Origin of the sequence: Paenibacillus sp. MDMC362 (assembly GCF_003269305.1) — a bacterium.
In the GTDB taxonomy this organism is placed as follows: Bacteria; Bacillota; Bacilli; order Paenibacillales; family Paenibacillaceae; genus Paenibacillus_AQ.
Genome location: NZ_QLYT01000015.1, coordinates 1 through 115,343, shown reverse-complemented (window position 1 = coordinate 115,343; position 115,343 = coordinate 1). Strand labels below are relative to the sequence as shown.

Sequence of the window (115,343 nt, the reverse complement as noted above, 5' to 3'; positions counted from 1 at the left end):
CATCATACCGGTTTACAAATCCTTTATCTTCTCCTTCAAGCCCTTGGTTGGCAACATCGACATGAAACCCGCTTTTTTCAAGCCCCGCTTTCATGACATAGGATAATTCACGATCATCTTCGATTATTAGCAGACGCATCTCTTCTACCACCTCCCCATCATTATACGGTTGCCAATGTTAAATCTACGTTAAGAGGACCTTAAGAGAAACTTATTGCTGTCATAAAAAAGACCCTGGAGCATCGGCGCTCCAGAGTCTATGAGATGGCTATGAGATGGCAATGAGGGGCAACCCGAGTAAAAAACACAAGATGTATTTCATAATTATGCTGCCTGCTAGATAGTTCATGTAGATTATAATGCCGATAGGAATCCAGATCACTGCAAGCAAGTGTCCGTAAGATGAGGGGACCAACACCTTTTGAAGTAATTTGCTCATCGTGTTTTTATCTCCGTGATCGATGTATTGTAGTTCTGCTACATTTCTTCGTCCTCGCTGTACTTTAATCGTTCAATTTGCAGGGATGGGTGTAACACTTATAAGCAAAGTTCTTATGAGATTAAATTGCAATTTCCTCTCCCCGATACTGATTTAACCACGCCTCTCTGGCCGCTTCATCCGTTTCAATGGAGGAACTGATCGGAAGCGGCGTTTGTTCGACCAATTTACCGTCCTCATATGTACATCGATGATCATAGCAATTCGAATCATGTAGGATGAGTTTGAGCGAACCCGGTATATTAGCTGCAATCCCAGCATTTGCATCGTCGGTTATCCAGCTCACGGGTTTCCAATCCAATATTCCTTCAGCTGTCGCGATCGGTGTAGGGTAACTGTAATCCTCAGGCACCTCTGCTAGATATAAATACATACCACCCGTAATCGAGTCGTTGACGGACCAAGTCACTACGCCTTTAAAGGTTAGACTGTAGTCTTGTATATGTGTCTCTTCCTCCAGTTCACGTAACATCGAGTCTCGCGGGGTTTCATTCGCCTCCAGCTTGCCTCCCACGCCATTCCAGCAACCCATCCAAGGCGGGGAGTTACGATTCAACAATAGAACCTCATCACCGCGCCGAACAAAACAAATATTGTACTTGATCATCTGATAATGGTCCCTCCTCTGGATCGTTGCCCTTATCTTAAGCATCTGATAAAAATATAACGACCTCTCTTATGTAGATATATATCTACTGCTCCCTCGAATACAAAAGCGCTCCGCCAGACCCCAGAATAACGAAATGTCGACCAGACGGCGAAAACCCGCACTTTATTTTTCCATCCAGCCGGTTCAAATCGATCATCACGGCTTGTTTGAGATATTCATAGTTAGGGACAAACACCTGATCCAACACAACGGAAGCCCTTGGCCACCAAGGGTGAATAACTTCAAGCATCCAACCATCGTGCGTGATGTGAATCCCATCGCCAGACTCAAATCCAAAAATAGGAATGTCCTCTCCACTCTGAGGAATATGAAAACTCAAGTAGTTATCGCTAATATGATCTTCGGTTACATCAGAATCCCGGTCTCTGTAAATCAAGGTTCCCGACTTGGCTTGCGTAATACTGTATCCATTGCTGCTGATCAGAACAAGGTTCTCTTCGGCATCCCAACCACAAGCGATACATCCGGCAGCTGGAATGCTAACCTCGGCCGTCCAAGGGTGTGGAGGCTTCGTAGGTTCTTTTGCTTGTGCCTTTTGCAGCAAATCAATCTCAAACTTCGTTCTCATTTCTTTTTTGGCTTTCTTAAAATTCATAATGTAACCAGTCCCTTATTCAACCTGTCTAAATAGTCTGTTTTCATAGATAAAGTATACTCTTCTCTGAACGGTACTGCTTCTGAAATACCATTGGTTATAATATAATTTCATATTAACTACCTGTTCATTCAAGTTTTAGATTTATTATTAATCTCCATTAAATTATAGTTTAGCTCATCCAGGGAACGCTGCATGCGCTCCATTCTTCTCAACGCAGAATATTGATTGCTGATAATCCCGGCCAAGCCGACCAACAAAATGAAAACAATGAAAACAATCATGTGGCTGCATCCTTCCATTCTTAGAGTGATCTAAAACACTTGTTATCAGCTAACATCGACACCTGAACCCATTCATCAAAACTACGAAACATCAAAGTCTTGGGCCATTCCGCCGACTTTCATATTTCCAGGTTAAATGCACCTGCGCATACATCCCGGGCTTATCTATTAAGGAAAACAAAAAATCATCCCGATCGCATCTTCTTGCTACCGGCTTCACTGGAATTCCGTACAGCATATGTATTGCCCCACCTCCGTTCGTATATCCTTCATGTAATGCATATCCTCATGCCAACCTAACAATAGTTGCACTATCATCTCTACCTTTTATAACCGCAAGCACTCGTATAATGTTTTATTAAATATGGTCTGGTCTTCACCGTAATTATCTGTATATTTGTTCAACATCCGAACACCTACCGCGTTGAACTTAGGAATAACTACGCAATGACAGCCGGCGGCTCCGGAAGCATAAAACCATTTTCTTGATAATACCATCCAATAACCCGGTGTTGATCTTGAGTTTCAGCCCTTAATTGGTTAATTAAACGAAATACTTCACTTTGATAATCACATACTAAAAGAGCCTGCGGCACGACACCCACTTCGAATGCATCAGCTCCAGTGGTTGAATTATCCAAACGTAGGTCGAGTCATATGTTGTCTGTTATTCTGTTATATTATTTCGTTGCATAAATCGATAACCATTGAGGGAGCGCTGCAAGCGGGTTCAATTGCCAGTTACGAAAATCTTCCAGATCTTGATCAGACAAACGGCTAGCCTCGCCTTTGGATTCATCCACCCAGAACCTACCGTCTACTGCGAACATTTCTTCCATATGTTTAACGGTAAAACCGGATGACATCATGGCGTTCAACATATCTTGAATACGCCACTTATACGTTGGTATTTCTCCAAAAGGCCCTGTGGAGTCATATGGATGCACCACATGGATCTTATCTGTAGAGCTGGTTCCAAATGGGCGCATAAATGGATGAATATCATACATGATGTAAGCCCCATCAGGTTTAAGAACTCGCTGGATCTGGGTATACATCGAATTCAAATCATGAATCCATACATGGACCCCATTCGATGTGTAGACAAAATCATATTCATTGCTCTTGATGCTGCTCAGCTTCATGGTATCGTCACAGATGAACTCAATATCCCATCCATATCTCTGTGCTATAACTGAGCTGTTCTTGAGCTGCCGTTCCGAAATGTCACATGAAGTGACGTGAGCCCCCATGAGATGAAAAGCAAACACGGCATGATTATCTCCGCTTGAAGGAACACATATCCGTTTGCCCCGCAGGTCTGGGAATGCCTTCATGATCATCGAGAATGTTGTGGGATGAAACGCGGAATCAGGTTGTTTTATGATGTTGGCAATAACCTCTTCGGTTCGATATCCTACGTACCACGAGTCTAACCATTCGTCCCAGGATCTTTTAACGATATCCGTTTGTCCCTTCATCTTGCAACCTCCCTGCCTGCCAAACGCAAGCGTATTCATCATTAAGTTTATATCGGCTATTATGCTACACCTACGCCTGACAGGATATGGAGAATTTATATGTAATTGAACTCTACCATAGGTATAAATAAAGCTTAGACCTATGCTGCTCCTTACCTCAATAATCCCTTAAACCAAGGGCGTTATCTGGAACCTTTTAACCACAACCTCTTCTTTGAAATGAATATCACGTAAACTCCTCGCCTGAAACTCCTCTAATAGGCTTAAAAAGATTCGCCCAATCAAAATACTGTCACCTAGCGCATCATGCCGCTTTAGGTCCTTATCGTTCACCTTATAGTACTCTATCAAATAATCAGTTGATATGATGCAGTCGATCTCTGGATGCAAGTAAGAGAATAGGGCTTTGGTATCCAGGCAGCATATGTTCATCATGGGAAGGCCTAATCTGTTGCATTCGGCCCGCAATAAAGGCAAATCAAATTCATAGCCTGCGTGTGTCACCAACACGCAATCCTTCATAAATTCGATAAAACGGCTATAAACCTCGTTCAATCGCGGAGCACGCTCTACATTTGTATTATATATGCCGGTAAACCGCTCAACGGCTTCAGGAATGGGCTTTAGAGGCTGAACATACGAATTGAAGGTTTGGGATTCCTGAACGATACCGTTCTCAATGATAACGGCACCCACCTGCGTAATATGTTCCGTTTCATAGTGGATGCCCGTCGATTCCAAATCAAATACACAGTACCTTTGTTTCATAATTTCGTTGACTGCCAAGCCGGAAACGGCATATTCCACAGCGGATAAATAGCGAATCTCCACCCATTATCCCCCTTTATTGTGAAGTAATCTGATATGCCGCATAAAGCCATACAGACTCCGTTACCCTATCCCTCTATTTCTCTATAAAGACTCAGCGCTTTCTTCATCTTCTCTGTGTACTCCATGGATTGCCTCGAATTGAATAGCTTAACATCCCGATTCCCGCTGGAGCTGAGCAGATCATGGTCACTTAAAATCTGAATGAGTCTGTTCACGGTTCCTTTACTGCCATCTATCATGCGAATGTGATCCGGCAGCAGATCCGATAAGATTCTTTTGTAGAAAGGATAGTGGGTACAGCCCAAGACAATAGTGCCGTACTCATTCATATCGAAGGATTCGAATTGCTTGGTAAAGTAATCCTTCATGACCTTTTGATCGAAATTCAAAGCCTCACAGTGCTCCACCAGCTCTGGAAGAGGCAGGGAGTCCACGATATGCATGCTGTCGACTCGTCGAACCAGATCCCTGTACTTCGATTCCTTTATGGTCAGCGGTGTGGCAAGCACCAGGATTCGCTTCCCACTGGAACGACTAATTTCGACGGCCGGCTTTACGGCCGGTTCCATCCCGATAACCGGGATCGGATAAGCCTTTCTCAGATCGGAAATCGCCATGCTTGTAGCCGTGTTGCATGCAACGACGATGGCCTTGACTTCTTCCTTCATGATCGTTTCCATCGCATGATGGATGTAAGATTTCACGTCTTCCTTGGCTTTGGTGCCATAAGGCACATGGAGAGTGTCAGCATAAAACAAAAAATCTTCCTGCGGCAGCTCCTTCATTGCCTCCGATAACACGGTTAAACCGCCTAAACCTGAATCAAAAAAAGCTATTCTCATGTTTTTCACCTATCGTTGTATGTTTTTCTGTCAGCATCATTACGTAAATGTCCTTATACATTATACTCCACTCCAACAATCCTCGCAGGGCCATCTGTATGAATGGAATCGTAAATGGGATCTAGTTCAAAATACAGAACGACCCAGCCTTATTGTAATCTCAGAGGCCGGGTCGCGTGCGTCGTTCTATGCAATTCCGAGAAAAATACGCGATTTCCTTCGCGAAGATTAAGTAATGCGTGTATTACTCAAAACATTTCAACAGTGCCAAAGCCTCTTCATGATCGGGTTCCAGAACGAGCGCCTCACGCGTGTATTCCAGAGCCTCTTCATCGAGACCAAGCTCATAGCAGCAGATCGCCAAGCAATATATAACCGTTGGCACCGGCTCGTCTTCGTCCGTTTCCACGGATTCCTTCAGGAAGAACCTTGCATCCTCGTACATATCCATCTCGAACAGCACCAGCCCCGCGTCCAATGCCAGATCATAACGCTGCTCCATCACATAGTACGACGACCACATTTTATAGATGCCTGTTCGAATATCCAGCATTTCTTCGTCATTGGCATCCGGCAGCAGATTCGAGATGCGCTTCGCGCTCTGAATGAAGAACTCGGCATCATACCCGCCCAATCGCCAAAAAGACAAAATTTGCTGCATGCCCATGCTTTCAATATTCCGGTCGATCCATTCCTTCATACTGAAAAATTCATCAGGCCCGAAGCGTTCGATAAATTGGCGGTAAGCGATCCGGGTGTTCGCGTAACTCATCGGTGCTTCCAGCATGAGGATACAGCCGACGTTAATATTTTTATAATGCTGCGTGGGGAAAATCGCATGTGCGCCCCTTTGCTCAAACACATGCTGCAGCGCATGATAATTAGCCGTTAATGAGAAGCTGCCATGGTAAATTAATTGCGGCGGTTCGGCGAACTTCCAATTATCGATATGATGATCTCCTTTATCCGCCGTGAGAAGCATGAAACCCGACGTTGATAACTGATTCAGACGCTCCATGCAGGTCAGTCCTACCTCCGGAAACAGGATATGCGAATCCTCCAGCTCTTGCTGGTAGTAGGCAATGACATCACGGTACGGATAGTTGTCCTCCTCGTATCTGGGCGCACGGCGGTGCTCGTAGGCCAGTTTCATTCGTTCCAGTGCTTCAGCCGGCTTGAGCTTGTCGTACTGCTCCGGAAACTCGATAACAACATCGCTCTCGTAAATCTTGCCTTCCCCCACATAGATCAGTTCTTGCGGAATACCGTCAAAGAAATAGTTCGCGACAACCAGCAGCGGCTGCTTCAAATCTCCAGGACGTATCGTTGTCTTCGATACCACCAGGTTCAGTTCCGTGTCATGCACGGCATCGAACCTCGCGAAGTCAAGCAGCCCCTGTTCAATATAGGATTGCATGGCAGGGTGTTGACGCCATGCATTAACATTTTTAATCGGCAAATCCGTCATGACATAGCGGAAAGGGGGCAGCGCGATACCCGCAAAATCTCTCAGCTCGCACAGCTTGTGCAGCACATGATAACCGAGGCGCCCGGCTCCTGCTCCCAGTTCCAGAATCGTAACCGTTTCGGTTAGCTCGCCTTGATCGGCGCGGTCCCGAAGGAATCCGAATATAATTTCGGCGTAAGCCGTAGCAATCATGGGATTGCTTGTAATATACTGCGGAACCTGATCATTATTCCAGGCTTTCATCCCCAGTTCTTCGTAATAATTCCGCTGTAGTTCCCAGATGGGTGCCTCACTGTAACGGAAGCGTTGTTGAATATTGTCCGTCATTCTATATAACCCTGCTCTCTATGTATCATTAAAGTACAATCTGATGATGTGCATGCTTATGCACCGATCGACCAAGAACGTCTATTGAATCGTACCATATTTCTTAGTTCTACCCAAACCTTCTCAAGATAAAATCCCGTGTATGCGCCTGGGCTTGATGGCGGATTCGCCATTCTTAGGCGTATAGGCACCTTTCCTTCCGCACCCTAATATAGTGTAGGAGAACAGAAGGGCGGGATGTGCATGGGTACGAGCATGGAACGAGAACAATGGGCCATTTTCTTGGCAGCGATCTGCGGACAGACCTATACACAATTCAGCAATACGGACGGCTCATTTGTCCTTCCGCTAAATTATTCGCTCTATGACACCATTGAGGCGAACTCCTTAATCAGCGTGTCCGAGCGCTTTGGGTTTATTCTGGAATCACCGAATGAAATCATTATCGCCTTTCGGGGCACCAGTTCAACAACAAACTGGATCTCAGATGCCATCGCCTCCCAAAAAAACTTCAAATATATTAAGGACTCCTCTCTCACACACCGCGGTTTCACGAACATCTACGCCTCTGCTCGCGGCCAGGTTATGTCGGCACTTAACCGACTTTCTACGCATAAGACACTGTTCATTACCGGCCACAGCCTTGGAGGAGCGCTCGCAACCTTATGTGCAGTCGATGCAGCGGCCAATACGGACCACCAATCCCCTTATGTATTTACCTACGGGTCCCCTCGTGTGGGAGATCCGGATTTTACCAAGGCCTTCGCCAAGTATGTTCGAAACAGCTGCCGCATCGCCAACCTGTTTGACGTCGTAACGCATGCCCCGCCTCACATCTACAAGATGCCTAAACGGGAGAAGAAGTACTATTACAGCCATGTGCATACCCAATGGCCGTTGACATTCCAGAATGGATCGGTGAGCGGCAATCATGTAATCGGAAGTTATTATGCGGAGCTTGCCAAGCTCCAGCCGGAATTTGCCGATCGCTTAAGCTTGACGAATCCCGAATTCTGTCCCGTTGGTGAATTACCCTTAGAGAAGGTGTAAGTTTTATTCGGATCATAAAAGAAAGCGGATTTCCCTGAGAAGAAATCCGCTATTTTATTTCTAATCTACCAAAATAGATTACACATGAGTACTCGTTAACATCGGGAACAAAATCTTCATTTCAGCTTCATTCGGTCTTCTGCCATAATCCGCGAATTCGAAAGGCTCTGCATATTGTACGCTGGCTGCAAGGTCTTGGCCATATTGCTTCGCAAGCGAAGGCATCATTTCGTCCGAAACGCTCAGAAACCGATCCCAATGCTTTAGAATAAAGTCCCGCTTCTCTTTCCATGTATCCGGTACGGCATCCAAGAAACCGCCCTGCCAAGGTGCAAACTCATAAAATTGGGAAGCATGGGCATCGCAGGCCAGTAATTTCTTCTCGACCACGCCCCCAGCATCGATAACAATATCCGGCTGGTACGTCGCCCGTGCCGCATAATCCGGCATCAGCAGGAATATCGGGGATTTCTTCAATGACGGCACTTCAGGGACGGCATTCGGTACGTTCGCAACAAAATCTGCCGCATCCCTCACGACCTTCCCGACATTGCGGTTATCTACATGACCGGGACCGTCCGGATGGAACGTAATGACGATATCCGCCTCCCAGCCGCGAATATGACGGATCACTTCCTTGCGTACTTCGAGCGTTGGCATCAATTCGCCATCGGGAATGGGCAGGACGATGTATTCCAGCACCCCAAGACGCTTTGCAGCCTCAAGAGCTTCCTGAATCCGACGTTCGACCAGCTGCTGCCCGCTCATTTCATGATGACCGCAGCATCCATCGGTCAGCGTTACGAACTTCACCCGATGACCCATCTCTGCGTAAGCTGCCGAGATCGCGCCTGCATAGATTTCGGGTTCATCCGGGTGCGCTGCAATGACAATCACATTGAGGATTTTGGACATCTGTTGCTTCCTCCTTGTAGGTTCTTGGATATACGATCAATATATCGATTTTACTTCGTCCGTTTCATCAATGGATGATCTTCCTTCAACTCCAGCAAATCCCACAGATTGCCGTACAAATCCTTAAATACCGCCACCATGCCGTACTCCGCTTCTTTGGGATCCCTTACAAACTCAATCTCCCGCGATACCATTTCACGATAGTCTCTCCAGAAGTCATCTGTATTCAAGAACAGGAACACTCTGCCGCCGGACTGATTGCCTATAAATGGCTCTTGCTCCGGCTTGGACGCCTTGGCAAGCAATATCGTCGTGCCGACCGAGCCGGGAGGTGCTACGACCACCCAACGTTTATCTTGTTCAGGTTGGTATGTATCTTCAAGCAAGGTGAAATTCAGCTTCTCGGTATAAAATGCGATGGCCTCATCATAGTCCTTCACGACTAATGCAATATGGACAATGGATTGTATCATGTCTTCTCCCCCACCCATTTGATTTTTCAATTCAGTTTCTTATAAATCTTCTTGTAGATTGGTACGCCCAGGAACCTTGTATACCATTCTACTGCCTTTTCCATATCGTTGACATAAAAAAAACATAAAACGAAAAAGACACACACCCAGTGTGATTAACTGGTTCTATTAGGTTGCAGCTGCTCAACGGAGTTGGCGGACTGAATGATTTCTTATTCACATGTACAAATGCGACATGTTCTACTCTACCTTCCATGCTTGCGCAATCCTAATGAGTTCTTCCTTCGCTTCTATTTCACTGTCGCCTATAACTTCTCCTTCAATATAATAAGTCCTTATTAATTCCTCCGATGTAGACTTTTCTTTAACGGGTTTCTGAATGTATATCAAATAAAATACTTTATCCGGAACTGGATATACTGCCGAACCACCATGTAGAAACCGAATGAATGTAGCCTGATGACCAATAGGTAAGTCTATACTTTCTTTGTTCGTTATTTCCGAATGATTTCGAATACTCACATGTTCTGTTGGACCATCTTGCTGCCCAACCGTGATCTTAATAAGATCATTCCAAATAACAGAGCCTGTATGTTCATCTAAAGTCAGGGTAACGGAGTTATTAGGGGCTTTCGTCTCAGAGGTTTTTTGTAACCGAATTGAAATGATCAGAATTGAGATGAATAGAAATATGAATAATAAGGAGATCGAAGCTTTCTTTGTCATTTGGTTGCCTCTCTTTACCTGGATTCTATATGCTGCGATCTATTGATCAACTGTATATTCTATTATTTCTTGCATACACGCTTCACGGCCGATTCCGCTTTTATTTCGCGCTAGATGATCTCTTCTAATTCCGTCAGCTTCTTTATGATGTAATCGGGATGTATATGATCCGGCTTTAATTTGTTCATACGATTAATCCAAACGGCTCGGATTCCCAATGCTTGAGCCCCCTCAACATCACTTGTTAATGAATCCCCGACATGCAGGACCTCCACATTCCTTAACTCATACCTTCTAAGTGCTTCTGCAAATATATCCGACCTAGGTTTATATGACCTAACATCTTCGCTAGTGATCACGCCAGTGACCTTTAAATCGTGAAACCTTATGGCTGCCATCACATCCGATGTATCAATATTAGAAATGATATATATGGGCAATTTACACGACTTTAGAAAAGAGAGCGCATCATCATAAATACCTGGCTTTTGCCAATGCTCAAATTGCTCCTGAATGATCTCCTCTGCAATGCATCCCGATTTGAAGTATTCTATCGTCGTGCGTAAAGAAGTTCTCCCCAGATTTCTTTGATTATCGAAACTTTCCCCATAGCTATCATGAAACATGTTTGAGAAGGACTTCCACCAGTATTGTCCTATTTCCTGAATGGTACAGTCCGCAGAGGAAGTCTCCTTGATTTTTTGGCATATTAACGGAATGATCTCATCATCTTCATGAACCACAGTCCCATAAAAGTCGAGGAAAATCGCTTTGGTTATCATTGTTATTCCTCCCTCACGTTCTAATTCCATCACTTCATATGAATGTACTAAGTCATTTCGGTACGACGGTGACAAGTATGCGTAGGATCAGGATAATGTGCCCTTTAATTCTCTCAGTCTTAACAGCTTTCGCGCTTGTATCCATTAACTTCATGGTAAAAAACGGCCCCAGGATCTTGGAAATATTCAAGGTATTGGATTAATCGATCCACATCCTCGGAATTTAAGTCTGCGTCATACGGCATGCAATCACCTCACTGATTCTAATTACTCGGAGCTTTCATAGCCTCGAATGTAATCATCTGATCCGCTTTAACAGGTTTATTCAGCCAAGTATAGTCAGCCGACTTCGTGATTTCTTCATATCCCTGCTTCTCTAGCATGAGTTCAAATTCGTGGTATCCATACCAGCTAAGAGGAAACCGCTGCAGCTCGGTCTGAACCAGAACGCCTTCCTTCCACTTTTCATACTTCAGAATCGAGACGATGCGCTGGTCAAGCAGATTGCATTCCGTACGTCTATCCTCCAGAACGATGACTTCGTTATCGGAGGTTTCCCAGCTCCTAGTCGAGGTGTGATTCGCATCTAAATTAGTAGGAATGGACAAATCCACAATTAATCTGCCGCCAGGTTTCAAATGAGAATAAAAATGACGCAGCGCCGTGACAGCCTGCTCCCGATCTTCTATTAATTGAAAGGATCCGGCAGGGATGATAATGGCCTCATACGAATCCGTCAACGAAAAGTTATGCATTGCATCCTCATACAGTTTAGTTGTTAGGCCTAATTCCTCGACTCGTCTTCTGCAAGAATCCAGCATAGCCGTTGAATTATCCACGCCTTCCATAACGATCCCCGCTTGAAGCAGCGGAATTAACACCCTGCCTGATCCACAGCCGACTTCCAGCACCTTTCCTTGTACGTCCTTCAGACGTTCTAAAGCAAATCACACCGGTATGGTTGTACCTTCAACGATTTTGGATCGTAATGTTTGAACCCTTAATCCCCATGTTAGGTGAAGCGAGTGAATCGTAAAGGCATATATTCTATTTTACATCCTAATTTCTATTTGGTAAAAAAAGCAAAAGGGCTCCCCGGCTCATGAGACCATGACAGCAGGAAGTCCCCTATATGTGGTGCTTTTAAGCTACGCTCTTAAAAAAGCAATATAATCCGTTATTAACCCTTTGTGTCCCAAATGCCGAAGCATGGTCGTGATATTACCTCTATGATAGGTTCCATGATTTACGACCTGCTGGAGAATCTCCGAAATCGAATTCTGAAATCCCTCGCCCGCCGTGTTGTGATAAGTCACAACCTTCCCCATATCGCCTACCGACGCTAAATATTCATGGTGCTTGGTTTGAAGCTCGCTCAGGTATTGACGAGCTGCTTCCAAATTCGCGAATGGTCTCGCGGCAAGCGACGGGGGACTTTCCTCCTTGATCCGGGCAAACCAAACTTCCTCCGCAGCTGCAAGGTGACCGAAAACTTCGGCGATGGATTTGAAGCCCAGATTCACTTCCTGGAGAAACACGCCTTCCGGCAAAGTTTGCAGATGGTTCCATAGTCTTTCGTTCGCCCAAATGTGATAATCGTACAATTGAAGATACGCTTCGTTCATTCTGCTCTCTCCTCTCTTGATCGCTTGATCGGTAAGCCTGAGTTTACGATGCTGGCCCTAGCACCTTTCCCCTAGCACCTCAGTAGAAAATTATACCATATATTGCGAAAAAGCAGGCATGGAGACCAATACAACATAACGCAGATTCGAGATTACTCTTTTACGCTGCCAAGCACGATACCTTTGACGAAAAAACGCTGGAGAAATGGATACAGCAGCAGAATCGGCAGTGAGCCGATAAATATTTGCGCGGCTTTAAAGGTTCGATTGGATACTTCGGAAAGGGCCGCGGCATCGTCTGCATTGATCGACGTCAGGTTGGTCTGTACGATAACGGTCTGAAGATAACTCGACAACGGGTATTTTTCAGGAGAATTCATCAGTAACAGTCCGTCAAACCATTCGTTCCATTGGCCGACGATCGTAAACAGCGTAACGGTAGCCATGGCCGGAAGCGACAGCGGCGCGTATATTTTCCACAGGCTGGTGATGTAGCTCCCGCCGTCAATGAAGCAGGATTCCTCCAGCTCCTTGGGCAGGCCGCGAAAAAAATTGAGCAGCAAAATCACGTTGAACACGGCTACCGCGCCCGGGATGACCAGTGCCCATATCGTGTCGATCAGACCCGTATCCCTGATTGTCATATACCTCGGTATTAACCCTCCGGAGAACAGGGTCGTGAACACGAAGAACCAGGCATATTGCGTACGGAATTTAAAATCCCGCGGTTCCTTCGACAGGGGATAAGCGATGAGCAGGGTCAGCAGCATGCTGATCCCGGTTCCGAGAACGACACGCTGCACGGTGACCCACATCGCTACCATAAATTGCGGCTTGTTCAGCACGTACTGATAGGAGCTAAGCGTAAAATCGACGGGCCACAGCTTCACGATCCCCGCCGTCGCCGCGCCTTTGGAGCTGAGGGAAACCGCCAGAATATGAACGATGGGAAGAAAGCAGAGCAGCCCCAGACCGATCAGAAAAGCGTAGTTGAAGCCAAGAAAAAATTTGCGGCTGAGTGACGGTTTATGCATACGGGACACCTTCCTTCCTAAAATATTCTGTAATTGGCGAACCTGGATGCCAGAGCGTAGGACGTCACGATAAAGACGAACGAGATCAAGGATTTGAACAAGCCGATCGCCGTGGCTACCCCATACTGGGCACCCTGCATGCCGATCCGGTAAATAAACGTATCCAGAATGTCCCCGCTCTCATAGACCTGCGGGCTGTACAAGTTGAACACCTGGTCAAAACCGGCATTCAGCACATTCCCCAGCGAGAGGGTCGCCAGCAAAATGATGATCGGCATCATACCTGGAAGCGTGATATGCCAGGTCTGTTTCCAGCGGTTTGCGCCATCGACCGTAGCCGCCTCATACAGGGAAGGATTGATGGAGGTTAACGCAGCCAAATAGACGATAGTGCTAAAGCCGAATTCCTTCCAGATGTCCGTTATGACGAGGGTATAAGGAAACCATTGGTTGCTGCCCAGGAAAAAAATCGGCTCGATGCGAAACCAGCCCAAAATTTGATTTACGATCCCGTTTGTCGGCGACAAAATGTCGATAAAGATTCCACCAAGGATGACCCAAGATAAAAAATGCGGCAAATATACAAGCGTCTGCACGCCGCGTTTAATCAGCTCGTTCCTCAGCTCATTCAGCAGCAGGGCTACCAGGATCGGCACGACCAATCCTCCGATGATTTTCATGAAGGCGATAAACACCGTATTCCAAATGATTTGGCCGGTTTCCGGCAGATCGAACACATAGCGGAAATTGTCCAGCCCGATCCAATCCGAGCCGAAAAGGCCTTTGAACGGAACGAATTTCTGAAAGGCCATGGCGATGCCGATCATCGGCCAATAGCTGTAAATCAGCACGATGACGATGCCGGGCAAAATCATCAAATGAAGCGGCCACTGCCGCCGAAATTTTTTGCTTAACATGGCGATCCTCCTGTCTGTCAATGTGTATCCCATTCGCCTTCAGCAGGTGGTGAATGAGAACAGGGGCGGGTGTCAGAAACCTCCCTCCCCTGTTCCCGTTAGCCGGCCCCCTTTTATCTGGCGGCCTTCCATGCATTAACTTCTTCCGTAATCTTGTCGCCGCCGAGCTTCTTCCAATTGGCCACGAACTCATCAAAGGCGTCGATGCTCGCCTCGCCCAAAATGATTTTGATGAACGTTTCCTGCTCCAGCCGGTCGAGCGTCGCTTTTTTGTCCGCCATGGTCTCGGTCGGAGCGCCGACATAACCGTTCGAAATGACTTTGCCCGCATCGTTCAAATCGCGAAGCTGTTTCATGGAGCCTTCCGGACCGTTGGCAGCATAACCGGACCAGCCCATCGGGTTGTTGCCCGCGAGATATTCCTGAAATTCCTTGAACATGATCTTCGTTTCGGCGCTGGTGATGTCCGCATCGCTTTCGGATTCCAGGGCTTTGGCCAGCTCCTCCTGCCGGATCAGGTCTTTGTTCGGATTGACGACCTCAACCAGCGAATATTTGTTGACCCCGATGGATACGCCGTCCTCGATGATTTGACCGTACTTGTCAAATTCCGCATGGTCGCTGTACAGCTTCTCATAGTACTGGTTAGCCAGCTTGACGATGACCTCGGGATGCTCGTACCCCTTTTTGACCACGTAATATTGGGATACGGCAAACGGCATCTGCACCGTAGCAGGACCGCCCTCCAATGACGGGATCGGGTAGGACTTCCAGTTCACCGATTCATCTTCTTTCACCATGTCCCAGAAAGGCCATGCCGGATACCAGCTTGGTCCGATCAGCATGCCGATTTTATGGGTGGTCACGGATTCAAAGACTTTGACGGTATCCTTTACGCCGAACTCCGGGTCGATCAGCTTGTTCTTGAACATGCCCTGCAGCTTGGCCAGCGCTTCCTTCATCTCCGGCTGTATGCTGCCGAACTGCAATTGACCCTCTGCGTCTTCGATCCAAATTTGCGGGAAACCGCCGAAGCCGTTAAAGAATCCTACCGAAGAGCTGTTTAATCCGATATCCTTGGTCAGCGCAAGTCCGTAGGTATCGGGCTTGCCGTTCCCATCCGGATCCTGCTTGGCAAACGCCTCCGCAATGGTCACAAGGTCATCCATCGTGTTCGGTTCAGGCAGATTCAGCTTCTTCATCCAGTCCTCCCGGACCCACAGGAGCGGAGCCGAGCCGCCAATGACCGGCTGAGTGGACGGGATTGCCAACAGCTTTCCGTCAAACGTCGCGGAAGGGAGGGCGTTTTTCTCGATCTCCATGACCTGCTTCAGGTCATCGCTGGCGAAATTCTCGAAAGCGGGCGTCAAGTCCGCCAATTGCCCGGCGTCCGCAAGCTGGCGCAGCTGCTCCGGCGTCACCTGCATGATATCCGGGAGGTCATTCGAAGCAATCGCGATATTCATTTTGGATTCATACTGCTCCTGGCCCGTCACCACCCATTTATAGTTGAGGTTGATGCCCATGTCCTTGTATAGGTCGGTCCACACGTTGTTTTTAATATCCTGTCCGGACGGGAACTTCACTTCTTCTCCCACGAACCGGACGGCATCCAGCCGAACGGGGGGATCATACTTGCCGAACGGGTCGCCCGGCTCCAAGGCCGAGGATTCGTTATCAGTGGATGAACCGGGGGCGCTGTCCCCGCCTTCTTCCCCTTTACCGCAAGCGCTTAAAATAAGCACGAAAGCCAGCATACTGATCCACAATACGGACAAGAGCTTATTTCTCTTCATGTTTACGACCTCCTTGATTTCAATGTTTGTATAGAGTATAAGGGAACAAAAAAAGAGCTATCTACTTCAAGCTCTTTACTTTGATATCTTCTCTTTACATGTTGTGAAGTTCTCTGTATTCCTGCGGCGTCAAATGGGTCGTTTTTTTGAAGAAGCGGTAAAAATACGGCGGAGAACTGAAACCCACCGCAGCGGCGATGACATGGATTTTGTCCGTCGTCTCCTTCAGCAGCTGCTTCGCTTTGGCCAGCCGTGCCGCATTGATCGACTCCGACAGGCCCTCACCGGTCACTTGTTTGTACAATCTGGACAAATACGAAGGGTTGTGTCCCACGGCCTCCCCGATTTGCGTCAAGGACAGGTCGCCGCTTAAGTGATCCTCGATATACCGTTGAACTTTGGCAATCACCTCATGCTGCTGATCCTGCTTCCCCTGCTCTTTCCGGTTGAAGATGATGTCCGCCAGCCTTTCGAAATATTCAGCCGCCTCCGTCCAGGAATCATGCTCCTCCAGATGAGTCAATGTGATATAGTCCACCACCCCTTCCACGTTCTGGCAAAGAGCTTCCATATCCACCAGGGACGGCATTATCACGGACACCAGGCCGTAATACACCTCCATCTTCAGCAAATATTCAACCTCCGGCGGGAAGGAAGAGGGATCGGTCACCTCATGCAACAGCTGAATGAATTCCTCCCGGTCCCCATTGTCTAGACAGCCGCGCAGCAGCTCCATCCGCTTCAGATGCGAGCGAGAGCGCCCCGGAAACTTCCCCATACGATCCGGGCGGTCACGCTCCCCGGCTTCTGCCAGCAGAGATTCGTGGCCGATCCCAAGGCCGCTGTCCAGCAGCTGCTTCAGTGCTTCGAATTTATCCGGCAGCCGTTCCCAATTGACCCACTCGCCAGCCATGGCAAACGAAGTCTTCAATCTCAGAAGCGTTTTGCAAACATCCTGAATTTGTTCCAGCATTCCGTGGACATAACGCTGGACCCGTTCCGCCGCCGGACCGCGAAACTCCTCCGTTTGCTTCTCCTCCTCCTCTTTATGCTGCAAAATCCAGATCATCTTGGCCCTGCCGAACTCCACGGCCATGCCGTCGGTCATCGGTCCGAGCAGCTCGCCGATGATGTTCTGGACCGCGTACAGCATGAGCGATTGGGCCGATGGACTTTCTTGCCTTTGCCATCCGTCCAGCCTGCACAACAGCAGCAGACAAGGCTTGCCGTGATCCAGCTTCATCTCCAGCTCCGCAAAGCGCTGTTCCAGCTCCTCCCGCCGAATAGAACCAGGTGTTTTTTGCATCAGCTCCAGCACGTACTGCTGCTGTAAAAACGGCAGCGCCATGCGCATATTCTCCCTCGCTTTGGCAATCAGACTGCCCTCTTCCATTTCCTGGTCAAGCAGCTCGACAGTCTTCTCGATCGCGCTCAGCACGGCATCGTTGCCCTCGGCCTTAAGAACGTAATCGACGCTTCCTTGCCGGGTGGCCTCCTGGATATAAGAAAAGTCGTCGTATCCGGTCAAAAAAATCACTTTGCAACGGGGCCACTGCCTGGATATTTCCTTTTGCAGGGCAAGGCCGTTTAACCCCGGCATTTTGATATCCGACAATACGATGTCCATTTTCGCCCGTTTGAGCCAGCTCAAGGCCTCCGATGAAGAATAAGCCTTATACACCTCAAGCTCTAGAAATTCCGCGCCAAGGCACAATTCCGCAAGCCCGTTCACGATAAAAGGTTCGTCATCCACAATTAATATTCTGTACCTGCTCTTCATCCTTCTTGCTCCTTTCTTGCTTTGGCAGTGTCATATCGATTCTCAAGCCGCCTAATCGGCTTCTCGAAAAGGCCAATCCACCCGCAGGCCCGAATTTTAATCGAAGGCGTCGATGCACGTTGGTTAAACCGGTGATCTCTCCTTTCACGTCCGAATTCGCGATCATGGATTGCAGGTTCCGCAGCTTTTCGTCCGTCAACGTCTCCCCGTTATCCTCCACGATGATATGCAGGACATGCGGCTCAGCGGCCATGGTCACCCGGATTTGCCCGTCCGCTTCCTTCTCCTCAAGTCCGTGCTCGTATGCATTTTCGATTAAGGGCTGCAGGATGAGCAGCGGAACGTCCAGTTGCTCCCAATCACCGGGGATGTCATTCCAATAAGCCGATATCCGGTTATGAAAACGGATGGACTGAATGTCCACGTATGCCTTGGCATGCCCCACTTCCGCCTTCAACGAAACTTCGTCGGCAGCGTTGCGGGTGATGAACCTGAAATATTCCCCCAAATGCCTCGTAAAACGAACGATATTCTCGTAATCCTCCATCTCTCCCATCTGATGAAGCGTAAAGAAGCTGTTATATAAAAAATGAGGGTTGATCTGGGATTGGAGCTGCTTCAGCTCGGAACGCTGGGAGCGGATTTTCTGTTCAAACACCTCGTGGATCAGTATCTGCAGGCGCTTCACCATATGGTTAAACTGCTCGTACAGATAGTGGAACTCGTCATAATGCTTATGGCGCAGCTCCACCCGGGGACTGTCGAAATCGATGTTGCGGAATGCCCTCACCATCCGCTGAAGCGGCTGATGAATCCGCCTGTAGATCCAACCCGAGAACAGAATAACCACCAGAAGGGAGAAGCCCGACAGCCCGAAAAAGATCATGCGGTATTTCCCGAGCGTGCCCAAAAATTCGGCTTCGGGCACATACACCACCAGGTCGGCATTCAAAAAGGCGGAACGCTCCACGCTAACCCAATAGTTGGCCCCATCCGCCTTTACCTTCGTGTTGTAGGGAAGCTTCGAAAATTCGGTGGTTGTTAGCGCTTCCAAGTCAATGCGTTCGGCCAACCGGGGACCGATGCCGCCTCCGTCCTCCTGCGTCAGGACCCAGCTATTGTCCACGCCGATGAGAACGGCCCCCCCATCCCCCGTGGCCAGCTGCAGGAGCGCCGTTTGCATTTTGGGAACGGAGAGCTCCGCCGCAATCGCAAAATTCGGCGGAAGGCCGTTTCGCAGGCGTTCCGGGTATACCATGCCCAGCAGAAGCTTGTTCTTCCATTCGAAAATGACCCGATCGGGATGCTCCTCAAGCGCCTTCATCTGTTCCGGCGGCATGGCCCCTTCGTAGGACACCTGTTCAATCGTTTTCTCAATCAGCGGAATGTACGTTTTGGCCTCCTGAACGTATTGATTGGAGCTTTGCAGCAGCCGCATTTTGCCCTGGAGGCGGTTGATCGCCTGAAAATATTCGGAACGGCTCATGGCGGGCGCGATGGTACTCAGCTTTTGCAGGTCGGAGTCCTGCGACAAATCGTTCATCAGCAGCACCGTCGATCGCAGCTCCTGTTCCAACGTGCGCATGAAAAAATTAGTCCTCGCATTCAAGGACTGTGTAATTTCCTGCTCCACGCTCGCGAGCCCGGACTCGTTCATGTACAGGGCAGCGGCGTAAACCGGCATAATGGCCAACAAAAAGCCGGCCACGATTTTGGGATAAATCGACTTGAACCACAGCAGCTTCATCGTTTGCCTCCACTTCGTTACCATTGATCCCTTCGCCTAACCGATGAACAGGATGAAAACGGACCATAACGGTTATGCCCTTTTTTACGACCGGTTGCCCGGCTTAAGCAGGACGGCCAACAACTTCCGCATATCCACTCTCGCCGGGTTGAACCTGCATCGTTAAGATTCTTTATGTTTTGGAGGGGGACGAACCGGTTAGCCTTCCACCATCAAGCTTGCGATCTCTCCTCTCGTCGAGTCGGGACCGACCTGGATGCGGAACTCGCCGGGCTCCACCACCGGCTTCAGGTCTAGGTCGATCATTTCCAGCTGCTCGCTGCCGATGGTGAACGTCACTTCCTGCGTTTCCCCCGCCTTCAGGAACACCTTGCAGAACCCTTTCAAGGCCTTCTCGGGACGTGTAACGGAGGCGGCAAGATCCGATACGTACAGCTGAACGACTTCCGCGCCGTCCCGTGCTCCCGCGTTGGTCACGCCGATCCGGACCGTGGCTTCGCCGCCTATGGGAACAACGGCCGGCTCGACCGTCAGACGGCCGTAACGGAATTCCGTATAGCTTAAGCCGAAGCCGAACGGATACCGCGGCGCAAGATCCGTCTCCAGGTAACGCTTGCCCCGGGTCCGTCTGGCATTGTAAGAGACCGGCAGCTGGCCAACCTCCTTCGGAATGGACAGCGGCAGACGGCCGGACGGGTTGATATCCCCAAACAGCATGTCCGCAATGGCATCGCCTCCCTCCTGACCGGGATACCAAGCTTCCACGATGGAAGGGATGTGCTCATCGATCCACGGCTCCGTAATCGGCCGTCCGTTGATATAGACAACAATCAGCGGCTTTCCGAGCTTGTGGAGCTCCTGCAGCAGCTCCAGCTGCACGCCCATCAGCGTCAGGGTCGAGCGGTCAATCCCTTCCCCGCATTCCATATCGCTCTCGGCATGCCCGGTCACGACCGAGGCACCGGTTCTCAGATCGATGGTGCCCTCCCCGGAATCCCGTGCGCTGGAGCCTCCAAGCACCATCACGGTGACGTCGGCTTGCTCGGCGCATGCCAGCGCCCGAGGAAACCCTTCCCTTGAATCGCCTTGTATGCGGCAGCCCGGCGCATACAGCACGCGGCTGTCTCCCAGCCGTCGGCGGATGCCGTCCAGCACCGTTACGATCTGCCCCGGCGGCTGTGGGGAGGTATAATCGCCAAGCTGATGGTACGGCGCATGGGCGTTGGGGCCAATGACGGCAATGGTTCCGCTGCCCGAATCCAGAGGCAGCAGGTCCCCCTCGTTCTTCAGGAGCACGATGCCTTCAGCCGCAGCCTGGTAAGCCAGAGCGAGATGCTCCTTGCAGCCTATGACCTGCTCTGCCCAGGCTGGATCCACGTAAGGCCGATCAAAGAGCCCCAGACGAAACTTCAATTCCAACACGCGTCCGGCTGCCATATTCAGATCGTCTTCAGAGACCAGCCCTTGCTCCAAAGCTTGGTGAAGATGTGCCCGAAACATCGTCCCCGACATCTCCATGTCGACACCAGCCTTCAGCGATTGGGCTGCCGCCTCCACGCCTGATCCGGCCGTATTGTGACCGCATGCCAACATATGGATCGCGCCGCAATCGGTAATGACGAAGCCGCCAAAGCCCCACGCCTCGCGAAGAACGTCTTGCAGGAGGTACCGGCTGGACGTGCAGGGGACTCCGTCGATTTCATTATAGGCCGTCATGATCGACAAGGCACCCGCTTCAACGGCCTTGCGGAACGGCAGCAGATCGACTTCGTGAAGCTCCCGAAGACCCATATGAACGGGGGCCCCGTTGCGTCCACCTTCGGAGGCGCCGTAGCCTGCGAAATGCTTCAGCGTTGCCAGCAGGCTGGTATGCGAATCGAGGCGCTCGCCTTGCAGTCCCCGCACGGCGGCAACCGCGAATTCGGCCACCAAATGGGGGTCCTCGCCGAAGGTTTCTTCGGTACGCCCCCACCGAGGATCCCGTACCACGTCCAGCACCGGCGAATAGGTGGCCGCTCCCCCCTGAGCTCTTGTCTCGGCGGCAACGGCGCGGCTTATGCTGCGGAACAGTTCCGTGTTCCAGGTGCTTCCGATCGTGAGCGGTACGGGGAACACCGTCGCCCCGATTGCCATATGTCCGTGGGAGCATTCTTCCCCGAACAGAATCGGAATCCCCAGTCGCGAGTGCTCCATCGCATAACGCTGAATCGCATTAACCGCTTCCGCACCTTCCCGCGGGGACAGTCCGTTCGTCAGCGTCACTCCGGTCCATGGATCGGCCCGCAGTGTACCATACAAGGAACCGATTCCTCCCTCCGCAAACTGCGACTTGAACTCCTCGGTTAGTTTGATCGTACCGTCGTCGTTCCTTATGTAAGCTTTCCAGCCGAACGGCTGGATCAGCTGACCGATTTTCTCCTCGGCCGTCATCCGCTCCAGCAAGTCCTCGACCCGCCGCGAAATTGGCCATGCAGCCTCCCTGTAGTCCATGGCGCACACCCTTTCTTTTTCCTGTTAAATCGTTCAAAAAGTATCGTACAAAAAGAATGCGAACGCTCGTTGAATGTTCCGCATCCTATTGGGGTTCGGGCTTATGCTCGTCTCTATCGGATTCAACGCCACGCCGCCTTAGCAGCAACCCCTCCGATATTCCCGATGGAAGAAAAAGGCTCTCCGGCACGATCCGATCGGACGGAGAACCTCCCACTATGCGTACCATGCAGAAAGCCGCGCCGGGTCGATCCAGGTCAACAGCAAGAACCTTCTTCAACCGTTTCATGGGTGAGCACGCCTCAAGATGGTTGGCTTTGCCGGATGCGAACCTCCTCCGGCCGGTAAACCGTCCGCACTTGTCCCCCGGCATCGGTCGTAAACATCACGGTCCGCTCCCGTTCCAATTCGAAGGCGTAGACCGTTCCGGTTGCCGGGTCCTTTACCTCGACCTCTGCGCTTGCCCCATGCTCGGAGACGAAGACGTACAAGCTTCCTTGGCCGAACGCCAGCTTGCGGCCGTAGATGCCCGGAAGCTCGCCTCCCTTCAGCCATTCCAGCTCAGGCGGAACGGCTGCGGATCGGATAGCTTCTGCGTAAAGCGCCTGGATCGGCTCCCAGCGCTCGTTCATCTCGACCGGGAGCGGGCACCAGATGAACCGTCCCAAGCCCAAGGTCACTATGACGGGTGCCAGCGCCCCATCCAGCCGGCCTGCCGGACGATCCACCGCCAGCGCGTTAATCTTCCGTTCGCCAAACGAAACGGCGAAATGCTCTCCCGCCAGCTCCAGCGTTTCTTCCCGAAGAACGTTGGCATGGACGGTTTCGCCGATCTCCTGCCGCAGACGATGCGGTGCCGGTCCCCAATACGCATCGGTGCGAAGCGGCCCGGTCCACAAGACCGTGCTCCCTTCCCTTGCCAAATCAAGAAGCTGGGCAAACGCGCCATCGTCGAAATTATGCGCGCTCGGCACGATGATCAGCTTGGCCGGATAGCGCTTCAGGTCCCCCAGCTGATATTCGCCGATGCCCCGCGGGTGGACGTTCATGCCAAACGTCAACGCGCGCATGGCTCTCGTCGTTGCCTCGTAGGCCAGCTTGCGGCTGGAAAAATCGTTCGAATACGGGTAAACGACGGCAATATCCTCCAGCTGACGTTCATCGTCGAACAGGCCGGCTGCTTCCTTCATGAAGCGGCCGAAGTCATAGGACACATCGGCCTCGGGCTTCTGCGTTCCGTCCGCCCGAAGCGCCCCGATGTTGGATTCGTTGGCATTGTCCATGAAGTAGTTAATATTCCAAATCCACTGCACGGCACCCGCCCCCCCGGTCGAGAACGAATACGCATACTTCCGCTCCAGGATGCTGCGAAGCTCTTCCTCCGTCCGCTTGGCGATGCCGTCCGGTCGCTGTACGTGCATGATGCCGGTCTCCTGAATCAGATTCGGCTTGTCCGGCGTTTTCGTAAATATGCCGTCCCAAGCCAGGTGATCATTCTGCCACCAGGAATGGACCGTCGTGTAATCGACGGCGGGACCGTAGAACGAAGGCGACGGGCGCTGGGAGCAGATGCCCTCATCCTGCCCGACCGTTACCAGCTGGCGGGGATCAAAGCGGCGAATGGTGCCGATGAGCTCGGACGCCCACCGATTATGCATGTCCATGGTGAACAGCGTGAAGTCGATCCACGGTCCCCACTTCTTCGGCTGCAGCACGCTGTTGAACAGCTTGTCGTCCGGACTCGGCGCAGGCGCCGACTCGAATGAAGGCAGCTCGCCCGGCGTCATGTTCCAGCGCTCCTGAAGCAGCGCCAGATCATCCCCGTGGCGCTGCCGCAGCCACTCGGACCAGGCTTGCCGCTCGAACCGGTCCCCGATCGATACCGGCCCCTCGAAGATTCGCTTCGGATCGAACAGCGAAGGCTCGTTGATCAGGTCCCAATGCACATTGGTCGTGCCCCTGTGACGTCCGACGATGGAGGCGACGAAGCGCTTTTGCGCCTCCACCGATCGCGGATCCAGGTAGGGGTTCACGCCTTCCCAGGCTTCGGGCGCAAACGAGAAGAACGTGAACGTCACTTCCAGCTCATGCCGCTTGGCTGTCAGGATAAAGGCATCGATCGCCCGCATAACGTCCTCGGCCGCATGGCCGTCGGCAAACATAATCATCCGGTACCCCGTCCATATGCCCGTCCGGATCAGGTTGATTCCTGCCCGCTTCATCTCCGCCATATCCGCATCCCAACGCTGCACGTTCGGCAGATGGAGGAATTTGCGCGCGACGTCGGAGGTCATGTACGTCATGCCAACGATCGGAACCGTCCGTCCGCCGCGGCGGAAGTAATCGCGCCCGCATTCCAGCCGCTCTCCCGCCTGCAGCAGCGGACGATCGACGCCCCATACCGCCTGGGTCAGGGTGCGGCGCTCCCCGGAATCGGACTCGGCTTCGCAAACGATCCGGTACAAGCCCGCTTCGAGCCGTACGGGTACGGACAAGCGAAGCTGCTGCAGATCCCGCTGCTGCATGCCGGCTTCCGACTTCTCGTGTCCGGTCCAGACGGTCTCGCCGCCGTCTTCCTTGATAAGACTCACCGCAAAATGCCAGGTCTGCGCCGGGGCGGACGTCCGGGACAACGACTGCAGCTGGATCGTCAACCGCATCTGCTCGCCCGGCTCGTAGGAGGCATAGTTCGGCTTCAGCCACAGCTCCGTCACGCCTGTTCCCGCGTATTCGGCCAGATCCTGCAGGACGTCCATCCCTTTCGTCTCCCAGAACGATGCCCTCAGCTGCTGGTTGATCAGAATCCAGCGGCCCCCGGCGTAATCGCCCTTATGCTGCTCCAGCATAACAACCGGCGCGGACCGCTCGCGCCGATCACGGTCTACGCCGATCAGGAGCGCCGAGATGACGGCGTCCATCGGACCGCATGCTCCCATCTCGGCCGGGATGTCGCTCGCTTTGGTCGGGTGCAGCGTCAATCCCCAGGTCGGCTCCATGCCGAACTGCTCCTCGCGTCCCTGCAGGATCGGATATTCGGCGGAGGCCTTCAGCTCCCGGACCCGCGATACGTCAACCGCCAGTGCATCATGGATATCCATTCGCTGATGATAAGCCAGCTGCTCGCGTTCGGCATGCCAGCTTCCGTTCTGCTCTCGAACCGGCCTGCGGAAAGGCACGCCCCCCGCATGGACCAGACCGCCGCCGGCCTTCAGGTGGCCTTCGATGGCCGCCCAAGCCGCTTTCGGAAAGTACGACCCGTGCAGATGAATCAGCGTGTCCCAGCCGCCAACCGTCAGCTGCTCAGCCACATCCGCGGCACCGGCGACCACCGCCCATTCCCGCAATCGATCCAGTGCCTCTGCAGACGGACGTTCGCCTTCGTAAGGAAAATGCTCGTCGTAAAATACCAGCGTTCTCATCGCTTACTCCTTTCTCGTCCGCGGCTGGCCGTCAACGTACACGGATGTTCCGCGCGTCCGGGCCCAGTCGGCGATCCGGGAAGGATCGCCGGTCCAGAGGCGGTACACTCCCCATTCATTGGTCTGCGGCCGCTCCTCGCATTCGATGCGGATGACCGGGAACAGCTCGGTCGGACGCTCCCGCGGCAGCCCTTCGATCCACAGCACGTCGCCCTCCTGCCGGAACGACAGCTCCTGCCCCGTTGTCAGCAGCGTCACCCGTGATACCGGGGTCACCAGATCTGCAAGCCTCAGCCCCGGCCTCCCATCCCAGAAGCGAATGATGAGATACAGCTTGTTGTCTTTCATTGTCTGCCGTCCATAGGTGATGAACTCCGTGAGGTTCCCCCCGTCGGAGCCGTAGATGGCCTCGCCATGAACGTCCAGCCACTCTCCGATCTTCAGCGCACGCTCCACGAAGGCCGGCGGAAGCTGTCCGTCGGGCTGCGGTCCGACGTTAAGCAGCAGATTGCCGCCCACGGTCCCCCCTTTTTCCGCGCACTCGCACAGCATGTCGAGCAGAACGTCGGCCGGACGCCATCGTTCGCCGTTCGTGTACCCCCACAGTCTCCACGTGGTGACCTGGCTGGATTCCCACAGCCGCTTCTGATCCGGGACGATGACATGCTCCGGCGAGCCGAAGTCGCCAAGCACCTCGGAATCGCCCGAGCCGCCGCCGCCGTCCGCATGCAGCTTCTCCTCCTCGGACAGTCCAAGACGGTTGTTGACCAGGATATCCGGCTGAATCGACTTCATCCGTTCCACGAGCTTGATGCTGTCCAAGTCCTCCGCGGTTCGCGGCCACACCCCGTCAAAAAAGAAATGATCGATGCGCCCGTATTTCGCGACCAGCTCTTCCACTTGGGCATGCAAATACTGCTTCATCGTCTCCCAGCCCTCGGGATCCTTCTCCGGTCCGTCGAAATAAGCCGGGATCCGCCAATCGATCCAGGAATAATATAAGCCGACCCGAAGCCCCTGGGCCCGGAACGCATCGGTAAATTCGCGCACCAGATCCCTGCCGGGCGCCTGCTTCGCGCTGGAATAATCCGTTGTGGCCGTATCCCACAAGCAATATCCGTCATGATGCCGCGTCGTTAAGCAGGCATATCTCATCCCCGCCTTGCGCGCGGTGTACGCCCAAAGCTCGGCGTCAAAAAAAACCGGATTCCACTCGCAAGCTTTCCGCGCGTATTCGGCCTGGTCCAAATGTTCCCGGAACAGTACCTGCTCACCGCGCCCGTATTGGGCATAAGGCCCGAAATGAATAAACATGCCGTACCGGCTCTCCGTAAACCATTGCCAGCCTTCCCGGATGGCTTGAGCTTGCTTGATCATGAACAACGTCCCCCTTATTCTGCACGGCTCTTGCCGTGAGGTCAGCCTTGATGGATATTACGCTTCTGGCTCTTTGAGCAGTCACAAGGCTTCTTATGACCTATACTCTAGCCCGAGAATCCCTGTCTTGAACACTTTACTTTTGAGAGAAAACTTTGAATTTGGCCAATATCGGAGAATTGAAGTCTTAAACGATAACGTTGTGCACTTTCGAATCCACTTGGAGTCTTCTCAGGAAACCCTATGGCATCCCTTCGCTCCCCCTCATAGAACGCCCCATGGCAGCGCACGAAAAAAAGCAATCCCTCCCCGGTTACAAAACCGGGAAAGGATTGCCCTGTTCCTTTATTTCTTAGTGTTCGTGGTGCCTATACTTACGACTGACCGGCTCTCCATTCATCGAATTGCCGTTTGTATTCATCAACGACCTCATCGATTCCAGCGGACTTCATGGCGGCCAGCATTTTATCGTAGGCGTCCTCGTATTTCACGACCCCGTGCATGACCGGATAAACGCTGGTCTTCAGCTCGGCGATGCAGTTGGCGTATTGCGAAGCAACGTTGGTCGGATCGAAGGTGAAGCCGATCGTGATGCTGTTCACGGCGTCGTCCGATACCGTTGTGCGGCGCTCCAGACGCGCTGGGTCCGTATTCGTTGGATAACGATTCATCTCAACGTGGCCAAGCAGCCAGTACGGAAGCTCATAAGCCGGGGAACCGTTCTCGTTCTTGGCCAGATAGTCCTTGGTATTCTTGCCGGTATCCTTCCAATGCACATCCTTCACGCCGCTTTGAACGAGATCCATGTTCTCCTGACTGCTGTATACCCAGTTCAAAAATTGAATGCCGGCCTCCGGGTGCGGAGACGTGGCCGAGATCCCGTTGGAATTGCGGATCGCGTAGGATCTGAATTTCGGCTGGTCGGCCAAATAATAAATATCCAGCTTCGCATCCGGGAACGTTTGAAGAATGGCATCGCTCAAGCCGACGTCGCCCGGACGGTAGAGATAACGTCCTGCCAGCTCCTCCTGGTTGATAACCTCCGTCGGCGTCGTAAGCAGATCGCTCATGATCAGCCCGCGCTTGTAAGCCTCGTTCATGAACAACACGTCTTTTTTGAACTCCTCGGTTTCGAACCAGGACTTCACGTTCCCCTGCTGGTCGATGTAAATCATGTTGTCGGCCACGGTAAACGGATAGGTGTCATAGGTTGTATGCAGGAAGTAGGCAGGCTCCTCCAGCATCTTGATATATACGTTCTTGTTGTCCTGCGGCCAGTTCTTCTGGAGCGTCTCGGCTGCATCGAGCAGCTCTTCCGGCGATGTCGGTGGCTTCAGGCCGTTTTTCTCTAGCAGATCGGTGCGGATCGTGAACATGCCATCGTTATAAGCGGTATCCGCCCAAAAGTTCGGCACGTACGTGGTCTTGCCGTTGATTTTCGACGACTCCCAGATCCAGTCCGGCATCGAGGCTTTCAGCTCGGTGCCATACTGATCCAGCAGATCGTCGATCGGAATGATACCGCCGCTGCCGGCAAGCACCGTCGGTCCTTTGGTATCGTGCATGATGGCAATCAGCTCGAATTCCTCGCCCGTCGACATCATGAGGTTGGTCTTCTGATCCCATACGTCCCACGCGATATACGTCGGTTCGTACGTAAGGTTCAGACCGTCGGCCTCCAGCTTCTCGTTGATCGCTTGGACCGCCGCATCCAAATCCTGAGGAGCGGAGCCCGGAAGCAGATACCGGACCGGCAGCTTGTCCCTGCCGTCATTCTCGCCGCTCGCCGATCCGTTCTCGCCGCCGGCATCCCCCCCGCCGGAGCAGCCTGCGATTACAGATACCATGAATATCGCGGCCAACCATAGTGCTAGCGCTTTCCTTTTTTTCATGCATGTGTCCCCCTGTCTTCATTTGGTTTGTCATGCGGTACGATTCCTATCTTAAGAAGACATTAGGGATGACGTATACTTCAAAATGATGGTTTTCGCCATTTTAAAACACATTAAAAGGTTGTTCAGAAAGTCATCTTTTGATCACGAGGCAGGTAAGGAAGCAGTCTCGACGTCGAATCTTGAATTCAGCCGGGCCTTCCGTTGCTCACGTAGGATTGCCTACGCTCCGCTACTCAGTCCCTAGCTTCATCCAACCTTCTCGGTGCTGAAAAGTCGACCTTTTGAACCCGCAATTAATCTGCCCGTCACTGCGCCTTTTTCGTCTCGATCGCATGCTGGCTTCGGAACTGGGCCGGCGAGATCTGGTAGTGCTTTTTAAACAGCGTGTAGAAATAGGTCGTATTCAGAATGCCCACCTGCTCGCTGATCGATTGAACCGACTCCTCGGTGCTTGCGAGAAGCTCCCGCGCCTTCTCCAGACGAACGGCATTCAGGTAATCGTTGAACGACAGCTCGCAATGCGCCTTGAACAGCTTGCCGACATAGCTGCGGGACAGCTTCACCTCGCCCGCAACCTGCTCGAGCGACATATCCGGCCTTGCATAATGCTTTCGTACGTACATCTGGATAAAATCAACCACCTCCGCATGCCGAACCGCTCCCGATTCCTCGGACAAGCTGCAGAGCCTAAGGGCGAGATCCTTCAGGGCTTTCGCTGTTTCCTGCAGCGTCTGAAAGCGGGTAATCCGGCGCGTAAAGTCGAGGAAGAGATCCGCGCTTTCCCGATTTTTTACCGTATGGACGTTAAGCTGCTTGTACAGGCCGCCGATGAACTGGTTGATGAAAAACATGACTTCATGGTAGTTGTAATCGCGAATTTCCTTGATCCACTGATCGATTTCCTTCTCCAATTTATCCCGCTGCTGCAGCTTGATGGCCTCGATGATGCGCTTCTCCCGCTTGTCCGGATACTGCGCCTCGGAATGCTCCGACTCCGCGGCGATGACAGGATCGCCATGGAATATCCGGCCTTTGCCTTCGAAGAAGCGCTGCTGGAAGCAGGACTGTGCGCAATCGAACGATTCGCGCAGCTCTTCGTAGGTCTGCGCTGACGTTCCGATGCCCACGGTAACAGACACGCGGAGCGTGCGGAGCATCTCGCCCTGCAGTTCCTCCAGCATGCCCACGACATGGAGTGGAGGCCGGCTCTGCTTCATAGGGAGAATGATTGCAATGGTCCCGTCCCCTACCGTTGCCACGCTCGCTCCCTCCGGTTCCAGCATCTGCTGGGCCGCCCGGGCGACGGCTGCGGAGGAATAGGACTGCAGCTCTTCGTCCTCTCCGCCAGGCGAGCCGTCTAAGCTGTCGAGCAGAAGGACGGCAGCCAAGAAATAGGGCCCCTTGCCTTCTCGGGCCAGTCGGCGGAATGCCGTCTCGTCGCCGCCTTTCAGCAGCTGCAGCACATGCGCCTGCCGGGTGGCGGAAGCCTCGGACTCCATCGACTTCATTTTCTCCGTCATTTCGGCGTAAGTGGTATCCAGTATGGCAAATTCGTTGATTTGCCGCCGGTTTTCCTTCATTTTCGGTATGGCGCTCATTTTCTCCAACAGGTGGCGAATCGGGTTGTACGCATGATGCGTCAGCCAGATCGACAAGAATATGCTGACGGCGAAGCAGGCCAAAGCGAGAACCAGCGCAGACGTCCGGAGGGCCTGCATGTTGAACAGCAGATTTTGATATTGGCTTACACTGATAAACGTCCAATTCATATCCTTGGATTTCACGTAGGTAACGAGACTCTTGCGGCCGTCGATGGAGCGAGTGAAGTAACCGCTTTCCGCGTCCGATCCCAGAATGGACTGGATATAGGGCTCCTGCGATATATCCTCCATGAACCGGGACCGATCCGAATGGGTGATGATGGTTCCCCTGTCGTCAATGACGTGCAGCGAATCCACCGCTTCGTTGCGGTAGCCTCCGATCAGATCCTGGATGGTTTCGGTACTCATGTTGATTACGATTGCGCCTTTGGAGCTTAGCGGCGAATAATAGCTCGGAAGGAGAACGAAGGTAAGGACGTCTTCGCTCCGGTTGGCCGAAGCGGAAGTGGCGGAAGAAATCTTGCGCGGGAACAGATGAAAATAAGATGTATTCTTGCTGTTGATCTCCTCCAACAGCGCCTTCTCCTGCTCCTTGGTAATCCCCTTCGTATTCAGATACGTGTTATTCAAGCCGTTGTAGATCCCGATCGAATGGATGAACGGATAGGTGGACTGGACTCGGTTAAGAGTGCCGAATACCCCATACTGTTTCACCGGATCGGCCTCTTTGTCCAAGAGGGCGTTCACGATCTCCTTGTCGCTGAGCAGCAGGTTGCCCACGTTATACACCTGGTCCCGGATAACGCTGGATACGGCGCTGTTCTGCTTCAGCATCGATTCGGATATTTTCCCTACCTCCTTCGCGGTGCTCCAGGAGAACATCATGTACAGGACGACGGTTACGAGGGCAATCATGGCTGACGTAAGCAAAATAAAGCTGAGAAACATATTTCGATACACCGCATAACGGAATAATCGCTGCCGGATCATATTCTCCCTCCCTGTTATTTGATCTGTATAGTTTAGGTGAAATCTTCATGCTTCATGAACATCGCTAACATTATATGTAATCTATATGTTAGTTTGATGGTGTTTCCTAACGATCCGATCACTTGGAACGATTTCATATTTTACTCTCATCTTACATTTGCTCAGGGCATTCATCAATATGAAAACGCATTCTTAATTTCCCTCCTCAAGCCTCTCTTTATAGAATTCATCAGCCAAAACCCTTATGATACCGAGCTTTTTTGGTCATTATTTAATCTTGGCCACGCTTTGTGAAATACTCAAATTCGAAGTTTTTTCCGTTTTTTAAAGCAGGCGTTCCCCCCTTCAATCCACTCAAACTCCATTTTCATAGTTTACTGCACGCGGCAACTCTCTTTACACTCGAATCAGAACTGCTAGGCGTACTGCCCCCATCAATTACGAAAGGACGTGCCTACTCATGAAAAAAAGTCGCTCCGGCTTCCTGCGCGAAATTCGCTCGAACGGATCCGCCTACCTGCTCGTCGTACCGGCAGCCATTTATACGCTGGTCTTCGGTTATTTCACGCTTCCGTACATGCTCATTGCGTTTCAGAAATTCAACTTCAAGACGGGTCTCTTCAATTCGGCCTGGGTCGGTTTTGACAATTTCAAGTTTTTCTTCTCGTCGCCCCGGGCTTGGGAGGTCACCTTCAACACCTTGAAGCTCAATTTTCTATTCATCATCGTCGGCACGCTCGCCGCCATGGCGCTGGCCATTCTGTTCAATGAGCTCCGCAGCCGCTGGTTCTCGAGGGTGACCCAATCCACGATTTTGTTCCCGCATTTCTTGTCCTGGGTTATCGTGAGCTACATCATCTACAGCTTGCTGTCGACCGACTACGGTATCCTTAACCGGATCCTGGCGTTCTTCCATGTCGACCCCGTCAACTGGTACGCCTCCCCGCAATACTGGACGTGGATTCTAACAACCGCGGCGGTTTGGAAGGACCTCGGGATGAATCTCGTCATCTATTTGGCGGCCATTACCGGGATTGATGACAGTTATTACGAAGCCGGGCGGATCGACGGCGCTACCCGGTGGCAGCTCATCCGCCATATCACCATTCCGCTCATGCTGCCGACCATATCCATCCTGACACTGCTGGCCTTGGGCAAAATCATGTACGGCAGCTTCGACATGATCTATGCCATCGTGAAGGACAACGGGCTGCTGTATCCGACCGTCGACGTCATCGACACCTATGTGTTCCGTTCCCTACGCACCATCGGGAATCCGGCACAAGCCATGGCCGTCGGACTGTATCAATCCGTGGTCGGCTTTATTCTCGTATGGGGCAGCAACAAAATCGTGAAGAAGGTGAATCCGGACCATGCCTTGTTCTAAAGCAAGCCGGAATCATTCGGAAGGGAGCGTAATCTAGATGACGTCCAGACCTAAATTTTTCGATGCCGTGAATGCCGCGCTGATCGGCATCATCTCCATTCTCTGCATCCTGCCGATGCTGCTTGTGCTCATGGTGTCCTTCACCGACGAAGCCAGCATTAAACAATTCGGCTACCAGCTGTTTCCGAGCGAGCTGTCGCTGGATGCCTACAAGCTGCTCCTGTTCGGCAGCACGCCGCTGTACCGGAGTTACATGATCTCGATCATCGTAACGGTCGTCGGCACGATCCTTGCGGTCACCATCACGTCCATGGCCGGATATACGCTGGCCGCCAAGCATATCCGTTACCGCAACGGGCTCGGATTGTTCTTTTTCATTACGATGGTGTTTAACACGGGCCTGGTGCCCTGGTATCTGATCAACCTGAATCTCGGCATGAACAACACCATCTGGGCCCTGATCATTCCTTCCCTGGTGTTCAACCCGTTCAACCTGTTTCTCGTGCGCAACTATATGTCCCAAATTCCGCCTTCCCTGACGGAGGCGGCCAAGATCGACGGCGCGAGCGACTTCTATATCGCGTTCCGGATCTACTTCCCGCTCTGCATGCCCGTTCTGGCCACGATTACGCTGTTTTACGGCATTGCCTACTGGAACAACTGGTTCAACGCCATCATGCTGGTGGACAACGAGAAGTTGTATCCCCTGCAATATCTGCTGTTTAAGCTGAACTCCGAGATCAGCATGATCCAGCAGATGCAGAGCAGCGGAGCCATCCTCGGCAGCCAGACGCTCCCTCAGGAATCGGTGAAGATGGCCACCGCTATTCTGACGATCGGGCCGGTGGTGCTGTTCTATCCGTTCCTGCAGCGGTATTTTATAAAAGGGCTGTTGATTGGCTCTTTGAAAGAGTAAGAGATTTCTCCACATGCCTGCCATGATCCCAGGTCATGAGCAGCAATCGGGTTTAACTGAAATCAAAGAGGCTAACCACTCTCACGGTTAGCCTCTTTTTTATATGATGGACGTCTTTATGGATGTAACGTCTGCCGCTTCGGATGGAACATCGTCAACGGGGTTCGTTAGCGTAACCCTGATGTTGTGCCTGGGACCAGTGTCGGTGATCCGGTCTTTGAAGAACAGGATGAAATGCTAAAACGCTCGGCTTTTGACTTCTCCTTGATAAGCCAATGCATCCTCGGCCCTTAACCGCTGAACGTCGCTCAGCTCCGACAACTCGGCCCATTTATACTCCGAATGCTCCGAACTAAGGATAATTTCCTCATGAAGAGGGATCGAACAGCGGAATATGCCGACCTGCACGTTGATATGACTGTGATAATAAAATCCGGTCAAGACCGCATCCTGCAGGGTGAGGCCCAGTTCCTCGCGGCATTCGCGAAATATCGCTTCATGGATCGTTTCGCCGGGGTCGACCCCGCCTCCGGGCAAACTCCATCCTTTGTTCCCGTAGGTCCGTTTTAATAAGAGCAGCTTGCCGTCGGCGTTCGATATGATGGCGTGCACACCGAATCTGTACGTGTCATGAAAGCCCATTATTCATCCTCCTATCTCGGCATTAATATGCATTATCCAGCAAGATTACTGCCTCTCCCCAATGTCATTACCGCACTTCGGACCATATTGGTACGTTTCATGTTTGATGGCTCTCCCGCAATACGGGCAGAAATTGAAATCGCCATCCTGTTTAAAACCTTCGTTGACGCTTTGCCTTGCATTCGCTTGAAGGTAAGGATCTAATGGATCCGGTTCGTCGTCGGTAATATCATAGACGGACATGCGGTTAGCTCCCGTAGCATTTTTAAGATGAAAAATCCCCTGCACAACCGCGACACCGACAAAGACGACCCCGAATAGGACAAAAAAGACGGGGGCCCCAATATTTGCTGCCGAAATCGTCCAGAATACCCCAAATACGCCAATTGCAGCACTGCCAACCGCGCCCATAGCCGAGGGTCCCCGACCTGGTTTGATGCTTCTCATGTAAGGCTCCTCTCGAAAGTGATAATGACCAAAATAATTACATGCTTGCTTGGTTCCCGATTGATCTTGTAGTCGTTTCCTTCATTTTACGTATGAAACAATAGAGGTTTAATCATCCGGAACAGCTGGTGCGAATCTACTTTCTCATAATTCCATAGCATGACAATCCGTAGATCTTGAACTGGATAGTGCCAAATTTCGGATCGAAATCCCGGAGTTCCTCCGGCAATTAACCGAAAGTCAGGCCCCAGGAACCATCCATATCCATAGTTTAAGTTCGGGTCAAATGTTGTCGTATAGTACGGTGCAAACATTTTATCCATCGTTTCCGGCTGAAGGATTTTACCTTTGAAAAGGGCTTCACACCACGTATTCAGGTCTTGCACCGTAGAATACAGCTCGCCTGGAGCTTGAACCGTGCTAAGCCTGTCATTGTCAGCGTTTATCAGCTGATTATTTCCCCATGCGTGTCCGTATGCTCTGCCTGAATTGATCTGACGAGGACAATCAACCCCTGTCGATCCCATGTGCAAAGGCGAGAAGAACCAGGAATTCAAACTTTCCTCATACTTCATCTCCGTCACGGCCTCTAGTATATACCCCAGCATGATAAACCCGGTGCTGCTGTATTCCCAACGCTCACCCGGAATGAAATTCTGTTTGAGTCCGACGAGGTATGGGATAAACGCTCGCTTCTCCACACTTAATTTGCTCATCTCATATGTAAGATCAGGTACGGCATAAATATCATGCAGCCCTGCTGAATGGCTCAATAAATGATGGATCGTGATCTTCGGATGGAGAGCCTTAAAGGCGTCAACATAGGTACCCGGATGATCATCAAGACTAATCAGCCCTTGTTCATAGAGTTTGAGGGTGGCAGCTGCGATGAACATCTTGGTGACTGAGGCAATATGAAATTTCGTATCCTTGTCATTGGGGACGCCAAGCTGAATGCTGGCTTGCCCGTAGGATTTACTGAATAAGGTTTTGCCTTCTTTGGAAATATGTATGTTCCCGGATAAATAATAGTCTCGTTGATAACGATCAATCAGTTCCTCTAATTGCTGCTCCATTCTAACCCTCCCCTTAAAATCCTAACCGGTACGCATTCTGTGACCTATCATGATGCAGCGCGGTCTAGAGATACTCGCCGAAAAAAAACTGCAGGGCTTTCGGTTTCGGCACAGCCGTCGACGGCTGCAATCAGCTGCCTCAGAATGGCGATATCCTCCTCGTTCACCGTCAGGCCCTCCTCATGGCTCTGGATGACCAGAACGTTTGAAGCAAAACCTTTTTTGCCTTTTTGTCCACGGTTTCCCTCACTTCCCATTATTTTCTTTTCCCTATCATAACAAAATCCCCCTCTAATGCGAAGACGAGCGTAACTAACTGAAACCATTGAAACGATGAAACTACAAGTTACGTCATGTAAATGAATCATGATGAGGAATTTATTCTTAAATATTTCTCTGAATAATCATTATAATGATATAATGTTTCAGAACCCTATCGTTGTTGAAAAAATCGAATATTGCCATGACATGAAAAGAATGCAATGGAGGATTCGCCCAAATGATCATTCACAAGCTCAAATCATTCATCGACACCACTTTCACTTTCCGAATAAATTGGAATCACTTTAAGTCGAAGCTGCTCTTAAGATACGTTCTGTCTTATATTTTGATCTTCCTGATTCCCCTGACGGGAGTAACGGCATTTGTTTATGATAGCGCTGTCAGCGGGCTTCGCACCGAGATTGAACAATCCAACATCAATCAATTGAACCAGGTGAAAATGACCATCGACTCCCGGATCGCGGAGCTTCGGGAGCTTTCCGGCCGAATCGCGTACGACAGACGCTTAACCCCTTATATGGTCCATGATTCTTATTACAGAGTGGAAGCCATACAAGCTTTGGCTAATTATAAAGCAAACAGCAGCATCATTGAAGACATCTTCATATACTATCATAACGACCCGGTTATCTATTCTTACCGGGGCCTGACGAACGTCAACGTTACGTTCGATTCCTTTTACCGGTATGAGAACTGGAGTCTGAAGGATATCATCGTTGCTCTGAACGAAACGAATCAGATGTTCATACGACCTGCCGAGAATGTCACGATCAACGGATCCAGGCAAGAGGCGATGCTGACCGTAATCGTACCTATTAAGCCCAATGCCCCGTATCCGTACGGAAGCGTCGTATATATGGTGAAAGAGTCCAATCTTACCGGCGTCATGGATTCCATTCTTAGCGATTTCACCGGGAGCAGCTACATTTTCAATCAAAATGACGAAGTGCTTACAGCGAGCAATCATGGCGTAACCCTGTCTCAAGAGAACCTCGGGTCATTGGCTGCGCTGGATGCGGGCATACACAATCTCTCCATGAATAATGACAAATACTCCGTCGTATCCGTCAAATCCGGGGAGAATGGCTGGAACTACATGACCATCATGCCAAGCTACCAGTTCTTCAGCCGGGTCGCTCATGTACAGACGCTCATTTTGCTGGTGTTTGGCATCGCAGTCATTACCGGGGTGCTCGCCGCTTTTGTACTGGCTAGACGTCAATATCACCCGATTAAGGACTTGATGGAATTCGCCAAGCTCAGCGTCAACGATACCCCAGAGCCCAAAACGCGCAGTGAATGGGATTGGATTCGTCAGACCCTTCACGATTACAGCGCCCGAATCGATATGCAGGAGCCCTTCGTGCGCAATCAATGCATGCTGCTTCTACTAAAACACGGCAAGCCGGATGATCCCGAAATCGAGCGAATGATCGCCGGGGTGGGACTGGAGCTTTCTCAAGATCAAGTCATGTATTTCTGTGTAATTCTCTCCTGGGAAGAAGCCGATGAGGCCGAGGATGGCCAAAATGATCGTCAACAGATGCAAGCTTTGCTCAGCCATGTTGAACCAACAGGGCTTCATGCGAATATCCACGGCGTCGAATTCTCAGCCGATAATCAATTTGCGCTGATCGTATCGCTTCCTGACCCCGGTCAAGATTCGCTGAAGCTCCGGATGGAGCAGATCATACAAGCGGTCCAGGGATTGATCTCTGAGAACACACGGCTCGATCCTAGCATGGGCGTAGGCACGCCTTACCGCGATTTGGGGCAGCTGAACCAATCCTTCATCGAAGCCGCAACCGCTCTTGAACACCGAATGGTTGGCAGCAGCCGTATCACCTATTTCGCCCAACTGGCGGAGCAGAATCATCCTGTAGCCAAAGGCGTGTGGCTTCCAAGAAAGTCGCTGCTCAAGCTGGAGCAAAGCTTAAAGCAAGGCAACGAGTCGGTGGCCGTGCAGATAATCGCCGAGATGATGGAGACCATTCGGAGCGAACCGCTGCAGATTCACCTGCTGCGCTGCATTTGCTTCGATCTGCTGAACGCGCTGCTTCGGTCCGCCTCCGAGGTCGGAATGAACGAAGCATTCAGCAGCATCTCGGACTATACGTCGTTTGAGACGCTGGAGGAATTTGAGGACAAGCTGTTGTCGCTGACGACCGAGATTTGCGAGAAGGTTGAGCGTAACCATGAGCAAGCAGCGCCTAAACTGATCGATGATATCGTACATTATGTGAATCAACAGTTTGCCGACTACACGCTGAGCCTGGAGCATGTGGCCCTTAAATTTTCCGTCTCTACCTCTTACTTAAGCCGCAGCTTTAAAGAAAAGACCGGGACCAGCTTCTCGCAGTATATTTGGAAGAGGCGTATGGAAGAAGTCATTCGGCTGCTTGTAACGACAAGCGCTCCTCTGAAGGAAATCATCGAACAGGTGGGCTATCTGGATGCACCCAATTTCATCCGCAAATTCAAGAAAGAAACCGGGCTGACGCCCGGTCAGTACCGCAAACAACATTGTTCGAGCAGTCTGGATATATAAATAAGAGGGCCCTTTACGAGACATTGTCTCGAAAGGGCCCGGGTGCTTCTATTTCGTTGACTGCGGTTCATTCAAGATATACTCTACCAGCTCATCGACCGGCACGGTAGCCAGTGCAATGGCAGTGTCGGTAACACCATAATAGATATAGAGCAGGCCGTCTTTGACCACGTTTCCTGTCGGGAACACCACATTCGGAATTTGATAACCGAATTTCTCATAATAGGTTTCCGGTTCCATAATGAAATTCTTCGTTCTTGCTATGACCTTCTCAGGGTTGTTCAGGTCAAGAAGCATCGCCCCAACTCGGTAAACGACTTGATCATCAACGCCGTGGTAAAGGACCAGCCAGCCTTTATCGGTTCGCACAGGCGGCGTTGCTCCGCCGATTTTCCTGGATTCCCAGGCCGGATTCTCAGCCTTGGCCAGAAGCTTCGGCTCCTCCCAATGAACCATATCCTCCGAGTACGTAATCCATATCGCCGCGCTGTCCGTTCCGTAAGCTGCACCCACGTATTCTTCCGGACGGCGCAGCAATACATACTTTCCGTTAATCTTCTCAGGGAACAAAATGTTGTCACGGTCATTGATGTCGAGCGGTGTCGTATCGGCAACGAATTCCCAGTCGATCAGATTGTCCGACTTCGCAATCGAAGAGCGGGTGAGCCAGTGGCCTTCCTCCTTCCCCCAGCCGTCCGGATATTTCGGAATTGAACGCTCCGGTATGCCCGCTCCTGTCGGATAGTAACTCATGGCGCACGGCCTAAGAGCATAGTTTAAATAGTACGTGCCGTCTATTTTGACTATCCGCGGGTCCTGGACGCTTCCATATGGGAAGCCCAGCATGTCTGGCGTCACGATCGGCTCGTCTGCCACGTGCGTAAAATTCACTCCGTCCTCACTCTCCAGCAGTCCCAGTACATTCTTGCAAGGCGTTAGGGAGCCTGCGGTACGTTCGATCATGTAAAACTTGCCGTTGTCTATAATAACCGCAGGATTGAATACAGTGACTTTACGCCATTCGTATTTTCCCGGAACGACGATCGGATTGTTTGGATGTCTCGTTATTTTCATAGGCTAGGCCTCCACATTTGTATGGTTTTCAGGATTTATCAAGCCCTCTTGAATTCATAGGTGCCTGAAAGAGAAATCGACATCTCCCAGGCCACCTTTTCTTAGAAAACCTCTGTCATCTCGTATATCTTATCTTGATGGCTAATTTCTGCTAGACACAATCTAAGTTTAGTTCGACTTCCAGCGGTCATATGCACCTTGGTAGATTTCAACGACCCGGTCGGCACCCATTTTCTTCATCGTGTTCAGGTAGTTATCCCAATTGGACAATGGTTCTGCTCCCGTAACGAATTTCGCCTCCATCTGCTGTACATACGTGCTCAGATCCGAGTTCAGACTGTTGATCTCGGTTTGCTCTTCAACGGTCAGGAACAAGGCAGGGAACGGCGGTCTTGCTCCGCGGTCAAGCAGCTTTTCCTTCGTTTCCTTTTCAACCCACTGATCAAAGTCGGTCTTCAATCCTTTATTAATATCGTCCGTATTGATGGTAGGAGCCGGAATGCCGTAGTTTGGCGTCAAAGTCGCACGGTAATCCTCCATCTCCATGCCGTCCGGCACAGGCAAATAGCGCTTCACACGGTTGGCTTCATCCGTATACTCCCACAGCTTGCCTTCTGGTCCTTTGTTGAAAAAGAGCGATCCTTCATAAGAATAAAGGTAGTCCACCCAACGCATCGATGCTTCAGGGGCAGGATTGGTAACCGTGATGGCAAAAGCCCCTGTCGTGATCCCTCTGTTCTTGGCGATAGCCGGCTTGTCTACCAGATCGCTTTTTACCGGAGCGAACATCGGATCTTTGGTGGACGGTTCTCCCCCTTTGGTCATGTAGGCATGCCAGTCGGAGAACAGCGCAACCTGATTGTTCTGTGCCTTGGCCTTTTTCTGCTCTGCGGTTTGCGAATAGCTTTCGTGGTCAAGCAGATCCTCTTTCCATAGACGGTTCATATAGACCAGATACTCTCTGAAGCCCTCTTCTATCGGGGTATAATGAACAACATCCTTATCGTCCACATAAATTTCGTCTTCATAGATGCCGAAAGCGCCAAGCAGCCAAGTACGAATATCCCGAGCATTGGTCGTTGCTGTCGATACGGAAGAGATCGGGATTTCATCGGCGACTCCATTGCCGTTCGGGTCCTCTTCTTTTACACGCTTCAGGAAGGTATAGAGCTCCTCGGTCGTCTCTGGAAGCTTGTCGATATTGAGAGCCTCCAGGAAATCACCGTTGTACCACAGCGGGTTGCGATACCAGTGCTGGCTTAAATCGATCGCTGGCAAGGAGTAGATATGTCCATCCGGAGCTGTAATGGATTTACGGATCTCCGGAATTTCGTCCATCAGCGCCTTGAAGTTCGGAGCATATTCCTCGATAAGCTCCTCAAGCGGGATCAGAATTCCCTGCTCGCCATAGTTCATCTGTTCAGCCGCCGTCAAGCCTGCAGCATAGAAGACATCCGGGTAATCGCCGCTGGCAAATACGAGGTTCTTCTTCGTATCAAAACTATCCTTCGGAGCGTTCAAGTATCGGAATGAAATGCCCGTCTTTTCCTCCATCTGCTGCAGCACGACCATATCCTTCCAGTTCTGAACGCCGACATCAGGTGCCATCATGGTCAGCGTAATCGGTTCATTCATAATCGGGAAGCCTTCCTTATTCACGGCGGCTGCTTCTGTTGACTTTGTTCCGGTAGAGTTCGTATCGCTGGCCGAACCGCATCCGGCAAGCAGAGACAGGGCTGTCATCCCCGTTAGCACCAGCTTCCAAGTTTTGCTTGTCATCTTCATCCATGTTTCCTCCCTTTGCATACTCAAGCTTTTATTATATAAAACGCTTTCATCATCCTTTTACAGAACCAATCATGACCCCTTGGACAAAGTATCGCTGTAAAAAAGGATAGAGAGCCACAATCGGCAGCGTCGATACGACGATAACCCCGTATTTGATCAGCGATGCGGTTTCGGCTTTGGAACTCATTGCCCTGGCGGCATCCCCGCTGATTGCGGCGCCGGTCGTCTCCGCCGTCATTTCCTGAAGAACCAGAATCTGCCGCAGCACCATCTGCAGGGGATACTTGCTCTCATCGTTGAGATAGATCAGAGACGGAAAGTAGCTGTTCCAGTGACTGACCCCGTAAAACAAAGCCATAACTGCAATAATCGGCGCGGACAGCGGCAAAATAATGCGGACGAACAGCTTCAGGTTGGTACAGCCGTCCATATAGGCCGCTTCCTGCAGTTCCTTCGGGATCGTCGTCTGGAAGAACGTCCGGGCAACGATGATGTTCCATACCGATGCAGCTACGGGAAGAATGAGCGCCCCCATCGTGTTGATCAGCCCCAAATTCCGGATTACGAGATACGTTGGCACAAGCCCTCCGGTAAAGAACATCGTGAACAGGATAAATCCCAAGAACAGTTGACGACCGACCAAATCCGACCTGCTGAGCGCATAGGCTGCAGGCAGTGTCACGGCCAGATTCAACAGCGTTCCTATCCCAGTATAGACGATCGTGTTCAGATATCCGTTCCAAATCTTCGGGTTTTCGAAGACCAGCTGGTATCCGGCCCAGGTAATTTCCTTGGGAAACAGCCACATCGCACCCGAATTCACCTGCTGCGGGCTGCTGATCGATGCGCTGAGAATATAAATGAGCGGATAAAGAACAACAATCAGAGCGATGGATAAATAGATATAGACGCTGCCCAGAAAAATTTTGTCCCACTTCGATTCCTTCATAGCGGTAACCAATGTACTTTCCCCCTTTCTACCATAGGCTGTTCTCGCTGGTGCGTCTGGCAATCCGGTTGACCGTTACCAGTAAAATGACGTTGATCACGGAGTTGAACAGGCCAACGGCTGTCGAGAAGCTGTACTGCGCGTCTACCAGACCGGTCCGGTAAACATAAGTTGAAATGACATCCGAAGACTCCATATTCAGGGAGTTCTGCAGCAGCAGTATTTTTTCGAAGCCGATTGTAAGAATGTTGCCCATGTTCAAAATCAGCAAGATGGTGATCGTTGGGAGTATGGCCGGCAGGTTGATGTGCAGCAATCGTTTGAAACGACTGGCTCCGTCCACAATCGCGGCTTCATGCTGCTGGGGATCGACACCGGACAGCGCAGCCAGATAGATAATGGTCCCCCATCCGGTGCTTTGCCAGACCCCTGACAGAACATATACGGTCTTGAACCAGGCCGGATCCGACAAAAAGTTCGGCGCATCGAAACCCATCCAGTTGATGAATTGGACCAGTATGCCTGTGGACGGCGATAAGAAGGTAATAATCATACCGGCCATGACCACAACGGATATAAAATGAGGCGCATACGTAACGGTCTGAACCATTTTCTTGAAGGGACCCGTACGGATTTCGTTGAAAGCAAGCGCCAGGATGATCGGCAGCGGAAACCCGATGATCAGCTCGTAGAAGCTGAGGCTGAACGTATTCCAGAGCAGATCCCAGAAATAGTAGGAATGGAAGAAACGCTCGAAATGATCGAAGCCCACCCATGGGCTGTCCATGATTCCTTTGCTAGGGATAAAGTTCTTAAAGGCAATCTGGATACCGTACATCGGCGCATAGTGAAATACAAGGAAATACAGTGTGGCCGGGACCAAGAACAGATAAAGCTCCCAGTTCACTCTGATTCTTTTACCGAGAGACGTTTGGTTTACACCTGGATGAGGCGGCTTCGTTTCGCGATGGATGGAACGTCTTCCGGATATCACAGCAAGTAGTCTTTTTCCCTTCATATTTCCCCTCCTTTCTTACATATCGATTCATGTCAGGTTATCTGGCTCACTCACGTACATCACGTTTCAGTGGTTAACAGGTAACGCTTACATTCCAAAGTGTAGAGAAGACGGCATGACATCGTAAATGTGTAAGATGTGCATTGTCATCCGTCTGCCCGGCGCGATCCCGCTGCTATCATCATTTTTTCATCCGGATCTCCGCGATCCCTGTTGAAGTATGATGCTGAGAATGTGTAACATATGAACCTGTTATCAGGTTTCATATGTTACATATTGTGCTCCATCAATCCATCAAGAAAAAAATGAAACAACCGTTCCCCGGTGGAATACCGAGAAACGGTTGCTGCTCAAAGGTCTCTTTTCGTTCTGTCTACTTGACAGGGGTATGACCAAGAATGCGGCCTTTAAGTTTAACATTTTGTCATATGGCAACTTTCATTCCTTACCCTTCTACGATATCTGCCCGTAAATCAGCCGCAATTCCGATCATGAGGGGTACGATTTCTTGATGGGAGACGGCTATGTACAACTCCCCCATATAGTGTCTAAATGGAATAAGGGCTTCTCCATGTTTCCACATAAAGAAATCCCCTTCGACAGACATGGTGCTCTCCTCCCCTTTCACCGTCAGCACCGTCTGATAAGTGAAATCCGCCTTGGATGAAAAATAAGCTTGGCATTCCTCCAATGAAATCTCTTGATCACTAGTAGTTGCATTCATGGATCTTGTAATCCGAAAACGTTGATTCATAAATATCCTCCAAAAATAAAATGATGGGCTGGATCATTGAAAAATACCATGCATGGAGCGATTGTAAGTCAACAGCTATATCGATTGCCGTACAATGATGTGATAAGGAATCTCTACCTTATCCTTTGATTTCTTAATTGTAAGATCAAAGGCTTGTTCACCGACTTTCACCAATTGATGATCAACCGTAGATAGGCGTAACCCAATTCCAACAGGCTGATTCTCCTGGCCAATGATCGCCAGATCCTCTGGCACCTCCAGTTGTATGCTCCTTGCATACTGATAAATACCTGTCGCAACCTCATCGCCGTTCGCATAAACAGCGGTTGGTCTAAGATCCATAGTAAGTAGTTGTCTTGCCGCTCTTACCCCGTCATCCATGCTGTAGCAATCCCTGATATGGTAAGCTGGCGGCAGATCGCCAAATATATACTGATACGCTTTTATCGTTAGCTGTGTACTATTACTCTCTTCTCCTCTTGCTGTCGTAAAAGCGACTCGTGAATGCCCTTTATCCTTTAACAGCTGAAACGTGTCTACGTAAGATGCATATCGATCCATGTAGGCACAGCCAATCTCAGGATGATCCGTAAACTCGCATGCGACGATCGTCCCGTACTTGGTATACGGCACAATGGCATCCCAAGCGTTTGAGCGAGAGGTAATGATGATTCCATCCAGTTGTTTATTTTTCAGCATATTTAAGCAGCTGAGCTCTTTATCCGGATCGTACTTTGTAGGCAGAACCATCACGGAATAATCATGCTCGACCGATCGATTAAGCACGCCATGAAGCAGTTGATCAAAGGCTTGATTGTTGTTGTACGGCATGATCACACCGATACTTCTTGTTTCCTTACGAATTAAATCGACAGCTGAGCGATTTGGCGTATAGTCCATTTCATCAATCACGCGCTGCACAGCTGCCCGCTTCGATTCAGATACATAAGGATGTTGATTCAGCACCCTTGATACTGTTGATACGGATACTCCTGCCCGCTTTGCAATATCATTAATATTTGCCATTGTCACCTTCTCCTATATCTCACACTTCATACTCTAGTCTTACACCAAATCAGCGCGTAAAACAACAATAAGCTTCCCACAAGTGTTATCACACTAATGAGGAGCTTATTTATTTCGACTCTGCAGCTGAAAGCGACATACTATAAATCTCATTTATATTCTCGAATACAAATGCCGTTATGGATAGTATGCTAACGATCAATTTCTTAGGCAATAATCTCAGACCATTTATGCTTTCAACTATCAAAAGAAGTTAATAAAGAAAAGTCCCCGTAAATTTAGGGGACTGATATGTGAGTAGTCAAGGTGATCTGCCTGTCGGCGTGAGTGACAACTCCATTAATAGTACTGTGAATGAATAGAATGATTTTACGCATGAACTTTCGTCCTTTCTACTTTGATAATCGTAATTTTGTTATTTAGACGAAATTGGATAACGATAATCATCGGTGCATTTGTACAGGAAACCGAATAAAGGTTTCCTGTACAGAGTAATTATATATTCTTTATCTCGGTCGTTTAAATTTGTTGATTACAGACTGTTCACTCCATCACAATGTTAAACCGCTTTGAGTTGCCTGCTGTTGATGGGTAATATCTCTAAACTTCCAATTAATGTAACAAATTCTAGATATCTGCCGCTGCCAAAAAAAATTACATCATATGTACATATTACTCCACGCTTGCTGTTAAGCTCCCAACATCACTTCTTCCACCATAACTCCAGCGGTTAAAGAGTGGGTCGCAGGGGCTGTCGCGACCCAAGTAAAGGCGGCATATTTTGGCACAACCGAAGGATCTCGAAGTAATACATCGTGTGCGAATGTATGTTCTCAACCCCTGACGCAGCAATGCTCCAACAGGAAGAGCAACTGCGGCGAGAAGCGGGACTTGTGGTAACTTCTTCTCAGCATTGGTATGATTGGGCCGCCCTGTTCAATCCCTCCACCGTACTCATCCCCGACGCGGCGGGCACCTTCAACGTTTCAAATTAAGACGCGATTTGGGTGTTTTACAGCACTTGATCCGGAATAGTTCCATCAGGCTGTTCGTGGATATGTAAACCTAGCCCCACCTCGGTTTTTATTTCTCTGGTGATCTTGGGCGGTGGGTCGGTACAAGAAAGAGGCCAAGAAGAGCCATAGTAACTGCAAGGCCTTTTGACCTCAACACCACAATTAAGTCTCAAGAAGCACCCGCTTTTCAGTTCCCCTACAAATACCCGTTTAGGTTTTTAAGAATACGCCGAGCTCCCTTACTTTCCCTGTGCCCGATGTTGCCGCCAGCTTTACGTACCGGGTGAAATGCGTATTTTGCAGCAGAAGCGATTTTTCCGTTTCCGGCTCGCCGCCAGATTCCCAGAAAAGCATATCAGTTACGCATTGATTGATTTTGCGCAAAAAAGCGTTACGGATAACCCGGTCTCCCATAAGATGATAAAAAACGGTTAACAGGAGGCCAATCTCATATCGCTGAAGTCTTGATGAAGACTCGAAGCGGTCCGGTAACAAGTTGAAATTCACCTTTTCCAGCCGATTCAGCCGCAAAGCCAGATCATAATGCTCATCCATCGGTTCCAACCCGGTTACGTGCGCACCTTCGCGGGCAAAATGCCGCGCGTAATATCCGATATTGCAGCCGATATCGATCACTTTTGTGCCCCGCAGCGAACGTGATCCCAAAAAATCCATAATGACATCCAGTCTTGTCGGATAGGTTTGATCGCGCTCGCTTTTCAAATGAAAATAGGAAGGGTGCAATATGGGGGTATAAATAAGGCTCCGTTGATGTCTGTGAAAAGATTTGTCAACTTCCGAAAGCTTTTCGATATTCATCCAGTAAATATAATCTTCATTGGACATCTTGACTTTAATGCGCCTTTTGCCTTGGCAGTACAAAAACGTCGACCTATGATGACCGTCCTTCAGGTTAAAATAACCGCCTGCTCGATTAAATTTCACCAACGGAGGATTTATGTGTAAAAAATCGCCAGAAGACGACAAATCCGCCTTCATCATGTGAAACTGATCTTTCCTAAAGGCGATGAGCTTTTCATCCTTTAAAGGCGGTTCGATTCCCCGGGTGATATAGATTTTCTTATACCAATCCAGGTACGCTGACGGGCTGGCTTGTTCGTTCATGAAATAGCGGTATAGGCTCTTGTGCGAATTAAAACGCATGATCGGCATATCAGCGGATAGCTTATGATGTTCGTACCAGCGATCGGTGTAGTTCTGAATATCCTTTTTCCCTTCCTCCGTAACCAGATCCGTAAACAGCAGTTCAATCGGGACTTCAACATTTAAATACCCGGACATCGCTCACCCTCCAATTTATCGTAATCCCCTTACTGAAAATAAATACGTTTAAAAATCCCGGTTAATATAATCTTTAAAATGCTTTTTGGCTTTAATCGGGAGGACGGAATAAATCATAAAAATACGAATGGTACCGGTCAATGTTTTTAGGGAATATTTCGATTCCTTCAGCCCTTACCACCCGGCCTGGCCACACATCGAGGAATTCGAGGCAAAACATGCCCCCAGCGGCCATATCCAACGCCAACATCGAGTACCGAGGACGGTGAAATTTGACGGAGCAGTTCCACGCGATACGAAATTATTTTGCCTATTCGTTGTTTTCCCATATCTTCTTCCACCTTTAACCCTTATTAAGCGATGGTACTAGGCGTTCATCATGAGATTGATGATGCGGAGATCCGGAATGAAGTATTCTTTTGGAAGATTGGCGAAAATCCGGTCCCACACCTCTTGGTTGACGACAATATGCGGCTGGGAAAGCTGGGTTAAAAACAATCCGTTGTAACTGTCCCCGGGAACCCGATGCACGTTCATGACAAACACCTCCTTTTTAAATTAGGATTGTTTTTTTAAAGACACCTGCTCCGAATAAACCCTTTTCAAACGCTCAACCATCGTCTGAAGGGACCGGTTTTTCAAGGCCCACGCCAGAGCATTGTCCCCAAGCCTACGCCGGAGAGAAGGATCCGATAGCAGCTGACCCAAATGCAGATAAAGTACATGCGCGTCTCCCGGAGGCGACAGCAATCCGTCAACGTTATGCCGTACCGCTTCCCTTAATCCGCCAGCGCTGGACGATGCGATGGGGAGACCAGCTAACTGTGCTTCCATAACCGAGTAGGATAGGGTTTCCATCAAACTGGGCATTGCGAAAATCTCAGCCTGACTCAGCAAATAGGGGACGTCCTCCCGGCTTCCCAGAAAACGCACCACCCGCTGAATACCCATCCGGCAGCATAACTCTTCGTATTCCTTCCGTTTGTCCCCGTCTCCGACAAGCCAGCATTCCCAGTCTTGGCGGTCTACGTACAGCCTGCACAAGGCATTCAGCAAGACGTGAATCCCCTTCTCATAGCTAAGACGCGAAGTGCTGATGATCACTGTTTTACCCTTGGGCTTTGTGATCGGATTTCCGGAAACCGCACGCATGCTGCTTTGAAAAGAAGGGATGTCAATGGCGTAAGGAATAAGAGAAATTCGATCGGAAGGAGCCCTAAATTGGTGAACCATCACTTCTTTAAGCCATTCGGAAGCAAGAAGAACCTTATCACTTACCGAGCTCCCCAAGTATTCCATGGATTTATAGTATTTCCAGATCAAGGAGGTCATCGGGTCTTCCGAGGAAGTTTTGTTGTTCTTAAGCATATCCAGTACCGTAAGAGCTGCAGAAGCGTGAATGGAGGTCACCAACGGAATCCGTTCAGGTTTTACGCGTTTTATAGCAGCGGCGGCAAGAACGTCTTGCGCATGTATGATATCGTATTGGTCAAGACCGATAAAAGCGAGCGATAACTCCATGTTATACCTGTCGGTCTCTGCTCCCCTGATCCAGGGATGCTCCGCAATTAAAGGCGCGGTGGCAGGGGTTATCTTGTGATCGAACATTTCCTTGAAGTGAACCTTCGGAACTTCCTGGTTACTGTTGAAAATATAAAACCGATCCAGTCCGTTCCCAAAAAGATCCACTTGATGTCCCTCTCGTTCAAGTCCCTGTTTCACCTGCAACATGTATTTCCATAATCCGCCGACATGTGGGATTTGAAAATAGGTAGCCAGCAAAATTTTCAATGAGTCCGCCCTCCTGTTAGTAATACCTGTCTTCGCTGCTCGAGCCTGTCGCTATATATGGCCTGAAGGGCCGCGAATTCGCGCATAAGGGCATTTTGGTGCGTTAAGGTTCCCATGTTCGGATGATAGCGATAGTGCAACAGGATATCATGCAAATAATGAAATTTGTAATCGGCGAGCACGACCCGGCACCACATGTCGTAGTCCTGCGTATATTTAATCTTTTCATTGAACATGCCGACCTTTTCAAAAAGCTGTCTTTTCATCATGGTGGTGCAGCCATTAATCGGACATGCCGTTTTTAATAGATTAAGCAGCTCCACATTCGATGAAAATGAAAAATTCGGGGCTTCCATGAGCACTTCGTTCCGTTCGTTGACGAAGTTGAAGTTTGTGCTGCTGATCCACGCCCCGCGTTCCAGCATAAACGAAATTTGCCTTGCCGTTTTGTTGGGAAGATAATAGTCGTCCGAACTGAGCCAAGCGATATAATCCCCTCTAGCTTCTTGAATGCCGGCGTTGAGGGCGGAAGCCGTTCCCCCGTTGATCTTTCGGATATACCGGATGCGGTCAATATAAGGGTTCAGGAGACCCGTATGTTCGGTAGACCCGTCATCGACCACAATCACCTCCATCTCGGGATAGGTTTGCGCCAAAGCACTTTCTACGGCTTGTTGAACATAGGAACAGTTGTAGAAAGGGATAATAACCGTAACCTTCGGTATCATGTTTTTTTGCCTCCCGTGAATGTCTTGACCCCGGTTAGGAAAGTACCGGCTTTCCGATCGGGCTTTTTATAAATTCATTATGAGTTAAATAGATCAGCTGGTCGACGCTCCATTGAAAGTAGGAAAAAACCAAGGGGCCCTCCACTTTTCGCAGCGTTCGCCGTTCGCCGTAGTAAATATGACCGCTCGTGGAGCTGTACAGGCGTCCGTTAAGAACCGGGTACTGAAGAAAAAAAGAGGCGTTAATGGAGTGTCCAACTGGCAAAGAATGAATCAAGGAATCCGGGACATGCACAATTTCGTCCATTTGGCACCGCAAACGTCGAAACACTTCCCCAGTCTGAATCGGGAATAAACAATTGTCCATCCACAAAAAGATCCCGGATCCCCCCCCTTTAACGAATACCGTCGCCGGGGCGCACTTCGCCCAAGGTCCCGAAGCGGTCACACCTTCTCCAAGGGGATACAGGCGAAGCAACATATCCTCAAGTGGTATGATTTTCTTGGCCATCAGTTTGTAAAAATAGAAGGAAGCGCTATCCATAACGGGTCGTTTTTTGCCGTGCTCAATCAGAAATACAGCCGAGTCCGAACCGCGGACAAGCGTTCCATCTGGAATCTTGGTAATCATTTTCTGGACATGGTTATTGTAAATAATAACACTCCCTCCCTTCATCAGCCTGCAATAATATACTCCTTTGCTTTAGCGGCCTGACCCGACGCGTGGCTATATCTTCAAAAAATGACCCGCTTTATTGGCTTTATTATAGTTCGGGTTTATTAAAGGGGAATCCCATAACATATCCTCATATATTTCTATATTAACTGTTAACTTTTAACCGCAAGAATCAACACAAGGACTCGAAGAGTACTAGAAAGACCCAGTACCGTGGTACTGGGTTTGTATCTGTAGGCACTTTACAGAATTCTTTGAAATGGTTATACCAATCAAAGAAATAGATGATTAGTGTTTTACGTGTTTGTGTTTGATATGAACTTTACCAGATTTAACGACAATAACGATAACCACTTTTTTGTGCTTTTTGTGGTCTGCCAAGGGGAATCACCTCCCGCTGATTGATTAATGCATTCTATTCATGTTTGTATAAGTCGTTTGGGTTGCAGTGAAAAATAGGTCAAATTCTTTAACTAGGGAAACGAAATGGAAGAGGGTTAGAAAAAACCATAGCTAAAGAGGGCCATTATAGGCCCTCTTTAGCTGGCGATCTTACAACGGCTTACTTAACAACGATGATGATGACAACTTTCTTTTTTTGATAAGCCATAAAATCACCTCCCGGCCACTGGATATTTCAACATATTCAAATAAATAAGCTGGTTTGGGTTTCCACTATAAATAGTTAGATAGAGTATAAGTTTGTAGTTCAATTGTCAAAATTTGAAATATTACTAACAAATAAAGTTGTTAGTATCGGGCAGCATAGGATTCAAGACTCTTTATTCCTTTAGGTGACCTTTTGGGTCCTGTTCGTTTCGGGATTAAATCAAATGTATTGCATCGTCTTTTATATAGCAGAACCCATCTATAAAAGATGCCTGAGATAATGCACCTTTAGGTCTGTCTGCTTCAGGCAGGGTAATTATCCAGGTGTTTTTTTACACCGCTAGGTTTTAGATCCTCAGATCCCTTATTGTCTCTCTTGTAGAAATAGACATAGACTTCTGAAAGACAGTAATAACGCCTATCACTAAAGCAAAAGTCCCCTTAAAATAAGGGGACTTCAATTAAATGTATATTTGTACTACTTTTTTTGTCGGTTCCAGATTACTTCATCGCTTTGGCAAGCTCGGTGAAAATAACCCCGAGCGCATGCGCCCCCGCATCCGGGTATCCGATGCTGCGTTCGCCAACCGTGCCTGCTCTTCCCATTCGGGCAACGATGTCTGCCGTCTTCTGAGCGCCGAGAACCGCCGCTTCGGCCGCCTTGATCGCTGCCGGCTTCATCTCTACGCCTTGCTCCGCACTCTGCGTCCAGGCATCCGCGAACGGCACGAGCGCATCGATCAATGTCTTGTCGCCGACAACGGCTCCTCTTCCGAACGATCGTTCGCCCGTATCCTGGATTCCCTTGACAACGGCCTGCATCATATCGGCAACCTCTTGAACGGACAATTCCTGCTTCTGACCGGCAGATTTACTCGCCGCCCGGAATGCGGATCCCCAGATCGGTCCGGAAGCCCCGCCGCAATGCTCCATGATGATCATCGAGCAGGCGTCGAGGAAATCGCCGATATCGCGAAGATGGTGCGTCAGAATATCGTTCAACTCCGCTTTTAACTGCTTGAAGCCCTTGGCAACGCTCATGCCGAAATCACCGTCTCCGGCATGGGCGTCGAGTTCGCAGAACGGTACTTCGTTCTCGATAATGACTTCACTCATTTGATCGATCAGATATATGATATTTTGCAAGGACAGCCGGTTGTTTTTAATTACAGCTGCGGCAGGATCCGTATTGTTTTTATACGATACCGCGCTCTCTGACTTCTGTTCGTGAACAACCTCGGTATAGCTCACAGGCTCAAAAGGTCCCTTGACCGACAGTGCCGGCGTATCGCATGGCGCAGACAGCCACTTCTTGAGCGTTTCGTCCAGCTTCATGATTGTCACCGATGCGCCTGCCATATCGATGCTGGTCATATAGTTGCCGACGAATACTTTGAATACCCGCTTGCTCCGGGACGCCAATTCGCGCATGACGGAATTGTTCAGCAAATACAGCTCCTGCAGCGGCGTTCCGCCAAATCCGTTGATTAATACGGCCACTTCTTGCTCTGCGGCATCATTCATCTGCAAGTTGTCCAGCAATGACGTGACCATCCGCTGCGCCAGCTCATCTGCAGAAACCGCCTTCTCCCTGCGGATTCCCGGTTCGCCGTGAATGCCGACGCCATACTCCATCTCGTCATCCTCGATATGAAACGTCGGGGTTCCCTTGGCGGGCACGGTGCAGGAGGTAAACGCGAAGCCAATGCTGCGAACATGGTTAATCGCATGCTGTGCTGCTTCTTTCACTTCCGGCAGGGACAGCCCGGCTTCTGCAGCCGCTCCGGCTACCTTATGGACGAGCACCGTTCCGGCAACCCCTCTTCGCCCTACCGTATAGAGACTGTCTTCAACGGCGATGTCATCGTCGACTTTCACATAATCCACTTGGATGCCGTCCTCGCTCGCGAGGTGGGCCGCATTTTTGAAGTTCATGATGTCGCCGCTGTAATTTTTGATAATAAGCAGCGTTCCCTTATGGCTCGCGGAGCTGCGGATCGCTTGATACACCTGGATTTGGGATGGGGAAGCAAACACATCGCCGCACACGGCCGCATCCAGCATGCCTTTTCCAACGAATCCGGCATGCGCCGGTTCGTGGCCGCTTCCGCCGCCGCTGATCAGCGTAACTTTATCTTGATCGATCTCCTTTTTGGAAATCACCTTGAATTTAGGGTTGAACGCCAGCTCAGGATGCGCGAGCACAAGCCCATTGCACATTTCCCGAACCAAGGTTTCCGGTTTGTTCATGATTTTCTTCATCTTATATCTCCTTACTCCTTTTGTATTGACGGCCCAATTGGTCAGCGGCCATAATCGCGGATGCTACCGCTTCCTCCGAAATCGGGAATGGCATCGAGTGGATGGATTCCTCGGCAATACATGCCTTCTTGGCCACTACAAGCAGTTCCTCGTAGGTCACATGCTCGACGCCGATATCTTCCAGGCATACAGGAAGACCGATCGACAGACAGAAGTCCAGCACTTCCTTCATTTCGTTCCGGTCGGCATTCTCAAGCACCAATTGAGCAATCGTACTGAAGGCTACCTTCTCGCCGTGATAATAATGATGCGTTCCTTCCAGAGCCGTCAAGCCATTGTGAATCGCGTGAATCGCTGCCAAACCTCCGCTCTCGAAGCCTAGTCCCGATAACAGAATATTCGTCTCGATAATATTCTCAAGCGCAGGCGTCACGATGTTTTGATCGCAGGCCAGTTTCGCTCTGTACCCGTTCTCAAGCAGCGTTTCATAGCACAGCTTGGCAAGTCCCAGCGCGGTAATCGTCCCTTTGGCTTCACCGCATACGCCTTCGCGAACGCCGCATGGCAAACCGGCATTAACATTGGCATACGATTGCGCCGTTGCTCTTGCTTCGAAATAGGTAGAGAGCGCATCCCCCATGCCAGCGACAAGGAATCTAGTCGGCGCTTTGGCAATAACCGTCGTATCAATCATGACAACGCTAGGACTTTGTTTGAAATAAGCATAATCATCGAATTCGCCTTCCGGGGTATAGAGGACCGCTGAATGGCTTGTCGGCGCATCGGTTGCCGCAATCGTCGGAACAATGATCAGGGCCTCACCTTCGGCCACGCATTTTGCGGTATCAATCGCTTTACCTCCACCGAGGCCAATCGTGCAAGCACATTGATGCTCCTTCGCCAATGCTTGCAATCTGGCAACCTCCTGCCGGGAACATTCTCCACGGAAGCCGCTTTCAACTAGCGTTATATTAAATTTCTGTTTGGTTGACTCCAACTTGTCCTTCACCCGTGCCACATCATCGGGATGGGCAATCAGCAGGGCGGAATCTCCGAATGTCTTTACAAAATAACCTAAATTCAACAGTTCGTTCTCACCCTGCACATATTTTGTCGGACTGATAAACGCTCTTCTCATGATCATTCCTCCTACGTAAACTATATTAATTATTATAGGTTGTACTTATTCGGGAAGCATGAAACAATGAGGTCGGAATAAAGCGTTTTCTTATCGTGTTTTTTTGTCATCCCCATGGAAAATTGTATTATCTTGTTCTGCAGTAGAACCATTCGCTATAATATTCAATAGAGTTTCTATAACTTTTCATAGGAGAATGTTGTCATGTCCAAATCCCGATATGATTTAGAAGAAATCATTGATTTGGAGAAATGGGAGAAGCTGCAGGATTCCTTATCGCTCGTGACCAAAATGGCGATCCTTACGGTCGATTACAAGGGCGTTCCCGTCACCAAGCACAGCCACTGTCAGCCTTTCTGCCAAGGCGTGCGCCAGGATTCCCATCTCTCTTCATATTGTCAAAAATGCGACGCGCGTGCCGGCATAGAAGCGGTTCGCCAAAACAAACCATACATCTACTTATGCCATTTCAACATTATTGATATCGCCATCCCGATCATTATCGATAACCAATATCTTGGTGCGATTATGGCCGGACAGCTCAAGCTCCGGGAACCTGATGCTCCGATGCTGGAGCAGATCGTATCCCGGCCGCCCAATGTGGAGTCGAACCGGAAGTTTAAGGAACTCGAAGGGGATTACGAGGCACTGCCCGTCTTATCCTATGATGAGGTGACGAAGTGCGTGGATCTGCTGCTGCAATTAAGCACCTATATCGTGGAGGAAGCCATTCAGAAGCATACCACGATCGATTTGTACAAAAAAGTACTGACCTCCCACATGGATGCGCCAGCTTCCGTGGAAGCTTTAAAGGAGTCGGATCGTGCGGTCCGCAGCATCCAATCCATGCAGCAGGAGCTGTCAGGTGCGCTGATCGATACCAAATTGAAGAATGGCGCGGGACGTTTCGTCTCGTCGAATGCCGTGCTTCAGCCCGCATTTGATTATATTTTTGCGCATAAGCATGAAAACTTCAGCCTGAAGGAGATGGCCAAGCTTTGCCATATCAGTCCCAGCTATTTCAGCCGCATATTTACGAAGGAAACAGGTGAGAATTTCTCCGTCTTCATCGCCAGGCTTAAGATTGAATGGGCCAAGCAGCTGCTGGAATCCACCGATTCGCCGATCCATCAAGTGAGCGATGATTTAGGGTTTTGCGATACGGGCTATTTCATCAAAACGTTCAAAAAGTTCGAGCACCTCACCCCGGCCGTGTACCGGAACTTGTATGCGGGGCTATCAGCTAAGTGACCGTTCTGCCTACCGATCATTCCAAGTAACCCCCTTCGCCCATGAATGAAGGGGGTTCTTGCGATGGCCGTTATTCAACCAGTCCGTTAACGGGGTTGCTCTGATTCCGGTAGTCATCCACAACAATAGAGTATAATTTCAGATCTTCATGGTTCCCTTTTACGAATATCGTCTGTCTTAATAAACCTTCATAGGACATGCCGGCCTTTTCCATCACTCTGGCTGATCCTCGGTTTGACGGCAGACAGCTTGCCTCGATTCTAACCAGCTTCATTCTTTCAAATCCAAAAGAGATGATGGTCCTGATCACCTCGGTCATGTAACCACGATTCCAATAATCCTTGGACAGGGCATAACCCAATTCGGCTTTCGCATGTCGGACATCCCAAGCCATAAATCCTGAGGTTCCAATGACCTTTCCGGTTTCTTTGTCCACGATTCCCCAAGGGGCCACAGCATGCTGGCTGTATTTATGCAGGACCCTCATTAAATAGAGACGGGTATCTTCCATCGTTTGATGCGTCGGCCAAGCCGTATATCTCGATACCTCCTCATCCGAGCCGTAATGAAATATATCCTGTTCGTCTTCGCTCCTCAGTTTTCTTAATATCGTTCTGTCTGTTTCTAACGTAGGGAGATCCGAAAAGACATCTTCGATCTGCATATTATTCACCCTCCACAGCTTTCATCATATCCTTTAACAAAGTTTCGGATATCGTGTCACGATTGGATGCGTTCATACTTAGAATCCTGACTTCCTTCCGATATTTGATGATGTCTATTTCAGGATGGCTCTCCAGAGGAATCGTCCCCAGAACAATCCGGGAACCTGTAATCATCTCTTGTACTATTTTTTGAAAAGAAGAAGATAACATCTGCATAAAACCAATTTCGTCGATAACGATGATTTTCTTGGAGGACAAGGCATCCTCTAATATTTTCACGGCAAAATCCTCGAATGCTTCTACATCCATTCCGTATCTTCCAATACGAGTGCTGCTTGGGTTTTCTACATGTGCAATCTCGATGCTTACCCCACACACGGATACGCACTTGAAACCGATTCGACCACTCGAATTCGCGATTTCCTCCGTATAGAATCCACCGCAAAGATCCGGACCGATGGCGTTGATAAGTTGTTTGATCATCGTCGTTTTACCGATCCGAGGCTCCCCTGTCAGTAAAAATGCGCGCTTGGTCTCCAGGCGTTCCCCGTCCATTCTTGACAACAACTTATAACGAGGCGGGTTCAAATCCCATGTCTCATACGGGACTAAGCGGTCTGCATTCATAGCATCAAGCGAGCGTGATTTGACATGGGGCCTTTTTATGTATTCATCCATATTCGTATCGTGCAGATCTATAAATTTGGCCTCCAGAATTTCTTCCGGTTGAATGGTTAGTTCCCCGCTAACATATTCCGCATGAAAAACGACAGACAGGACATGTTGCCTCTCGTTGTAATAAACGCCGGATATGCCTAGAGGACGTATAACAACTCCAGTTTCCTCCAGGAACTCTCGGCATACCGCCGCATCTAACGACTCGCCAGCATCAACGAAACCTCCGGGCATTTCCCACGTATCTGAACGAACATGAGTACGAACCATTAAAACATGTCCATCCTCATTCTTAACAAGTGCTGAAACCGCAACGAAATGTTTGGACTGATCATGCATCGTATAATACCATCCGTTTCATGATTAATGTTTCGCTCAAATGACTGCTTAAGCGTAAATTATGGTGTGAAACAAGTGATTCCATAATTATACATTCGCTAACCGAGGGCGATAGTCCTGCGGCATAAGTTGATATCGATTTATATTCCGATTTCCTGCATTTTCAGCATGACTTTCTTGACCCTGCCATCCAAATCCGTTCCCACAAGCTTTGGAAGCTTGAGTTCGCCGACCACTTTCCCATCGCGCATAAACATAATGCGCTCCGTCCGCGCCGCAACTTGCGCATCGTGAGTGACAAGCATGACCGCCGTACCGTCTGCATTGATCTCAGAGAATAGGTCCATGATTTCCTGAGCGGAAATGGAGTTGAGCGCTCCCGTTGGCTCGTCGCCAAAGATAATTCGCGGGTTGTTCATCAGCGCCCGGCATATTCCCGCACGCTGCAGCTGCCCCCCCGAAACCTGGGTGATGTTCCGTTTTTCAAGCTCTGCGATGCCCACCCTTTTCATAAGCTCCCTCGCCTTCACCGAAATGTTCGCGGCGTTTTTACGGTTATCCCGCATGGATGGAAGAATGATATTGTCGAGGATATTCAAATTTTTAAGCATCGTCGGCTGTTGGAACACAAAACCCATTTGGGATCTGCGTAGGTCTGCAAGCTCATTCTCCCCAAGCGTCGATAAATCCTTGCCCTCAAAAACGACTGTTCCGCCATTCACGCCATCCGTCCCGCTCAGCGCATACATTAGCGTGGATTTGCCCGAGCCTGATGGCCCCATAACAGCTACGAACTCGCCCTCGTGTATACAGGCGGACACCCCGTCCAGAACATTGCGCTGTTCGCCGCCCTTGCCGAAAGATTTGACGATATCCTTACCGATAATCATCTTTTTCATCTGCCTACTCCTTTATATTTTCGGATATTTTGATTTGTCCTGCGCCCGAAGTGCCGATCATGGTTGCGATAAGCACTGCGGCTATCATCATAAGCGGGCTGTACAGATACGCCGATAGCGGATTGACGGAAAAATGAAACACCGACGCTCCAAACGACGCGATAACCGCACCCGCAAGCCTTTCTCCGAGCGTGTTCGCCAGAAGAGTTCCAAGCACAATGCCGACCATCAGAACAAATATCAAACGCGAAGCATATTGCACCTTTATGTCCGTGTTCGTAAACCCGAGGGCTTTCATAACGGCAATGGAAAATCTGTCCTTCGCAACAAGCATTTTTATAAACAACAGAGTAATCAGTGCCGATATCATCAGCGCAACAGCAATTGCAGCGTCCGAGGCCTTCTTGACAGCATTTATCGTTGAGCCGAATGTCTGCGTAACAAATTCATCAATATCTGAAATCTTGGCAAAATCAAATCTGTCCGCGTAGTCTGAAATCTTAGCGCCCATAAGAGTTTTATCCGAAAGCTCTGCACAGATGATGCTCCGCATCAAATCAGCCGAGTTGTCGGTAAATACCGCCTTTGCGGTTTTGCCGCCGTTGGTAATGTCGGAGTATATCCCGCTTATCGTCAGTTCCTTCTCCTGTCCCGCTATTACCAGCGTAATGACATCGCCGACCTTCTTGCTCAGCTCATCGGCATTCATAGCCGACAGTGCAATTTCATCCTCTGCGGCGGGTGCTTTGCCAATGGAATAAGCAATCGGGAATATGGAATGGTCACCGAGTTCGATTTTTATATTTTCCTCTGAACCGTCTCCTGTTTTGATGTTAAATGCTTTTGTTGTAAGGACCGCAACCTTGGATATGGCAGGGTCGCTGCTCATCTGATTTCGTAGCTCAGCCGTTTTCACCGAAATGTTATCGGTCTGCTGTATGTCAGCACGCAGATCATAGTCTCCGATGCCCATATATTGGACGAAGCTTGTAGAGGAAATGGTGTTGTACAAATTCTGTGGAACCATCATGATAAATGCAGATATCACTAATACCGTTAGGCTTGTAGCATAAAGCTTTTTCCTTGCGAGAACGTCTTTGATGCCGAGGAAAACATTCGTATTCAACAGCCTGTTTCCACTTAGATTAAACCGGCTGGCGCCTGAGTTTTTGTCTTGCGAAGTGCCAAAGCGTATAGCTTCTGCAGCGGATAGGTTCCGAAAACGTTTCAACACTGTGTTTACATAGGCGATGATGGCAAGGAATACAAGCAGTATGCCGATGATACCGAACAACAAAGCATAAGCGGAATTTTCGCTTTCTCCCATATACAGCCGTATATTTTCAAGAAGCATGCCTTTGAACATAAATGACAGTGCAAAACCGAGCATACAACCCGCCGCCGCAATCGCTGCGTATTTCGCAAGATACATCTTCTTTATGTCGGAAACACGCAGCCCAATTGCCTTCATCACGCCAATCTCGCGGTAGTCGTCTTCGATTTTCGCCAGGAGCGTAAATCGTATGCACATCAATGCGATAGCCACGACAAGCGCGCTCACAAGAAGTATAACCGCGATCATCAACCCATCGGAAAGTGCGTTCATCATTCTGAAAAGCTTATATGTAACGGTGGGTCCGTTGGCTTCAAGTCCTGCGGAGGCATAAGCCGTTTCAAATGAACCGATCTCGGATAGATCCTTTAATCTAAATTCAATCAGATACTCCGTGCTGCCGAGGCTCTTAATTTCCGCATAATCATGTTTATGTACAAGAAACCTCTTGGAGGAGGAGAGCGTGGAGTTCATCTGCGAATCCCGGAGGAATCCTGCAACGATAAACTCCTTCCCGCTAACAACCGCCTGATCACCGACCTTGGTTGTGCCATCCCTCATATAGCTTACTGGAACATACACCTCGCCGATGGCGGGTTGTATGATGTTGCCGTCGAGATCGAGCAGATAATCGAATTTTTGGCTCTGCATGCTAAATCCGTTATCCTGGACGCTATTGGCAAGCGAATGCTCGCCTAATCGTATCCGCGCACCATCCATATTGAGAAATTCCATCACTTGAACGTCATCCACATTGTGATGCTGCTCCGCAAAAGCTGAAAGCCGCGCAGAATCTATTTCACCGGAATGCATCTGCATAAAATGCGGGGTTTTGGCTTGTGTCATCAAAGTGTTCAGCGCACCCGAGAGATTAACGACGAGGATCGCCGCAAGCGAAACAAGCATTGCCGCAGCAGCGACAAATATCAAGGTCGTTAGCGTAGTAGCCTTGCTTTTTAAAAAATCATTGCGGATTATTCTGGAGTACATAAGACACCTCTGCTTTCAAGCATTTTAACCGCCTTAACTTATACAGACTGACCGAAGTCCCTCATAACAGCATCCCGGCGATATTCATGAGAAATCCCATCCCTCTGCCGAGGCCAGCCGGTGATATTCCCCCGCACGGTCAGTTTATTCATGGCTTCTTTCGCCTCCTCCACCAAACATCTGCATGACGTCCATTAGACTCCCGCTTGCTGCACCGAGCAGCCTTTCTACGTTGCATACAAAGGCCAGCATTCGTGTGCCGCGCTCCTCATCCGTCAAGGTAATCATATCGTCATCAAAAACGGTATTCGCATAGATCACAACCATTTCCATGCATTCATACGGAAACGGCGTGCTGAACATCCCCTGCTCAATGCCTTCGCGGATGATTCCCGTCAGGATCGGCGGAACGCCGTTGATGATAACCTTTTGTATTTTTTGGTGCATAAGCGCGTTCTGCGGCTTGTGAATATGCTCCATAATCTCCTTGCTGCTTCCGCCGCTTAAGTTCAGAGCCATAACAACGCGGATCACGCGCTCGACTACGGGTATCGTCTTGTCTGCGGCAATGACCTGTGCCGCATCTAGAAGACCGTCACTATACCGATCAATCAGCGCATCCATAATATCCTCCTTCGACTTGAAGTGATGATACAAGGTTCCCCGCGCAATGCCGACCTTTTCGAGAATATCGTTTGTACTTGTGCCGTCAAAGCCCTTCTGAGCAAAAAGCCCATCCGCTGCATCAAGGATTTCGTTCCTTCGTTCTTCCGCTTTTTTTACAACTCTCATCGTTACACTCCCTCGCTACCGACCGACTGACTGTCGGTTATAGAATAACAGGTTCCCTGTTATTGTCAAGATATTGTTCAGTGAATCGAGGATAGGCGAGGCGCACCCTCACCTATCCTCTGAAATATATTCATCCCTTAAAAGGCCATAATACACAAGGTCTTCATATCGATCCCATTTCCGAACATGCTGTCTTAATCGTCCTTCGTATTTCATTCCTAACTTTTCCATGACTTTACCCGATGCAGGGTTCTTCCCCAGATAACGGGCAAATATTCGGTGTAATTTCATTTCGTCAAACGCATACCTAACGATACCTCTTGCTGCTTCCGTACAATATCCATTGTTCTTATACGGTCTCCCAATCCAATATGCAAGTTCACCATGATCAAACTTACGAGTACATCCAATACATATTGCGCCTATTACATATTGTTCTTCTTTATGTACAATGGCCAGTTCCAGTGATCGGTCTTCTTGAAAGTTATGAGCATGTGTTTCGATCCATTGTTCTGCCATCCCATCCTCATACGGATGCGGGATGTACAATGTTGTTTCCGCAATATAGGGATCCCCTGCTAATTGTTGAACGACTTTGGCATCTTCCACGCGGAAAGGCCGTAATATCAATCTTTCCAATGGAATGGTCGGCAGTTTCTTCAAATGATTCTCCCCCTTAGTTTTTCGGCAATCGAATCGTGAACGATGTGCCTTGTGAAGCCTCACTTTCTACATTGATTGTGCCTTCGTGTGCCTGAACCAGCTTGTAGACAATCGCCATTCCAAGTCCCGTGCCTTCAGAGGAAGAATCCGTGGTGGTGCCCCGGTAATATTGCTGGAATAGATGTTCCACCATATCAGCCGGCATGCCCACCCCATTGTCCTTGATGCGGACTACGGCATGTTCTCCTATGTCCGCAATCTGTACATATATATCTGTATATTCGGGATTGTGGAGAATGGAGTTCATCATGATATTTTGCAGGATGCGCTGCAAGAATTTTGAATCAAAATCAACCTGGATGGCAGGCGAATCCGCTTGAAAATGCAAATGATAGCTGCACGCTTGCGGATTGTTGCTGATATCGGCAACCACTCGTTTGGTAAATTCGACGATATCTTGATTCGTCTTCTGTAACGGCAAAGCGCCGTCGGCGCGATTGAGCTGTGTGACGAGGCTTAAATCTTGAATCAATTCCTCCATGTGCTTTCCCTTATCGTCCATTTCCCGGATGAAAGAAATCGCCTCTTCCTTCGACCATTCGTACTGGTCATTCAATAAGAGGGCCGAATAGCCTTTGATATAGGTTAAAGGTGTTTTCAAATCATGAGAGATCCCCGCAATCCATTCCTGCTTGGCTTCTTCGATTTGGGTTCGCTCGACTTCGTTCGCTTGCAGAATACTGCCCAAGGATTGAAGATGCTCAAGCACCTCCTGATACAGGCGGAACCGCATGCGAAGCTTCCCTTTTCGGGTATATATTTTGGACAAATCGGCAGGCTGCTTGTAATTGTCCTGCGAGAGTCGATGAATCCACGCCATGATGAAGCCGATCGGGCCGCCAAAATACCATCCGAACAAGACGATGCACAGCAGCGTGCTGATACCAAAGACCCATCCTACAACGAGCCCTTCCTCATCCATACTGACATGGATATCGAGTAAGGGGAGCAGGCCTTCGATCAATATAACGACGAGCAAGCCCGTCCCAAGCATCCATAAGATAAGTCCTAATGCTAAATGGATCGTAAATCGAGTCTTTATTCGCATGACAGCGCCTCATTCGGGGGGATGAATTTATAACCGATTCCCCGCAAATTCACGATGATTTTTGGTTTTCGGGTATCATCGCCGAGCTTTTTTCGCAGCTTGGAGATATGGATCGTGACTGTTTTTTCTTCCCCGTACACATCGTTTCCCCATACCAATTCGTAGAGCTGAGACGTCGTGAAGATATGATTTGGATGTTTACAAAAGAAATGCAGCAGCTCCAGCTCCTTTGCCGTGCATTCTACAAGTTGATGCTTCACGGTTAACGTTGCCGACTCCGGATGAAATGAGAAGTACCCGTAATCATACGCTGTATTTTGTTGATGTGCATTCACGATAAGCCTTTGCCGGCGAAGGATCGCCTTGATTCGGGCAATAACCTCCATCGGATTAAAGGGCTTGGTAATATAATCGTCTCCGCCGATTTCTAAACCTGTTAATTTGTCGAAGTCGGTGGAACGCGCGCTAATAAAAATAATCGGTGCATTCGTATGTTTACGGATTTCCGTACATAGTTCAAAACCGCTTAGATCCGGGAGCATAATATCGAGCAAAATCATATCATATGCCTGTTCTTTGATGCGCTGCAGCGCGCCTTTGCCTGTAGATGCGGTATCGATATGCCTGAAGTTCTCTTTCCGAAGCGTGATCTCCAATAACTTCAAAATACCGATTTCATCATCGACAGCTAGTATGGTTGCAGATTCCATTGCTATTCATCCCTCACTTCAAACTTATCCTCAAACTTTCTTTTTCTATCTTAGCCTATTTAAAAGGTTACGAGTTTACTCTATGTAAAATGTTACGAGTTTTTTCCACAGCGTTTACTTTATTTTTACTTTCATTTCCTAAGCTTAGTGTAGCACATCAATAAGTGATTGGGAGGAAATCAGAAGTGGAAGCCGTCATTCAAATCAACCAAGTAAGCAAGGCGTTCAAGGGATCAGAAATCATTTCGAACGTCAATATGAACGTTAACAGAGGGGAAATTTACGGGTTTTTGGGTCCGAACGGTGCCGGAAAGACCACCATCATGAAAATGATCTTAAATCTGGTCAAACCGTCTTCCGGTGAGATCCAAGTATTCGATCAGCCGGTTCTGCCAACATCGGTTCAATACTTAAAAAGAATAGGCAGCATCATTGAATATCCCGTGTTTTACGACCGGCTGACAGCGGAGGCCAATCTTGAATTTCATTGTAGATACATGGACTATCGCGATAAGACTGCGATCAAGGGAGCGCTTGAGATCGTAGGTCTTCAGGGTGTGGGGAAGAAAAAAATCCATGAATTCTCTTTAGGCATGAAGCAGCGGTTAGGGATTGCGCGCGCAATTGTTACGAAACCCGACATACTCATTCTGGATGAACCGATCAATGGGCTTGACCCAATCGGGATTAAGGAAATGCGGGAGCTTTTCTTGCATTTAAAGGAGAGATACGGAACAACCATTTTAATCTCGAGTCATATCGTATCCGAAATCGAATCGGTCGCCGATACGATTGGCATCATTCATCAGGGAAAATTATTAAATGAAGTCAAGATGGAGGACATCCGAAGACAATATGCCGGATCGTTGGAAGAGTACTTCATCCATCTCATTCATGGAGGGAAACGCTATGCTTAAACTTATACAGCTTGAATGGCAAAAAAGTAACATATCCCGTTATTTTAAAGGATTAGCCGTTTGTATTGTGGCTATTTTCGCCGCCGTTGCATTAATGGCGCTGGGCTCTCGCGGTGAAAGTGACCCGATGTTTCAGAATTATACTGAATTTATATCGTTAACGAACATTTTGATGCGCATCACCTATATCATTTTCGCGAGTGTTATTTTATCACGTTTAGTTATCGAAGAATACAAGAGCAACATGATCCAAGTGTTATTCACATACCCCCTGCAGCGAAGACAATTCATTCAAGCCAAGTTGTCGATCGTATTTGGATTTTGTTTGTTCAGCATCATCATCACTACGTTTATGATCAATCTATTAACGTACTTCTTGAACCCGATGATCGGTTTATTTGAAGACCCGATGCATATCAGTGACATAACAGCTACCATTCCGGCAACGTTGATCAACGCATTCATGATCGCCGGAATCAGCCTGATTCCTTTATCTTTTGGCATGAGAAAAAAATCGACGGCTTCCACGATAACCTCGGCTGTCATCATCGCCTTCTTGATTAACGCTACCGTGTCCGACGGGGGAAGCTCGACTAGTCTGTTTCAGTTTATCGCCATCCCGATCGCTCTCTGCCTTCTTGGCTTGATCCTTGGCTATCTTTCTTTTCATAAAGTGGATCGAAGCGACGTGGCCTAACTGTCATGCAGTATATGAACGGAGGAAAAAGCATTGAAAAAATTGATAGCCGCTTCGCTGGTCTTGGCAGCCGTCTGCGGGTTGGTGATCGCCTGCCAAGGCATAGGGAAACAAACCTTTAAACATGAAACATCCTTTGAAGCCAGCCTTATTAAAGAAATTGAAATCCATAATGAATCCTGGGATATCGAGTTGAAGCATACGGATTCTCCGAACATTACCATCGCTTGCGTAGGAAAGCGACAGGACAACGAGAGCGACCCCGTAACGATTAGCCATGACGGAAATAAGATCGTCATTGCCCAGGAAGATCAGGGGGGGATGGGAGGCTTCACGTTTAGCAAGAAAGGGACGGTCTATATCTCCATTCCCGACCATACCGTCGATGCGATTGCTTTGAATAATGACGCAGGTGATATCAGGATGAAACATGTAGCGGTTCAGAACCTGGTTATGATCAACGAGTCAGGATCTCAGCTCCTTGAAGGCTTGTCGGCAGACAAGGTTGAATTCATGACCAATGACGGGGAGCTCCAATTGAAAGACAGCTCGCTGAACGAATTAACCGTAACTTCCGGCAGCGGTGACAGCTATATTACAGGCGTGACCAGCCCCTTGATGAATATCGCTTCAACAGCTGGGGAAGTGTCCGTCAAAGAGATCGAAGAAGGAAAGAGGCTGCGCGTAGAAACAGAATCCGGAGATATCGGCGTATCTTATGCGAAACCCCCAGCTTCCATAAAGCTTGCCGCTAACAGCAGCACATCCGATATTAGCGTGAATTTGGATGGCTTTAAGGAGCAACGACGTACGGACAATGCAGTGGCAGGCACTATAGGGAATGCATCCCATTCACTGGAGCTAAGCAGCCATACCGGAACAATCACTGTAAAATAAAGGAATGCAAAAAAACGAAACGGACTATTGCCGGCAAGCCCTAGTACGAGAGATATCTCTTGGAGCCGCACGGCAATAGCTGTTCATTCCTTTTTTGGATGCCGGGTTAAGGATGCAAGGACTTTTTCGAGTAGACTTCCAATGCACGTATGACAACTTCTTCATGGACCCCGCTCATCGTATGTATTCGTTCTGCCCATTCCTCGATCCCCTTCAGCTGAGGCTCCACTTTTCTGCCTTCATTGGAACTTAGGTAGCTTTCATAATTATCAAATTCCCAATGGAGAACCTGCCCATCGGTGAACATACGTTTTTCCACAAGCGGATCGCTGAACAGGCGCTGCGTTTTTTGCCCGGCGATGATCAATGCCTTATCGGCTACAGGCGTTAGGTCGAATTCTTGGCTGCTTTCCTTTCCGTTGGGTCTTCTGTAGGTTACCAAGAGACGCTTCGCTCGGGTGTTCAATTTGATGAACGAACCTGGAAAAAAACCATCCACAAACTCTTCCGTATACGCTTCATGACCCGGCTCCAACAAGATGGGCTCAATCCATTGATCTCCAAGATCGCAGAAATATTTATTGCCCTCTTCGTTGACGGCGACCACGGCGACATGCAAATGCTCCGTTAGCACCCCGTAACAGCGTACTTTGTTCTGTCTGAACTCATCGATTAACCAAAGCGCCAAATCAAAACAATTGCCCGACGTTCCATATAATGCGCGATGCTCTTTCAACATCTAGGATACATGTTCGGGCATCCTTTCTATTCCTCAAACCGGACAACCTCTTATTCCTCTTCCGAAAGATTCAACGATACCATTCTTCGAACGGACCATAAGCTACACACTATTATATTCCAAAATCCGCATGACCCCAATATGAAAAATGACCCACCTTTAAACGGGGAGAATAGGCAGCTGTACCGCTACTCATATTGAATGTAAAAAAGGTCTTGACCGGTATAAACACCGGACCAAGACCCTGTATACGAAGCTAATATAAACTTTACTGGTTGATTTGACCGCCATCCACGGTATATATGGATTGCGTTACATAAGAGGCATCGTCGGACAGCAGGAAAACGGCTACGTTGGCTACTTCTTCCGCTTCCCCGTATCGTCCGAGCGGAACGGCGGCGCCGAATGCCTTTCTTGCACCTTCGGCATCCTCAGGCACCGTATTTTTCTCAATTTGGCGCATCATGCGGGTATTGATCACCCCAGGTGCTACGGCATTCACTCTCACGCCGAACGGAGCAGCTTCCAATGCTACCACCTTCGTCATGCCGATCACGGCATGCTTGGAGCTATTGTACCCAACGAATCCGGGCGAACCGATGAGGCCTGCACCGGAGGAGGTATTGACGATGCTGCCGGAACCTTGCTTTTTCATGACGGGAACCACGTATTTCAGTCCAAGGAAAGCACCCTTAACGTTGACATTAAAGACCATTTCAAAGGTTTCGGTCGGATAGTCCTCTATATTAGCAGTAATCCCTTCGATCCCCGCATTATTAAAGAAGCCGTCGATTTTACCGAACTTCTCGACCGTTGCATCCACATACGCTTTGACTTCCTCTTCTTTGGCGACATTGGCCTGCAGCGCAATTGCTCTGGAATCGTCCAGGCCCAAATCGGAAATCACTTGGTGGACGGCCCCCAGGTTCAAATCGACCAGCGCAAGCTTGGCCCCCTGTTCCGCCAGTTTTTTGGCGGCTGCTGTTCCGATCCCGCCTGCTGCGCCAGTAATCACAATCACTTTTCCATCAAATTTGCTCATGGTGTATGCCTCCTAGTAAGATGTCATGATTCTCTGTACGTCTAAGTTCACCTATTATTGGGCAGTATATCCACCGTCAACCGTCAAGGTATTCCCCGTCATGAACGAGGAGTCATCCGAAGCCATGAACAGGACGGCCTTTGCCATTTCCTCCGCTTGTCCCAGACGTTTCATTGGAGTGACTGCTGCTAGGGCTTGTTTACTTTCCTCCGGAATGATCGGTGTGTCAATAAAGCCCGGGCACAGCGCATTGATCCGAATATTGTGCTCGGCATACTCCAATGCCAAGGAACGCGTCAAATTAATGACTCCTCCTTTAGCGGCGTTATAAGCCGCCGAACCGGGCGAGCCGACCCAACCGTACATGGATGCGGTGTTAACAATCGTGCCTCCGCCTGCTTTTAACATTTCACGGATAGCTTCCCGGGCGACCAGGAATACGCCGTCCAAGTCCACGTTTACGGTGTTTCGCCACTCGGAGTACTCTAGGTCATGCGAAGAATGAACGCGCCCGATGCCAGCGTTGTTAAATACAATATCCACTTTGCCGAAAGCTTCAGTCGCTTGCTTAAAGATTTTGGCTACTTCTTCCTCGCTGGTAATATTCGCCTTAACGAACAACGCCTCGTGATGAAGCGCGTTCAATTCGGCTTCAAACGCCTTGCCTTTGTCCTCATTGAGATCAACAAGCACCACTTTGGCTCCTTCTTCAACGAAAAGACGCGCGGTTGCCGCACCGATGCCGGATGCACCACCGGTAATTACAGCAATCTTGTTTTGTAATTTTCCCATCTTGGATACCCCCGTAAAATAGATTAAAATAGTACTATGTTGATTACAATTAAATTAAGATATTAAATTTAGTACTATTTTGCTTACAATTCAATTGTACTATTCTGTTCACATTTAACAATCATTAACCTGTGATGAAGTGTCGATCTAGTCAACACTTGGAACCAAACTGTCTTTTTTGGGGGGCGCTCTTTTCGTGAATCATGAACAAATCGTGACATCGGCACGAAGAAATCGTACGAAAGAACATCTGAAATCCGCCTTTATTCAACTTGTTAAAGAGAAGGGATATCATGCTGTAACGGTGAAAGACATCGTGGATAAGGCTGCTTATAACCGCAGCACCTTCTATGTCCATTACCAGGACAAAATCGAATTAGCCGACGATGTGCTGGCTTCCATGCTCCAGGGCTTGGAAGAATCAGTGGGTAAGCCCTATATACCGGGACACAAAGTGTATACGGCTAACCTCAATGCCCCGTCCTTTAATATCGTGGCCTACATTTACGAGCACCGCGATTTTTTTGAGCTGATCAAATATGAGGATACCTTGCCGGGATTGCACACGAAATTCCCTCAAACAATCGTTAAAATCTATCAGGAACGATTTATATTCGAAACGATTAACCAGATCCCGGTGAACATGGACTATTTTAAGCGGTACACCGCCTACGGCTTTCATGGGTTGATTCTGAACTGGATTCGAAACGACTTCAGGGAATCGCAGGAGGATTTCATTAAAGAGGTCATTGATTTAACGAGGACGCATATTTACTCGGTGGAGTATGTGAGGGAGTAAGGCGGGCGGAACATAAATAGGCTGTCCTAAAGGGCAGCCTGCTTGATTACGGTGATAGGGTTACTTTTAAAGATGCTCAGCGATAGCAAACTCAAGGAAAACACGAGGATGGATCGTATTCTTTTATTCATGATCCAAGGCTGTCCTTTGCTCAGCGTACCACTTTCTAAGTTGATTAATATGGGCTTGATGATAACGGTTATGGTCAGCCATATGCCATAATCCCCACCGTATGGTGGCTTGCTTTTCATTTTCGTGACCGAATGTGACAATGTTATCCAGATCAGCATCCGTTAATTGCGTACATGTTTCTTTTAGCATATTCAATACAACTTCATATTTAGATATAAGCGTGTCCAGAGCCATTCCTGTGACCATCGGCAGCCTGTTATGTTCATCGATCATGGGGCCGTATTCGTCCTTTAAAGACTGGGGAAGCGTCTCCCTTTTTATCCTGTAAACCCAGTTCAGATCGACGTAGATGATATGTTTTATTAATTGTGCGGCACTATTGAATTTGTTATCAGGACCCTTGTAGTCTATTTCCTCTTGCGACATGCCCTCTGATATGGATTTTAGCCTTTGGCTGTTCTCTTTGACAGCGCCATATAACATTCCCACGATCGTTGACATTTTCTCTTCGCCTTGCAAATCGTATAACATCCTAGCACACCCTCTCCTGTAAAAATAAATAGCATCCCAGCCTCACAATGTGGACTTTTGAATTTTGTGTTTCAGTCGTATCGATTTATTCAAGTGCAGGAAAATATGCCTTGTCGCCGGCATGAGCACTAATCCCGCAATCGTTTTATTTCCCCAGTATTCAAGCAACCAAGCTGCTTCTTCCTTAACCGCATACTGTTCTTTAAGTTCATGAATTCTTGCTGCTTCAACTTTTTGCTTAAAGTCCCCTGGCAATAAACGGGATATGATTTCACGAGTGTTCCGCCCAACTTCAATCCGATAAGCGAATAATGAATCAATATCAAGAGTCGAACTCAAGTTAGCGATTTCCGCTTCCGTCATTTCATTTCCGGAATGAACATCATCAATGTGGAGTTTCTTATTCCACTGGCCTGAATGCAATACTTGGACATCGTTATTTACGAGTACGCTCATCGTCATGTCTTCAATACGCGTCATATGCCACATATGCCATATTATCGAATTCTTTGTATCAGGAGCCGTCACTGGATATTGACGGAATGTTTCCTCTTGCAGATCTTTAACTAATTCATCCTCAAGTGTCGCACTGGGTGAATGGCTCATTCTTGAAGAATGCAACAAGCGATGCTGCTGCAAGAATAACTCAACTGCATTCTGATGCTTAGCCGGATCCAAAATGGTCTGGGTTAGCTTTTTGTGATTTTCATTCCACAATTTTCTTTGAATCAAATCCATCGAACGTATAAGTGTTAGCCCACTAACGATTCCAAATACTGCACTTGCTTGAGGCAGGGTTGCGAGTTTATAAATAGTTACATTCGCCAAGCTATTAATATACATTACCAATATGGGATAAATAAGCAGCAAGAAGCAAGGGAGAAACACAGGTAATAATAACGGCCAATTAAGTTTAAATGCTTTTGGTAATCCTTCTAGAAAAGCTAGATGCAAACCATAAATTAGCGGGACGATTGCCAATATCCATACCGTACTTCCTATTCGAAATGTCTTCTTTGCTTCCTCAGAATAGTAACTACTTATCGAGTTTCCTAAATAGATTAAGAGTCCCCCTATAACTAACCATACAAGGTAATATATAACTTTCGATTTCTGTGGCTTCATACTATCACTCCATTCTAATTGGTTCGAGAAAAAAACGATGTTAGCGGCAACGACATCGATAACCCCATGTTAACCGAAGTTAATTTCAACAAACTTTCAGCTGACAGGTAATCTGAAATTTCAAAAATCAATCTTGGGTCTCAATAACTTCATCATGCTTCATCCTCACTTCCTGTTTTCAATTACTCCTTTTGCAGACCAATGGCCGATCGGAACAAAATGCTTTGCTAATTCTGGAATTAACCATTCTACCTGTTCCGCACCTTTCTTTTTTGATCTTGCTATCCATTCCCAAAAGTGTTGAGTGTTCATAGAATGTGATCTCCTGTGGTTCTCTTATTCTCGATTGTAAGGCAAATACCTTTCGTCCCCGACACTTTGCAAGTACCAAGAACAATGCCCAACCAAGAAAATACAACACAGACTAGCAAAGGGGAATAGCTATGCGAGTGTCGGCAGGAAGAAGTTGACATTGTCCGACAACCATACTACGATATGTAGTATGGGGTGAGATAGGAATGAAGATTAAGAAAATGAATATCGAAGGTGAAGGCCTGAATCGTTTTTTTGGACCACTGGAGTCTCGAATTATGGATATTCTTTGGTCCTCAGAAGCACTCAGTATCAAGGAAGTGCAATCAATCCTGAATCAGGAGAGTCCAATCTCAATCAATACGGTAATGACCGTCATGAATCGTCTTATGGATAAAGGCGTGCTGACAAAGGTCATGACGGGAACCGGCCGGACACGGGCAGCCAAGTTCAGCCCGCTGCAGTCGAGGGAGCAATTTCTCACTGAACAGACGAAGGAAGTATCGCAGGGACTCATTCAAGAGTACGGGAGCTTGGTCGTGAACCACATGATCGATGCGCTGGATGACGTTGATCCTGAGGTGATCGCAAGGCTGGAGCGTAAATTAAACGATATCAAACACGGGAAAAAACAATGAATTCCACCACACGGCTAAGATGTAGCTACGCGCTGATGATCGTATTCATAGCTGTTGTCATCGTACATATGGGAATGTTCATAGCCTACCAGGTCCGAAGCGGAGTATTTCAAGGTCCCGTTCTGAATTACGTCTTAATCGACATGATCATAGCGTATACACTTGTTCAGATCATTTGGCGAAGTACGAGGCAATTGGTTTTATCGCAAAAATGGTTAAAACACTTCCGTGCCAACAGGCACGATAAATTAACCAAGCGCCTCAATTACAAGTACCGCGGCTGGGGAACGGAAATCATTGTTGTACAGGACCATGCCTTTGTGGCTCTGACGATTGGACTGCTGCGACCTAAAATTGTCGTATCCACTACGGTTTTAGAAATGTTTAATGACCAGGAAGTAAAGGCGATTTTACTGCATGAACGATACCACTGCCGTAATTATGATGGATTAAAAACATTCTTTTCTACCTTGCTGGCAGACGCCTTTGGATATTTGCCGATTGTTAAACCAATTCTTCGCTACTATCAGACGTGGCAAGAGCTGTTTGCTGACCGATTCGCCATCCGGCAGATGGGCACCGAGCTGTATTTAGGCAGTGTCTTATTAAAATTAGCGAAACTCGGTAAGCTTCGACGGTATGAGGCAGCCGTTCATTTTGCGGATACGACATTGCAATACCGGGTCATGCAGGTTCTAGAGCCTGACCGAGGGGTGAATGTTCCGTTAGCCCTGCTGAAGCCATTTCTGAGATCCTGTTCCATCTTGCTGCTCTTTATGTTGGGCGGGGATTCGTAGTCCCTTTTTTTTGGACCATTACACTACACACTGTAGTTTGATCGTATCATGTTGAAAAGGAATATTTTACCAGATAATCTATTATGGAGGAATGAAATTATGTACAACGAATTGATCAGGATTGGACCCGTGACCATTTATGGATATGGATTAATGATTGCGATCGGAATCCTTATCGCTTATAAGGTTGTTGTTTATAGAGCAGCTTCTAGACAAGTAGAACTATCCCATGTCTCCTCTCTAACGTTCTGGAGCTTATTAGGCGGATTGGCCGGAGCTAAACTTTTGTATTGGATAACCCAGATGAACAATATCATCCACGATCCTTCAATGGTTCTGAATTTTTCAGAAGGATTTGTGGTATACGGGGGAATTATCGGAGGGATTGGGGTTGGTTATGTCTATTGTAAGAAGAAAAAGATCAACTTTCTAAAATACCTTGACCTATTTGTGCCCTCCGTTGCATTAGCCCAAGGATGCGGGAGAATTGGCTGTCTTCTCGCCGGTTGTTGCCATGGAAAAGAAACGGACAGTTGGTTTGGCATAACGTTTCACGAATCCGAGCTTGCCCCGAATGATGTCAAACTCATCCCTACACAAATATTAGAAAGCGTTCTTAGCTTTTCAATTTTCTTCATCCTGATCTATATTGCAAGAAGAAATAGAACTAATGGCCTGATAGCAGGTCTATATCTTATTTTGTATAGTTTAGGGAGATTTATTATCGAATTTTTCAGAGGTGATATCATCCGGGGCCAGTTCGGTACTCTCGCTACTTCGCAATGGATCGCATTAGCTGTTGTTTTGCTCACTTGCATCGTATTCTTATCCAAGGCTCAAAAAAAGAAGACCACCTAAGATATGAATACTTTTGAGTCCTTTATTACGGCTTGTAGAAACTGATCATGTTTGCTACTATCACGTATTCTTAATCCAATATCTTTTAATTACGTTCCCATCTTCCTCTATATAGTCTGTATCCGGCCTCCCGCCGTTCTTAATAATGGTTCTTTCCGATCCCGCATTACCGGCATCACATACAACTAATACATCGTTTATCCCGAGTTTCTTGGCCTCAATCAAGGAGAGTTCCAATAGTTTAGTCGCGTAGCCTTTCCATCTTTCTAACGGGCGGATGCCATAGCCAATATGCCCGCCGGCATTATATAAATATTCGGTTAATTGATGTCTAATATTAGCCGCACCTAATACTCCATGTTGTTTATCGATCAACCAAAAGGTTGAATCTGAGACCCAGCCTTCCTTTACACCAATGCCCTTTTCTTGATTAGAGAGTTCCTTCAGCATTCCCTGAAAATCACTTGGATCCTTACTGATAACCCAAGGAACCATATTCTCACCGGATTCTATCCATTCTTGATAAAATGATAAATATTCTTCTTTAAGCTCTAGCTGAGGCTTCACTAATCTTACATCGTTCATAAGCTCAACGTCCTTTCATGACCATTGTGTCTTTAAACGGGAACCTATTACAGAATAGGCTGCCCTTAAAGGCAGCCTATTTCTAGTTACTGTGTTTACTTGCTGGCGGAGAGAATGAACTTCTCAAGTGCCCCTGTATCGGTAATGCTGTGATTACATGCTTGGCTATCCAAACATACGTATTGGCCAATGAACGAAAGATTATCCGGTGCAGCAACGGCCGGCTTGGTCTTGACCGAGAACAAGGCAAGCTCTTGATGCCGGTTGCAGAGCAGACAGTACCCTTTCTTGTTGGTCGGCGTAATTCTTCCCTCGATCCCGATGAATCTTCCTTCGAACGGATATACGATATATAACTTGTTTGTGGCAATATCCACCCAGCCCAAATACGTTATATATCGAAAGTCGATCGATTGCAGATCCGGAACTTTCAGTTTCTTATTTTTAGGAAATAACTTCTGAATCTGTTTCAGTGTGATCGTCGGATAAGGCTCCAGATAGGGTTCTAACGCGTTAAGATATCTCTGGAAATCCTCAGCCTTCTCGATGGTCGACATTTCTCCCAGCATCCGCTTCTGATCCTCTGTTAGAGACGGAAATGCTTCCAAAGCGCTGGTTACCGCACGATACCTGACCGTTTCCAGGACTTTTCTATCCGCGATCGTTCGCAATGTTTTCAGAAGGAAATCCGATTGTTTTTTTATTACGTTAAACTGGTGGTTTCTAATAAATGGTGTACTCATAGCTTTCAGCCCCTTATTTTTATTAAAAATGAAGGTGCAAAGCCTGTTATTAGAAACGATAAAGTTAAGGTTGGGCGATCGAATTCATCTATCGCACCCCACGCAAAGTATCGCCCCAGATCAGGCTTTGCATGAGGACTTCCTAGCTAATGAGCAATTCAGCATTGCCATCGGTATAACCCCCAATCACATTTCATACGCAAAATTATAACAGCAAGTGCCAGTTGGCGCAATTTATTCCGTTGGAACAGAATGCCGTCTATATCAAACTTAAAATCTATTGAATGGTGTCATACAAGTCTGCTTCAATATGATTTACTTCCCCATGTCCCCATTCATCCGAAATCTCCAGATGCCAGGATCTCGGCGATCGTTCATGATTATTTATTTTATAATGGCTGGACTGCATTAAAATGTTGTTAAATGCAGCATGTGCATTTCTTAAATTATCTTCACGCTTGTTCCTTCTAGAACTCAATATATACCGGCTCATCAGCTGGTCTTAAGCAAACTTCGATTCTCTCCCTGAAATTCATAAAGGTCACCATATTCAATGCTTCATCCAATGGAAAGAATCCTGATTCAAGACTTTCTGTTGTAGCTACGGGTGTACCCCCACTCCAGCCTCTTTGCGGCCCCATTCCCTCCGTATTAACTGCTTTACTCACATAACATATTTTCCATTGGCTCTTTGCAATGCTGGTATCCGTTCTTTTCGTAAAAATTAACGCCATCCTCACTGGGCCATACGATAATAAATTCATATTTATTTTCTTTTGCCCATTCGTTGATCTTTGATATTAATTTACTTCCTATCCCTTTACCTCGATAATCAGGTTTTGTATATACATTCGTCATATATGCAAATGGATGTGTGATTCTCCCTGGTCTCGGTACCTTGTGAATAAGTTCTATGTATATGTTGGACACGATCATGCCGTCTTCTTCAGCAACCCAAATACTCCAAATATCACTTTGAAGGGCCTTCCATAAAAAATCATAACACTCCTCGTAGAAGCCACTATAAGCTTCGTTTTTTAATGTTCCATCTAGATCGTCTTCCAGCGTAAAATCCCATCTCATCCGAATAAGTTGATCTATATCATCCTTTGTAGCAATTCTAATGATCATGGAATCACCTCCGAATTTATTAACATCAATTCATCTTACAAATAATCGAATCGTATTCCATTCATTCCACTTGATTAATCGGCTGGGACGTTCCGTTGTTCAGTATCCATTCTATAAGTCTCTTAAAAATCATTTCATAGTCCCTTTTGGATTGATATGTTCCATCATCATTTAAATCCTCATTAGTATATCGACTAAAATCATAATAATAAAATTGATACATGTTCGATAATGTTTCTTTCTCCTGAACTGTAACAGGAATAAGTTCGATTTCCATAACGTCTCCTTTTTTATCGACCTACTACTTTTGAAGTTTCATTGATTCGCCTACAGATCCGGTTTATCTGGTTTCCAACCTATTTCTTGTGACCAAATATGTGCCTTTTGTATGATCTCCCATACAATCGGGCCTTTGCCTTCAACATATTTATGCCTTTCATGATGGTACAATCCCATTAACCGGTGCTTCTCTGCCGAATATCTTAAGCAATCCTCTTTATGTTCTCTCAAATAATCTCTAAATAACAATGTCAATTGTTCTGAGTAACTCCCCGTTTGCCTTACATGAATATGTGTTCTCCGATGTCCCGGAATTTCTCGAAAAGCATCTAGTCCAACAATCGATGTTGATCCAACGTGATCAATTCGATCTGCTATGTCCCCTAAAGCTTCTCGTATGTTCCATCCTACCTCCAAGAACAAGTTTCTCCACTCTGGATCATACTCAGCTATTCGCCATTGCTCATCCATGTAATTTGTCTCCTTTGGTTTTAACGCTTTAGATAGCGGTTTCGTGGTTCCGGTATTCATCTTTCCTCAAGGTTCTGCTGCATACCTTGAGGGATTGGTTAATCATCATGGTTGTTCATGTCTCCTTCCAACCTATGTAACAACATATAATTCGGGTTTGCTTCCCAAGCTTCAAAGGGCACAAAATATGCTGCATTTATCGCATCCAATAATCTAGATCTTTGCTGCGGTCTCGTTATGTATTCCTCGATATTAGATTGATCAATTTTTATGTATCTAGCTTCGAGTATCTCGTCTTCTTGTATTTTAATTTCTCCACTTATGTATTGAGCTCTAAAACATATAGACAATACTTGTTTTGTTGTATTCATATAAACACCGGTTATACCAATTGGCTTAATAACGATACCCGTCTCCTCAAGAAACTCTCTGCAAATTGCTTTATCAAGGGGTTCCCCTAACTCAACATTTCCACCTGGCATTTCCCATGTATCTGATCGCCAATGTGTTCTAAGTAACAATACCTCACCACGATCATTAGTGACTAAAGCTGAAACCGAAATACATTGTTTAGGTGCCTGGTATTCCAAACCAATCACTTCCTCTATATTACTTTATATCCTTTCATCATCTGAGATGTTTCTCTAAAATGCCCCTAGGATAAACCATACCATGATATTTGGTAATCAAAATCAGGGGTCATTCCTACTTTCTCTGCAAGTCGAATAGACCCTGTATTTTCCGGAGTACAGTCCCAGTATGGACGAATTCCTTTTTGAAGACATTCCTGTACAAATGCCTGAGCTACTGCAGCGCCATAATTTCTTCTTTTATGCTCTTCAAGCGTTTCGATATCGATTGCATGCGTTTTATCTACAACAAATGCTGAAAAACATAAACTCACTACATTGTGATTATCCTCAACAAAGTATCCGAATCCTTGCTCTAAGAAAGAGTCTATAGAATCCCAAAATCGTAATATCTTCTTTTCTAAAAACGAATGGTTTTCCAATCGCCTTGACTTCAATAACTCACGATTGATCCGTTGAATATTTACAACGCTATCTTGAAATTCAATGTGTTGTGGCTTCCCTCTTAAGGTGAACACATGTTGAGTATCACTCGAAATGCGGCGCTCCTGATAAATGTTTTGTATCGTTTTATCCCAAGGATCAGGATCCAGACCAATCTCGACCCAATTTATATCTTGCTCCTGTAGTTTGGGTTCTATATGATTTCTCATGTATTCTGCTAATCCTGTTATAAATGTTGTACTCTGAGCATCCCCAACGATCTGAAAACCCTTTTGTCCTTCAATCCAAATTAATGCCGCTGTGGGTTCTGTTGGATGATCTACATAGACCCCGCCCGGGTTATTCCCGCTAACCACAGCCCTAACCTCGATATTTTTACACTTATTCGTAATATGTCTTATCTTATAAAACTCTGATTTATTAAGTTCTGTTATCATTGTTATATCACCGATTCTATGTTTTATTGATTACATTGAGCGTATAAGTTTCTTGCATTCCAAACCCGAAAGATTTTTGATCCATAACGTCAATTCTTCTTTCTTCTTATTACAAAAGCTTTATCCGCCCTTTCGAATCCGATCCTCTCATAAAATCCTACGGCTTTCGGTGCTGAAGTTAGTACATATTGAATTTCGTCTTCTCCTAATTTGTCCCTCAATATTCTGATTAGTTCCTTGCCAATTCCTAATCCTTGATATTCCGTATCCACCGCAATATCTGAAATATAGCAGCAATATGAATAATCTGTGATGGCCCTTAAAAATCCCACCAGTTTACTTCCTTCTCTTACCGTTATAATCTCATCTGCATGATCTATCATCCTCTGAATTCGATCTGAATCGCCTACCGGTCTCCTGATCCCTGATCGAATAAATACTTCTTTAACCTCGCTGACAATACAGTCATCATTGATTCTATATTCCAAATCCACAGCTAAACCCTCATTTATTTTATTTTCCATTTACTAATATATTTTGGTCTGATGATTCCGTTTATTCCCGTATAAAAGGCTCTTCTACTATTTCAGATAGTAAATCTTTATAAGCTTTCACTTTCCTAAACGTATTGCCCATCATTTCTTTATTACGATACTTACGAATTTCATCCAGATTAAATTCAGCAATAAATATACCCTCTGACATATGATCTGCCAGCATAATGGTGTTTAGTTTTTGATCAGGTTCACTGCAATTATATTGCACGGTTGCGACTCTAAAGGTTTTCATTATTCTGCACCTCATATTAACTCTTTAGATTCTTAACTAAATAAATTAATAAATCGTCGTCAACGATCACTGATTCTCCTGGGATTACTTGAACATTTTTATAAGTCATCCCTCTGCCATCCATCACATATCCACGAGATGTATACATTCTTTGGGCATTTCCATAATCTCTGTACAGCCCTACTCCTAGCCCTATGTATGAAGAGGTGATTGAGGCAATTAGTTCTAATTCATCAAATAATCTATTTGCTATATGTTTTCTTCTATGCTCAGGAAATACGTTCAAATCATTAATCTCAGGGATGTTGTTATCAAGAAAATAAGGATACTGAGACTCATAGATTAAATGACAGCATCCTGCTAACGATTCATTGTAATAAGCAATCAATGTTACTCGTTTATTGGTATTGTTCTCACTTAGGCACTTATGATAATAATCTCCTTGTCGGTACCACCCATAACGCTTAGCAAATTCTTGATCCAATAATTCAGCTTCTTCTAATGTAGTTAGTCTCTTTATGTTTATGATGTCCTTCATGTTTGATCTCCTTCTCTGGACCCTATTGGGCGAAACGCAGCATGATTTCTTAGTAATACCTACATCATCATTTATTACTTCAAATCATTCAACTCTGAAGACGATTTCAGTACCTGTCTCATTTTTTTTAAAGGGTTTGCTAAATCCCTTGAACACGAACTCCATTCCTGAAATATCATCAGGTAATGGCGGAGATATTACATAGTGATAGGATGCATGCCCTGAACAACTCGAGCCATTGGTCATTTGACAATCATATTGTTCTCCAACATACAATTCAAAATAGCTATGTTTGTATAAACTTGAAGGGAGCTCATTTGTCATGTCCCAATCCATGCTGATTTTTACGACACCTTGCATTAGCGTATTGTCTTAAATGAGTTTAGTGTGTAAAAGAAAGCTCCTTTTACAACTGATTTTAAAACCGGAATATGTTTTCTGAACCCTGCAGGATCAACCATGGGTTTAAAATGTTCTTCGCTCATAAACGTTCCAAAAATGACTTTTAGATAATCCTCGTAGAGTTCATACGTTGCTGCCCATTGCGAAATATACTCAAATGGCGGAAAACCTGGATTGTTGCCTGAAAGTTCCTCCCGCTGTTTCAACAATGCACAAATTTGCTCATCAACATGAATCAATTGTTCATCATAATGTTGGGTTGGCGCTCAAATGGCATACGTTTCATCATTTTTCTCCTTTTTCGATATAAATGTTAGAAATCCAATGCGTGAATACTATGTTATCTGATGTCATTGACTCCAGATAACTTGAACTGGAACTCATAATTGCACTTTCCGCTTACCATTCTGTGTGTATTAATGAAACGCCCCAGCTTAGATAGTACTTATCTTAGGCTGAGGCGTGATGTCGAGCTTGTGTGCTTTACGCTTTTTGGTTTAAGAAACATGCTGCTAAACCCGCTTGAATGCTTTCAACTTATAGACCGTTACACCACTTCAAGCTAACTTAATGACTGCGCCGCAAAATGGTAAAACGCCATGGCATCCTCCCCGGTGGCAAAACCAGCCTGTGCCAGCTTGTCGCTGCCTCCGCCTTTACCGCGATAATCAGTCAGATACTGCTTAAAGAATGCACCGCAGGCGAGACCGCTCTTTCCTCCTTGAGCGAGGACAACCTTATGGTCTGTGTTGGACACAAAGAGCACGATAACGTCAGCTTCTTCGGTGAGCTTTGCCGCCAGGTTCTGCATATCCTTCAGCGGCTTGTCCGCAAAAACGTGTTGGATCAGGCTGCCCTGACGGTCCGCCAATAACTTTCCTGCCAGGTAAACATCATTCTCAGCCTTCACGGCGTTCAATTCAGCCTGGAGCAACTTCTGTTCATGATCCCATTTTGCAATCCGGTCCAGAATCTCTTCCTTAGAGGTATTGAACCTGGCTGATAGGCTGCTTAAAATCTCCATTCCTGCATTGAATTCATTCAATGCGCGATAACCGCATTTAAAATAGATACGCAAATGCCCTTTCTGTTTCTCGGCTCTCAGCAGTTTGCTCATTCCGATCTCACCCGTTGCGGAGACATGCGTACCCCCACAAGCGTTATATTCGATGCCTTCGATTTCTACGATCCGGATATCATCGGTTACCTTCGGCTGCTTCACCAGCGGCAGGGCAGCAGCCTGCTCCCGGCTCACAAAATAATTCGTTATTTTTCGATTAAGGTAAAGCTGATCGTTCACTTCCAGTTCCAGCAACATCAGTTGGTCCTGAGACAGGTCAGATCGAGCGATATCAATCGTAGCGTAATCTTGACCCAGATGGAAACTGAGTGTTTCCGCCTGACATACCTCCAGACACATGGCAGACAGGAGATGCTGGCCGCTATGATGCTGCATATGGTCGAATCTTCTATCCCAATCCAAACGGCAGCTAACCTCTTCCTTCTCAGGCATACGCTCGACTTTATGCAGGATTTCGCCTTCCTCCTGAACGACATCAAGAACAGGAATTTTATCGATCCACCCCAGGTCACAAGGCTGCCCTCCACCGTGCGGATAAAAGGCCGTCTCCTCCATGATCAGGTAGATTCCGTCCTCCCGTTCCAGTTTCCGTGTGATTCGTGTGTCCCACTCCCGGATATATGCGGATTCGTAATACAGCTTCTTCGTCATCTTCATTTCCTCACAGTTCCCTAAAATTCACTTCGTATTAGCTACTAGCCTTAATAATAGAATAACAAAAAAACATATAGGAGATGATGGATCTCGACCAGATTCATCTTCCATCATAAGTCACTCCCCGTTAGAACCAACCATAGTACGATGCCCACCAATGATACTGAAATGATTTTTTTCGGTTACTTCATTAAAGAAACCTTTAATCTCGATATGGGGATCTTGGGAAAACTTAAATATACATTATTTTGTACTATAATATGACTGGATTTGTTATGCAGTTTTAGTGTGAACTTGGTTCCATTTGATTCTTCTTTTTGTTCTTGTAGTAAATCTATATTCGCACGGTTCATGGATCACGACGAATTTACTTCGCTTTATAAAAATAGGGCCCGCACATGTCTTCATGCGTATTGACATACGTCCAAGTAAATTTTTTATTAAATACATAGATATCTTGTTGAGAATCAAAATCCTCTGCGACTATTGCATTTGCATTACTGTATTGAAGTACACGGGGAGAGTTTTGGTACATAACATATAATTCATCTTTAAATTTCAGCATTAAAAGCATTTCTTGCTTCATGTTGTTTCAGACAATCTTGTATTTCATAACTAAAAATATGCCACTTATATTGATCGTAATAAATGCTTTCTTTTATATCGTCACTAATGTTTAGTGCAAACGTCTTGTCCCATTTATTAATAATTTCAGTTGCTCCATCAAATAGATTTGAGATGATTACGCCTTTTCCAATTAATTTTTCTTTATATAAATATTCCTTTTGAACAAATTGAATAGACCAATATATTTTTTGCAATTCTTCTTCCGGTAAGCTATCTAGAATTAATTGAATCTTTTTTCTAATCAAATGTTCTCCTCCTCATTCCTATCATGGGTTCAACCTTTTCTATCCATTTATGCTCCTTATCCGCTAACAGGGTTTTCCATCCGAGTTCGATAACCGGTTTCAGGTTCTTTTCTTGATCATCAATATAAACAACCGTTTGGCCTGCTTCAAATTGTTTACCGACATGTTGATATATTTGTATATCTGGTTTTCTTAAACCTACTTGATTTGAGATCGTTATGCTCTTTGTATAGGGTTCTACTCTTTCTAAAATCGATTCCAACCATTCCTTACAATGGTTACTTAAAATATGGATATCTGCCATTTCACTCCACTCCGCCAAATAATTTAATCCAGGAAGCGGTTCCAGTGATTGAATTAATAACGCTCTGGCTCGCTCTTTGTTAATTTGGTTTATTCGCAGACTCATCCATTCCCAAAAATCATCTTCTTTGATCTTTCCAGTCCATAGATCTTTTCGAATCGCATCAAATTGTACTCGGATGTCCTGAAACGAGATTTCGCTACCCTTAGATAATTGGAGCCAAAACGTAGATGAGAAGTTACTGACTAATACACCAGCTAAATCTAATACCAGTTGTGGCTTTGCAGTCATTGAATCGTATCCTTTCTTTGTTACATATGGCCATTTATAAGATGGCTATACTAACGCCTCGACTTTCCTTTTCGTTCTCTCGCTCAGTAGTCGTCTTGACCTCAACTTCCTGGCCCAATAGGCCAAGTTCACTCTCCGATTAGAAAAAAAAGCAAGTCTAAAAAGACCTGCTATCTTTATTTTAGAGCCATTCCAAAAATTCAAGGCGATTTCCAAAAGGGTCGTTAAGATAGAAACGTTGTACGCCCTCATCAGACCGTGCATCATCATCAATCACTTGGATACTCTTTTGAAGTAAATATTCTCTCAATTAATCTATATTCTGGACATGAAATGCAGGATGAGCTTTTGTAGCGGGGACAAATTCCTTTTGAACTCCGATGTGTACTTGATGCGTTCCACACTGAAACCAAACCCCTCCACGTTTCCTTAGATTCTCAGGCTTTGGTATTTCGACCCAACCTAATATGCCAGCAAAAAAGCTTCGAGCTTCTGATTCGCAGCCTTCAGGAGCCGCTAATTGAACGTGGTCAATTCCAGAGAAATTGTATAACATACTTTCGCCCCCAATGTTTCATTGTGTGAAACCTAGTTTCAATTAGAATTTCCATTTTATGGTATACACGCTTGGGAAATCAATTGTTCTATTTAACTTTTATGGCAATTGAATTTCTTTTCTTATATTCGTAATGTAGGCGTATGCATCATTAATTTCAGTAATTCCTTCAACAACATTCTCCCTTAATTCCTCGATAAAAAATTCGAGCTCATTCTCTCGTAAATCGATATCCTCCAAATAATTCTCGTTATAATCCTTGATAAAATCCGATTGGTTCTTATAAAATTCAAAACGTTCTAGAACATAAATTTCCTTAAGGGTAATGAATAAAGCTAGAAAATCCCTAAGGTTTCTCGCAACCAAGTTTACCGCTTTGTCAAACATAGGTTGTATAAAAATAATCGGGGCCTCTTCTAGGTCTTTGAGAGATTGATTATACGTGTAAAAAGCGAAATGGTCCCCACCCACTCCAGTTCTGCCAAAAACTACAGCGTCTTCTGGTGTGCATTCATACCTGTCATCATCATTATTAAAGCTTATATAAAAGCCTATGTAATCATGGACAGTTTGCCCATGTAGTTGATGAAGTTCCTGATCCAATTGAACAAGCTTTTCTAATGTTTCTGGCCTTTTGTAATTTAACGGCATCTAAGGCTCCCCAGCTATATCAGATTTGTACAATCATTTATGGTTACTATTTTCAGGAATTTCATATAAAGTTCAGGTGATTCCTTCCATGTTTCATCCCATTGCTAACCGGGTAATAGAATTAAACATATTATTGCATAAGCAGTTATACGGTCCTATTCAAAAGGGAATCGTTGCTTGTTTACGTATTTTGCATATATCCATTTGGGCCGAGGGAAGCAGTGACACAATGACATTGCTGCTTGATTCGCGCAGGCATAACAGGGATTCATGTATGAGATCGCATATTTTCCCGAATACGCACAGGGGCATACAGGCTTGAAATACTTTTTCGGCTTCCCCCTTAGATCCTTCTCCACCCCATAATCATGCGCTTAATCCTATTCCATTTTGATTTCTTATAATGCTAACTAGCTTAGCTGTTTTCCATTTCTACATAACAAGGCTGAAGCCTTCTCATATCTCTGGCACTTCGCTATTCCCCTCAACCGTTTTTTGGGTTCCCGATGGATGATATGCCAAATGCTCCGCATAATATGGATACTGCTTGCAAAGGGGCGATTGGATGATAGTACTGGAGCATGTGAACAAGGTTTACGATAATGGCTTTCACGCGCTGAAAGACATTAATCTGGAATTCAAAAAAGGGGAAATTACCGTCCTGATCGGTCCGAGCGGCTGCGGCAAATCGACGACCATGAAGCTGATCAACGCACTCAATACGCCATCCTCGGGCAAAGTTCTGATTGACGGTAAGGATATCTCGAGATTGAATCCGGTTGAACTTCGACGCAATATCGGCTATGTCATTCAAAGCGTTGGTTTATTTCCGCATATGAATATCTCCAAGAACGCGGGCGTGGTTCCGCGTCTGAAGAAATGGGATAAAGACAAAACAGATCAAAAAGTAAATGAATTGTTGGACATGGTCGGACTGGACCACACCATATATGGTACGCGCTATCCATCTGAGCTTAGCGGCGGACAACAGCAGCGTGTAGGCGTAGTGCGCGCACTGGCAGCCGAACCCGATATTATCCTGATGGACGAGCCGTTCTCCGCACTGGATCCCATCAGCCGCGAGCAGCTTCAGGATGAGCTGATCCGACTTCAGCAGGAGCTCAATAAAACCATTATTTTTGTTACGCATGATATGGATGAAGCTATTAAAATTGCGGATACCATCGTTCTCATGAAAGATGGCGAAGTAATTCAAACAGGTAGACCGGACACCATTTTACGGCATCCCGCAAACGAATTTGTACGTGACTTTATCGGTTCAAAACGTCTGCAAAATGAAAATGAAAGCACCTATGAAATTCCGCTGGTGGATGAAGTGATGATTACGAATCCGGTCACGGCATTCCCGAGCCGGGGATTGGCTGAAGCCATCAAGATGATGGAAATGAAGCGGGTGGATTCGCTGCTGATCGTGGACCGTAATCGTCAGCTTCAAGGCGCGGTTTCGATCTACCGGGTGCTTGACCAATACGGCGAAGAAGGCAAAACCGTGGCAGACGTTATGCATCCGGTCCGTTTTTCCGTGGCTTCGGGAAGCACGCTTCCGCAGGCCATCGAGATCATGGACAGCCACCAGCTCAGCAACCTCCCGGTCGTAGACAGCAATAACCGGTTCCTCGGATTAATCACAAGAGGCAGTGTGGTTAAACATTTGGCCGAAGTCTATCCTACGATGGTTCCTCCGGTGCCGATCGGAGAGGATGAGTGATATGAACGCATTCTGGAGTTTTATTACGGATCGTTATCCGGATATCCTAAAGGCATTGCAGGAGCATCTGGTCCTCTCATTCTCAGCCGTGCTTTTGGGGACTATTGTTGCCGTACCGATCGGTATCCTGCTCGTATACAATCGGATAGGCTGGATGAACAGCATCGTTTTTTTCATTACGAACCTGTTTCAGACGGTTCCGAGCCTGGCGCTTCTGGCTATTCTGATTCCGCTGCTCGGCATCGGCATGAAACCGGCCATCCTTGCACTGTTTCTGTACTCCCTTATGCCCATCCTGCGGAATACTTATGACGGTTTTCACTCCGTGGATAAAGGCGTGCTCAATTCGGCCAGGGGGATGGGATACAGCACCGCCCAAACGATTTTGCGGATTCAGCTTCCCTTATCGCTTCCTTACATCATGTCCGGTGTCCGCATTACGACCGTATATATCATCAGTTGGGCAACACTGGCTTCCCTGATCGGTGCTGGCGGTTTAGGGCAGCTTATTGTATCTGGACTTGGTGTCAACAAGCCCGAGATGATCTTCGTCGGCGGCATTGGGGCTATTCTCTTGGCACTTGTAGCTGACGGATTGCTTGGGCTGCTTGAGGGCTGGCTAAGCAGATACTACCATCAGACCCAGACCCGGGACGCTGCAATATGAGTCACATCAGCCGTAATCAGCGAACCGGACGGAACAAGGAAGGCGTGATGAAACTGAAAAAGCTTAAATGGACTCCGTTGTTCATCTGCATGATAGCTTTTGCCGCTTTTACCTCCGCATGCGGAATTCAAAGCGAGATTACAATCGGGACGCAAACCTATACCGAAACCAAGATTATTGCCGAAATGTATAAAGCGCTCATTGAAGACCAAACCGATCTGAAGGTCGATATTATCCCGGATCTGGCATCAAGCTCATTGGTCATCAATGCGATGAAACGAAACGACGTTCAAATGGCGACACTATATACCGGTGAGATTTTCAACAACCATTTCCCGATCAGCGGTACCAAAGATCGCGATAAAGTCTTGAAGGAAGCGCAGGTTGGATTTCAGGAACACTTCGGGTTCACCTGGATGAACCCTCTGGGGTTTGAGAACACCTACGCGTTCACGGTAAGAAAGGATCTAGCCGAAGCCAACGGGTACACCAAAATCTCCGATGTCAAAAAAGATATGGGCACCATGAAGTTGGGGGTGGATACCACGTGGCTCGAGAGAAGCACGGATGGATATCCGGCATTCTCCAAAGCGTATGACATCAAATTCGGTCAGGTCTTTCCCATGGAAATTAGCTTGGTATACAGTGCGGTAGCCAATGAGCAGGTGGATATCGTGCTGGCCTACTCAACGGATTCCCGGCTGAAAGCCTACCAATTGCAGACGCTTCAGGATGACCAGCAATTCTTCCCTCCATATGATGCAAGTCCGGTATTGCGTTCGGACCTTTTGAAGAAGCATCCTGAAATTCAGGATACGATAGCGCCTTTAATCGGTCATCTGGATGCAGATACGATGATATCGCTTAATTATCAGGTGGACATTGAGAAGAAAAGCGAGCGAGAGGTCGCAATCGCGTATTTGAAAGAGCAGGGCCTCTTGAAAAGCTAAAGGAGGGTAATCATGGAAAGTGAACATTTAACATTCGCCGACTTTTTGTCGTATATATCGCGAAATCAGGGATTGCTCTGGGAGTATTTCATCCAGCATATTACGATGGTGGTTATCGGGCTGGGGCTGGCATTCATCGTCGGAGTGCCGCTTGGCATCCTCTGCTCTAAGAGCAAATGGGCAGCCAAAATCATTTTGTTTATCACCAACATCCTGCAGGTGGTACCGAGCTTGGCCATGCTCGTGGTGCTCATGTTATGGATGGGACTCGGGACGACAACGGTCATGGTGGGACTCTTCCTGTATTCCCTGAATCCAATCGCACGGAATACGTACGTTGGGTTAAAGCAGGTGGATCCCAGCTATCTGGAATCCGGAAAAGGAATCGGGATGAGTCCCTTCCAAATGCTCTTGAAAGTGCGTTTCCCGCTTGCGCTGACGTATATCATGTCGGGCCTGCGTATCGCGGCCGTCATCGCCATCGGTGTGGTAACGATCGCTCCCCTTGTCGGAGGAGGCGGGCTGGGACGGGAAATCTATGCCGGACTGAACAGCAATAACTCCCTCCGTATCTTTGCAGGTGCCATTCCTGCGGCCGTGCTGGCCATCGTTGCGGATCTTGTGCTTGGCATGCTCCAGCGTAAGATGGATCTAGCCAAACGAAAATCAGGTGCGGCTCCATCGCCGGCGAAAATGCAAAATATCAACTGATGCATGTAGAGTGTACATTTTAAAGGGCATCCCAAAAGATCTAAGATCTTACGGGATGCCCTTATTACTTATTTAGAAATTTCATATATATCCTTACAAGCTTACTTAATACCTCAATACTTTCCTCAACATTATGGGTCTCTAAACCATGATTTGCATTAGGAATTTCAATGACTTCTTTGACTTTGTTTATGTTAATTTGATTTGCAAGTTCCTTATTAAACACTTCATCCTTTGTTCCATAAACCACAAGTCCATTGAATTTGTTGATATAGTGAATGGTGTCTTTAATTGGTGTCAAAAATAAATGTTGGATTGAAATTTCGAGTTTTCCATGAACTTCTCCAGCAACGATTGTTCCTATGCTCTTACTAATAAAAACAACTTGTTTGTACTTGCCAATGATTCGTTGAACCGATTCGTGGCTATCTTCAATTACTCTTTGCAGTTCATTAACGTCCAAATCCGTTCTCGCAGCTTGATATCCGTATTCCAAGACCAGTAAGTCAAAACCACTTTGAAGTGCGGAGGTTCCAGCAAAATGCAGAATTGGTTTATCGCAAGGATAGTTTTTTCCGGGAAACAGAACAACCAACTTGCTGTTTTCCTCATAAAGCTGAATATATTTTTGCTTCATTTCAGTTTTCCAATACGAGGGCACCGTTAAAATCTCTAATTTCATATCTCCCATCCTTTGTTTCAAATGATTCCTCTTGTGAACCGTGGGTGTGAGCCTGCAGAGTAGCTACTTTGTTATAGAATCTCAGTGCCTTCTATATACGCCCATATTCTAATTTCTTCTGATGTGGGTGATTTACTTCCATGATACTCCCATCATATGCGCATTACTGAAGTTCGTAAATACTTGATCCATTGAGAATTATTTTTCTGAAGATGGAGTAGCTGGATCGAATAGAAATAGCTGTATCCGAGGGGAATTCTCATATTATCTACTACTTGTTCCAATCATTACTTATGAAGAATTCAACCTTATTAAACAGCAAAAACTGATCTGGATACGGCCCAATGTCTGTAAGGTAGCTCACTCTCTTTTTCTGATCAGCACGTTAATTGAGCTATGCTGTCCAATTGTTTAATGAGGTTGCCCGATCTATTCCGCGGCAACCTCGTGATGTTTTGATGAAACTAATGTTTCTCGTTAGAGCAAAAAATCACATTATTGTCATTACCATTCCCCACGGTACTAAAAGTTGCTTGTACCGGCAAGCTGCATTTGAATACGCATCAAGAGATGGCCCTGACGCCGTAATTTATCAACCGTAAATGATAATTCACTTAATTCGAATTGCTATAATCTCCCTTGGCAAGCAGGTTAACGGCCGTTCCAACCCACCGGTGCTTTGCGCTTATGGAACTCAGCTATTAACATGAACATTTCCTCCAAGAAATTCATGGCTATATATATCGGAGACTTTTTCCAGCACACGCTGCGCATGTTCTGTAAATTTCAAGTCCGCAATCCGATCTTTGAACAGAAACACGCCGGTCTCATTGCTGTTTTTGCCCAGAGCTCCCTCATATAACAGGTTGGCTCCATGTGTAGGCGGAGAGGAAAAAAACTTCATAAACAGTTCAAACCCTGCGGTCAGTCCGGAATCCTTTCCTTTCCTTAGCGTGTTGTTAATGCCGGGGTCAACGCTGCGAATCTTGATGCCTTCCTTTGCAAGCAGCGGTGCGACGGCTTGGGTCCACAACGAAAGAGCCAGCTTTGAAGTCGCATAGGGTCCATACATTTTGCGGAAGGTTTTGGGATGCTCCAATTTTTCGATCGTAAACTCCTTCGTAAATCTAAACACCTGCGACGAAGTGTTTATCACTGTTTTTAAGCTGCCGTTCTTCAACAGCTCCTTCAATTCCAACAGAATTATAAAAGGAACGACCGTCAACAATTCATAATGCAATTCGCGGCCTTGTTTCGAATAGCGCAGCTCACTTAAGCCTCCTCCGGCGTTGTTAAACAAAATATCGATCCGCTGTTCCTTGCTTTTTATTTCTTCCAAAGCGTGTCTCAAGCTGCCATAATCAGTGAGATCCTTCACTTTATAGGCGCGGAGACGTCCGTCCTTGAGATGATTTTGGAGGAATCTATCGTCCGCCGGAAAATCCGAACGGTTCAAAGTAATCACCTGCCAGTTCTCCGACAGCATTTTCCGGGTCAATGCCAACCCGATCCCGTTACTTGCGCCTGTAATCACTGCAATATGTTCTCGTTGATTCTTACTCAATGCATATCCTCCTTCATTTAGAATTTTATCGGTTATATGTGCTCATCAGTCGGAGTCGGGCAGGAGGATCAGTTTGCCGTGGGCACCCCCGCTCCGGCTGATTTCGACAGCTGAACGCCATTCGTCGAGTTCGAAAGTCTTCGCGACCGGAATAGTGAACTTGCCGTCCGCTGCGTACCCAGCAAAGTCGCCGACAACGTCATAACGTGCGGTATGCAGTTCTCCATAGCTTGTGCGAACGCCAAGTTCAGCGGCTGCGCCGAAATCGCTGACGGTTAGGACATGCTGGGGATGCCCGTTGACGATTTGGACCAGATCTTTCAATGAACCGCTGATTGGCGCGGTATCCAGGGCGAGATCAACCGGCTGCTTTGCCAGTTCGGTCACTCGTTCGACCATTCCATCACCGTACGAGGTCACCAACGCCCCCATTGAGCGGAGCTTGTCGGCGTAGGTGGGACCAGCGGTTGCGATCACGCGGGCACCGCGCATGAGGGCAATTTGAACGGCGGCGAACCCTACCGTGGTGCCGGCTCCGTGCACGAGTACGATCTGACCCGATTTCACCCCAAGAGTATCAATGCCTCGGTAAGCGGTTTCGACTGCCATTGGCAACGCTGCAGCTTGAACAAAGTCGAGTCCGGCCGGCATGCGGAACCAGTAGTACATAACAGCTCGGTCGGACGCACCAGCGCTCGATCCATTCATGAAATCTGCGGCACCCAGAACGGAATCGCCGATGGCAACATCGGTTACGCCCTCTCCGATTGCGTCTACAATACCTGCCACGTCCAACCCGATTCCGCGAGGCAAGGGCAGTTGACCGGCAAAGTGGCCTTGGCACGTCACCCAGTCAACCGGATTTAAGCCGCAAGCGCGTACTCTCACGCGAATGCGTCCCGGCCCTGGCTCTGGGATCGCCACCTCCTCCAAGCACAAGACATCAGTTGGTTCCCCGTATTCGTGGAACCGGATTGTCCGCATGGTATTCTCCATTGTGATGCCCCCTCTATTTTGCTCTGATAAAAATCATGTTCTCTGTAATTTCGAACGGTCTTCCAAGGAAAACAACGAAATCCTAAACTATAAGTTCACTAGAAGGCAGGGTGTCATGAGGTGAAGCTATGCCCCCTGCCCTCGCTTTAAGAGTCAGGTGTGCGAACGGAGGAGCTTAGATCTGGGAGCCGCCTCCATCGACAGGGAACTCAGCCCCGGTGGTATAGGTGGCCTCAAATGCTAGGAAGGCAACAGCCTTGGCTACCTCAACTGGATCGCCTAAACGCAGCATTGGGATCTGCTGTCTCATCTGTGCCTTTGTCTGCTCGGCAGCTTCTACCGGCATTGACTTTTCCATGATACCTGTGTCAATGACGCCGGGGCTGACTGCGTTGACGCGAATATTTCGAGGTAATAACTCGCGCGCCAGACCTCGAGTCATGGAGCGCAGCGCCGACTTACTAGCTGCGTAAGCACTGAGCATTGGGAGACCTACTACGTTCACGATTGAGGTCGTAAGGACTACCCCGCTACCTGAGCCTAGCAACGGAGCGAGTTTCTGCACGGTAAAGTACGGTCCTTTGGCATTGATTGTAAGTATCTCGTCGTATTTTTCTTCGGTCATTGCCTCGAAAGGGACAAACCCCGTGACACCAGCGTTAACGAACAGGGCATCTATTGTTCCAAATTCAGCCTTCACTCGATCGGCTAACGCAGCGATATCCTTCAATGAGGCGGCATCGCTTAAGACCGCGATTGCGTTGTTGCCGAGTTGTTCACGAGCCGCATCCAGCGTCGCCTGAGTACGTCCAGTAATCAGAACGCGTGCGCCTTCATCCGCTAGCAACTTCGCCGTCGCAAGGCCGATTCCGCTGCTACCTCCCGTGATCACGACCTTTTTGTCAGAGAATTTGCCTTTACTGAATGGTTCCATTTGAATCGTCCTCCCTTTGTATAATCCGTAATCGGATGATTAGGTACAGGACCGATTATATAGCAATGGATTTAATAAGTAAACTAATTTTGTTAATTTTGTTCATTTAATTAATTTAATACATGATAGGCAGCAAATTTGTTATAATATGTTCGAGAGGCATTAAAGGGAGGCACTTATCCGTGAGAAAAGCCGTGAGTGTAGAGACATATGTAGAAAAAATAAAACCCGTTATAAGAAAAACAAAATTCAGTCAACTGAAAGTCGACGATCTCGCAAAATATATGGATATCAGCAAAGTGACACTATATAAGCATTTTTCCTCCAAAGACGACATCATCGAACAAGTCGTTGATTATTACATTGATTATTCGAAGAAGGCTGACACCGTTGTCAAAGACGATTCCGTCTCTTTTTTGGATCGTTTTCAATTAACATTTTTACAATCTTTGATGTGTGCCGCGTATATCTCTGATTTGTTCTTGCAAGACCTGAAGGAATTTTATCCGCACCATTTTGAGAATCTGTCTGTTGCCCTACAAAATCGGAATAAAAGCTTACAAACTTTTTTTGAATCCGGTATGGAGCAACAGATTTTCAACAGATTGAATGCCGTGATGTTTATGGTTCAAGATGACGCTGTGCTGCGACGCTTTATCGAGCCGTCATTTTCGATTCAGTATGATATCACCTTGAAACAAGCGATAATGGATTTCTACTACATGAAGCAGTATCAATTGCTAAAACCTGAATATCTGAAGATCATAGACAATTCCAATATTGAAATGAAGATCGTTCATATTTTGCAAGGCATTTCATAAGTGAAACGAGTCCATATCCGATTCCGTTGTGGACTACATTACTGCAACGGAAACGGCAGCCGATCATCTTGCCGGCTGCCGTATGTTTCCGAACTATCATCCCCGTTAACTTAATGAGTTAGCACATAACTTCAACAGAATTTGTACTTCGTACTTTCGGAGCTGGACCGGCCAATCCCCACCGCGTTCCATGCCTGAGCACCCGTGGGAGCGGGGTCGGAAGCGTACGACTCTCTTCAGCGCAATTATTCGTCGTTCCCTAGAATCATTTGGTCCAGCGGCGTGCCGGCAAGCACCATTGGGTATACGTTCTCATTGGTCGGGATGACGAACTCGACGAGCACAGGTCCTGTCGTCTGCAGCGCCTCAAGCCAGACCTTGGAGGCTTCAGCCTTGTTCGTTGCTCTTAATCCCTTGATTCCGTATGCTTCCGCAAGCTTGACGAAGTCCGGACTGCCGGAAAGATCAATCTGGCTGTAGCGTCGTTCGTACATCAATTCCTGCTGCTGCTTAACCATGCCGAGCACCTGGTTGTTCAAGACCACGATCTTGACCGGAATCTGATGAATCGCGCAGATCGCCATCTCCTGCGCGCACATCTGCATGCCCCCGTCGCCGTTGATCGAGACGACGAGACGATCTGGATTTCCGACTTTAGCACCGATCGCAGCCGGGAAGCCAAAGCCCATCGTGCCAAGACCTCCCGACGTGATGAGTGAGCGAGGATGCTTAAAGCGGTAAAACTGCGCGGTCCACATTTGGTGCTGGCCTACATCGGTGGTGATGATCGCATCTCCTTGCGTCGTCTCGCTAATCATCTCGAGCACATATTGCGGTTTAATGACAGTATCCGAATCGGTATACCGAAGCGGATGCTGCACCTTATACTCTTGAAGCTGCTCGATCCAGGTATCTGTCTGAGCTGCTTGCACTTGCGTGTTCGCATAAACCAGCACGTTTTTAATATCGCCGATGCACGCGAGATCTGTCTTGACGTTCTTGCCGATTTCCGCAGGATCGATATCGATATGGGCGATACGTTTGGCCTGAGGCGCAAACCCGTCCAGTTTCATCGTAACCCGGTCATCGAAACGCGAGCCGATCGAAATAATGAGATCCGCATTCTGCACTGCCATGTTCGCCGCATATGCGCCATGATGTCCGAGCATGCCCAGCCACATCTCGTCATCGCTCGGAAACCCGCCGAGGCCGAGCAGAGTCGTCGCGACCGGAATCCGCGTAGTGTGGACGAATTTGATCAGCTCCTGGGAGGAGTTCGAATAGACAACGCCGCCGCCTGCGATAATAACCGGCTTGCGTGCTTCTGCAATCGCCTGAAGCAGCGCATCTATTTCTGACGGATTCGGCTCCGGGGCTCCATGGTATCCGCGCAACGGAACCGTGTCCGCTGGACAATATGCCATCCGCTGGTTGGTCACGTCTTTTGGAATATCGATCAAGACAGGACCTTTGCGGCCCGTATTTGCAATGTAGAACGCTTCATGAATGATGCGAGGAAGGTCGTGTACATCGCGAACCATGTAGCTGTGCTTCGTAATCGGCATCGTGATACTAATAATGTCCGCTTCCTGAAAAGCATCCGTGCCCATGACAGTCGTAGATACGTTCCCCGTTATGACCACCAGCGGCACCGAATCCATATAGGCGGTTGCGATGCCGGTCACCAGATTTGTTGCTCCTGGACCGGATGTCGCGATACATACCCCAACCTTCCCCGTCGACCTAGCATAGCCGTCCGCCGCGTGAATCGCACCTTGTTCGTGCCGGGTCAAGATATGCTTGAAGTCAGGCTGATGTACCATCGCGTCGTAAATGTAGAGCACATTTCCTCCCGGATAGCCGAATACGCACTCTACGCCCTCCTGCAGCAAGCCGCGTAAGAGTACCTCCGAACCGGTGATATATTCCTCTGATGACGTCATTGTTTCATTTGTTATTCCTAATTGCTGTTCCATTGGGCAGCCTCCTTAGTTTAAAATAAAATCCCCTCTCCTCCTAAGCAAGCTGACAGCAGTCAGCTCATACAGGGACGAAAGGGGATTTTTTCGCGGTACCACCCAAGTTTGCTGCTACCCTCGCGAATGCAGCCTCATGAGGTAAGGCCGATGCCTTACCTGCGGCGCGTTAACGAGCACCATTTCGGTTAAGCCTACTTTCGGGCATGGCATGAGACCAGCCGCTTTCGGTTAACAGCTCCGAGACGACACCATACAAGGGGTTAAGGCAAAGGTTTCAGCGTTTCCTCTGCTCTCTGGGCATAAGCGCCATTGTCGGCTTTCTCTTCATCGCCTGCTGGTATGAAATAAATAACCCCTTCCATCCCAAGGCTCATAGCAGCTGCTAGAAGCCTTGGGACGAAAGGGGAATCGCGGTACCACCCAAGTTTACTGCAACCTCGCAATTGCAGTCTCATGAGGTAAAGCGATGCTTTACCTGCAGCATGTTAACGGATGCCAGGCCGGTTGATCCTACTTGCGGGCTTGAAATAACGCCTTCAACGTTCAGTCAACAGCTCCGAGACGACACTATACATGCGTTACGACGGAGGTTTCAGCAATCCCTCTGCTCTCTGGACATAAACGCTATTGCATAGCCTTCTCTTCTTCGCTATATTTGGATTTTTCTGATAATAGCACAGACTCGTTTTTTTTTCAAACCGAATGATTTATCTCACCTCAAAGCGAGGCAACAGCAACTAGATCAAGTTATCCTGCCCATAAGCAGTGCGAGGTCGCCGATCGATCCACTGTAACCTCGTCGTGTTGTATTTATTGAGTTCTTGTACCCGTTAAGTTTAACCCATTTCTGATTGCCTTCCTTTACTAAACTCTTGGAGAAGATTCAAGCTGCTCTGAATGCTGGCTCTGATAATCAATTAACAGTTGCTGCATCTTATCCACCGTGCCGTCTGGATGAGGAACATGAATGGAAACGGTCAAATTAGAATCGTTCAAGTAATGAAACGAAACAAGATCAAAATTCAAGATCCCGAGATTCGGACAATGCAGCGTCTTAGGAGCATCCATAGCATCGAGAACCTCGTGGGAATCCCAAAATTCCCGTAACTCCCTGCTAGCCTGTGAAAGCGCCTCGAAATGCTCGGACCACCAAGGATCGTCGACATGACGAGCATACCCCGCATGGAAATTGACAACGATTCGCCGAGCATGCAGTTCCCATTGCTCTCCCTTTGCATAGCGGAAACGGGGAGAAGTAAACGTCATCCAGACCAAATTCCGCTCCCTATCCGACATAACCGCGAGATTCCCATTTAATGCGCAGTAGGCCATTCCAGGCAATGATGTTCATGCGCGCATCCATGACATTCGCAGGGGAAAGGTTCTGGCTATCCAAAAAACGTTTACGGCAAGGTCTGTAGATGATTGAACAAGCGTCGTCCTTTATGTCAATGGAATCAAGTTCTTATCCTCAGGTTGGGATAAAACTTGATTCCTTAAATCCCTCTTCCAATTCTGCAGAACGCACCATCACAGCCTTGGTCCAGGCGCTTTACCACTATTTGTGGTACGGTTCAACTTAACGCACCCGGCCCAGAAGCTATAATCAAGCAAACATGCACAGCAGGCCACCGAAGAAATCGGTGACCTGATCTGATATTATTTGTTCAACTTATATAGAAGCCTGGTTTTCAAACTTCCGCATTCCCGGTTACGCCCGCAGCTGCAGATCGGCGACGCATGGATAATGAAATAATAGCCGGGATGAGTCCAATGGCAACGAAAGCTCCACCAAGCAAACCAACGGATGCTAGCGAGATGCTTTCTACAACGATGCCTCCGATTACAGCCCCTACAGCCATGCCCAACTGCACAATAGAATTATTCAAACTCAGTATAATCCCCGAAGCCTGAGGAGCCATGCCGATTATATAAACTTGTTGAACCGGCCCCGTCGACCAGGCGAAAAAGGACCATAACATAAGCAAAGGCAACACGATCATGGACGAATGGGAGAACACCGTCAGTAACAATAATATTCCCGAGTGAAAGAGCAAGCCTCCAATCATCGTACGGGGGATACCCCATTTATCTACACCGTAACCGCCAACTTGGGACCCTACGAGACTGGCCAGCCCAAACGCAAACAACCCGATGTTTACCATCCCTTCGCTCATCCCCGTAATGTCCAGAAGAAACGGCGTTATATAGGTGTACAGCATCGTGTAGCCCAATATCCAGAAAAAACTGATGGAAAGCGCGACAGTGATTCGGGGGCTTTTTAATAAGGCAAGCTGTTCCCGAATAGGAACGGGAGCCTCTCCTTCCGATCTCGGAATCGCCAGCAAAAGGACCAACATCGCGATCAAGCTCAGGGCTCCGACTCCCGTGAAGATGATTTTCCAATCATGTGAGCCCGCAATGATTCTCCCAAGCGGAACCCCTAGAATAAGTGCGAGATTAAAGCCCACTAGAACCGTGGCGATTGCGCTGCCCTGTTTTCCTGGATGAGATAGCTTAGCGGCAACCGTCAGGGCGACGACCATAAATACCCCCGTGCTGATCGCCAAGATAATTCTTGCTCCAAGCAGCATGCCGTAGCCTGTAGTTGTGACCGTGATCAAGTTCCCTACGAAAAATAATCCCAAAGCCGACAGCATAAGCTTTCTTCGATCCATTTTTGCCGTGAGCGCAATTAGGATCGGGGTGCCGATGGCATAAGCAAGCGAGTAGACCGTAATCAACTGCCCGGCCGCCGCTACCGACACTCCAATATCACTTGCAAGCATATCCAATATGCCGGTAATCACGAATTCCGAAGTTCCGACTAAAAAGCTGACAATGGCTAAAATATAAATTTTCCATGAATTTCTCATCTATTTCTCCTCTTTTCATTTCAACAGATCTAAATCTATAGAATTCATATTTAAAAAAATGCTCAATTCGCCGACTTCACTTCTCGGCCCAATCAAGCCTCCTCGTTCCAAGCGTTTTCGTGGTCTGCTTTAAGCGTTATGGCCAGATGTCTGACGTGCCAGCTCCTTACGGACAATCGGCGCTACTTTGGTCCCTAGAAGCTCAATCGTCTGCAGCAAATCGCGATGCGGCAACGAACTGAAATCGTTGTACATCATGAAGCGAGTCAAGCCAAGATTCTTATGCAGCAGCACGATTTTTTCTGCGACGTATTCGGGATCACCGACGTATAGAGCGCCATGAAGGTTGCGGGCTGAATCGTACGAGTCGCGTGTATAGGTAGACCAGCCTCGTTCCCGTCCAATGTGGTTCATTTGGCCAGCCATGACAGGGTAATACTGCTTAGCTGCCTCTTGTGCCGTATTCGAAATAAAGCCATGCGAATGTGTAGCAATTTGCAGCTTATTCGGATCGTGACCAGCTTTCACGGCGGCTTCTTTATAAAGCTCCACTAAGGGTGCGAATCTTTGCGGCTCCCCTCCCAGGATTGAGAAGGCAATAGGAAGTCCCAGCAAGCCGGCCCGAACAGCTGATTCCGGATTGCCGCCCGTACCGATCCAGACAGGCAAAGGCTCCTGCTGTGCACGAGGATAGACGCCCATGTTGTCAATCGCCGGGCGATGACCGCCACGCCAGGTCACCTTTTCGGAAGCGCGAATCTTCAACAGCAGTTCCAGTTTCTCTTCATACAATTCCTCGTAATCTTTCAGGTCATAGCCGAATAGCGGGAACGATTCTATGAACGACCCCCGTCCGGCCATGATCTCCGCTCGCCCGTTCGACAGACCGTCCAACGTTGCAAAGTCCTGATATATCCGCACCGGATCGTCCGAAGATAGCACCGTCACTGCGCTCGAAAGCCGGATCCGCTTCGTTGCAGCTGCAGCTGCGGCCAGAATGACAGCTGGCGAGGAGCTTGTGTATTCGATGCGATGATGCTCGCCGATGGCATAGACGTCAAGGCCGACCTGATCTGCCAATTGGATTTCTTCGATCGCCTGGCGCAGCCTCTGGGCATGCGAGACACCGCCATTTCCGGGATTTGCATGAAGGAAGGTGCTCATTCCAATCTCCATCGTATTCGTTTGACCGCTCATAGTTATTCTCTCCTTCTTAATATGGAATAGGGGGATTAGTAAAAAACTGTTGAATAATCATTCCAAATCGACTCGTTCGCTAAAATCCATTTAAGTATAAGTCCCAATCAATTCTATAGTTCTAAACTTATAGAATTGATATCCGAAAAAATTACGCCAACAAAAAGGGCGCAAATTTTTCCGCTATTTCTCGATTGACGTTATAGTGAATAAACGATCCATTCTTGCGAGAATCAATCAAGCCAGAGTCCGTCAATTGCTTTAAATGATGCGATAGCGTTGAGCCTGCAACCGATTCAAGCCTTTCACCGACGGCGGTGAAGCATAAATTGCTTTCTTTCGCGAGCAGTAAAGCGATTTTCAACCGGGTTGGTTCCCCCAAAGCTTTATACACTTTAACCGCTTGCCCGATATCTTCTTGATTTTCTCCCACTGTTTCCACCTCCCCGCGCATCTTCTGCAGTTCTATAACTATCGAAATAAATATTAACACCATGTCGTTCAAATGTAAAGGGCAGAGCTGAGCCCTGCTCCTTCTACCCTCGCTAATTTTATTCCTCGACGGAGATGCCGGCTGCTCTTAAATGCCCGTAGGCAACGATTCTACTAAACTGAGATGAAACTTCATCTGCAGGAAGAGGTTTATCGTTTTTAATCCACCAAATTACAATCCCCATGAATGACGATCCGAGGTATTCGATCAGCAATTCCTTGGATATCGCTAATGGGGAGTTTCCCTGAGCAGGTTTCCACCCCTCAATTAATTTATCTTTAATGATATTTTCCATTTTCGCTTGAAACGCATAGATTCTATTCTCATCTATTAACATGGAATGATAAAAGGTCAAATTTAGAGAAATATGCTCCAGTACAGTTTGCATGACTGTCTCGAGTAGAGAAATACTGAAAGGATTCATGCTGATCGGACAAAGAACGACCGCATCCTTTAATTCGCTCAACAATTCATTCATACATGTATCTAGTAAATCAGGCTTGTTTTGATAGTGGAGATAAAATGTGTTTCGATTGATCATAGCCCGATCGGCAATATCCTGGATCGTTATGGATTCATATCCCTTTTCCTGAATAAGCTCATAAAACGCCTTTCGAATCGATTGTTTCGTGCGCAGTATTCTTAGGTCGGTTTTCTTGTTCATTGTTTTCGTTCCCCCTACATTTATTTAGATCGTTAAGCGACAAAGTTTTATGAGTTGTCTGTTATCCATCTAAACTAAAAATATTGAATATTGAGCGTTATATTAGCCTCTATTATAATGAGCAATAGATAAATAAACAACGTATTGTTCATTATTTATCTAGTGACTAAATAACTCTAAGGAAAATTTTCCAATGACATTCAACCATCAACATGAGCTCGTTCGCAAGGCAGTCGCCATACTGGAAAGTTTTGAGAGCGGCAATCCCGAAGCGATTACGGCTTACGTTCATCCAGATCAATATATTCAGCATAACCAGGCCTTACTCGATGGTCGTGAAACCATGCTTGGTGCTCTAGATCATTTAAAGGAAATTGGTACAAAGGTAAGCATTAAGCGGGCTTTAGTTGACGGAAATTATGTGGCACTTCATTCTGTATATCATTTTCACGGCCCTAAAATCGTATTTGATATCTTCCGTTTTGAGAATGGACTAATCGTTGAGCACTGGGATAATTTGCAAGGGATGGTGGAGAAGACACCAAGCAATCATACAATGATTGACGGACCGGTTACGATTAAGGATATCGACAAAACGGATGCCAACAAGGCATTTGTCAGAAGCTATGTTGAGAACATCTTGCTCGGAAAGAACCCTGACCTGCTTGCCTCTTACTTTGATGGAGATCACTACATTCAGCATAGTCCGCATATTGCAGACGGCCTTTCTGGTCTTCACGCTGCATTGCAGGCACTGAAGGAGAAAAATGTTGAGTTTCAATATACTTATGTCCATCAAGTTATCGGTCAAGGCGATTTTGTTCTTACAATGAGTGAAGGTCTGTTTGATGGTCAGCATACCGCTTTCTACGATTTGTTCCGCGTAGAGGATGAAAAGATCGCTGAGCATTGGGACGTAATCGAGGCCATCTTGCCGGCAGAAAAACGAAAAAATTCGAACAGTAGATTTTGAAGTTTGTGTAGCTGAATCGCAAGAAAGACATCGCCGAAATTTAAGTGCGGTGATGTCTTTCGATTTTACGAATATACTTGAGTGATCATTTTTTTAATGAAATGGATACAGAAGCGTTGCTGCAGCAACGCTATTTTTGTTCATTGCCATGAAGTGACCGTGTGATGCAGCCATATTATATGGTGGTCCTTTCACAATGAACATTGCCGTTAATAATCAACCATATGTTCATTATAAAGAGACAAGGAGTAGTGGATCATGAAAATGCTGACACAAAAAATGATGTGGCTGGGAATGGTGGTCGTCCTGATCGTATTGACCGTATTCGGGGTAGCGATGATGGGATCGATGCTTGGATCGAAGCCAAAGGAGGTCCCGGTGGCCCTCGTTATCCTTGACCAGCCGGCGGAGCTGCCGACTGGAGGAACGTTTGGAGTAGGGGAAATGATCCGGGAAAAGTTGCTGTCGAGCCCGGCAATGCCGTTCGTCTGGCATGTCGTGAATTCAGAGGAAAAGGCTCGGGAAGGACTGGATAAACGCGAATATTACGGAGCGATGGTGATTCCGGCGGATCTGAGCAGCGGTTTACTCTCGTTAGCAACTCACTCGCCGATTCACCCTAATGTGAGAATCATCTCCAACGAGGGTATGAACACCCAAGCCTCGATGGTTGTAGGACAGGCAATGGGACAAGCGATGAAAATGATCAACGGGGAACTGTTGCAGCAGCTGCTTGGGCAGATTGGACAGCAAACGGAACAAATTCCGGTTGAGACGGCTAAAGCTTTAATGACGCCGGTGAACGTTCAGGAGGAAGTCGTGCATCCACCGGGAGTGAATAATGCGGCGGGGAATGCGCCGGGTTTGTTGACCCAGATTATATGGATCGGCAGTCTGGTGACCGGGATAGTTTTGTTCCTAGCTAGCCAGAAGGCGGTTGCCGCGGGTTCAAGGAGATGGACAGTCAGCGCGCTGCAAGCTATCGGGGGGCTTGCGATCGTCGGCATAGCCTCGTGCTTCACCATATGGATGGCTTCGTCGTGGTACGGTATGGAACTGGCGAACGCGGGAGAGACGTGGTTGTTCTTATGGTTGGCTGGATCGGCGTTCTTCTTGTTGCAATCTTCCTTGCTGAATTGGATCGGATTCCGGGCAATACCGCTTCTCGTACTGCTGATGTTTTTCTCCATGCCGCTGCTGAACATGGCTCCGGAGTTCTTGTCGCAGACGACGCGAGATTGGATCTATTCGTGGACGCCACTGCGGTTCGCGGCAGGAGGACTACGGGAAGTAATGTACTTCGGCGGACTGGACGCAGCTCACTCAAACGCCTTGATTTTGTGGGGCGTCGCCGGTGGATTTTTGGTCTTGCTGCTCACTTCCGAATTTAGGGCCGGTCGAGCGACAGATGCCGCTCCTACTTCTGTTACAGGCGATTAAAGTAAAGTAACAACAACCAACGTTGCGTTGTCGGTATTTGGTTGGATCGTGTGGTTAATATCTTCTACGTTAAAGAGCCTCTCGGTTTGATGGCCCGCAGGCTCTTTAGTATTGTCATAGTCATATTATTTTGGATTATCTTCTATAAGTAAGTTCCTCGTTAAATTATTATTTCCTAAAGTAAATAGCAATAAAAGTTAGCTTCTTTTGTCTTTGGGCGGATACCCTACCTTGAAGAGACATGTGCTTTTTAGATAGTAACCGCCATTCATACAAATCTTGTTCTCTGTATGCGATTCAATGATGCCTGTTTCCTGGAGTGAGCCTCTTCATATATATACTTCTATTGGTAAAGCAAAGTAAATAGCGTTGTCGAAGTCTACTGGATTAATAAGTATATCATCCTGTTTTAACATCTTATATAAGCCCCCTCATCGAATATGCCCGGATTTCGGTGGTCGAAACATAAAGTCCTAGTGAATTAAATTGTTCTTCTGTTTAAATAAATTCTTCATCTCTAGTGACTCATCTGCCGCTAAATAATAATCTAATTCCATAAAAGTACAGATTATCTTTCCAATATCATACATTTTTATAACTGATTTATTAACATATTAATGCAATGATGGTCAATAGATTCATAACAGTTTCGTTGTTAAGTTGTTAAAATGAAGCAATAAAAAAGGATTTCCCAAATGAATGGGAAATCCTTATAAACCAGCTGGTTAATTTTTGCATACTAGAAAGGCAAACCATCATCCGAAATATCAATTGGTGTTCCTTCATCGGAAAAAGGATCTCGGTTATTACTTCCTGAATTAATAACGCTACTACTACCGCTTCCACCATAACGCCCTTCCGGGGGACCTATTTTCCTAATTACGAACTTGAATTCTTCCCTCAACAGCAGTTAAGCGACCTTTTCTTAAATAATTAGCGCAGGTTTCAGCGAGTTGTCCCCATGTTACAACTGGAATGAAGTCAGCTTCTCGTTCTCCTGCATTATTTGAAAAAGGACGGTCAACTCGAGCGTAAACTGAGTTACCGCTACAACAACACACACACACCAAATCGGTATCAGACAGAACGGCTCCTTACGAACACTTGCTATACCCGCAGTTCCCGCAAGTCTTACATCCCTCGATGTTAATCAGAGACGCCCCGCCGCAGGATGGGCACAGATCCAGCGACATGGAGCTGCCGCCTGCGTGCGAGCCATGTCCGCCATATCCCGCAGCTACGGTCTCACTCCCGACATCTGCATCAGCAGGCGCCATCGTGGCTGCAACCGGTGCCGGATCATGGTCATGATCCGTCCCAGCGTTGTTCGCTACATGCGTCTCAAGCGCCTTAGCCACGGCGTCGGCGATGGATTCCACGCGGTTCGCGCCGAAGCCGATCGCGCCGGTGCCGCCGATGCCCTTGAGGTGCTTGATCAGCAGCTCCACCTTATTACCGTGGTCCCCGTAACGAAGGAACAAGGAGCAGACGCGGCCCAAGGCTTCCGCCATTGCGAACACATCCGAACCGGCTTTGCCGACGTTCAGGAAGATTTCGCTTGGGATACCGTCCAGATCGTTGATGGTAATGTACGCCATGCCGAACGGCGTGTTCATTTTATAGGTTGCGCCGCGCAGCACTTGCGGACGCTTCTTGTATTGTTTATCCAGCCCGCTCTTGCTCGCTGAGGCTGTCTCTGCCACGCTTGCAGCCGCCGGCTCCACGTTCGTCGCATCCTCTGCGGCTTGACCTACTGCGCTTTGCTCAAGCGCTGTTTCCGCAGTAGAAGCTGTGGTCGCTTCGGCTGCCTTATCTTCTTTTTTCTCCGTCTGCAGCACCTGCACGTCGCGGCTGCCGTCGCGGTAGATCGTTACGCCCTTGCATCCCAGATCGAATGCCAGCTCATACAGTCGTTTTGTATCTTCAACCGTAAAGTCCGACGGACAGTTGGCCGTCTTCGAGATCGAGCTGTCCACCCAGCGCTGAATGGCCGCCTGCACCCGGATGTGATCCTCGGCGGAGAGACTCATCGCCGTGACGTAATAATCCGGAAGCTCTTCGCCCGGATGGCTGTCCAGCCAATCCTGAGCAATCGGCACAAACTGCTCGTCGAAGCCGAGTCGGCTCTGACGGAAGTATTTGAAAGCGAAGTACGGCTCGATGCCTGTCGACGTTCCAACCATCGTGCCGGTGCTGCCCGTTGGCGCTTGGGTAATGACGGTAACGTTCCGTGCACCTTTTTCACGCACCGCTTCGGCAACTTCCGGATACACCTCGGCCATATTTTTCATGAAGCCGCTTTGCAGGTACAGTTCGGCATCGAATGCCTGGAACGATCCCTTCTCTTCGGCAATATCGGCAGAAGCGAGGTACGCTTCGCGGGCGATAAAGCCATACAGCTTATCCAGGAACTCCAGCGATTCCGGGCTGCCGTAACGGATGTTCAGCTTGATCATCAGCTCCGCCAGACCCATCGTTCCGAGACCCACGCGGCGCTCTTTTTTCTGGTTCAATTCGTTTTCTTCGAAATGGTACGGCGTCCGGTCAATGACATTATCCAGGAAACGCACGGAGTACCGTGTCGTTGTAGCCAGCTCATCCCAGGCAACGTCATGGTTCGCTTCATCATAGAACTTCGACAGATTCATCGCGGACAGGTTGCATACGCCCCAGCCCGGAAGTCCCTGCTCGCCGCAAGGGTTCGTACAGATAATCGGGTTGAAATACCAGCTGTTGGACATCTGGTTGTAGTATTCCATGAATACGACGCCCGGCTCTGCGGATTTCCATGCGGATTCGATAATCGTGTGCCAGACCTCGCGTGCTTTTACTGTTTTATATGGAATGATACGGTGTCCGGCTTTCTTCCATTTATCCAGATCGCCGTCCCACAGCTCATCATAGTCAGGATCCGTAGTATCCGGGAATACCAGCTCCCAGTCCAGATCTTCCTTCACGGCCTTCATGAAATCATTGCTGACGCATACCGACAGGTTCGCATTCGTAACTTGTCCCATCGTCTGCTTCACGGTAATGAAATCCTCCACGTCCGGGTGCCAATCATTAATCATCAGCATGAGCGCGCCCCGGCGGCTTCCGCCCTGCTCGATCAATCCCGTCGTATAACTGAACAATCCGCCCCACGATACCGCACCGCTGGAGGAACCGTTCACGCCTCTTACGATCGCGCGACGAGGACGCAGGGAAGATAAGTTAATGCCGACTCCGCCGCCGCGTGCCATGATCTCGGTCATCTCGCTCAGGGTTTCCATGATGCCGCCCCGGCTGTCCTTCGGTGAAGGAATCACGTAGCAGTTGAACAGCGTCAATTCATCGCTTGCACCTGCTCCGGCCGCAATCCGTCCGCCCGGCACCAGCTTCCAATCATCCAGAATCTCGCGGAACTTCCCGCGCCACTCTTCCTGCAATTCCGGCGTTGCCTCAACCGATGACATGGCAGCCGCGAGTCGATCCCACATTTCTTCCGGCGTTTTCTCGATGGTTAACGTCAGCTTCTCCACATCCGATTCCACAAGTTCGCCCTTCCGTGTCTTCACTGTGACCTTGCGGCCTTCGCGCTTCACGATTTCGCCAACTTCCTTCGTCGGAAATTTAGGATCATCCTTCGTCAGAACGAGCACCACATCACCTACCTTAGCGTTGTTGGTGTCCGCATCCTTCCAGGCATACCGGTCCAAAAAGATCTTCTCGCTTAAACCTTCCAGCCGCTGATTCTGCATCGTACTCAAGAGCAACTACCTCCTATATTAAGATATAAAATTAAAAAGTTCCGCAGTCATGCGCTCACCAACAACATAACCTGTTATGTAGCCGATCAAACATTCAAAACCACTATATACACCATATATAGTGCTACCAGTTCATTATACTACACTATATATAGGTTAACTATGCCGATAATGTGAAAATTAAGCTAACAGATCCAAGCTCCCGCTCGCAAGCTTCCTCTTTCTTCCTCTCGCTCTCTTTTTCGCCCTTCCCTATGAAAAAAAGGATGAAAATATCCAATTCCAGCAGCCGTGCGCCCTTTGGGTTATTCCACGCCTTCCGAATCCGTGCAAGGTTATGAAGACTTCTTTTTTCGTCCATACTACATATACACCGCTGGCCCGGAATCTTTCACAACAGGAGGAGATCGACATGAACCATCAGCCATCTGCCGACTCAGGCATGACTTTCGACCCGCGTCTTCCCGTTCCATTGCAGATCGACCGTTCCTGGTTTGACGATCTCGCCGGTCGACTGGACAAGGGCGGACCTTGGGGTGACTATCGTCTGGCCCAGCTTGCCGTGGAGGGCGAGAAATCGCGTCTCGTTACAAGCTTTGAAGAATTGCAATGCCTCAAGCACCTAGGCGGCTTATCCCCGCTCCCCCATCAGACCGATACCGCCAGACGCGTATTGTTCGAGATGTCGGGCCGAGCCATTCTCGCCGATGAGGTGGGGCTTGGTAAGACGATTGAAGCCGGCCTTATTTTAAAAGAATACATCGTGCGCGGCCTGGTATCCAAAGTGTTGATTCTCGTTCCCGCTTCCCTTGTGCTGCAATGGGTTCGCGAGCTGAACTCCAAGTTCGGCATTCCCGCGATTGCGCAGAAAAAAGCGTACTCCTGGGGCAATGATATCGTTGTTGCCTCCATGGACACGGCGAAGCGCGATCCGCATCAGGAGATTCTGCTGAACGAGGAGTACGATATGCTCATCATCGATGAGGCGCACAAGCTGAAGAACAAGAAAACATCCAATTATCAGTTCATTCAAAAGCTGCGCAAAAAATACTGCCTCTTGCTGACGGCCACGCCGGTGCAGAACGATCTCAGCGAGCTCTTCAACCTGATCACCCTGCTGAAGCCGGGCCAGCTTGGAGGCCAAGGGCAGTTTGCCGCTAATTTTGTTGTCGATAAACGAAGACCCAAGAACCAGGAGCAGCTCAAGGATGAGCTGTCCAAGGTCATGATCCGTAACCGCCGCGGCGAAGGCGAAGTGAAATTCACCAAGCGATCCGTCCGCAATGTAGGGCTCAGCCTCTCGCCCGAAGAACAGTCATTATACGACGGCGTCACGTCCTTCGTCAAAGATCAGTATCAGGCAGCAGGGGGAAATTTAAGCAGTATGCTGTCCCTTGTTACGCTCCAGCGTGAAGTGTGCAGCAGCCGCGATGCCGTGTTCGTGACTCTTGTTAATCTGTCCAAGAAGCTGCCCGAGGACTCTCCGCTGCGCGATAAAATCTGGGAGCTCGTCTATCTCATCAAGGCCATCAAGGCCAACACCAAGGCGGAAAAAACCATCGAGCTGATCCAGCAAATGAACGAGAAGGTCATCGTATTCACGGAATATCGCGCCACCCAGGAATACCTGCTCAATTATTTCCGCGATCATGGGCTCATCTCCGTACCGTACCGGGGCGGAATGAACCGCGGCAAGAAGGACTGGATGATGGATCTATTTCGCGGCAAGGCGCAGGTCATGATTGCGACGGAAGCCGGCGGCGAAGGCATCAATCTGCAATTTTGCCACCATATGATCAACTTTGATCTGCCCTGGAATCCCATGCGGGTCGAGCAGCGGATCGGACGCGTGCATCGTCTCGGCCAGACCAATGACGTGAAGATCTACAACCTGTCCACGTCAGGAACCATTGAAGAGCACATTCTGAACCTGCTGCACGAGAAGATCAACATGTTCGAGATGGTCATCGGAGGTCTGGATGTCATTCTTGAGCGGTTCGAGAAGAAGGAATCCCTCGAGAAAAGCCTGTACAAAATCATGCTGGAGTCCGGCAATGATGATGAAATCCGCCAGCGCATCAGCACATTGGGCGACTCGATTCACCATATCAAGCAGGATATCGAGCAGGGAAGCACCGTCGAAGATAATCTAAGAGAGGAAGAAGCCTAATATGACCATGACGCCGCAGGAGGTGCAGCAGCACTTCATGGCCTATTTGGAAGCCACCGAATGCACCGTCATTGAAAAATCGCCTGAGCATGTCACCGTGAAACTGTCGCCGCAAGCCGACAAAATGCTCACCAACCGCCCGTATTACTGGGGCTTCGTGGAACGTACCGGCGCTCCCGCCGAAACGTTGTCGTTCAATTTCGTGTTTGATCCGGAAAAATACGACGAACGGCTTGCAAAAACCAAGGAAGCCGAAGCCAAATCGCAGCTTGCCTCGCCAACGCAGGATCCGCTCCTTGCCCGCTTTTACGGGAATGCCCCGGTTCTGCCCATCCTCGGTCCCGGCCGCATTCAGCGGGAGAACATCGGCTACGGCAGCAGCCGGCTGGCCCAAATCTGGAATGCTTCCCGGGAGGAAGGCAAATGCGTCTATCTGTTTCAGCAGCGCGATACCGAGCCGCGTCCAAGAGCCCGTTCCACGCCGTATGAGCAGTGGCTTGGCGTCTGCTTCAAGGTGGAGTTCAGCTGTGATCTGAAGCGGGAGGAATTGTTTTTTCTCGGCATCTCGCTATCCAGCCGTGCGATCGCCCAAGACTTCCCGGCGATCCTGGATGGACGCGAGCTGACGCCCCGCTTGCCCGAGAGCGTTCACGTCCGACCGGCGGCTCTTACGCTCGAACAGGCCGTAGCTGCGCTAGAGAACCATCTCATCGACAAGATAAGCAAGCTGGACTACGACTGGGCCACCAAAGCAAGAGAACGTCTTGAAGAAGAACTGCTGGTAATCGACAGTTATTATGAGGAGCTGCTCAAGGAGCAGGACGAAGAGAAAAAGGCGCTCATCGAGGAGCAATATAAGAACCGCCGGTCCGAAATGCAATGGCAGTACGAGCCGAAAGTGAGCTTGTCCGTCATAACCTGCGGTCTATTTCATCTGTGTTCGCCTGTGAGTGCGTCATCATGACGCCCCTCTACAAAAGCAGGCAAAAAAAGAACCATTCTCCCTTCTCCTACCGCGACAGCTTGCAACAGCCTTTGCAGAGCTTGTCCGATATGATGATTCCAACACATCCACGGCGTGTAGGGCCAAGGAAAGGCGGTTAATGATTTGAAGCGTTGGCACATGAAACCTCATAACCATGACGGCAAGGATTGCAGGAATTTCATACCCCAATCGCCCGATAACAAGCAGAACAGACGATATCGAATGTTGTCTGTTTCCATCATCGTAACGACTATCCTGTTCAGCACGGTCCAGCCGCATGCAAGCTTGGCTGCCGCAGGCCAGGCCGACGTTTCCAATTCTGCGAACACCCTTAGTCTGACTGGCACTCCGTATACAGCGGATCATCACATATCAGGCGTTTCAGGTGTTAGCCAGAACAAAGCTGCGGCTCGGGTTCCCGGGAGTTTGATGGACTTTGCTGAGGAGACTGTCGCTCAATTATCGGCCCACGCGCCATTTACGACCTGGGACGAAGCAACACTCGAGTTCACCCCGCTCGGTCCGGGCACGCACGGCTGGTTAGTCACGATTTCCGATGAAGGGCTGCCGCAAGGATACATGATTATCAGTGCAGGAGTAGACGGTGGATATATCCTGATTGAATACGGGATCGGCTCGACCCTTCCCTACAGCCAAGGGCCGCTGAAAGAGCGGCTCGCTGCGGAAGGCCTTGTGAAGGCCGGAGGGTCATTGCCTCAAGGCAGCATCGTCCGCAAGCTGTATGACGTGTCCCCCGTCTGGCAGATCCAGCTGCCCGGCAAGAAGCCGGTTTATTTTAACGCACTCAGTAGTGAAGCTCTACCGGACGAGCCCCAGCAGACGCATTCAACGACGAAGCTGGTTTCCGCATCTCTGCCTGTAGCAGCCAAAGGACTAGTGACTTCATCCAGATCCAATCATTGGTTTGCCGGAACGCCCTCCATCGCAACCGGCGACTCCATGGATCCTTACGATAATCTGCTGTGGCTGACCACTGACAATTTAACTGCCCGGAGCAGCGCCGATCTGCGAAATTTACTTAAGGAGCACTCCACCCTGATATTTAAGTCCGCAATAGGCAATGCCGCCTACGGCGCGCCTTTTAACTTAACAGGCTGGCATCGATGGTCCTCGGAGAATCAGGAGAACCCGGCTGCGCTTTATGTTTCGGTTCCCTTGCGGAATACAGACACCCTCCGTTTCCTGCCGGCATCCCGGTTAATCGGACAAGGGCATTTTTATGCCCAGCCGGAATAATACGGGTTTTCAACAACAGCTCTTTTCTATGCCATATGCCATGACTGACAAAAGGACGCTGCCCCTCAACGGGCAGCGTCCTTTATTTAAAGGGGGTTATAAGTGTGCGATCAGCACGCACAAGGGGCGATAGCCATCAAGTAACCGTGCTCACTTCGAGCCTGCCATCGTGCAGACAGAGGGCAGGCCACACGATGTGAAAAATGCGATTTCATGATTCAACATGCATCAGCTGTTACTTCGTCCCTTTTTTTTGCGCTTGGTGGTTACATCCTCTTTCCATAGCGACATGGAGAACGGAATCATGCCGAACCACCTTGTGGTCCAGGATTCCTTCACCTTCGCCTGACGCCGAACGTCCTTTGGCGTATCTATAAAATGAACCACGCGCTCGGTAATATACTTAATCAATTCGTCTCCGCTAGCCATATGAATCAACTCCTTTTGGTTTATCCACATCCCAGTATCAGTTTGCTCCATTTCAATCAATCCTAGACCTTTGCACGTGAACAGCATGATTTTTCCGCCATATGCACATTCTAATGAAGCCGAAATTTTTACGTGAAAGAAGGGAACCATCATGATTAAGACAGCCGTTGTATGGATGCTTCTCTTTACACTGGCACTCCCGGGTTCTGTTATGGAAGCATATCCAGTGAAGGAGCAAGCCATGACGCGTCCAGCGCATGCCGTTCATAAAAGTCCAATATCGACAACCCGGCTTCTGACCGAAACGCCCGAATCCACCCACTCTTCAGGTCAGGAAATCGACCAGTCCGAACTAAGGCAGCTGCACCCTTTTGCCCATGATGTCATACTGATCGATGTGGGTCATGGCGGAATCGACGGAGGAACGTCGTATGGTGAAATTCTGGAAAAAGATATTAATCTGGCCATTTCACGGAGACTGTTCATGCTGCTTCGCAAGGAAGGCTATCATGCCGTCCTTAACCGCGATGCCGATTACGCGCTCAGCGATGACAATCGTTGGCATCGAAGCTCCTCAAGACATCGCCGCGATCTGTCGCAGCGCAAGCAGCTCAGCAGCGAGATCCCGACCAAGCTGGTAGTCAGCATTCATGTGAATTGGGGGAAGAACCCGTCCAAGCGCGGAGGCATCGTGCTGCATCAATCCGAGGGACGCAGCACCCTGCTTGCGGACACCATCCAAGAGCAGCTGAATCTGGTTTACCTCAGCAACAATCACATCATGGTAGGTAAACCATATTATCTGCTGAATCAAACCCAAGTACCAGCCGTCATTGTCGAAACCGGCTTTCTCAGCAATATGGAGGACCGGAAATTATTAACCGGCCGCAACGGTCAAATGCAGATCGCCGAAGCCATTGCCGACGGGATTATCAGTTATTTAACGGCCCTGTAATTTGGGGCTTTTTTTGCATATATAGGGTTATCGGCCATATCTATTAAGACGCCTAGCACCGATTTCCGCAGCCGATGAATTAATGCAGCCTCCACATAGGTAGAGCCTTCCATACAGGGAGCGGAATCGCCGGGTCCTTGTCTGGAAGGCTATATATTTTATGGCTATTCAAGATATGGGCTGACTTTTTTCGGACAAGCTTTTTATCGTCAATTGCGAACCGTATGCCGTAGCCGATTCCTGTCCTACTGCTGACACCTATACGCAGGGAGTGCATTCGGTTATGCTGACCAACGCTAATTCGCAGGCAGCGGATTCGGCCGCCAGCTTGATCGTTCCCTAACCAGATCGCTGATACCCACAAACTCCACCTTGGCTTGCAGTTTCGGAATGGTTCCTTTCAGCGCTTCTGCCGTTCGGATTCCATATTTGCCGACATGGCCAATTGCAATGCAGGATGTTCTCTCTTCCGCATGCTGTACCGCGGTCAGGAGCTGTTTGCTCACGTGCTGAACGGTATGAACATCATCCAGGAATATATCGTTGGCGATGGACGGCATCCCCTTCTCCGCTGCCAGTTTGCCAATCACGCTATGGTAGTTTGTCTTACTGTCAATAAAGAACAACCCTCTCTCCCTGCATACATCAAGCACAATCGACATGACCCGCTCATCCCCGGTAACCTTGGAGCCCATATGATTATTAATTCCAACGGCATAAGGAACCGAATCGATTGCCTCCTCCATCCGTTCACGAATCTCCTCATCGGTTAGTGAACTTAGAATGGCACCCGGTCCGAGCCAGGAGGATCGTCCTTGCTTCGGCTCCATGGGCATATGGATGATGACGTCATGCCCTTGCCGATGCGCAGCTTCGGCGTCCTTCACGCTTGTCGGCAAAAAAGGCATCACTGCCACCGTGATCTTAATAGGAAGACTCAGCATTTCCTGAGTCCCTTTCTGATCATTGCCAAAATCATCAATGATGACGGCCAGCTTATTAACTTTCGCTTCCTGACCAGGCCTGCCGCGTCCGGATTCTTCATGCATTTCTTTTGTTTCCTGATTGGGAGGATCAGCAGTAGGGGTAGAGGCCACCCCTTCGCCATATCCGATCTGTGCTCCGTACACGATCATCCATATCGTACATAGCAAGATAACCAACTTTTTGAATGCCTTCCGCATGGTTACTCCCCTTCCATTCATGTTCATGCTAATCACACCTAACCGTATTGTTTGAGAAAAGGTATGTAAATATGTAAGAGTGATTGTATTCCGCACAGCACAGGCACAGAAACTTCTTGCCCGCCACCGTTGAATCGTCGGCTTTTTTACTCGCAGCTGCTTTCCGCAGCTCCGCGGTAATTTTGACCTTGTCGGCGTTGGCTGTCAACTGCACCGCATTATTTTTGGAAAAAGTCTTTCAGCCCGTCCCATCTAAAATCTCAACACAAAAAAGAAGCTCGTAAACTGCTAAAAAGCAAGTTTAGGAGCTTCTTTATAAGGATGCGGTCGAGAGGACTCGAACCTCCACGGGGGTTAGCCCACACGGACCTGAACC

At 48.1% G+C, this 115,343-nt stretch carries 108 protein-coding genes and 5 pseudogenes (1 of these 113 running past the window's edge); 23 read left to right on the top strand and 90 right to left on the bottom strand.

The window, feature by feature from the left end; translation table 11 throughout:
- From DP091_RS07515 to DP091_RS07480, 8 genes are all read right to left on the bottom strand, one after another.
- On the bottom strand, nucleotides 1-139 hold the 5' end (the start) of the coding sequence (locus DP091_RS07515) for a response regulator transcription factor (RefSeq protein WP_113057741.1). The gene continues 530 nt to the left of window position 1, outside the view; the window shows 139 of its 669 coding nt (coding positions 1-139); the start codon lies at nucleotides 137-139; its stop codon lies beyond the left edge, outside the window.
- Between the two features lie 421 nt (nucleotides 140-560).
- Entirely contained in the window at nucleotides 561-1,106 is a 546-nt protein-coding gene (locus tag DP091_RS07510; RefSeq protein WP_113057740.1) for an NUDIX hydrolase, read from the bottom strand.
- A gap of 85 nt (nucleotides 1,107-1,191) precedes the next feature.
- The gene (locus tag DP091_RS07505) at nucleotides 1,192-1,764 is read right to left on the bottom strand and encodes a hypothetical protein (protein ID WP_113057739.1); all 573 of its coding nucleotides are present in this window, start codon (nucleotides 1,762-1,764) and stop codon (nucleotides 1,192-1,194) included.
- 131 nt (nucleotides 1,765-1,895) lie between these two features.
- The gene (locus tag DP091_RS31280) at nucleotides 1,896-2,048 is read right to left on the bottom strand and encodes a hypothetical protein (protein ID WP_181469748.1); all 153 of its coding nucleotides are present in this window, start codon (nucleotides 2,046-2,048) and stop codon (nucleotides 1,896-1,898) included.
- 680 nt (nucleotides 2,049-2,728) lie between these two features.
- Nucleotides 2,729-3,529, bottom strand: coding sequence for a class I SAM-dependent methyltransferase (locus DP091_RS07495; protein ID WP_113057738.1), 801 nt, complete (start codon nucleotides 3,527-3,529; stop codon nucleotides 2,729-2,731).
- Between the two features lie 168 nt (nucleotides 3,530-3,697).
- A complete protein-coding gene (locus tag DP091_RS07490; protein WP_113057737.1) occupies nucleotides 3,698-4,360 on the bottom strand; it encodes a 3'-5' exonuclease in 663 nt (220 codons plus the stop codon).
- A gap of 65 nt (nucleotides 4,361-4,425) precedes the next feature.
- The gene (murI, locus tag DP091_RS07485; RefSeq protein ID WP_113057736.1) at nucleotides 4,426-5,202 is read right to left on the bottom strand and encodes a glutamate racemase; all 777 of its coding nucleotides are present in this window, start codon (nucleotides 5,200-5,202) and stop codon (nucleotides 4,426-4,428) included.
- Between the two features lie 244 nt (nucleotides 5,203-5,446).
- Nucleotides 5,447-6,997: a tetratricopeptide repeat protein gene (locus DP091_RS07480; protein WP_113057735.1), complete on the bottom strand. Its 1,551-nt coding sequence runs from the start codon at nucleotides 6,995-6,997 to the stop codon at nucleotides 5,447-5,449.
- A 243-nt stretch (nucleotides 6,998-7,240) separates the two neighbouring features.
- Here DP091_RS07480 and DP091_RS07475 point away from each other — a divergent pair, with 243 nt between their 5' ends.
- On the top strand, nucleotides 7,241-8,047 hold the full coding sequence (locus DP091_RS07475) for a lipase family protein (RefSeq protein ID WP_113057734.1): 807 nt from the start codon (nucleotides 7,241-7,243) through the stop codon (nucleotides 8,045-8,047).
- A gap of 78 nt (nucleotides 8,048-8,125) precedes the next feature.
- On the opposite strand, the gene DP091_RS07470 is transcribed toward DP091_RS07475, so the two are convergent.
- The 18 genes from DP091_RS07470 to DP091_RS07390 all read right to left on the bottom strand — a co-directional run bounded on the left by DP091_RS07470 (nucleotide 8,126) and on the right by DP091_RS07390 (nucleotide 31,614).
- Nucleotides 8,126-8,962, bottom strand: coding sequence for a PIG-L deacetylase family protein (locus DP091_RS07470; protein WP_113057733.1), 837 nt, complete (start codon nucleotides 8,960-8,962; stop codon nucleotides 8,126-8,128).
- 50 nt (nucleotides 8,963-9,012) lie between these two features.
- A complete protein-coding gene (locus DP091_RS07465; protein WP_113057732.1) occupies nucleotides 9,013-9,435 on the bottom strand; it encodes a VOC family protein in 423 nt (140 codons plus the stop codon).
- Nucleotides 9,436-9,461: 26 nt separating this feature from the next.
- Entirely contained in the window at nucleotides 9,462-9,581 is a 120-nt protein-coding gene (locus DP091_RS32315; protein ID WP_113057731.1) for a VOC family protein, read from the bottom strand.
- Between the two features lie 94 nt (nucleotides 9,582-9,675).
- Nucleotides 9,676-10,161 (bottom strand): hypothetical protein, encoded by a 486-nt coding sequence (locus DP091_RS07455; protein WP_113057730.1) that lies wholly within the window; start codon nucleotides 10,159-10,161, stop codon nucleotides 9,676-9,678.
- 110 nt (nucleotides 10,162-10,271) lie between these two features.
- Nucleotides 10,272-10,943, bottom strand: a complete 672-nt coding sequence (locus tag DP091_RS07450) for an HAD family hydrolase (protein WP_113057729.1) — start codon at nucleotides 10,941-10,943, stop codon at nucleotides 10,272-10,274.
- 263 nt (nucleotides 10,944-11,206) lie between these two features.
- Nucleotides 11,207-11,875, bottom strand: coding sequence for a class I SAM-dependent methyltransferase (locus DP091_RS07445; protein WP_113057728.1), 669 nt, complete (start codon nucleotides 11,873-11,875; stop codon nucleotides 11,207-11,209).
- 216 nt (nucleotides 11,876-12,091) lie between these two features.
- A complete protein-coding gene (locus DP091_RS07440; RefSeq protein WP_113057727.1) occupies nucleotides 12,092-12,568 on the bottom strand; it encodes a DinB family protein in 477 nt (158 codons plus the stop codon).
- A 152-nt stretch (nucleotides 12,569-12,720) separates the two neighbouring features.
- A complete protein-coding gene (locus DP091_RS07435) occupies nucleotides 12,721-13,602 on the bottom strand; it encodes a carbohydrate ABC transporter permease (RefSeq protein WP_009589917.1) in 882 nt (293 codons plus the stop codon).
- A gap of 17 nt (nucleotides 13,603-13,619) precedes the next feature.
- The gene (locus tag DP091_RS07430) at nucleotides 13,620-14,519 is read right to left on the bottom strand and encodes an ABC transporter permease (protein WP_113057726.1); all 900 of its coding nucleotides are present in this window, start codon (nucleotides 14,517-14,519) and stop codon (nucleotides 13,620-13,622) included.
- A 113-nt stretch (nucleotides 14,520-14,632) separates the two neighbouring features.
- Entirely contained in the window at nucleotides 14,633-16,315 is a 1,683-nt protein-coding gene (locus DP091_RS07425) for an extracellular solute-binding protein (protein ID WP_113057725.1), read from the bottom strand.
- Nucleotides 16,316-16,409: 94 nt separating this feature from the next.
- Nucleotides 16,410-18,095 carry a response regulator gene (locus DP091_RS07420; RefSeq protein WP_113057724.1) on the bottom strand — a complete coding sequence of 562 codons (1,686 nt, stop codon included), beginning with the start codon at nucleotides 18,093-18,095 and terminating at the stop codon, nucleotides 16,410-16,412.
- On the bottom strand, nucleotides 18,061-19,866 hold the full coding sequence (locus DP091_RS07415) for a sensor histidine kinase (RefSeq protein WP_258394430.1): 1,806 nt from the start codon (nucleotides 19,864-19,866) through the stop codon (nucleotides 18,061-18,063). Before DP091_RS07415 ends, DP091_RS07420 begins: the two co-directional genes overlap by 35 nt.
- 174 nt (nucleotides 19,867-20,040) lie before the next feature.
- Nucleotides 20,041-22,332, bottom strand: a complete 2,292-nt coding sequence (locus DP091_RS07410; RefSeq protein ID WP_113057722.1) for a glycoside hydrolase family 3 N-terminal domain-containing protein — start codon at nucleotides 22,330-22,332, stop codon at nucleotides 20,041-20,043.
- Between the two features lie 85 nt (nucleotides 22,333-22,417).
- A complete protein-coding gene (locus DP091_RS31110) occupies nucleotides 22,418-22,621 on the bottom strand; it encodes a hypothetical protein (RefSeq protein ID WP_146746990.1) in 204 nt (67 codons plus the stop codon).
- Nucleotides 22,622-22,634: 13 nt separating this feature from the next.
- Nucleotides 22,635-25,751, bottom strand: coding sequence for an alpha-amylase family protein (locus DP091_RS07405; RefSeq protein WP_113057721.1), 3,117 nt, complete (start codon nucleotides 25,749-25,751; stop codon nucleotides 22,635-22,637).
- 3 nt (nucleotides 25,752-25,754) lie between these two features.
- A complete protein-coding gene (locus tag DP091_RS07400; RefSeq protein ID WP_113057720.1) occupies nucleotides 25,755-27,128 on the bottom strand; it encodes an alpha-L-fucosidase in 1,374 nt (457 codons plus the stop codon).
- Nucleotides 27,129-27,502: 374 nt separating this feature from the next.
- Entirely contained in the window at nucleotides 27,503-29,020 is a 1,518-nt protein-coding gene (locus tag DP091_RS07395) for an extracellular solute-binding protein (protein WP_113057719.1), read from the bottom strand.
- A gap of 308 nt (nucleotides 29,021-29,328) precedes the next feature.
- Nucleotides 29,329-31,614 (bottom strand): helix-turn-helix domain-containing protein, encoded by a 2,286-nt coding sequence (locus tag DP091_RS07390; protein WP_113057718.1) that lies wholly within the window; start codon nucleotides 31,612-31,614, stop codon nucleotides 29,329-29,331.
- Nucleotides 31,615-32,074: 460 nt separating this feature from the next.
- On the opposite strand from DP091_RS07390, the gene DP091_RS07380 reads away from it, so the two are divergent.
- Together DP091_RS07380 and DP091_RS07375 are read left to right on the top strand one after the other, a co-directional pair.
- The gene (locus DP091_RS07380) at nucleotides 32,075-33,001 is read left to right on the top strand and encodes an ABC transporter permease (protein ID WP_100538391.1); all 927 of its coding nucleotides are present in this window, start codon (nucleotides 32,075-32,077) and stop codon (nucleotides 32,999-33,001) included.
- A gap of 37 nt (nucleotides 33,002-33,038) precedes the next feature.
- Nucleotides 33,039-33,917, top strand: a complete 879-nt coding sequence (locus tag DP091_RS07375) for a carbohydrate ABC transporter permease (RefSeq protein WP_009590031.1) — start codon at nucleotides 33,039-33,041, stop codon at nucleotides 33,915-33,917.
- A 237-nt stretch (nucleotides 33,918-34,154) separates the two neighbouring features.
- On the opposite strand, the gene DP091_RS07370 is transcribed toward DP091_RS07375, so the two are convergent.
- The 4 genes from DP091_RS07370 to DP091_RS07355 form a co-directional block, all read right to left on the bottom strand.
- The gene (locus DP091_RS07370; protein WP_113057716.1) at nucleotides 34,155-34,559 is read right to left on the bottom strand and encodes an NUDIX hydrolase; all 405 of its coding nucleotides are present in this window, start codon (nucleotides 34,557-34,559) and stop codon (nucleotides 34,155-34,157) included.
- Between the two features lie 45 nt (nucleotides 34,560-34,604).
- A complete protein-coding gene (locus DP091_RS07365; protein ID WP_113057715.1) occupies nucleotides 34,605-35,006 on the bottom strand; it encodes a zinc ribbon domain-containing protein in 402 nt (133 codons plus the stop codon).
- Nucleotides 35,007-35,092: 86 nt separating this feature from the next.
- The gene (locus tag DP091_RS07360) at nucleotides 35,093-36,082 is read right to left on the bottom strand and encodes a serine hydrolase domain-containing protein (RefSeq protein WP_113057714.1); all 990 of its coding nucleotides are present in this window, start codon (nucleotides 36,080-36,082) and stop codon (nucleotides 35,093-35,095) included.
- 47 nt (nucleotides 36,083-36,129) lie between these two features.
- Entirely contained in the window at nucleotides 36,130-36,339 is a 210-nt protein-coding gene (locus DP091_RS07355; protein ID WP_113057713.1) for a hypothetical protein, read from the bottom strand.
- A 242-nt stretch (nucleotides 36,340-36,581) separates the two neighbouring features.
- Here DP091_RS07355 and DP091_RS07350 point away from each other — a divergent pair, with 242 nt between their 5' ends.
- Entirely contained in the window at nucleotides 36,582-38,912 is a 2,331-nt protein-coding gene (locus DP091_RS07350) for a helix-turn-helix domain-containing protein (protein WP_113057712.1), read from the top strand.
- Between the two features lie 48 nt (nucleotides 38,913-38,960).
- Here DP091_RS07350 and DP091_RS07345 read toward each other — a convergent pair whose 3' ends face one another.
- The 14 genes from DP091_RS07345 to DP091_RS07285 all read right to left on the bottom strand — a co-directional run bounded on the left by DP091_RS07345 (nucleotide 38,961) and on the right by DP091_RS07285 (nucleotide 55,043).
- Nucleotides 38,961-39,986, bottom strand: a complete 1,026-nt coding sequence (locus DP091_RS07345) for a glycoside hydrolase family 130 protein (protein WP_113057711.1) — start codon at nucleotides 39,984-39,986, stop codon at nucleotides 38,961-38,963.
- Between the two features lie 168 nt (nucleotides 39,987-40,154).
- Nucleotides 40,155-41,771 (bottom strand): extracellular solute-binding protein, encoded by a 1,617-nt coding sequence (locus tag DP091_RS07340; RefSeq protein ID WP_113057710.1) that lies wholly within the window; start codon nucleotides 41,769-41,771, stop codon nucleotides 40,155-40,157.
- A 52-nt stretch (nucleotides 41,772-41,823) separates the two neighbouring features.
- Nucleotides 41,824-42,735, bottom strand: a complete 912-nt coding sequence (locus tag DP091_RS07335; RefSeq protein WP_113057709.1) for a carbohydrate ABC transporter permease — start codon at nucleotides 42,733-42,735, stop codon at nucleotides 41,824-41,826.
- 16 nt (nucleotides 42,736-42,751) lie between these two features.
- Entirely contained in the window at nucleotides 42,752-43,741 is a 990-nt protein-coding gene (locus tag DP091_RS07330) for an ABC transporter permease (protein WP_113057708.1), read from the bottom strand.
- Between the two features lie 445 nt (nucleotides 43,742-44,186).
- Entirely contained in the window at nucleotides 44,187-44,495 is a 309-nt protein-coding gene (locus DP091_RS07325) for a hypothetical protein (protein WP_071219829.1), read from the bottom strand.
- Between the two features lie 75 nt (nucleotides 44,496-44,570).
- Nucleotides 44,571-45,521, bottom strand: a complete 951-nt coding sequence (locus DP091_RS07320; RefSeq protein ID WP_113057707.1) for a LacI family DNA-binding transcriptional regulator — start codon at nucleotides 45,519-45,521, stop codon at nucleotides 44,571-44,573.
- 1,226 nt (nucleotides 45,522-46,747) lie between these two features.
- Entirely contained in the window at nucleotides 46,748-47,839 is a 1,092-nt protein-coding gene (locus tag DP091_RS07315; protein WP_113057706.1) for a class I SAM-dependent methyltransferase, read from the bottom strand.
- A gap of 167 nt (nucleotides 47,840-48,006) precedes the next feature.
- Nucleotides 48,007-48,168, bottom strand: coding sequence for a hypothetical protein (locus tag DP091_RS31750; protein WP_258394429.1), 162 nt, complete (start codon nucleotides 48,166-48,168; stop codon nucleotides 48,007-48,009).
- Nucleotides 48,169-48,205: 37 nt separating this feature from the next.
- Entirely contained in the window at nucleotides 48,206-48,376 is a 171-nt protein-coding gene (locus DP091_RS31275; RefSeq protein WP_181469747.1) for a hypothetical protein, read from the bottom strand.
- 21 nt (nucleotides 48,377-48,397) lie between these two features.
- Nucleotides 48,398-49,630 (bottom strand): glycosyltransferase family 4 protein, encoded by a 1,233-nt coding sequence (locus DP091_RS07305; protein ID WP_113057705.1) that lies wholly within the window; start codon nucleotides 49,628-49,630, stop codon nucleotides 48,398-48,400.
- Nucleotides 49,627-50,358 (bottom strand): glycosyltransferase, encoded by a 732-nt coding sequence (locus tag DP091_RS07300; protein WP_113057704.1) that lies wholly within the window; start codon nucleotides 50,356-50,358, stop codon nucleotides 49,627-49,629. The genes DP091_RS07305 and DP091_RS07300 overlap by 4 nt, the downstream gene beginning before the upstream one ends.
- A gap of 34 nt (nucleotides 50,359-50,392) precedes the next feature.
- On the bottom strand, nucleotides 50,393-51,034 hold the full coding sequence (locus DP091_RS07295; RefSeq protein ID WP_113057703.1) for a hypothetical protein: 642 nt from the start codon (nucleotides 51,032-51,034) through the stop codon (nucleotides 50,393-50,395).
- 1,110 nt (nucleotides 51,035-52,144) lie between these two features.
- Nucleotides 52,145-53,905 carry a dihydroxyacetone kinase subunit DhaK gene (gene dhaK, locus DP091_RS07290; protein WP_113057702.1) on the bottom strand — a complete coding sequence of 587 codons (1,761 nt, stop codon included), beginning with the start codon at nucleotides 53,903-53,905 and terminating at the stop codon, nucleotides 52,145-52,147.
- Between the two features lies 1 nt (nucleotide 53,906).
- Complete coding sequence (locus DP091_RS07285; RefSeq protein WP_113057701.1) at nucleotides 53,907-55,043, bottom strand: glycerol dehydrogenase; 1,137 nt, start codon at nucleotides 55,041-55,043, stop codon at nucleotides 53,907-53,909.
- Nucleotides 55,044-55,247: 204 nt separating this feature from the next.
- Here DP091_RS07285 and DP091_RS07280 point away from each other — a divergent pair, with 204 nt between their 5' ends.
- Nucleotides 55,248-56,294 (top strand): PocR ligand-binding domain-containing protein, encoded by a 1,047-nt coding sequence (locus DP091_RS07280; protein ID WP_113057700.1) that lies wholly within the window; start codon nucleotides 55,248-55,250, stop codon nucleotides 56,292-56,294.
- Between the two features lie 70 nt (nucleotides 56,295-56,364).
- Here DP091_RS07280 and DP091_RS07275 read toward each other — a convergent pair whose 3' ends face one another.
- The 9 genes and pseudogenes from DP091_RS07275 to DP091_RS07240 form a co-directional block, all read right to left on the bottom strand.
- Nucleotides 56,365-56,958: a GNAT family N-acetyltransferase gene (locus DP091_RS07275; RefSeq protein WP_113057699.1), complete on the bottom strand. Its 594-nt coding sequence runs from the start codon at nucleotides 56,956-56,958 to the stop codon at nucleotides 56,365-56,367.
- A 1-nt stretch (nucleotide 56,959) separates the two neighbouring features.
- A pseudogene (locus tag DP091_RS31745) lies at nucleotides 56,960-57,469 on the bottom strand (nucleoside-triphosphatase); the annotation flags it as partial.
- Nucleotides 57,470-57,511: 42 nt separating this feature from the next.
- Nucleotides 57,512-57,973, bottom strand: a pseudogene (locus tag DP091_RS31740) (NUDIX hydrolase); the annotation flags it as partial.
- A 140-nt stretch (nucleotides 57,974-58,113) separates the two neighbouring features.
- Nucleotides 58,114-58,872: an ABC transporter ATP-binding protein gene (locus DP091_RS07265; protein WP_113057697.1), complete on the bottom strand. Its 759-nt coding sequence runs from the start codon at nucleotides 58,870-58,872 to the stop codon at nucleotides 58,114-58,116.
- A 4-nt stretch (nucleotides 58,873-58,876) separates the two neighbouring features.
- Nucleotides 58,877-61,195: an ABC transporter permease gene (locus DP091_RS07260; protein ID WP_113057696.1), complete on the bottom strand. Its 2,319-nt coding sequence runs from the start codon at nucleotides 61,193-61,195 to the stop codon at nucleotides 58,877-58,879.
- A gap of 144 nt (nucleotides 61,196-61,339) precedes the next feature.
- Entirely contained in the window at nucleotides 61,340-61,987 is a 648-nt protein-coding gene (locus DP091_RS07255) for a TetR/AcrR family transcriptional regulator (protein WP_113057695.1), read from the bottom strand.
- 108 nt (nucleotides 61,988-62,095) lie between these two features.
- Nucleotides 62,096-62,650, bottom strand: a complete 555-nt coding sequence (locus DP091_RS07250) for a GNAT family N-acetyltransferase (RefSeq protein WP_113057694.1) — start codon at nucleotides 62,648-62,650, stop codon at nucleotides 62,096-62,098.
- A gap of 13 nt (nucleotides 62,651-62,663) precedes the next feature.
- Nucleotides 62,664-63,758: a sensor histidine kinase gene (locus DP091_RS07245; protein ID WP_113057693.1), complete on the bottom strand. Its 1,095-nt coding sequence runs from the start codon at nucleotides 63,756-63,758 to the stop codon at nucleotides 62,664-62,666.
- On the bottom strand, nucleotides 63,749-64,468 hold the full coding sequence (locus DP091_RS07240; RefSeq protein ID WP_113057692.1) for a response regulator transcription factor: 720 nt from the start codon (nucleotides 64,466-64,468) through the stop codon (nucleotides 63,749-63,751). Before DP091_RS07240 ends, DP091_RS07245 begins: the two co-directional genes overlap by 10 nt.
- 185 nt (nucleotides 64,469-64,653) lie before the next feature.
- On the opposite strand from DP091_RS07240, the pseudogene DP091_RS07235 reads away from it, so the two are divergent.
- The 3 genes and pseudogenes from DP091_RS07235 to DP091_RS07225 form a co-directional block, all read left to right on the top strand.
- A pseudogene (locus DP091_RS07235) lies at nucleotides 64,654-65,382 on the top strand (ABC transporter ATP-binding protein); the annotation flags it as partial.
- A complete protein-coding gene (locus DP091_RS07230) occupies nucleotides 65,378-66,082 on the top strand; it encodes an ABC transporter permease (protein WP_113057690.1) in 705 nt (234 codons plus the stop codon). The pseudogene DP091_RS07235 and the gene DP091_RS07230, both read left to right, overlap by 5 nt.
- A gap of 33 nt (nucleotides 66,083-66,115) precedes the next feature.
- Entirely contained in the window at nucleotides 66,116-66,979 is an 864-nt protein-coding gene (locus DP091_RS07225) for a DUF4097 family beta strand repeat-containing protein (protein ID WP_113057689.1), read from the top strand.
- Nucleotides 66,980-67,085: 106 nt separating this feature from the next.
- Here DP091_RS07225 and DP091_RS07220 read toward each other — a convergent pair whose 3' ends face one another.
- The 3 genes from DP091_RS07220 to DP091_RS07210 form a co-directional block, all read right to left on the bottom strand.
- Nucleotides 67,086-67,718, bottom strand: coding sequence for a hypothetical protein (locus DP091_RS07220; protein WP_258394428.1), 633 nt, complete (start codon nucleotides 67,716-67,718; stop codon nucleotides 67,086-67,088).
- A 268-nt stretch (nucleotides 67,719-67,986) separates the two neighbouring features.
- Nucleotides 67,987-68,760 carry an SDR family NAD(P)-dependent oxidoreductase gene (locus DP091_RS07215; RefSeq protein ID WP_113057688.1) on the bottom strand — a complete coding sequence of 258 codons (774 nt, stop codon included), beginning with the start codon at nucleotides 68,758-68,760 and terminating at the stop codon, nucleotides 67,987-67,989.
- 54 nt (nucleotides 68,761-68,814) lie between these two features.
- Nucleotides 68,815-69,552, bottom strand: a complete 738-nt coding sequence (locus DP091_RS07210) for an SDR family NAD(P)-dependent oxidoreductase (protein WP_113057687.1) — start codon at nucleotides 69,550-69,552, stop codon at nucleotides 68,815-68,817.
- Between the two features lie 196 nt (nucleotides 69,553-69,748).
- Between DP091_RS07210 and DP091_RS07205 the strand changes: the two genes are divergently transcribed.
- Nucleotides 69,749-70,351, top strand: coding sequence for a TetR/AcrR family transcriptional regulator (locus DP091_RS07205; RefSeq protein ID WP_113057686.1), 603 nt, complete (start codon nucleotides 69,749-69,751; stop codon nucleotides 70,349-70,351).
- Nucleotides 70,352-70,474: 123 nt separating this feature from the next.
- On the opposite strand, the gene DP091_RS07200 is transcribed toward DP091_RS07205, so the two are convergent.
- From DP091_RS07200 to DP091_RS31270, 3 genes are all read right to left on the bottom strand, one after another.
- Entirely contained in the window at nucleotides 70,475-71,014 is a 540-nt protein-coding gene (locus DP091_RS07200; protein WP_113057685.1) for a DinB family protein, read from the bottom strand.
- A gap of 42 nt (nucleotides 71,015-71,056) precedes the next feature.
- On the bottom strand, nucleotides 71,057-72,139 hold the full coding sequence (locus tag DP091_RS32235; RefSeq protein WP_306438097.1) for a DinB family protein: 1,083 nt from the start codon (nucleotides 72,137-72,139) through the stop codon (nucleotides 71,057-71,059).
- Nucleotides 72,140-72,304: 165 nt separating this feature from the next.
- Nucleotides 72,305-72,451 (bottom strand): hypothetical protein, encoded by a 147-nt coding sequence (locus tag DP091_RS31270; RefSeq protein WP_181469746.1) that lies wholly within the window; start codon nucleotides 72,449-72,451, stop codon nucleotides 72,305-72,307.
- Nucleotides 72,452-72,657: 206 nt separating this feature from the next.
- Here DP091_RS31270 and DP091_RS07190 point away from each other — a divergent pair, with 206 nt between their 5' ends.
- From DP091_RS07190 to DP091_RS07180, 3 genes are all read left to right on the top strand, one after another.
- Complete coding sequence (locus tag DP091_RS07190; RefSeq protein WP_113057684.1) at nucleotides 72,658-73,089, top strand: BlaI/MecI/CopY family transcriptional regulator; 432 nt, start codon at nucleotides 72,658-72,660, stop codon at nucleotides 73,087-73,089.
- Nucleotides 73,086-73,886, top strand: coding sequence for a M56 family metallopeptidase (locus DP091_RS07185; RefSeq protein ID WP_113057683.1), 801 nt, complete (start codon nucleotides 73,086-73,088; stop codon nucleotides 73,884-73,886). The genes DP091_RS07190 and DP091_RS07185 overlap by 4 nt, the downstream gene beginning before the upstream one ends.
- Before the next feature lie 99 nt (nucleotides 73,887-73,985).
- A complete protein-coding gene (locus DP091_RS07180) occupies nucleotides 73,986-74,744 on the top strand; it encodes a prolipoprotein diacylglyceryl transferase (protein ID WP_113057682.1) in 759 nt (252 codons plus the stop codon).
- Nucleotides 74,745-74,804: 60 nt separating this feature from the next.
- Here DP091_RS07180 and DP091_RS07175 read toward each other — a convergent pair whose 3' ends face one another.
- The 17 genes and pseudogenes from DP091_RS07175 to DP091_RS07090 form a co-directional block, all read right to left on the bottom strand.
- On the bottom strand, nucleotides 74,805-75,329 hold the full coding sequence (locus DP091_RS07175) for a GNAT family N-acetyltransferase (protein ID WP_113057681.1): 525 nt from the start codon (nucleotides 75,327-75,329) through the stop codon (nucleotides 74,805-74,807).
- Between the two features lie 95 nt (nucleotides 75,330-75,424).
- Nucleotides 75,425-76,072, bottom strand: a complete 648-nt coding sequence (locus DP091_RS07170; RefSeq protein WP_113057680.1) for a FusB/FusC family EF-G-binding protein — start codon at nucleotides 76,070-76,072, stop codon at nucleotides 75,425-75,427.
- Nucleotides 76,073-76,732: 660 nt separating this feature from the next.
- Complete coding sequence (locus DP091_RS07155) at nucleotides 76,733-77,203, bottom strand: GNAT family N-acetyltransferase (RefSeq protein ID WP_113057679.1); 471 nt, start codon at nucleotides 77,201-77,203, stop codon at nucleotides 76,733-76,735.
- Between the two features lie 61 nt (nucleotides 77,204-77,264).
- Complete coding sequence (locus DP091_RS07150; protein ID WP_113057678.1) at nucleotides 77,265-77,480, bottom strand: hypothetical protein; 216 nt, start codon at nucleotides 77,478-77,480, stop codon at nucleotides 77,265-77,267.
- A gap of 50 nt (nucleotides 77,481-77,530) precedes the next feature.
- Nucleotides 77,531-77,953 (bottom strand): GrpB family protein, encoded by a 423-nt coding sequence (locus tag DP091_RS07145; protein ID WP_113057677.1) that lies wholly within the window; start codon nucleotides 77,951-77,953, stop codon nucleotides 77,531-77,533.
- 98 nt (nucleotides 77,954-78,051) lie between these two features.
- On the bottom strand, nucleotides 78,052-78,543 hold the full coding sequence (locus DP091_RS07140; protein WP_113057676.1) for an NUDIX hydrolase: 492 nt from the start codon (nucleotides 78,541-78,543) through the stop codon (nucleotides 78,052-78,054).
- A 65-nt stretch (nucleotides 78,544-78,608) separates the two neighbouring features.
- Entirely contained in the window at nucleotides 78,609-79,424 is an 816-nt protein-coding gene (locus DP091_RS07135) for a GNAT family N-acetyltransferase (protein ID WP_113057675.1), read from the bottom strand.
- A gap of 89 nt (nucleotides 79,425-79,513) precedes the next feature.
- Complete coding sequence (locus DP091_RS07130) at nucleotides 79,514-79,918, bottom strand: GNAT family N-acetyltransferase (protein WP_258394427.1); 405 nt, start codon at nucleotides 79,916-79,918, stop codon at nucleotides 79,514-79,516.
- 61 nt (nucleotides 79,919-79,979) lie between these two features.
- Nucleotides 79,980-80,213, bottom strand: a complete 234-nt coding sequence (locus DP091_RS07125) for a hypothetical protein (RefSeq protein ID WP_113057673.1) — start codon at nucleotides 80,211-80,213, stop codon at nucleotides 79,980-79,982.
- Nucleotides 80,214-80,229: 16 nt separating this feature from the next.
- The gene (locus tag DP091_RS07120; protein ID WP_113057672.1) at nucleotides 80,230-80,751 is read right to left on the bottom strand and encodes a GNAT family N-acetyltransferase; all 522 of its coding nucleotides are present in this window, start codon (nucleotides 80,749-80,751) and stop codon (nucleotides 80,230-80,232) included.
- A gap of 359 nt (nucleotides 80,752-81,110) precedes the next feature.
- Nucleotides 81,111-81,392 carry a hypothetical protein gene (locus DP091_RS31730; RefSeq protein WP_258394426.1) on the bottom strand — a complete coding sequence of 94 codons (282 nt, stop codon included), beginning with the start codon at nucleotides 81,390-81,392 and terminating at the stop codon, nucleotides 81,111-81,113.
- A gap of 323 nt (nucleotides 81,393-81,715) precedes the next feature.
- Nucleotides 81,716-82,885 carry an alanyl-tRNA editing protein gene (locus DP091_RS07110; RefSeq protein WP_113057784.1) on the bottom strand — a complete coding sequence of 390 codons (1,170 nt, stop codon included), beginning with the start codon at nucleotides 82,883-82,885 and terminating at the stop codon, nucleotides 81,716-81,718.
- A 370-nt stretch (nucleotides 82,886-83,255) separates the two neighbouring features.
- Nucleotides 83,256-83,423 (bottom strand): DUF4275 family protein, encoded by a 168-nt coding sequence (locus DP091_RS31725; protein WP_258394433.1) that lies wholly within the window; start codon nucleotides 83,421-83,423, stop codon nucleotides 83,256-83,258.
- 16 nt (nucleotides 83,424-83,439) lie between these two features.
- Nucleotides 83,440-83,760, bottom strand: coding sequence for a DUF4275 family protein (locus tag DP091_RS31720; protein ID WP_258394425.1), 321 nt, complete (start codon nucleotides 83,758-83,760; stop codon nucleotides 83,440-83,442).
- Nucleotides 83,753-84,355 (bottom strand): HAD family hydrolase, encoded by a 603-nt coding sequence (locus DP091_RS07100; protein ID WP_113057671.1) that lies wholly within the window; start codon nucleotides 84,353-84,355, stop codon nucleotides 83,753-83,755. The genes DP091_RS31720 and DP091_RS07100 overlap by 8 nt, the downstream gene beginning before the upstream one ends.
- A gap of 181 nt (nucleotides 84,356-84,536) precedes the next feature.
- Nucleotides 84,537-84,911 (bottom strand): annotated as a pseudogene (locus DP091_RS31715) (VOC family protein).
- Between the two features lie 99 nt (nucleotides 84,912-85,010).
- Complete coding sequence (locus DP091_RS07090; RefSeq protein ID WP_113057670.1) at nucleotides 85,011-85,562, bottom strand: hypothetical protein; 552 nt, start codon at nucleotides 85,560-85,562, stop codon at nucleotides 85,011-85,013.
- A gap of 565 nt (nucleotides 85,563-86,127) precedes the next feature.
- On the opposite strand from DP091_RS07090, the gene DP091_RS07085 reads away from it, so the two are divergent.
- The 4 genes from DP091_RS07085 to DP091_RS07070 are packed head-to-tail and all read left to right on the top strand — an operon-like array spanning nucleotide 86,128 to nucleotide 89,619.
- On the top strand, nucleotides 86,128-87,291 hold the full coding sequence (locus DP091_RS07085; RefSeq protein WP_113057669.1) for an ABC transporter ATP-binding protein: 1,164 nt from the start codon (nucleotides 86,128-86,130) through the stop codon (nucleotides 87,289-87,291).
- Between the two features lies 1 nt (nucleotide 87,292).
- Nucleotides 87,293-87,958: an ABC transporter permease gene (locus DP091_RS07080; protein WP_113057668.1), complete on the top strand. Its 666-nt coding sequence runs from the start codon at nucleotides 87,293-87,295 to the stop codon at nucleotides 87,956-87,958.
- Nucleotides 87,955-88,908, top strand: coding sequence for a glycine betaine ABC transporter substrate-binding protein (locus DP091_RS07075; RefSeq protein ID WP_113057667.1), 954 nt, complete (start codon nucleotides 87,955-87,957; stop codon nucleotides 88,906-88,908). Before DP091_RS07080 ends, DP091_RS07075 begins: the two co-directional genes overlap by 4 nt.
- A 12-nt stretch (nucleotides 88,909-88,920) precedes the next feature.
- On the top strand, nucleotides 88,921-89,619 hold the full coding sequence (locus DP091_RS07070) for an ABC transporter permease (protein WP_113057666.1): 699 nt from the start codon (nucleotides 88,921-88,923) through the stop codon (nucleotides 89,617-89,619).
- Between the two features lie 64 nt (nucleotides 89,620-89,683).
- Here the strand turns inward: DP091_RS07070 and DP091_RS07065 are convergent, their stop codons facing one another.
- The 4 genes from DP091_RS07065 to DP091_RS07050 form a co-directional block, all read right to left on the bottom strand.
- Nucleotides 89,684-90,301, bottom strand: coding sequence for an alpha/beta hydrolase (locus DP091_RS07065; RefSeq protein ID WP_113057783.1), 618 nt, complete (start codon nucleotides 90,299-90,301; stop codon nucleotides 89,684-89,686).
- Between the two features lie 694 nt (nucleotides 90,302-90,995).
- Nucleotides 90,996-91,865: an SDR family NAD(P)-dependent oxidoreductase gene (locus DP091_RS07060; protein WP_113057665.1), complete on the bottom strand. Its 870-nt coding sequence runs from the start codon at nucleotides 91,863-91,865 to the stop codon at nucleotides 90,996-90,998.
- Between the two features lie 45 nt (nucleotides 91,866-91,910).
- Nucleotides 91,911-92,861 (bottom strand): NADP-dependent oxidoreductase, encoded by a 951-nt coding sequence (locus DP091_RS07055; RefSeq protein WP_113057664.1) that lies wholly within the window; start codon nucleotides 92,859-92,861, stop codon nucleotides 91,911-91,913.
- Nucleotides 92,862-93,036: 175 nt separating this feature from the next.
- Complete coding sequence (locus DP091_RS07050) at nucleotides 93,037-93,795, bottom strand: SDR family oxidoreductase (protein WP_113057663.1); 759 nt, start codon at nucleotides 93,793-93,795, stop codon at nucleotides 93,037-93,039.
- Between the two features lie 182 nt (nucleotides 93,796-93,977).
- Between DP091_RS07050 and DP091_RS07045 the strand changes: the two genes are divergently transcribed.
- Entirely contained in the window at nucleotides 93,978-94,616 is a 639-nt protein-coding gene (locus DP091_RS07045; RefSeq protein WP_113057662.1) for a TetR/AcrR family transcriptional regulator, read from the top strand.
- A gap of 245 nt (nucleotides 94,617-94,861) precedes the next feature.
- Here the strand turns inward: DP091_RS07045 and ilvB are convergent, their stop codons facing one another.
- From ilvB to DP091_RS07015, 6 genes are all read right to left on the bottom strand, one after another.
- On the bottom strand, nucleotides 94,862-96,592 hold the full coding sequence (gene ilvB / locus DP091_RS07040; protein ID WP_113057661.1) for a biosynthetic-type acetolactate synthase large subunit: 1,731 nt from the start codon (nucleotides 96,590-96,592) through the stop codon (nucleotides 94,862-94,864).
- Nucleotides 96,593-97,459: 867 nt separating this feature from the next.
- Complete coding sequence (locus DP091_RS07035; RefSeq protein ID WP_113057660.1) at nucleotides 97,460-97,891, bottom strand: MmyB family transcriptional regulator; 432 nt, start codon at nucleotides 97,889-97,891, stop codon at nucleotides 97,460-97,462.
- A gap of 395 nt (nucleotides 97,892-98,286) precedes the next feature.
- Nucleotides 98,287-99,471, bottom strand: coding sequence for an MFS transporter (locus tag DP091_RS07030; RefSeq protein ID WP_113057659.1), 1,185 nt, complete (start codon nucleotides 99,469-99,471; stop codon nucleotides 98,287-98,289).
- Nucleotides 99,472-99,600: 129 nt separating this feature from the next.
- The gene (locus DP091_RS07025) at nucleotides 99,601-100,668 is read right to left on the bottom strand and encodes an LLM class flavin-dependent oxidoreductase (RefSeq protein ID WP_113057658.1); all 1,068 of its coding nucleotides are present in this window, start codon (nucleotides 100,666-100,668) and stop codon (nucleotides 99,601-99,603) included.
- Between the two features lie 151 nt (nucleotides 100,669-100,819).
- Nucleotides 100,820-101,101 carry an ArsR/SmtB family transcription factor gene (locus tag DP091_RS07020; protein ID WP_113057782.1) on the bottom strand — a complete coding sequence of 94 codons (282 nt, stop codon included), beginning with the start codon at nucleotides 101,099-101,101 and terminating at the stop codon, nucleotides 100,820-100,822.
- Between the two features lie 118 nt (nucleotides 101,102-101,219).
- Nucleotides 101,220-101,825 (bottom strand): TetR/AcrR family transcriptional regulator, encoded by a 606-nt coding sequence (locus tag DP091_RS07015; protein WP_113057657.1) that lies wholly within the window; start codon nucleotides 101,823-101,825, stop codon nucleotides 101,220-101,222.
- A 193-nt stretch (nucleotides 101,826-102,018) separates the two neighbouring features.
- Here DP091_RS07015 and DP091_RS07010 point away from each other — a divergent pair, with 193 nt between their 5' ends.
- On the top strand, nucleotides 102,019-102,798 hold the full coding sequence (locus DP091_RS07010; RefSeq protein ID WP_113057656.1) for a nuclear transport factor 2 family protein: 780 nt from the start codon (nucleotides 102,019-102,021) through the stop codon (nucleotides 102,796-102,798).
- A 258-nt stretch (nucleotides 102,799-103,056) separates the two neighbouring features.
- Entirely contained in the window at nucleotides 103,057-104,238 is a 1,182-nt protein-coding gene (locus DP091_RS07005; RefSeq protein ID WP_113057655.1) for a YhgE/Pip domain-containing protein, read from the top strand.
- A gap of 739 nt (nucleotides 104,239-104,977) precedes the next feature.
- Here DP091_RS07005 and DP091_RS07000 read toward each other — a convergent pair.
- Nucleotides 104,978-105,289 (bottom strand): annotated as a pseudogene (locus DP091_RS07000) (single-stranded DNA-binding protein); the annotation flags it as partial.
- 43 nt (nucleotides 105,290-105,332) lie between these two features.
- Complete coding sequence (locus DP091_RS06995; protein WP_373456902.1) at nucleotides 105,333-107,978, bottom strand: adenosylcobalamin-dependent ribonucleoside-diphosphate reductase; 2,646 nt, start codon at nucleotides 107,976-107,978, stop codon at nucleotides 105,333-105,335.
- A 421-nt stretch (nucleotides 107,979-108,399) separates the two neighbouring features.
- Between DP091_RS06995 and DP091_RS06985 the strand changes: the two genes are divergently transcribed.
- The 3 genes from DP091_RS06985 to DP091_RS06975 all read left to right on the top strand — a co-directional run bounded on the left by DP091_RS06985 (nucleotide 108,400) and on the right by DP091_RS06975 (nucleotide 112,399).
- Nucleotides 108,400-110,157 carry a DEAD/DEAH box helicase gene (locus DP091_RS06985; RefSeq protein WP_113057652.1) on the top strand — a complete coding sequence of 586 codons (1,758 nt, stop codon included), beginning with the start codon at nucleotides 108,400-108,402 and terminating at the stop codon, nucleotides 110,155-110,157.
- Between the two features lies 1 nt (nucleotide 110,158).
- Nucleotides 110,159-111,121 (top strand): YqhG family protein, encoded by a 963-nt coding sequence (locus tag DP091_RS06980; protein ID WP_113057651.1) that lies wholly within the window; start codon nucleotides 110,159-110,161, stop codon nucleotides 111,119-111,121.
- 144 nt (nucleotides 111,122-111,265) lie between these two features.
- Nucleotides 111,266-112,399 (top strand): hypothetical protein, encoded by a 1,134-nt coding sequence (locus DP091_RS06975; protein ID WP_258394424.1) that lies wholly within the window; start codon nucleotides 111,266-111,268, stop codon nucleotides 112,397-112,399.
- Nucleotides 112,400-112,627: 228 nt separating this feature from the next.
- On the opposite strand, the gene DP091_RS06970 is transcribed toward DP091_RS06975, so the two are convergent.
- Nucleotides 112,628-112,828, bottom strand: a complete 201-nt coding sequence (locus tag DP091_RS06970) for a YqzE family protein (RefSeq protein ID WP_071221747.1) — start codon at nucleotides 112,826-112,828, stop codon at nucleotides 112,628-112,630.
- 151 nt (nucleotides 112,829-112,979) lie between these two features.
- Here DP091_RS06970 and DP091_RS06965 point away from each other — a divergent pair, with 151 nt between their 5' ends.
- Complete coding sequence (locus DP091_RS06965) at nucleotides 112,980-113,783, top strand: N-acetylmuramoyl-L-alanine amidase (RefSeq protein ID WP_181469745.1); 804 nt, start codon at nucleotides 112,980-112,982, stop codon at nucleotides 113,781-113,783.
- Nucleotides 113,784-114,079: 296 nt separating this feature from the next.
- On the opposite strand, the gene DP091_RS06960 is transcribed toward DP091_RS06965, so the two are convergent.
- Nucleotides 114,080-114,967 (bottom strand): divergent polysaccharide deacetylase family protein, encoded by an 888-nt coding sequence (locus DP091_RS06960; RefSeq protein WP_113057650.1) that lies wholly within the window; start codon nucleotides 114,965-114,967, stop codon nucleotides 114,080-114,082.
- Nucleotides 114,968-115,343 lie beyond the last annotated feature (376 nt).

Bases quoted from the DNA above. Each gene is read 5' to 3' on its own strand.
- DP091_RS07170 (WP_113057680.1), bottom strand. From the start codon at position 76,072: ATGAGTACACCATTTATTAGAAACCACCAGTTTAACGTAATAAAAAAA.
- DP091_RS31750 (WP_258394429.1), bottom strand. From the start codon at position 48,168: ATGGGAAAACAACGAATAGGCAAAATAATTTCGTATCGCGTGGAACTG.
- DP091_RS31280 (WP_181469748.1), bottom strand. From the start codon at position 2,048: ATGATTGTTTTCATTGTTTTCATTTTGTTGGTCGGCTTGGCCGGGATT.
- DP091_RS31275 (WP_181469747.1), bottom strand. From the start codon at position 48,376: ATGAACGTGCATCGGGTTCCCGGGGACAGTTACAACGGATTGTTTTTA.
- DP091_RS07410 (WP_113057722.1), bottom strand. From the start codon at position 22,332: ATGGACTACAGGGAGGCTGCATGGCCAATTTCGCGGCGGGTCGAGGAC.
- DP091_RS07120 (WP_113057672.1), bottom strand. From the start codon at position 80,751: ATGAAGGACATCATAAACATAAAGAGACTAACTACATTAGAAGAAGCT.
- DP091_RS07380 (WP_100538391.1), top strand. From the start codon at position 32,075: ATGAAAAAAAGTCGCTCCGGCTTCCTGCGCGAAATTCGCTCGAACGGA.
- DP091_RS07200 (WP_113057685.1), bottom strand. From the start codon at position 71,014: ATGTTATACGATTTGCAAGGCGAAGAGAAAATGTCAACGATCGTGGGA.
- DP091_RS07110 (WP_113057784.1), bottom strand. From the start codon at position 82,885: ATGACGAAGAAGCTGTATTACGAATCCGCATATATCCGGGAGTGGGAC.
- DP091_RS07315 (WP_113057706.1), bottom strand. From the start codon at position 47,839: ATGTCCGGGTATTTAAATGTTGAAGTCCCGATTGAACTGCTGTTTACG.
- DP091_RS07230 (WP_113057690.1), top strand. From the start codon at position 65,378: ATGCTTAAACTTATACAGCTTGAATGGCAAAAAAGTAACATATCCCGT.
- DP091_RS07265 (WP_113057697.1), bottom strand. From the start codon at position 58,872: ATGAAAAAGATGATTATCGGTAAGGATATCGTCAAATCTTTCGGCAAG.
- DP091_RS06995 (WP_373456902.1), bottom strand. From the start codon at position 107,978: ATGCAGAATCAGCGGCTGGAAGGTTTAAGCGAGAAGATCTTTTTGGAC.
- DP091_RS07080 (WP_113057668.1), top strand. From the start codon at position 87,293: ATGAACGCATTCTGGAGTTTTATTACGGATCGTTATCCGGATATCCTA.
- DP091_RS07005 (WP_113057655.1), top strand. From the start codon at position 103,057: ATGAAAATGCTGACACAAAAAATGATGTGGCTGGGAATGGTGGTCGTC.
- DP091_RS07370 (WP_113057716.1), bottom strand. From the start codon at position 34,559: ATGGGCTTTCATGACACGTACAGATTCGGTGTGCACGCCATCATATCG.
- DP091_RS07355 (WP_113057713.1), bottom strand. From the start codon at position 36,339: ATGGGAAGTGAGGGAAACCGTGGACAAAAAGGCAAAAAAGGTTTTGCT.
- DP091_RS07470 (WP_113057733.1), bottom strand. From the start codon at position 8,962: ATGTCCAAAATCCTCAATGTGATTGTCATTGCAGCGCACCCGGATGAA.
- DP091_RS07400 (WP_113057720.1), bottom strand. From the start codon at position 27,128: ATGATCAAGCAAGCTCAAGCCATCCGGGAAGGCTGGCAATGGTTTACG.
- DP091_RS07070 (WP_113057666.1), top strand. From the start codon at position 88,921: ATGGAAAGTGAACATTTAACATTCGCCGACTTTTTGTCGTATATATCG.
- DP091_RS07365 (WP_113057715.1), bottom strand. From the start codon at position 35,006: ATGAGAAGCATCAAACCAGGTCGGGGACCCTCGGCTATGGGCGCGGTT.
- DP091_RS07155 (WP_113057679.1), bottom strand. From the start codon at position 77,203: ATGATCATTAGAATTGCTACAAAGGATGATATAGATCAACTTATTCGG.
- DP091_RS31725 (WP_258394433.1), bottom strand. From the start codon at position 83,423: ATGTACCAAAACTCTCCCCGTGTACTTCAATACAGTAATGCAAATGCA.
- DP091_RS07185 (WP_113057683.1), top strand. From the start codon at position 73,086: ATGAATTCCACCACACGGCTAAGATGTAGCTACGCGCTGATGATCGTA.
- DP091_RS07100 (WP_113057671.1), bottom strand. From the start codon at position 84,355: ATGACTGCAAAGCCACAACTGGTATTAGATTTAGCTGGTGTATTAGTC.
- DP091_RS07025 (WP_113057658.1), bottom strand. From the start codon at position 100,668: ATGAGCGGTCAAACGAATACGATGGAGATTGGAATGAGCACCTTCCTT.
- DP091_RS31110 (WP_146746990.1), bottom strand. From the start codon at position 22,621: ATGAAACGGTTGAAGAAGGTTCTTGCTGTTGACCTGGATCGACCCGGC.
- DP091_RS07190 (WP_113057684.1), top strand. From the start codon at position 72,658: ATGAAGATTAAGAAAATGAATATCGAAGGTGAAGGCCTGAATCGTTTT.
- murI (WP_113057736.1), bottom strand. From the start codon at position 5,202: ATGAGAATAGCTTTTTTTGATTCAGGTTTAGGCGGTTTAACCGTGTTA.
- DP091_RS07035 (WP_113057660.1), bottom strand. From the start codon at position 97,891: ATGTCGGATAGGGAGCGGAATTTGGTCTGGATGACGTTTACTTCTCCC.
- DP091_RS06960 (WP_113057650.1), bottom strand. From the start codon at position 114,967: ATGCGGAAGGCATTCAAAAAGTTGGTTATCTTGCTATGTACGATATGG.
- DP091_RS07420 (WP_113057724.1), bottom strand. From the start codon at position 18,095: ATGAAGAGCAGGTACAGAATATTAATTGTGGATGACGAACCTTTTATC.
- DP091_RS07125 (WP_113057673.1), bottom strand. From the start codon at position 80,213: ATGAAAACCTTTAGAGTCGCAACCGTGCAATATAATTGCAGTGAACCT.
- DP091_RS07175 (WP_113057681.1), bottom strand. From the start codon at position 75,329: ATGAACGATGTAAGATTAGTGAAGCCTCAGCTAGAGCTTAAAGAAGAA.
- ilvB (WP_113057661.1), bottom strand. From the start codon at position 96,592: ATGGAACAGCAATTAGGAATAACAAATGAAACAATGACGTCATCAGAG.
- DP091_RS07505 (WP_113057739.1), bottom strand. From the start codon at position 1,764: ATGAATTTTAAGAAAGCCAAAAAAGAAATGAGAACGAAGTTTGAGATT.
- DP091_RS07325 (WP_071219829.1), bottom strand. From the start codon at position 44,495: ATGAATCAACGTTTTCGGATTACAAGATCCATGAATGCAACTACTAGT.
- DP091_RS07465 (WP_113057732.1), bottom strand. From the start codon at position 9,435: ATGATACAATCCATTGTCCATATTGCATTAGTCGTGAAGGACTATGAT.
- DP091_RS07340 (WP_113057710.1), bottom strand. From the start codon at position 41,771: ATGAAGATGACAAGCAAAACTTGGAAGCTGGTGCTAACGGGGATGACA.
- DP091_RS06965 (WP_181469745.1), top strand. From the start codon at position 112,980: ATGATTAAGACAGCCGTTGTATGGATGCTTCTCTTTACACTGGCACTC.
- DP091_RS07295 (WP_113057703.1), bottom strand. From the start codon at position 51,034: ATGAAGGGAGGGAGTGTTATTATTTACAATAACCATGTCCAGAAAATG.
- DP091_RS07455 (WP_113057730.1), bottom strand. From the start codon at position 10,161: ATGACAAAGAAAGCTTCGATCTCCTTATTATTCATATTTCTATTCATC.
- DP091_RS07075 (WP_113057667.1), top strand. From the start codon at position 87,955: ATGAGTCACATCAGCCGTAATCAGCGAACCGGACGGAACAAGGAAGGC.
- DP091_RS07360 (WP_113057714.1), bottom strand. From the start codon at position 36,082: ATGGAGCAGCAATTAGAGGAACTGATTGATCGTTATCAACGAGACTAT.
- DP091_RS07330 (WP_113057708.1), bottom strand. From the start codon at position 43,741: ATGAAGGGAAAAAGACTACTTGCTGTGATATCCGGAAGACGTTCCATC.
- DP091_RS07345 (WP_113057711.1), bottom strand. From the start codon at position 39,986: ATGAAAATAACGAGACATCCAAACAATCCGATCGTCGTTCCGGGAAAA.
- DP091_RS07215 (WP_113057688.1), bottom strand. From the start codon at position 68,760: ATGAGCAAATTTGATGGAAAAGTGATTGTGATTACTGGCGCAGCAGGC.
- DP091_RS06970 (WP_071221747.1), bottom strand. From the start codon at position 112,828: ATGGCTAGCGGAGACGAATTGATTAAGTATATTACCGAGCGCGTGGTT.
- DP091_RS07480 (WP_113057735.1), bottom strand. From the start codon at position 6,997: ATGACGGACAATATTCAACAACGCTTCCGTTACAGTGAGGCACCCATC.
- DP091_RS07375 (WP_009590031.1), top strand. From the start codon at position 33,039: ATGACGTCCAGACCTAAATTTTTCGATGCCGTGAATGCCGCGCTGATC.
- DP091_RS07260 (WP_113057696.1), bottom strand. From the start codon at position 61,195: ATGTACTCCAGAATAATCCGCAATGATTTTTTAAAAAGCAAGGCTACT.
- DP091_RS07180 (WP_113057682.1), top strand. From the start codon at position 73,986: ATGTACAACGAATTGATCAGGATTGGACCCGTGACCATTTATGGATAT.
- DP091_RS07395 (WP_113057719.1), bottom strand. From the start codon at position 29,020: ATGAAAAAAAGGAAAGCGCTAGCACTATGGTTGGCCGCGATATTCATG.
- DP091_RS07090 (WP_113057670.1), bottom strand. From the start codon at position 85,562: ATGCCGTTAAATTACAAAAGGCCAGAAACATTAGAAAAGCTTGTTCAA.
- DP091_RS07415 (WP_258394430.1), bottom strand. From the start codon at position 19,866: ATGGTAACGAAGTGGAGGCAAACGATGAAGCTGCTGTGGTTCAAGTCG.
- DP091_RS07245 (WP_113057693.1), bottom strand. From the start codon at position 63,758: ATGCGAATAAAGACTCGATTTACGATCCATTTAGCATTAGGACTTATC.
- DP091_RS07275 (WP_113057699.1), bottom strand. From the start codon at position 56,958: ATGCAGATCGAAGATGTCTTTTCGGATCTCCCTACGTTAGAAACAGAC.
- DP091_RS07015 (WP_113057657.1), bottom strand. From the start codon at position 101,825: ATGAACAAGAAAACCGACCTAAGAATACTGCGCACGAAACAATCGATT.
- DP091_RS07450 (WP_113057729.1), bottom strand. From the start codon at position 10,943: ATGATAACCAAAGCGATTTTCCTCGACTTTTATGGGACTGTGGTTCAT.
- DP091_RS07430 (WP_113057726.1), bottom strand. From the start codon at position 14,519: ATGTTAAGCAAAAAATTTCGGCGGCAGTGGCCGCTTCATTTGATGATT.
- DP091_RS07285 (WP_113057701.1), bottom strand. From the start codon at position 55,043: ATGAGAAGAGCGTTTATCAGTCCGACAAAATATGTGCAGGGTGAGAAC.
- DP091_RS07280 (WP_113057700.1), top strand. From the start codon at position 55,248: ATGTCCAAATCCCGATATGATTTAGAAGAAATCATTGATTTGGAGAAA.
- DP091_RS07135 (WP_113057675.1), bottom strand. From the start codon at position 79,424: ATGATAACAGAACTTAATAAATCAGAGTTTTATAAGATAAGACATATT.
- DP091_RS07050 (WP_113057663.1), bottom strand. From the start codon at position 93,795: ATGGAACCATTCAGTAAAGGCAAATTCTCTGACAAAAAGGTCGTGATC.
- DP091_RS07320 (WP_113057707.1), bottom strand. From the start codon at position 45,521: ATGGCAAATATTAATGATATTGCAAAGCGGGCAGGAGTATCCGTATCA.
- DP091_RS07210 (WP_113057687.1), bottom strand. From the start codon at position 69,552: ATGGGAAAATTACAAAACAAGATTGCTGTAATTACCGGTGGTGCATCC.
- DP091_RS06980 (WP_113057651.1), top strand. From the start codon at position 110,159: ATGACCATGACGCCGCAGGAGGTGCAGCAGCACTTCATGGCCTATTTG.
- dhaK (WP_113057702.1), bottom strand. From the start codon at position 53,905: ATGAAGAAAATCATGAACAAACCGGAAACCTTGGTTCGGGAAATGTGC.
- DP091_RS06985 (WP_113057652.1), top strand. From the start codon at position 108,400: ATGAACCATCAGCCATCTGCCGACTCAGGCATGACTTTCGACCCGCGT.
- DP091_RS31270 (WP_181469746.1), bottom strand. From the start codon at position 72,451: ATGAACACTCAACACTTTTGGGAATGGATAGCAAGATCAAAAAAGAAA.
- DP091_RS07390 (WP_113057718.1), bottom strand. From the start codon at position 31,614: ATGATCCGGCAGCGATTATTCCGTTATGCGGTGTATCGAAATATGTTT.
- DP091_RS07150 (WP_113057678.1), bottom strand. From the start codon at position 77,480: ATGGAAATCGAACTTATTCCTGTTACAGTTCAGGAGAAAGAAACATTA.
- DP091_RS07425 (WP_113057725.1), bottom strand. From the start codon at position 16,315: ATGAAGAGAAATAAGCTCTTGTCCGTATTGTGGATCAGTATGCTGGCT.
- DP091_RS07510 (WP_113057740.1), bottom strand. From the start codon at position 1,106: ATGATCAAGTACAATATTTGTTTTGTTCGGCGCGGTGATGAGGTTCTA.
- DP091_RS07475 (WP_113057734.1), top strand. From the start codon at position 7,241: ATGGGTACGAGCATGGAACGAGAACAATGGGCCATTTTCTTGGCAGCG.
- DP091_RS07405 (WP_113057721.1), bottom strand. From the start codon at position 25,751: ATGAGAACGCTGGTATTTTACGACGAGCATTTTCCTTACGAAGGCGAA.
- DP091_RS07300 (WP_113057704.1), bottom strand. From the start codon at position 50,358: ATGATACCGAAGGTTACGGTTATTATCCCTTTCTACAACTGTTCCTAT.
- DP091_RS32235 (WP_306438097.1), bottom strand. From the start codon at position 72,139: ATGAAGCCACAGAAATCGAAAGTTATATATTACCTTGTATGGTTAGTT.
- DP091_RS07065 (WP_113057783.1), bottom strand. From the start codon at position 90,301: ATGAAATTAGAGATTTTAACGGTGCCCTCGTATTGGAAAACTGAAATG.
- DP091_RS07350 (WP_113057712.1), top strand. From the start codon at position 36,582: ATGATCATTCACAAGCTCAAATCATTCATCGACACCACTTTCACTTTC.
- DP091_RS07055 (WP_113057664.1), bottom strand. From the start codon at position 92,861: ATGGAGAATACCATGCGGACAATCCGGTTCCACGAATACGGGGAACCA.
- DP091_RS07220 (WP_258394428.1), bottom strand. From the start codon at position 67,718: ATGTTGAAAGAGCATCGCGCATTATATGGAACGTCGGGCAATTGTTTT.
- DP091_RS07435 (WP_009589917.1), bottom strand. From the start codon at position 13,602: ATGCATAAACCGTCACTCAGCCGCAAATTTTTTCTTGGCTTCAACTAC.
- DP091_RS07240 (WP_113057692.1), bottom strand. From the start codon at position 64,468: ATGGAATCTGCAACCATACTAGCTGTCGATGATGAAATCGGTATTTTG.
- DP091_RS07030 (WP_113057659.1), bottom strand. From the start codon at position 99,471: ATGAGAAATTCATGGAAAATTTATATTTTAGCCATTGTCAGCTTTTTA.
- DP091_RS07010 (WP_113057656.1), top strand. From the start codon at position 102,019: ATGACATTCAACCATCAACATGAGCTCGTTCGCAAGGCAGTCGCCATA.
- DP091_RS07255 (WP_113057695.1), bottom strand. From the start codon at position 61,987: ATGAGAGTTGTAAAAAAAGCGGAAGAACGAAGGAACGAAATCCTTGAT.
- DP091_RS07085 (WP_113057669.1), top strand. From the start codon at position 86,128: ATGATAGTACTGGAGCATGTGAACAAGGTTTACGATAATGGCTTTCAC.
- DP091_RS07495 (WP_113057738.1), bottom strand. From the start codon at position 3,529: ATGAAGGGACAAACGGATATCGTTAAAAGATCCTGGGACGAATGGTTA.
- DP091_RS07440 (WP_113057727.1), bottom strand. From the start codon at position 12,568: ATGAACGAAGCGTATCTTCAATTGTACGATTATCACATTTGGGCGAAC.
- DP091_RS07145 (WP_113057677.1), bottom strand. From the start codon at position 77,953: ATGGATGAGCAATGGCGAATAGCTGAGTATGATCCAGAGTGGAGAAAC.